General features: G+C 72.7%; 113 protein-coding genes (1 of these 113 only partly in view). 94 read left to right on the top strand and 19 right to left on the bottom strand.

The window, feature by feature from the left end; genetic code table 11:
- The 4 genes from thrS to QEZ54_RS15400 all read left to right on the top strand — a co-directional run.
- Positions 1-135, top strand: partial view of a threonine--tRNA ligase gene (thrS, locus tag QEZ54_RS15415; RefSeq protein ID WP_281305273.1) — the 3' portion only. 1,914 nt of this gene lie to the left of the window's left edge; 135 of the gene's 2,049 nt are visible here — the last part of the coding sequence; its start codon lies beyond the left edge, outside the window; it ends in the stop codon at positions 133-135.
- Positions 132-602, top strand: a complete 471-nt coding sequence (locus QEZ54_RS15410) for a GNAT family N-acetyltransferase (RefSeq protein ID WP_281305272.1) — start codon at positions 132-134, stop codon at positions 600-602. The genes thrS and QEZ54_RS15410 overlap by 4 nt, the downstream gene beginning before the upstream one ends.
- Entirely contained in the window at positions 599-1,099 is a 501-nt protein-coding gene (locus tag QEZ54_RS15405) for an HIT domain-containing protein (protein ID WP_281305271.1), read from the top strand. The genes QEZ54_RS15410 and QEZ54_RS15405 overlap by 4 nt, the downstream gene beginning before the upstream one ends.
- A 143-nt stretch (positions 1,100-1,242) precedes the next feature.
- Entirely contained in the window at positions 1,243-2,034 is a 792-nt protein-coding gene (locus QEZ54_RS15400) for a polysaccharide deacetylase family protein (protein WP_281305425.1), read from the top strand.
- Positions 2,035-2,198: 164 nt separating this feature from the next.
- Here QEZ54_RS15400 and QEZ54_RS15395 read toward each other — a convergent pair whose 3' ends face one another.
- A complete protein-coding gene (locus QEZ54_RS15395; protein ID WP_281305270.1) occupies positions 2,199-4,358 on the bottom strand; it encodes an elongation factor G-like protein EF-G2 in 2,160 nt (719 codons plus the stop codon).
- A 139-nt stretch (positions 4,359-4,497) separates the two neighbouring features.
- Between QEZ54_RS15395 and pgsA the strand changes: the two genes are divergently transcribed.
- From pgsA to pdxS, 5 genes are all read left to right on the top strand, one after another.
- Positions 4,498-5,133: a phosphatidylinositol phosphate synthase gene (pgsA, locus tag QEZ54_RS15390; RefSeq protein WP_281305269.1), complete on the top strand. Its 636-nt coding sequence runs from the start codon at positions 4,498-4,500 to the stop codon at positions 5,131-5,133.
- Positions 5,130-6,026: a phosphatidylinositol mannoside acyltransferase gene (locus QEZ54_RS15385; RefSeq protein WP_281305268.1), complete on the top strand. Its 897-nt coding sequence runs from the start codon at positions 5,130-5,132 to the stop codon at positions 6,024-6,026. The genes pgsA and QEZ54_RS15385 overlap by 4 nt, the downstream gene beginning before the upstream one ends.
- A gap of 1 nt (position 6,027) precedes the next feature.
- Positions 6,028-7,182: a glycosyltransferase family 4 protein gene (locus tag QEZ54_RS15380; protein WP_281305267.1), complete on the top strand. Its 1,155-nt coding sequence runs from the start codon at positions 6,028-6,030 to the stop codon at positions 7,180-7,182.
- Positions 7,183-7,226: 44 nt separating this feature from the next.
- A complete protein-coding gene (locus QEZ54_RS15375) occupies positions 7,227-7,706 on the top strand; it encodes a hypothetical protein (protein ID WP_281305266.1) in 480 nt (159 codons plus the stop codon).
- Positions 7,707-7,856: 150 nt separating this feature from the next.
- Positions 7,857-8,765 carry a pyridoxal 5'-phosphate synthase lyase subunit PdxS gene (pdxS, locus tag QEZ54_RS15370; protein ID WP_212831205.1) on the top strand — a complete coding sequence of 303 codons (909 nt, stop codon included), beginning with the start codon at positions 7,857-7,859 and terminating at the stop codon, positions 8,763-8,765.
- Positions 8,766-8,854: 89 nt separating this feature from the next.
- On the opposite strand, the gene QEZ54_RS15365 is transcribed toward pdxS, so the two are convergent.
- Entirely contained in the window at positions 8,855-9,325 is a 471-nt protein-coding gene (locus QEZ54_RS15365) for an Lrp/AsnC family transcriptional regulator (RefSeq protein WP_281305265.1), read from the bottom strand.
- A 60-nt stretch (positions 9,326-9,385) separates the two neighbouring features.
- Between QEZ54_RS15365 and QEZ54_RS15360 the strand changes: the two genes are divergently transcribed.
- The 4 genes from QEZ54_RS15360 (at position 9,386) to QEZ54_RS15345 (ending at position 12,558) form a co-directional block, all read left to right on the top strand.
- Complete coding sequence (locus tag QEZ54_RS15360; RefSeq protein WP_281305264.1) at positions 9,386-10,726, top strand: aminotransferase class I/II-fold pyridoxal phosphate-dependent enzyme; 1,341 nt, start codon at positions 9,386-9,388, stop codon at positions 10,724-10,726.
- Between the two features lie 36 nt (positions 10,727-10,762).
- Positions 10,763-11,371, top strand: coding sequence for a pyridoxal 5'-phosphate synthase glutaminase subunit PdxT (gene pdxT / locus QEZ54_RS15355; RefSeq protein WP_281305263.1), 609 nt, complete (start codon positions 10,763-10,765; stop codon positions 11,369-11,371).
- 45 nt (positions 11,372-11,416) lie between these two features.
- A complete protein-coding gene (locus QEZ54_RS15350; protein ID WP_281305262.1) occupies positions 11,417-12,169 on the top strand; it encodes a YebC/PmpR family DNA-binding transcriptional regulator in 753 nt (250 codons plus the stop codon).
- 101 nt (positions 12,170-12,270) lie between these two features.
- On the top strand, positions 12,271-12,558 hold the full coding sequence (locus tag QEZ54_RS15345; RefSeq protein ID WP_281305261.1) for a 4a-hydroxytetrahydrobiopterin dehydratase: 288 nt from the start codon (positions 12,271-12,273) through the stop codon (positions 12,556-12,558).
- Between the two features lie 115 nt (positions 12,559-12,673).
- Here the strand turns inward: QEZ54_RS15345 and QEZ54_RS15340 are convergent, their stop codons facing one another.
- Entirely contained in the window at positions 12,674-13,453 is a 780-nt protein-coding gene (locus QEZ54_RS15340) for a VOC family protein (RefSeq protein ID WP_281305260.1), read from the bottom strand.
- 294 nt (positions 13,454-13,747) lie between these two features.
- On the opposite strand from QEZ54_RS15340, the gene QEZ54_RS15335 reads away from it, so the two are divergent.
- Entirely contained in the window at positions 13,748-15,352 is a 1,605-nt protein-coding gene (locus QEZ54_RS15335; RefSeq protein ID WP_281305259.1) for an MFS transporter, read from the top strand.
- A 12-nt stretch (positions 15,353-15,364) separates the two neighbouring features.
- Positions 15,365-15,973: a TetR/AcrR family transcriptional regulator gene (locus QEZ54_RS15330; protein ID WP_281305258.1), complete on the top strand. Its 609-nt coding sequence runs from the start codon at positions 15,365-15,367 to the stop codon at positions 15,971-15,973.
- 164 nt (positions 15,974-16,137) lie between these two features.
- Here QEZ54_RS15330 and QEZ54_RS15325 read toward each other — a convergent pair whose 3' ends face one another.
- A complete protein-coding gene (locus QEZ54_RS15325; protein ID WP_281305257.1) occupies positions 16,138-16,911 on the bottom strand; it encodes an alpha/beta fold hydrolase in 774 nt (257 codons plus the stop codon).
- A 176-nt stretch (positions 16,912-17,087) separates the two neighbouring features.
- On the opposite strand from QEZ54_RS15325, the gene ruvC reads away from it, so the two are divergent.
- From ruvC to QEZ54_RS15285, 8 genes are all read left to right on the top strand, one after another.
- The gene (ruvC, locus tag QEZ54_RS15320; protein WP_281305424.1) at positions 17,088-17,627 is read left to right on the top strand and encodes a crossover junction endodeoxyribonuclease RuvC; all 540 of its coding nucleotides are present in this window, start codon (positions 17,088-17,090) and stop codon (positions 17,625-17,627) included.
- A complete protein-coding gene (gene ruvA, locus QEZ54_RS15315; protein WP_281305256.1) occupies positions 17,624-18,220 on the top strand; it encodes a Holliday junction branch migration protein RuvA in 597 nt (198 codons plus the stop codon). The genes ruvC and ruvA overlap by 4 nt, the downstream gene beginning before the upstream one ends.
- Positions 18,217-19,281, top strand: coding sequence for a Holliday junction branch migration DNA helicase RuvB (ruvB, locus tag QEZ54_RS15310; protein ID WP_281305255.1), 1,065 nt, complete (start codon positions 18,217-18,219; stop codon positions 19,279-19,281). Before ruvA ends, ruvB begins: the two co-directional genes overlap by 4 nt.
- 193 nt (positions 19,282-19,474) lie before the next feature.
- Entirely contained in the window at positions 19,475-19,762 is a 288-nt protein-coding gene (yajC, locus tag QEZ54_RS15305; protein WP_281305254.1) for a preprotein translocase subunit YajC, read from the top strand.
- A gap of 78 nt (positions 19,763-19,840) precedes the next feature.
- Entirely contained in the window at positions 19,841-21,670 is a 1,830-nt protein-coding gene (gene secD / locus QEZ54_RS15300; protein WP_281305253.1) for a protein translocase subunit SecD, read from the top strand.
- The gene (gene secF / locus QEZ54_RS15295) at positions 21,667-22,761 is read left to right on the top strand and encodes a protein translocase subunit SecF (RefSeq protein WP_281305252.1); all 1,095 of its coding nucleotides are present in this window, start codon (positions 21,667-21,669) and stop codon (positions 22,759-22,761) included. The genes secD and secF overlap by 4 nt, the downstream gene beginning before the upstream one ends.
- 84 nt (positions 22,762-22,845) lie before the next feature.
- Positions 22,846-23,403, top strand: a complete 558-nt coding sequence (locus QEZ54_RS15290) for an adenine phosphoribosyltransferase (protein ID WP_281305251.1) — start codon at positions 22,846-22,848, stop codon at positions 23,401-23,403.
- A gap of 266 nt (positions 23,404-23,669) precedes the next feature.
- The gene (locus QEZ54_RS15285; RefSeq protein ID WP_281305423.1) at positions 23,670-25,943 is read left to right on the top strand and encodes a bifunctional (p)ppGpp synthetase/guanosine-3',5'-bis(diphosphate) 3'-pyrophosphohydrolase; all 2,274 of its coding nucleotides are present in this window, start codon (positions 23,670-23,672) and stop codon (positions 25,941-25,943) included.
- Positions 25,944-26,059: 116 nt separating this feature from the next.
- Here the strand turns inward: QEZ54_RS15285 and QEZ54_RS15280 are convergent, their stop codons facing one another.
- The 3 genes from QEZ54_RS15280 to QEZ54_RS15270 form a co-directional block, all read right to left on the bottom strand.
- Complete coding sequence (locus QEZ54_RS15280; RefSeq protein WP_281305250.1) at positions 26,060-26,206, bottom strand: GPGG-motif small membrane protein; 147 nt, start codon at positions 26,204-26,206, stop codon at positions 26,060-26,062.
- Between the two features lie 109 nt (positions 26,207-26,315).
- A complete protein-coding gene (locus QEZ54_RS15275; protein WP_281305249.1) occupies positions 26,316-27,143 on the bottom strand; it encodes a peptidylprolyl isomerase in 828 nt (275 codons plus the stop codon).
- A gap of 27 nt (positions 27,144-27,170) precedes the next feature.
- On the bottom strand, positions 27,171-28,136 hold the full coding sequence (locus QEZ54_RS15270; protein ID WP_281305248.1) for a peptidylprolyl isomerase: 966 nt from the start codon (positions 28,134-28,136) through the stop codon (positions 27,171-27,173).
- A 305-nt stretch (positions 28,137-28,441) separates the two neighbouring features.
- On the opposite strand from QEZ54_RS15270, the gene QEZ54_RS15265 reads away from it, so the two are divergent.
- From QEZ54_RS15265 to QEZ54_RS15255, 3 genes are read left to right on the top strand one after another with little or no spacing between them, the layout of a single operon-like run.
- A complete protein-coding gene (locus tag QEZ54_RS15265) occupies positions 28,442-29,131 on the top strand; it encodes an MBL fold metallo-hydrolase (protein ID WP_281305247.1) in 690 nt (229 codons plus the stop codon).
- A 36-nt stretch (positions 29,132-29,167) separates the two neighbouring features.
- Positions 29,168-30,502 (top strand): histidine--tRNA ligase, encoded by a 1,335-nt coding sequence (gene hisS / locus QEZ54_RS15260; RefSeq protein ID WP_281305246.1) that lies wholly within the window; start codon positions 29,168-29,170, stop codon positions 30,500-30,502.
- Between the two features lie 57 nt (positions 30,503-30,559).
- Positions 30,560-32,119: a glycoside hydrolase family 3 N-terminal domain-containing protein gene (locus QEZ54_RS15255; RefSeq protein ID WP_281305245.1), complete on the top strand. Its 1,560-nt coding sequence runs from the start codon at positions 30,560-30,562 to the stop codon at positions 32,117-32,119.
- A 300-nt stretch (positions 32,120-32,419) separates the two neighbouring features.
- On the opposite strand, the gene QEZ54_RS15250 is transcribed toward QEZ54_RS15255, so the two are convergent.
- Together QEZ54_RS15250 and QEZ54_RS15245 are read right to left on the bottom strand one after the other, a co-directional pair.
- Positions 32,420-33,739: a HAMP domain-containing sensor histidine kinase gene (locus QEZ54_RS15250; protein WP_281305244.1), complete on the bottom strand. Its 1,320-nt coding sequence runs from the start codon at positions 33,737-33,739 to the stop codon at positions 32,420-32,422.
- Positions 33,736-34,431, bottom strand: coding sequence for a response regulator transcription factor (locus QEZ54_RS15245; protein ID WP_281305243.1), 696 nt, complete (start codon positions 34,429-34,431; stop codon positions 33,736-33,738). Before QEZ54_RS15245 ends, QEZ54_RS15250 begins: the two co-directional genes overlap by 4 nt.
- 35 nt (positions 34,432-34,466) lie before the next feature.
- Between QEZ54_RS15245 and QEZ54_RS15240 the strand changes: the two genes are divergently transcribed.
- The 4 genes from QEZ54_RS15240 to QEZ54_RS15225 all read left to right on the top strand — a co-directional run bounded on the left by QEZ54_RS15240 (position 34,467) and on the right by QEZ54_RS15225 (position 38,819).
- Complete coding sequence (locus QEZ54_RS15240) at positions 34,467-35,078, top strand: hypothetical protein (protein WP_281305242.1); 612 nt, start codon at positions 34,467-34,469, stop codon at positions 35,076-35,078.
- 369 nt (positions 35,079-35,447) lie between these two features.
- Positions 35,448-37,241 (top strand): aspartate--tRNA ligase, encoded by a 1,794-nt coding sequence (gene aspS, locus QEZ54_RS15235; protein ID WP_281305241.1) that lies wholly within the window; start codon positions 35,448-35,450, stop codon positions 37,239-37,241.
- The gene (locus tag QEZ54_RS15230) at positions 37,238-38,050 is read left to right on the top strand and encodes a sugar nucleotide-binding protein (protein WP_281305240.1); all 813 of its coding nucleotides are present in this window, start codon (positions 37,238-37,240) and stop codon (positions 38,048-38,050) included. The genes aspS and QEZ54_RS15230 overlap by 4 nt, the downstream gene beginning before the upstream one ends.
- Positions 38,051-38,093: 43 nt before the next feature.
- On the top strand, positions 38,094-38,819 hold the full coding sequence (locus tag QEZ54_RS15225) for a M50 family metallopeptidase (protein ID WP_281305239.1): 726 nt from the start codon (positions 38,094-38,096) through the stop codon (positions 38,817-38,819).
- A 491-nt stretch (positions 38,820-39,310) separates the two neighbouring features.
- Here the strand turns inward: QEZ54_RS15225 and QEZ54_RS15220 are convergent, their stop codons facing one another.
- On the bottom strand, positions 39,311-40,051 hold the full coding sequence (locus QEZ54_RS15220; protein WP_281305238.1) for a GNAT family N-acetyltransferase: 741 nt from the start codon (positions 40,049-40,051) through the stop codon (positions 39,311-39,313).
- A gap of 107 nt (positions 40,052-40,158) precedes the next feature.
- Between QEZ54_RS15220 and QEZ54_RS15215 the strand changes: the two genes are divergently transcribed.
- The 14 genes from QEZ54_RS15215 (at position 40,159) to aroQ (ending at position 54,748) form a co-directional block, all read left to right on the top strand.
- Positions 40,159-41,562, top strand: coding sequence for a replication-associated recombination protein A (locus QEZ54_RS15215; RefSeq protein ID WP_281305237.1), 1,404 nt, complete (start codon positions 40,159-40,161; stop codon positions 41,560-41,562).
- Positions 41,559-43,859, top strand: a complete 2,301-nt coding sequence (locus QEZ54_RS15210; RefSeq protein WP_281305236.1) for a hypothetical protein — start codon at positions 41,559-41,561, stop codon at positions 43,857-43,859. Before QEZ54_RS15215 ends, QEZ54_RS15210 begins: the two co-directional genes overlap by 4 nt.
- Positions 43,860-43,934: 75 nt before the next feature.
- Positions 43,935-44,387, top strand: coding sequence for a DUF948 domain-containing protein (locus QEZ54_RS15205; RefSeq protein ID WP_217395762.1), 453 nt, complete (start codon positions 43,935-43,937; stop codon positions 44,385-44,387).
- Position 44,388: 1 nt separating this feature from the next.
- On the top strand, positions 44,389-44,706 hold the full coding sequence (locus tag QEZ54_RS15200; RefSeq protein WP_281305235.1) for a hypothetical protein: 318 nt from the start codon (positions 44,389-44,391) through the stop codon (positions 44,704-44,706).
- 114 nt (positions 44,707-44,820) lie between these two features.
- Entirely contained in the window at positions 44,821-45,282 is a 462-nt protein-coding gene (gene ruvX, locus QEZ54_RS15195) for a Holliday junction resolvase RuvX (protein WP_281305422.1), read from the top strand.
- The gene (mltG, locus tag QEZ54_RS15190) at positions 45,279-46,496 is read left to right on the top strand and encodes an endolytic transglycosylase MltG (RefSeq protein ID WP_281305234.1); all 1,218 of its coding nucleotides are present in this window, start codon (positions 45,279-45,281) and stop codon (positions 46,494-46,496) included. Before ruvX ends, mltG (QEZ54_RS15190) begins: the two co-directional genes overlap by 4 nt.
- Before the next feature lie 130 nt (positions 46,497-46,626).
- Positions 46,627-47,886: an endolytic transglycosylase MltG gene (gene mltG / locus QEZ54_RS15185; RefSeq protein WP_281305233.1), complete on the top strand. Its 1,260-nt coding sequence runs from the start codon at positions 46,627-46,629 to the stop codon at positions 47,884-47,886.
- Positions 47,874-48,704: a shikimate dehydrogenase gene (locus tag QEZ54_RS15180; protein ID WP_281305232.1), complete on the top strand. Its 831-nt coding sequence runs from the start codon at positions 47,874-47,876 to the stop codon at positions 48,702-48,704. Before mltG (QEZ54_RS15185) ends, QEZ54_RS15180 begins: the two co-directional genes overlap by 13 nt.
- Positions 48,705-48,852: 148 nt before the next feature.
- A complete protein-coding gene (gene mltG, locus QEZ54_RS15175; protein WP_281305231.1) occupies positions 48,853-50,097 on the top strand; it encodes an endolytic transglycosylase MltG in 1,245 nt (414 codons plus the stop codon).
- A gap of 116 nt (positions 50,098-50,213) precedes the next feature.
- A complete protein-coding gene (locus QEZ54_RS15170) occupies positions 50,214-51,314 on the top strand; it encodes a glycerophosphodiester phosphodiesterase (protein WP_281305230.1) in 1,101 nt (366 codons plus the stop codon).
- Between the two features lie 191 nt (positions 51,315-51,505).
- Positions 51,506-52,684, top strand: a complete 1,179-nt coding sequence (aroC, locus tag QEZ54_RS15165; protein ID WP_281305229.1) for a chorismate synthase — start codon at positions 51,506-51,508, stop codon at positions 52,682-52,684.
- 11 nt (positions 52,685-52,695) lie between these two features.
- Positions 52,696-53,202, top strand: a complete 507-nt coding sequence (locus tag QEZ54_RS15160) for a shikimate kinase (RefSeq protein ID WP_281305228.1) — start codon at positions 52,696-52,698, stop codon at positions 53,200-53,202.
- 5 nt (positions 53,203-53,207) lie between these two features.
- Positions 53,208-54,284: a 3-dehydroquinate synthase gene (gene aroB / locus QEZ54_RS15155; RefSeq protein ID WP_281305227.1), complete on the top strand. Its 1,077-nt coding sequence runs from the start codon at positions 53,208-53,210 to the stop codon at positions 54,282-54,284.
- A 29-nt stretch (positions 54,285-54,313) separates the two neighbouring features.
- Positions 54,314-54,748, top strand: a complete 435-nt coding sequence (gene aroQ, locus QEZ54_RS15150) for a type II 3-dehydroquinate dehydratase (protein WP_281305226.1) — start codon at positions 54,314-54,316, stop codon at positions 54,746-54,748.
- Here aroQ and QEZ54_RS15145 read toward each other — a convergent pair.
- Complete coding sequence (locus tag QEZ54_RS15145; protein ID WP_281305225.1) at positions 54,738-55,286, bottom strand: hypothetical protein; 549 nt, start codon at positions 55,284-55,286, stop codon at positions 54,738-54,740. The genes aroQ and QEZ54_RS15145 overlap by 11 nt on opposite strands.
- Positions 55,287-55,340: 54 nt before the next feature.
- Here QEZ54_RS15145 and QEZ54_RS15140 point away from each other — a divergent pair, with 54 nt between their 5' ends.
- Positions 55,341-56,510, top strand: a complete 1,170-nt coding sequence (locus QEZ54_RS15140) for a branched-chain amino acid ABC transporter substrate-binding protein (protein WP_281305224.1) — start codon at positions 55,341-55,343, stop codon at positions 56,508-56,510.
- Between the two features lie 45 nt (positions 56,511-56,555).
- Positions 56,556-57,170, top strand: coding sequence for a hypothetical protein (locus tag QEZ54_RS15135; protein ID WP_281305223.1), 615 nt, complete (start codon positions 56,556-56,558; stop codon positions 57,168-57,170).
- Positions 57,171-57,310: 140 nt separating this feature from the next.
- Here the strand turns inward: QEZ54_RS15135 and QEZ54_RS15130 are convergent, their stop codons facing one another.
- Positions 57,311-58,594, bottom strand: a complete 1,284-nt coding sequence (locus tag QEZ54_RS15130) for a HAMP domain-containing sensor histidine kinase (RefSeq protein WP_281305222.1) — start codon at positions 58,592-58,594, stop codon at positions 57,311-57,313.
- The gene (locus QEZ54_RS15125; RefSeq protein WP_281305221.1) at positions 58,591-59,256 is read right to left on the bottom strand and encodes a response regulator transcription factor; all 666 of its coding nucleotides are present in this window, start codon (positions 59,254-59,256) and stop codon (positions 58,591-58,593) included. The genes QEZ54_RS15130 and QEZ54_RS15125 overlap by 4 nt, the downstream gene beginning before the upstream one ends.
- Before the next feature lie 123 nt (positions 59,257-59,379).
- Between QEZ54_RS15125 and efp the strand changes: the two genes are divergently transcribed.
- Both efp and nusB read left to right on the top strand, forming a co-directional pair.
- Positions 59,380-59,937, top strand: coding sequence for an elongation factor P (gene efp, locus QEZ54_RS15120; protein ID WP_281305220.1), 558 nt, complete (start codon positions 59,380-59,382; stop codon positions 59,935-59,937).
- A gap of 54 nt (positions 59,938-59,991) precedes the next feature.
- Positions 59,992-60,408 (top strand): transcription antitermination factor NusB, encoded by a 417-nt coding sequence (gene nusB / locus QEZ54_RS15115; protein ID WP_281305421.1) that lies wholly within the window; start codon positions 59,992-59,994, stop codon positions 60,406-60,408.
- A gap of 63 nt (positions 60,409-60,471) precedes the next feature.
- Here the strand turns inward: nusB and QEZ54_RS15110 are convergent, their stop codons facing one another.
- Complete coding sequence (locus tag QEZ54_RS15110; RefSeq protein WP_212831120.1) at positions 60,472-60,963, bottom strand: transcriptional regulator; 492 nt, start codon at positions 60,961-60,963, stop codon at positions 60,472-60,474.
- A 328-nt stretch (positions 60,964-61,291) separates the two neighbouring features.
- On the opposite strand from QEZ54_RS15110, the gene pyrR reads away from it, so the two are divergent.
- The 24 genes from pyrR to QEZ54_RS14990 all read left to right on the top strand — a co-directional run bounded on the left by pyrR (position 61,292) and on the right by QEZ54_RS14990 (position 88,133).
- Positions 61,292-61,888, top strand: a complete 597-nt coding sequence (pyrR, locus tag QEZ54_RS15105) for a bifunctional pyr operon transcriptional regulator/uracil phosphoribosyltransferase PyrR (protein WP_281305219.1) — start codon at positions 61,292-61,294, stop codon at positions 61,886-61,888.
- Positions 61,885-62,793: an aspartate carbamoyltransferase catalytic subunit gene (locus QEZ54_RS15100; RefSeq protein WP_281305218.1), complete on the top strand. Its 909-nt coding sequence runs from the start codon at positions 61,885-61,887 to the stop codon at positions 62,791-62,793. Before pyrR ends, QEZ54_RS15100 begins: the two co-directional genes overlap by 4 nt.
- The gene (locus tag QEZ54_RS15095) at positions 62,790-64,067 is read left to right on the top strand and encodes a dihydroorotase (protein ID WP_281305217.1); all 1,278 of its coding nucleotides are present in this window, start codon (positions 62,790-62,792) and stop codon (positions 64,065-64,067) included. The genes QEZ54_RS15100 and QEZ54_RS15095 overlap by 4 nt, the downstream gene beginning before the upstream one ends.
- Positions 64,064-65,167, top strand: coding sequence for a glutamine-hydrolyzing carbamoyl-phosphate synthase small subunit (carA, locus tag QEZ54_RS15090; RefSeq protein ID WP_281305216.1), 1,104 nt, complete (start codon positions 64,064-64,066; stop codon positions 65,165-65,167). The genes QEZ54_RS15095 and carA overlap by 4 nt, the downstream gene beginning before the upstream one ends.
- 2 nt (positions 65,168-65,169) lie before the next feature.
- Complete coding sequence (carB, locus tag QEZ54_RS15085; RefSeq protein WP_281305215.1) at positions 65,170-68,526, top strand: carbamoyl-phosphate synthase large subunit; 3,357 nt, start codon at positions 65,170-65,172, stop codon at positions 68,524-68,526.
- A complete protein-coding gene (locus QEZ54_RS15080) occupies positions 68,523-69,536 on the top strand; it encodes a quinone-dependent dihydroorotate dehydrogenase (protein WP_281305214.1) in 1,014 nt (337 codons plus the stop codon). Before carB ends, QEZ54_RS15080 begins: the two co-directional genes overlap by 4 nt.
- Before the next feature lie 77 nt (positions 69,537-69,613).
- Positions 69,614-70,867 (top strand): adenosylmethionine--8-amino-7-oxononanoate transaminase, encoded by a 1,254-nt coding sequence (locus QEZ54_RS15075; protein WP_281305420.1) that lies wholly within the window; start codon positions 69,614-69,616, stop codon positions 70,865-70,867.
- Positions 70,868-70,886: 19 nt separating this feature from the next.
- Positions 70,887-71,732, top strand: coding sequence for an orotidine-5'-phosphate decarboxylase (gene pyrF, locus QEZ54_RS15070; protein ID WP_281305419.1), 846 nt, complete (start codon positions 70,887-70,889; stop codon positions 71,730-71,732).
- A gap of 210 nt (positions 71,733-71,942) precedes the next feature.
- Positions 71,943-72,257 carry an integration host factor, actinobacterial type gene (mihF, locus tag QEZ54_RS15065; RefSeq protein WP_120320109.1) on the top strand — a complete coding sequence of 105 codons (315 nt, stop codon included), beginning with the start codon at positions 71,943-71,945 and terminating at the stop codon, positions 72,255-72,257.
- Between the two features lie 325 nt (positions 72,258-72,582).
- Positions 72,583-73,197, top strand: a complete 615-nt coding sequence (gene gmk / locus QEZ54_RS15060) for a guanylate kinase (protein WP_281305213.1) — start codon at positions 72,583-72,585, stop codon at positions 73,195-73,197.
- A gap of 35 nt (positions 73,198-73,232) precedes the next feature.
- On the top strand, positions 73,233-73,499 hold the full coding sequence (gene rpoZ, locus QEZ54_RS15055) for a DNA-directed RNA polymerase subunit omega (protein ID WP_212831103.1): 267 nt from the start codon (positions 73,233-73,235) through the stop codon (positions 73,497-73,499).
- Between the two features lie 11 nt (positions 73,500-73,510).
- On the top strand, positions 73,511-74,704 hold the full coding sequence (gene coaBC / locus QEZ54_RS15050) for a bifunctional phosphopantothenoylcysteine decarboxylase/phosphopantothenate--cysteine ligase CoaBC (RefSeq protein WP_281305212.1): 1,194 nt from the start codon (positions 73,511-73,513) through the stop codon (positions 74,702-74,704).
- Positions 74,705-74,849: 145 nt separating this feature from the next.
- On the top strand, positions 74,850-76,040 hold the full coding sequence (gene metK / locus QEZ54_RS15045; protein ID WP_281305211.1) for a methionine adenosyltransferase: 1,191 nt from the start codon (positions 74,850-74,852) through the stop codon (positions 76,038-76,040).
- Positions 76,041-76,329: 289 nt separating this feature from the next.
- Positions 76,330-78,228, top strand: a complete 1,899-nt coding sequence (locus tag QEZ54_RS15040) for a primosomal protein N' (RefSeq protein WP_281305418.1) — start codon at positions 76,330-76,332, stop codon at positions 78,226-78,228.
- A 215-nt stretch (positions 78,229-78,443) separates the two neighbouring features.
- Positions 78,444-79,001: a peptide deformylase gene (gene def / locus QEZ54_RS15035; protein WP_281305210.1), complete on the top strand. Its 558-nt coding sequence runs from the start codon at positions 78,444-78,446 to the stop codon at positions 78,999-79,001.
- A gap of 4 nt (positions 79,002-79,005) precedes the next feature.
- On the top strand, positions 79,006-79,932 hold the full coding sequence (gene fmt / locus QEZ54_RS15030; protein ID WP_281305209.1) for a methionyl-tRNA formyltransferase: 927 nt from the start codon (positions 79,006-79,008) through the stop codon (positions 79,930-79,932).
- The gene (locus QEZ54_RS15025) at positions 79,929-81,386 is read left to right on the top strand and encodes a transcription antitermination factor NusB (RefSeq protein ID WP_281305208.1); all 1,458 of its coding nucleotides are present in this window, start codon (positions 79,929-79,931) and stop codon (positions 81,384-81,386) included. The genes fmt and QEZ54_RS15025 overlap by 4 nt, the downstream gene beginning before the upstream one ends.
- A 289-nt stretch (positions 81,387-81,675) precedes the next feature.
- The gene (rpe, locus tag QEZ54_RS15020; RefSeq protein ID WP_281305207.1) at positions 81,676-82,350 is read left to right on the top strand and encodes a ribulose-phosphate 3-epimerase; all 675 of its coding nucleotides are present in this window, start codon (positions 81,676-81,678) and stop codon (positions 82,348-82,350) included.
- 29 nt (positions 82,351-82,379) lie between these two features.
- The gene (locus QEZ54_RS15015; RefSeq protein WP_281305206.1) at positions 82,380-83,399 is read left to right on the top strand and encodes a response regulator; all 1,020 of its coding nucleotides are present in this window, start codon (positions 82,380-82,382) and stop codon (positions 83,397-83,399) included.
- Positions 83,400-83,495: 96 nt separating this feature from the next.
- The gene (gene ribD, locus QEZ54_RS15010) at positions 83,496-84,569 is read left to right on the top strand and encodes a bifunctional diaminohydroxyphosphoribosylaminopyrimidine deaminase/5-amino-6-(5-phosphoribosylamino)uracil reductase RibD (protein WP_281305417.1); all 1,074 of its coding nucleotides are present in this window, start codon (positions 83,496-83,498) and stop codon (positions 84,567-84,569) included.
- 55 nt (positions 84,570-84,624) lie between these two features.
- On the top strand, positions 84,625-85,230 hold the full coding sequence (locus QEZ54_RS15005) for a riboflavin synthase (protein ID WP_281305205.1): 606 nt from the start codon (positions 84,625-84,627) through the stop codon (positions 85,228-85,230).
- The gene (locus QEZ54_RS15000; protein WP_281305204.1) at positions 85,227-86,474 is read left to right on the top strand and encodes a bifunctional 3,4-dihydroxy-2-butanone-4-phosphate synthase/GTP cyclohydrolase II; all 1,248 of its coding nucleotides are present in this window, start codon (positions 85,227-85,229) and stop codon (positions 86,472-86,474) included. The genes QEZ54_RS15005 and QEZ54_RS15000 overlap by 4 nt, the downstream gene beginning before the upstream one ends.
- Positions 86,474-86,971, top strand: coding sequence for a 6,7-dimethyl-8-ribityllumazine synthase (gene ribH / locus QEZ54_RS14995; protein ID WP_281305203.1), 498 nt, complete (start codon positions 86,474-86,476; stop codon positions 86,969-86,971). The genes QEZ54_RS15000 and ribH overlap by 1 nt, the downstream gene beginning before the upstream one ends.
- A gap of 265 nt (positions 86,972-87,236) precedes the next feature.
- Positions 87,237-88,133, top strand: coding sequence for a GerMN domain-containing protein (locus QEZ54_RS14990; RefSeq protein WP_281305202.1), 897 nt, complete (start codon positions 87,237-87,239; stop codon positions 88,131-88,133).
- A gap of 9 nt (positions 88,134-88,142) precedes the next feature.
- Here QEZ54_RS14990 and QEZ54_RS14985 read toward each other — a convergent pair whose 3' ends face one another.
- Positions 88,143-89,090 (bottom strand): NADP-dependent oxidoreductase, encoded by a 948-nt coding sequence (locus QEZ54_RS14985; protein WP_281305201.1) that lies wholly within the window; start codon positions 89,088-89,090, stop codon positions 88,143-88,145.
- A 71-nt stretch (positions 89,091-89,161) separates the two neighbouring features.
- On the opposite strand from QEZ54_RS14985, the gene QEZ54_RS14980 reads away from it, so the two are divergent.
- The 11 genes from QEZ54_RS14980 (at position 89,162) to QEZ54_RS14930 (ending at position 98,903) form a co-directional block, all read left to right on the top strand.
- Positions 89,162-89,443 carry a phosphoribosyl-ATP diphosphatase gene (locus tag QEZ54_RS14980; RefSeq protein ID WP_348650551.1) on the top strand — a complete coding sequence of 94 codons (282 nt, stop codon included), beginning with the start codon at positions 89,162-89,164 and terminating at the stop codon, positions 89,441-89,443.
- Between the two features lie 130 nt (positions 89,444-89,573).
- Complete coding sequence (hisG, locus tag QEZ54_RS14975) at positions 89,574-90,419, top strand: ATP phosphoribosyltransferase (RefSeq protein WP_281305200.1); 846 nt, start codon at positions 89,574-89,576, stop codon at positions 90,417-90,419.
- Positions 90,420-90,492: 73 nt separating this feature from the next.
- Positions 90,493-90,933, top strand: coding sequence for a PH domain-containing protein (locus tag QEZ54_RS14970; protein ID WP_281305199.1), 441 nt, complete (start codon positions 90,493-90,495; stop codon positions 90,931-90,933).
- 310 nt (positions 90,934-91,243) lie between these two features.
- The gene (gene infC, locus QEZ54_RS14965; RefSeq protein ID WP_348650550.1) at positions 91,244-91,840 is read left to right on the top strand and encodes a translation initiation factor IF-3; all 597 of its coding nucleotides are present in this window, start codon (positions 91,244-91,246) and stop codon (positions 91,838-91,840) included.
- 69 nt (positions 91,841-91,909) lie between these two features.
- A complete protein-coding gene (gene rpmI, locus QEZ54_RS14960; protein WP_281305198.1) occupies positions 91,910-92,104 on the top strand; it encodes a 50S ribosomal protein L35 in 195 nt (64 codons plus the stop codon).
- 83 nt (positions 92,105-92,187) lie between these two features.
- Positions 92,188-92,559 carry a 50S ribosomal protein L20 gene (gene rplT / locus QEZ54_RS14955; protein WP_281305197.1) on the top strand — a complete coding sequence of 124 codons (372 nt, stop codon included), beginning with the start codon at positions 92,188-92,190 and terminating at the stop codon, positions 92,557-92,559.
- Between the two features lie 5 nt (positions 92,560-92,564).
- The gene (locus QEZ54_RS14950; RefSeq protein WP_281305196.1) at positions 92,565-93,377 is read left to right on the top strand and encodes an RNA methyltransferase; all 813 of its coding nucleotides are present in this window, start codon (positions 92,565-92,567) and stop codon (positions 93,375-93,377) included.
- Positions 93,378-93,722: 345 nt separating this feature from the next.
- Positions 93,723-94,814 (top strand): phenylalanine--tRNA ligase subunit alpha, encoded by a 1,092-nt coding sequence (gene pheS / locus QEZ54_RS14945; protein ID WP_281305195.1) that lies wholly within the window; start codon positions 93,723-93,725, stop codon positions 94,812-94,814.
- Between the two features lie 2 nt (positions 94,815-94,816).
- Positions 94,817-97,297, top strand: a complete 2,481-nt coding sequence (gene pheT, locus QEZ54_RS14940) for a phenylalanine--tRNA ligase subunit beta (RefSeq protein WP_281305194.1) — start codon at positions 94,817-94,819, stop codon at positions 97,295-97,297.
- Positions 97,297-98,187, top strand: a complete 891-nt coding sequence (gene folP / locus QEZ54_RS14935) for a dihydropteroate synthase (RefSeq protein ID WP_281305193.1) — start codon at positions 97,297-97,299, stop codon at positions 98,185-98,187. Before pheT ends, folP begins: the two co-directional genes overlap by 1 nt.
- Before the next feature lie 8 nt (positions 98,188-98,195).
- Positions 98,196-98,903: a dihydrofolate reductase family protein gene (locus QEZ54_RS14930; RefSeq protein ID WP_281305192.1), complete on the top strand. Its 708-nt coding sequence runs from the start codon at positions 98,196-98,198 to the stop codon at positions 98,901-98,903.
- Positions 98,904-99,123: 220 nt separating this feature from the next.
- Here the strand turns inward: QEZ54_RS14930 and QEZ54_RS14925 are convergent, their stop codons facing one another.
- Both QEZ54_RS14925 and QEZ54_RS14920 read right to left on the bottom strand, forming a co-directional pair.
- On the bottom strand, positions 99,124-100,401 hold the full coding sequence (locus tag QEZ54_RS14925) for an MFS transporter (protein ID WP_281305191.1): 1,278 nt from the start codon (positions 100,399-100,401) through the stop codon (positions 99,124-99,126).
- Positions 100,398-100,970: a winged helix-turn-helix domain-containing protein gene (locus QEZ54_RS14920; protein ID WP_281305190.1), complete on the bottom strand. Its 573-nt coding sequence runs from the start codon at positions 100,968-100,970 to the stop codon at positions 100,398-100,400. Before QEZ54_RS14920 ends, QEZ54_RS14925 begins: the two co-directional genes overlap by 4 nt.
- A 122-nt stretch (positions 100,971-101,092) precedes the next feature.
- Here QEZ54_RS14920 and QEZ54_RS14915 point away from each other — a divergent pair, with 122 nt between their 5' ends.
- The 10 genes from QEZ54_RS14915 to QEZ54_RS14870 all read left to right on the top strand — a co-directional run bounded on the left by QEZ54_RS14915 (position 101,093) and on the right by QEZ54_RS14870 (position 110,727).
- Positions 101,093-101,341, top strand: a complete 249-nt coding sequence (locus QEZ54_RS14915; protein WP_281305189.1) for a hypothetical protein — start codon at positions 101,093-101,095, stop codon at positions 101,339-101,341.
- Between the two features lie 73 nt (positions 101,342-101,414).
- Complete coding sequence (gene argC, locus QEZ54_RS14910) at positions 101,415-102,428, top strand: N-acetyl-gamma-glutamyl-phosphate reductase (RefSeq protein WP_281305188.1); 1,014 nt, start codon at positions 101,415-101,417, stop codon at positions 102,426-102,428.
- A 55-nt stretch (positions 102,429-102,483) separates the two neighbouring features.
- Positions 102,484-103,638, top strand: coding sequence for a bifunctional glutamate N-acetyltransferase/amino-acid acetyltransferase ArgJ (gene argJ, locus QEZ54_RS14905; RefSeq protein ID WP_281305187.1), 1,155 nt, complete (start codon positions 102,484-102,486; stop codon positions 103,636-103,638).
- The gene (gene argB, locus QEZ54_RS14900) at positions 103,635-104,519 is read left to right on the top strand and encodes an acetylglutamate kinase (RefSeq protein ID WP_281305186.1); all 885 of its coding nucleotides are present in this window, start codon (positions 103,635-103,637) and stop codon (positions 104,517-104,519) included. The genes argJ and argB overlap by 4 nt, the downstream gene beginning before the upstream one ends.
- A complete protein-coding gene (locus QEZ54_RS14895) occupies positions 104,516-105,769 on the top strand; it encodes an acetylornithine transaminase (RefSeq protein ID WP_281305185.1) in 1,254 nt (417 codons plus the stop codon). Before argB ends, QEZ54_RS14895 begins: the two co-directional genes overlap by 4 nt.
- Positions 105,766-106,686: an ornithine carbamoyltransferase gene (argF, locus tag QEZ54_RS14890; RefSeq protein ID WP_281305184.1), complete on the top strand. Its 921-nt coding sequence runs from the start codon at positions 105,766-105,768 to the stop codon at positions 106,684-106,686. Before QEZ54_RS14895 ends, argF begins: the two co-directional genes overlap by 4 nt.
- A 20-nt stretch (positions 106,687-106,706) precedes the next feature.
- Entirely contained in the window at positions 106,707-107,228 is a 522-nt protein-coding gene (locus QEZ54_RS14885) for an arginine repressor (RefSeq protein WP_281305183.1), read from the top strand.
- Between the two features lie 139 nt (positions 107,229-107,367).
- Positions 107,368-108,780, top strand: coding sequence for an argininosuccinate lyase (gene argH, locus QEZ54_RS14880; RefSeq protein WP_281305182.1), 1,413 nt, complete (start codon positions 107,368-107,370; stop codon positions 108,778-108,780).
- A 115-nt stretch (positions 108,781-108,895) separates the two neighbouring features.
- Positions 108,896-110,086 (top strand): acyltransferase, encoded by a 1,191-nt coding sequence (locus QEZ54_RS14875; RefSeq protein ID WP_281305181.1) that lies wholly within the window; start codon positions 108,896-108,898, stop codon positions 110,084-110,086.
- 8 nt (positions 110,087-110,094) lie between these two features.
- Positions 110,095-110,727 carry a DNA-3-methyladenine glycosylase gene (locus QEZ54_RS14870; protein WP_281305180.1) on the top strand — a complete coding sequence of 211 codons (633 nt, stop codon included), beginning with the start codon at positions 110,095-110,097 and terminating at the stop codon, positions 110,725-110,727.
- On the opposite strand, the gene QEZ54_RS14865 is transcribed toward QEZ54_RS14870, so the two are convergent.
- Both QEZ54_RS14865 and QEZ54_RS14860 read right to left on the bottom strand, forming a co-directional pair.
- Entirely contained in the window at positions 110,710-111,525 is an 816-nt protein-coding gene (locus QEZ54_RS14865) for an ABC transporter permease (RefSeq protein WP_281305179.1), read from the bottom strand. The genes QEZ54_RS14870 and QEZ54_RS14865 overlap by 18 nt on opposite strands.
- On the bottom strand, positions 111,522-112,241 hold the full coding sequence (locus tag QEZ54_RS14860; protein ID WP_281305178.1) for an ABC transporter ATP-binding protein: 720 nt from the start codon (positions 112,239-112,241) through the stop codon (positions 111,522-111,524). Before QEZ54_RS14860 ends, QEZ54_RS14865 begins: the two co-directional genes overlap by 4 nt.
- Before the next feature lie 176 nt (positions 112,242-112,417).
- On the opposite strand from QEZ54_RS14860, the gene tyrS reads away from it, so the two are divergent.
- The gene (tyrS, locus tag QEZ54_RS14855) at positions 112,418-113,674 is read left to right on the top strand and encodes a tyrosine--tRNA ligase (protein ID WP_281305177.1); all 1,257 of its coding nucleotides are present in this window, start codon (positions 112,418-112,420) and stop codon (positions 113,672-113,674) included.
- Positions 113,675-114,114 lie beyond the last annotated feature (440 nt).

Raw genomic sequence — 114,114 nt, 5'->3', positions numbered from 1 at the left:
CGCGACGGCTCGCAGCGCAACGGCGTGAGCCTGGACGAGGCGGTCGCGCACGTGGTCGAGGTGGTGCGCTCGCGTACCAACTCCGGCCCGTCCGCCGGGGTCGCCGAGGCGGTCGAGGCGGGCGACGCGGCGTGAGCACGCGCACGCACGAGGCCGGGTACGTGCTGGACACGGACCCGGCCCGGCTCGACCTCGCCGCCGTCGAGCAGTGGCTGCTGCGCGAGGCGTACTGGACCTCCGGCCGCGACCGCGAGGTCATGGAGCGCTCGCTGGCCGGATCGACGGTGTACGGCCTGTACGCGCAGTCCGGTGCCCAGGTCGGCGTGTTCCGGGTGGTCACCGACGGGGCGACCTTCGCCTGGCTGTGCGACGTGTTCGTGGACACCGGGCACCGCGGCCTGGGGCTGGCGCAGTGGGCCGTCACGGTGATCCGCGACGAGCTGCAGGCGCTCGGGATCCGCCGGATCATCCTGGCCACCGCCGACGCGCACGGGGTCTACGCCAAGGTCGGCTTCACGCCGATGGCCAACCCGGAGCGGTGGATGGAGCTCGACACCCGGCCGGTGATCCCGACTCGCGCCCCTCGGCAGGTCGCGGCATGAGCACCGCCGACCCCGACGGCCTGGAGCGGCTGTGGACCCCGTGGCGGATGGCGTACGTCAGCGGCGGCACCAAGCCTGAGGGCTGCCCGTTCTGCGTCGCGCCCCAGACCGATCCGGACGGCCTGATCGTCGCCCGGGGCGAGGCGGTGTACGCGGTGCTCAACCGGTTCCCGTACAACCCGGGACACCTGCTGATCTGCCCGTACCGCCACATCGACGACTACCCGGAGCTCGACGCGGCCGAGACCGCGGAGCTGGCCGAGTTCACCAAGACGGCGATGCGGGTGGTCCGCAAGGTCTCCAACGCGCACGGCTTCAACATCGGCCTGAACCAGGGCAGCGCCGCCGGGGCCGGGATCGCCGCGCACCTGCACCAGCACGTGGTGCCGCGCTGGGGCGGCGACAACAACTTCCTGCCCGTGGTCGGGCGGACCAAGGCGCTGCCGCAGCTGCTCACCGACACCCGCGACCTGCTCCTGGCAGCCTGGCCCAGCTGACCGGCCCGGCCATCCCGCTCGCCCGACCGCGCAGCCACCCCGGCTCTCGATAGGCGGAGTGCGCCGCGGGGCGGTGATCGGCGTTGAATGCGGGATTCGGCCGCGGCGGGGCCCGGTGGGGCTGCACCATCGGCGGTGTGGGGATGTCGCGGCGCGGGCTGATGCGCGGCGGGCTGGCCGGGCTCGGCGGGGCCGCCGCCGGGATCGCGGTGCTGCGCGGCCGGGAGTGGATCGGTCCGGACCGGCTGCCGCTGGACGGCGGGTACGCCCCGGCGGGCAACGAGCTGGGCGGGCAGGGGCGCGGGGCGGTGAGCGTGCTGTGGCACGTACGCACGGAGCAGCCGCTGGTGGCGTTGACCTTCGACGACGGCCCGGCGCCGGACTGGACGCCCCGGGTGCTGGACACCCTCGACCGCCTCGACGTCGCGGCCACGTTCTTCGTCGTCGGGCAGCGGCTGCGCCGCCACGCCGCGCTGGTGCGCGACCGGTACGCCCGCCACGAGGTCGGCAACCACACCTGGGCCCACAAGGACCTCGCCCAGCGCGACGAGCGGGGCGTACGCGACCAGTTGCGCCGCTGCCACGATGCCGTCGCCGACGTGCTGGGGCGCGAACCGACCCTGCTCCGCCCGCCCTGGGGGCACCTCGGCGGTACCACGCTGACGGTGGCCGAGGAGCTGGGCTACGACGTGGTGATGTGGTCGCGGCAGATGCGGGAGGCCGCGTTCGCGCGCGACCCGGCCGGGATCGTGGCCGACACGGTGGCGGCGGCCCGACCCGGGGCGATCATCCTGGCCCATGACGTGGGGGACCGGCGGCGCCTGGTGACCATCGACCACCTCACCGGGATCGTCGCCGGCCTGCGCGACCGGGGCCTGCGCCCGGTCACCGTCTCGGCCCTGCGCGCGGCGGCCGCCGCCGACCCGGCCCCCTGATCGACGTTGGCCTATCTAGTGCAGAGTGCGGGTGCACCGGCGCACTTAGCATTGACGCTGGCCTATCTAGAGGACGGATTTCGTCGAATCGTCCTCTAGATAGGCCAGCGTCAATACAGGGCGGAGCGGGGCGGGGGTGCCGGGGCGGGGCGGGGCGGGGTGGGTCAGCGGGTGGTGTGCTCCTTGCGGGCCTGGTCGGCCAGGTGGCCGGGCATGGGCTCGTACCGGGCGAACTCCCGCACGAACGTCCCCGCCCCGGCCGTCATCGACCGCAGGTCCACCAGGTACCGCTGCAGCTCCAGCGCCGGCACCTCGGCCCGGATCTGGGTACGCTCGCCGCCCGCCGGGTCCGACTCCGACCCCAGCACCCGCCCCCGGCGTCCGGACAGGTCGCTCATCACCGCGCCGACCGCCGTGTCCGGCACCGTGATGACCACCTCGTCGACCGGTTCCAGCAGCGCCACATGGGCCTTCTCGGCCGCGTCCTTCAACGCCATGCCGCCCGCGGTCTGGAACGCGGCGTCGGAGGAGTCGACGCTGTGGGCCTTGCCGTCGACCAGGGTCACCCGGAAGTCGACCACCGGGTACCCGGCCACGATGCCCCGCTCGGCCTGGGCGCGGACGCCCTTCTCGACGCTCGGGATGTAGTTGTGCGGGATCGCCCCGCCGACGATCTTGTCGACGAACTCGATCCCGGTGCCGCGCGGCAGCGGCTCCAGCTCGATCGCGCACACCGCGTACTGGCCGTGCCCGCCGGACTGCTTGACGTGGCGGCCGTTGCCGCTGGCGGCGGCGGTGAACGCCTCGCGCAGGGCGACCTTCGCCGGTTCGGTGCTCAGCTCCACCCCGCCGGTGCGCAGCCGGTCGAGCACCACGTCGGCGTGGGCCTCGCCCATGCACCACAGCACCAGCTGGTGGGTCTCCGGGTTGCGCTCCAGGCGCAGGGTCGGGTCGCCCGCGACCAGCTTGGCCAGGTTCTTGGCCAGCGCGTCCTCGTCGGAGCGGGTCTTGGGCACCACCGCGACCGGCAGCAGCGGCTCGGGCATCCGCCACGGCGCCACCAGCAGCGGCTTCTCCTTGTTGGAGATCGTGTCGCCGGTCTCGGCGGCGGTGGACTTGGTGATCGCGCAGATGTCGCCGGCCACGCACAGCGGGACCTCGCGCAGGTTCGCGCCGAGCGGGGAGTAGATGTGCGTGATCCGCTCGTCGGCGTCGTGGTCGGGGTGGCCGCGCTCGGCCAGGCCGTGGCCGCTGATGTGCACCGGGGTGTCGGGGCGCAGCGTGCCGGAGAAGACCCGGACCAGGCTGACCCGGCCGACGTACGGGTCGACGGTGGTCTTGACGACCTCGGCCACCAGCGGGCCGCTCGGGTCGCAGTCCAGCTCGTCGCGGGGCGAGCCGTCCACGCCGGTGACCGCGGGCAGCGGGTGCTCCAGCGGCGTCGGGAAGGCCCGGGTGAGCAGCTCCAGCAGGGCGTCCAGGCCGACGCCGGTGGCGGCGCACACCGGCACCACGGGGTGGAAGTGGCCCCGGGCGACGGCCTTCTCCAGGTCGTCGACGATCACCTGCGGGTCGATGTCCTCGCCGGCGAGGTACCGGTCCATCAGGGTCTCGTCCTCGCTCTCGGCGATGATGCCCTCCAGCAGCTCGCCGCGGGACTCCTCGATGGCGGGCAGGTGCTCGGCGTCGGGCTCGCGCACCTGGGGCGGGTAGCCGCCGGAGTAGTCGTACACCCGCTGGTTGATCAGGCCGATCAGGCCCTCGACCGACTGGCCGTCGTCGCCGTGCATGGGCAGGTACAGCGGCTGGATCTCCTCGCCGAAGACCCGCTGGCACAGCGCCAGCGCCTCGTCGAAGTCGGCGCGGGGGTGGTCCAGGCGGCTGATCGCGACCGCGCGGGGCATGCCGACGGCGGCGCACTCGTCCCACAGCGCGGCGGTGGCCGCGTCCATGCCGTCGGCGGCGCAGACCACGAACAGGGCCGCGTCGGCGGCGCGCAGGCCCGCGCGCAGCTCACCGACGAAGTCGGCGTAGCCGGGCGTGTCCAGCAGGTTGATCTTCACTCCGTCGTGGCTGAGCGGCGCGCACGCCAGCGCGACTGAGCGCTGCTGCTTCACCGCGGCGGGGTCGTGGTCGCCGACGGTCGTACCCTCGGTGACGCTGCCCGCCCGGCTGATCGTCCCGGTCGCCGCCAGCAGCGCCTCCACCAGCGTGGTCTTGCCGCTGCCCGCGTGCCCGACCAGGACGACGTTGCGCACCTCCTGCGGATGCTGCGCGACCTGCGCCGGAGCCTGCGAGACCTTCTCCTTGTCGCCGCGCGCCATGCCGCCGCCTCCACTCCATGTGTCTGTTACTGCATTGTTTCCGATTCCACACCCATCTCGGGCGTTCGACCACAACCCTGGCATGCCCGTGTCGCCGCTGTCGGCGCGGGTCGACCCCACCGCTATCGTTAGCGCCATCATGGCGAAGATCTTCAGCGTGGTCGGCAAGGCGGGCACCGCCAGGCTGCTCGACCCACTCAGCCGGGCCCTGCTGCGCATGGGCGTCAGCCCCGACGCGGTCACGGTGGTGGGCACCGTCGGCGTGCTGGTCGGCTCGGTCGTGTTCGTCGCCCAGGGTCACTTCCTCGCCGCCACGATCGCGATCACCCTGTGCGGGCTGGCCGACGTCATGGACGGGTCCATGGCCCGCCAGCGCGGCACCGCCAGCCGGTACGGCGCGCTGCTCGACTCGGCCATGGACCGGATCGCCGACGGTGCCGTCTTCGCCGGGCTGATCTGGTGGTTCGCCGTCACCGGCGACCGCCCGACCCTGCTCGCGGCGCTGATCTGCCTGGTCGCCGGGCAGGTCGTGTCGTACGTCAAGGCGCGCGCCGAGGGGCTGGGCATGGCGTGCCACGTCGGCCTGGTCGAGCGGGCCGAGCGCCTGATCATCATCGGCGTCGGCGCCCTGCTGACCTCGGTCGGCGGCCTGAGCTGGGGCCTGCCCGCGTCGCTGTGGGTGCTGGCGGCGGGCTCGATCTTCACCATCTGGCAGCGCATGTGGCACGTGTACAAGCTGGAGCAGGCGCGGACCGCCGGCGGTGAGTCCGCGTGAGGGACCGCCTGGTCGACCTGAGCTACGCCGGCGGCTGGCGGCTGGTGCGGGCGATGCCGCACGGCGCCGCGTCGGCGCTGTTCCGGGCCGGGGCCGACCGCGCCGCGGGCAAGCGCGGGCCCGGCGTGCAGCGGCTGGCGCGCAACCTGAGCATCGTGCTGGGCCGCCCGGCGCCGCCGGAGCTGGTGCGCGCCGCGATGCGCTCGTACGCCCGCTACTGGCTGGAGGCATTCCGGCTGCCCTCGCAGAGCCCGGCGCAGCTGCGCGACGGCTTCCGGCTGCACGACTTCCACAAGCTCGCCGACGCGCACGCGGCCGGGACGGGCGCCATCGTCGCGCTGCCGCACGCGGGCAACTGGGACGCGGCCGGGGCGATGGTCACCGCGCACGGCCTGCCGCTGACCACCGTCGCCGAGCGGCTCCGTCCGGAAGGCCTCTACCAGCGGTTCCTGGAGTTCCGCGAGGGCCTGGGCATGAGCATCATCCCGACCGTCGGCGGCAGCGGCTCGCCGGTGGACCTGCTGGTCGAGCGGCTCGGCCAGGCGCACATCGTGCCGCTGCTGGCCGACCGGGACCTGTCGGCGCGCGGGGTCGAGGTGGAGTTCTTCGGCGGCCGCACCCGGATGCCGGCCGGTCCGGCGCTGCTGGCGCTGCGCACCGGCGCCCCGTTGTTCGTCGTCGACATGTGGTACGAGCCGGACGCCCCCTGCGGGCGCGTGGTCGGACCGCTGCCCCTGCCCGACCCCGGCGCCCCCCTCGACGTGCGCGTGCGGCTGCTGACGCAGCAGGTCGCCGACGGCCTGGCGCGCGGCATCGCGGCCAACCCGGCAGACTGGCACATGCTGCAGAAGCTGTGGCTGTCCGAGCCGAGTGCCGCCGACCCCGAGGAGTGACGTGCGGATCGGAATCGTCTGCCCGTACTCGATGGACGTGCCGGGCGGCGTGCAGTTCCACATCAGGGACCTCGCCGAGACGCTGATCTCGATGGGCCACGAGGTGAGCGTGCTCGCCCCGGCCGACGACGACCAGCCCCTACCGCCGTACGTGGTGGCCGCCGGGCGGGCCGTGCCGGTGCCGTACAACGGCTCGGTGGCCCGGCTGAACTTCGGCCCGCTGTCGGCCGCCCGGGTGCGCCGCTGGCTGCACCAGGGCGACTTCGACGTGCTGCACGTGCACGAGCCGCTGGCCCCGAGCCTGTCGCTGCTGGCCGTGATGTCGGCGCGCGGCCCGGTGGTGGCCACGTTCCACACCGCGATCACCCGCTCCCGGGCCCTGGCCGCGGTGCAGGGCGTGCTGCAGGTGGTGCTGGAGCGGATCACCGGCCGCATCGCGGTCAGCGAGCTGGCCCGCCGGGTGCAGGTCGAGCACCTCGACGGCGGCGCGGTGGAGATCCCCAACGGGGTCGCGGTGGCGCAGTTCGCCGGGGCGCAGCCGCTGGCGGGCTGGCCGGGGGAGTGCGGTCCCGGGCACGGCGGCACGGTCGGCTTCCTGGGCCGGTTCACCGAGCCGCGCAAGGGCTTCGACGTGCTGGCCAAGGCCCTGACGGAGCTGATGCCCCGGCGCCCCGGGCTGCGGCTGCTGCTGGCCGGGCCGGGCGACCTGGCCGACCTCGACCTGCCGGACGTGATCGCCGAGCGGACCACGTTCCTGGGCAAGGTGTCGGAGCAGGACAAGGCGCGGATGCTGCGCAGCGTCGACCTGTACGTCGCGCCCAACACCGGCGGCGAGTCCTTCGGCATGATCCTCACCGAGGCGATGGCGGCGGGCGCGCCGGTGGTGGCCACCGATCTGGACGCGTTCCGGCGGGTGCTCGACGGCGGCCGGGCCGGGGCGCTGTTCCCCAACGGCGACTCGGCCGCGCTGGCCGGGACCATCCGCGAGCTGCTGGACGACGCGCCGCGCCGCAAGGCGCTGGTCGAGCACGCGACCAGGGTCGTCTCCGGGTACGACTGGCCGGTGGTCGCCGAGCGCGTGCTCGAGGTGTACAACTCGGCCATCGAGGCGTGCGGCGAGACGGTGCGGGGCGCCGAGCCGCCTACGGACTGGTAACCGGGGACATCGCCCGGTGACGGGGGCACACTACGATGCCCGGCATGGGTTGGGTGATCGGCGTGGTGGCCTTCGTGGTCGTGGGTGCGTCCTACGTCACGTGGGTGGCCGGGCGGGTCGACCGGCTGCACGCCCGCGCCGCCTCAGCCGGACGGGCGCTGGACTCCCAGTTGGTGCGCCGCGCCGCCGCCGCGGCGGTGCTGGCCGAGGCCGCGCCGGGTGACCCCGAGTCCGCCGACCTCTACGCCGCCGCCCGCGCCGCGCTGGACGCCCGCGACGACGACCGGGAGGCGGCCGAGAACGACCTGACCCGGCTGCTGCGCAAGCAGGCGCTGGATCCGGACACGCCGGACGGCGCCGCCGTGGTGGCGGCCGGCCGCCGGGTCGCGCTGGCCCGCCAGATGCACACCGACCTGGTACGCGGCGCGTTGGCGGTGCGCGGCCGCCCCCTGGTCCGCCTGCTGCGCCTCAACCGCAAGCACCCCCGCCCCGCCTACTTCGACATCGACGACCCGACGGAGTAGCCGGGTTGTGACGGCTGTCACCCAGCAAGCCACGGGGGTTCGATTGGCTGTCGGGTGGCCTGCCGGGGCGCACGTACCATGGATGCTGCAGGGCTTTGTCTGACAAGCCCGGTATATACCTTCCCCGTCCGCGAGGAGAGCCGCGACACCATGTCTGCAACCGAGTCTTCGAACGTACCGGTCACCGGCACCGCCCGCGTCAAGCGCGGCATGGCCGAGATGCTCAAGGGCGGCGTGATCATGGACGTCGTCACGCCGGAGCAGGCGAAGATCGCCGAGGACGCGGGCGCCGTCGCCGTCATGGCGCTGGAGCGCGTGCCCGCCGACATCCGCGCCCAGGGCGGCGTCTCCCGGATGAGCGACCCCGACATGATCGACGGCATCATCGCCGCCGTCTCGATTCCGGTCATGGCCAAGGCCCGCATCGGCCACTTCGTCGAGGCCCAGGTGCTGCAGGCGCTCGGCGTCGACTACGTGGACGAGTCCGAGGTGCTGACCCCGGCCGACTACGCCAACCACATCGACAAGTGGCAGTTCACCGTGCCCTTCGTCTGCGGCGCGACCAACCTGGGCGAGGCGCTGCGGCGCATCACCGAGGGTGCGGCCATGATCCGCTCCAAGGGCGAGGCCGGCACCGGTGACGTCTCCAACGCCACCACCCACATGCGCAAGATCCGGGCCGAGATCAAGCGCCTCACCACGCTGCCCGAGGACGAGCTGTACGTCGCGGCCAAGGAGCTGCAGGCGCCGTACGAGCTGGTCAAGGAGGTCGCCGAGACCGGCAAGCTGCCGGTGGTGCTGTTCACCGCGGGCGGCATCGCCACCCCGGCCGACGCCGCCATGATGATGCAGCTCGGCGCCGAGGGCGTCTTCGTCGGCTCCGGCATCTTCAAGTCCGGCAACCCGGCCCAGCGCGCCGAGGCGATCGTGAAGGCCACCACCTTCTACGACGACCCGGACGTGCTCGCCAAGGTCTCGCGCGGCCTGGGCGAGGCCATGGTCGGCATCAACGTCGACGAGATCCCGCAGCCGCACCGCCTCGCCGAGCGCGGCTGGTGACCTGACCCGTGCGTCCGACGGCCGCCGCCCCCTGCCGGGGCCGGCGGCCGTCCCCGTTCAAGATCCCCCGACTTGAGCGATCTCGGGGGTTACTGGCCGGTGAGGTCCCACTTCCTGACGTGGTCGAAGATGAGCTGGGTCTGCAGGTGGGCCACCTCGCGGCGGGAGGTGAAGCCGTCGAGGATCAGGCGCTGCAGGTGGGCGGCGTCGCGGACGGCGACGTGGACGAGGAAGTCGTCCGGGCCGGCGATGTGGGACAGGGCCAGGGTCTCGGGCAGGTCGAGGGCGAAGCGGATGAACGGCTCGACCACGTCGCGGTTGTGCGGGCGTACCCGGACCGCGATGTATGCCTGCAGGGGTCGGCCGAGCGCGGCCGGGTCGGCCTCGGCGTGGAAGCCGATCAGCACGCCGCGCCGCTGCAGCGAGCGCACCCGCTCCAGGCAGGTGGAGGCGGCCACGTTCACCCTCGCGGCCAGATCCTTGTTCGAGATCCGCGCATCGTTCTGCAGTTCGCGCAGAATCGCCAGGTCGATCGCATCGAGTGCGGGGTTGCCGGCCATACGCCGAATGATATTCAGACCTTGTTGAGCTGCGCCGAAGAACTCCCCATGATCTGCGCCATGACGTACGCCGCCGACACCCGTGCCGTGCACGCGGGCCGCGCCGACCTCGCCGAGCTCGGCGTCCACGCGCTGCCGCTGGACTTCTCCACCACGTACCCGATGCACGACCAGGTCGCCGCCGGGGCGGCGCTGGGTGCGTTCGCCGAGGGCGCGGCCACCGCCGCCACCCCGGTCTACCAGCGCCTCTACAACCCGACGACGGCGCGCTTCGAGCAGGCCCTGGCCGACCTGGAGGGCACCGAGACCGCGGTGTCGTTCTCCTCCGGCATGGCCGCGATCACGGCGGTGCTGCAGGCCGCGTGCGTGCTCACCGGCAAGCGGCACGTCGTGGCGGTACGTCCGCTGTACGGCGGCACCGACCACCTGCTGGCCACCGGGCTGCTCGGCCTCACGGTCACCTGGGTCGACCAGGACGAGGTCGGCACCGCGCTGCGCCCCGACACCGGCCTGGTCATCGTGGAGACTCCGGGCAACCCGACGCTGAGCCTGGTCGACATCGCCACCGTCGCGATCCAGGCGGGCGAGGTCCCGCTGCTGGTCGACAACACCTTCGCCACGCCGGTGCTGCAGAACCCGGCCCGCCTCGGCGCCGCGTACGTGGTGCACTCGGGCACCAAGTACCTCGGCGGGCACGGCGACGTGCTCGGCGGAGTGGTCGCCTGCTCGCAGGAGCGGGCCGCCGCCCTGCGCCAGGTGCGCATCCTGACCGGCGCGGTGCTGCACCCGCTGGGCGGGTACCTGCTGCACCGGGGCCTGGCCACGCTGCCGCTGCGGGTGCGCGCGGCCCAGGCCAGCGCGGCGATGCTCGCGGTGCGGCTGGCCGTGCACCGGGGCGTGGCCAAGGTGCACTATCCGGGCCTGCCCGGCAACGACCCGCGCGGGCTGGTCGGCCGCCAGATGCGCGGCCCCGGCGCGATGATCGCGTTCGAGACCGCCGGTGACGCCGCGGCCGTCGTGTCGCACCTGAAGCTGATCACCCCGGCGGTGAGCCTGGGCTCGGTCGACACCCTCATCGAGCATCCGGCGCTGCTCACCCACCGGCTGGTGGACGAGGCCGGCAAGGCCACCGGCGGCATCACCCCCAGCCTGCTGCGCATGTCGGTGGGCCTGGAGGACCCGGAGGACCTGTGGGCCGACCTGTCCCAGGCCCTGACCGCCGCGGCCCGCTTCACCGTCGCCGTACCGGCCACGATGCCTGCCCCGGCCACCCCGCAGCCGGTCACGGCCTACGCCGAGCCGATCGGGGGCCACCCCGAACCGGTCGCCGCCGAGGCGGGCTGGGCGGTGCCGGACACCTCGGCGCAGGCCGTGCCTGAGGCGCTGCCGGTGGCGGCATAGACTCGTCATACAGTGGATGATCTTCTAGGAGGACCTGTGTCTGATCTCGTCATCGGCGTGCTGGCGCTGCAGGGCGACGTGCGCGAGCACCTGGCCGCGCTGGCCGAGTGCGACGTGATCGGGCGCCCGGTGCGCCGGCCCGAGGAGGTCGCGGGCATCGACGCGCTGGTCATCCCGGGCGGAGAATCCACCACCATGAGCAAGCTGGCGGTCGCGTTCGACGTGTACGAGCCGGTCCGCGAGCGCCTGGCCCAGGGCATGCCGGCGTACGGCTCGTGCGCCGGCATGATCATGCTGGCCGACGAGGTGCTCGACGGCCGCCCCGACCAGAAGACGTTCGGCGGCATCGGCATGACGGTCCGGCGCAACGCGTTCGGCCGCCAGGTCGACTCGTTCGAGGCGCCGGTGGTGATCGACGGCCTGGACGAGGAGCCGGTCCACGCGATCTTCATCCGGGCGCCGTGGGTCGAGTCGGTCGGCCCGGACGTGGAGGTGCTGGGCCGGGTGGAGTCCGGACCGGCCACCGGTAGGATGGTCGCGGTCCGGCAGGGCAACCTGCTGGCGACCTCGTTCCACCCGGAGCTGACCGGGGACCTGCGGGTGCACCGCCTGTTCGTGGACATGGTGCGTGCCCGGGTCTCCTGACCGGCCAGGGGACGCTGCTTCAACATCGCGCTGACGGAGGATCGTATGTCCGGCCACTCAAAGTGGGCGACTACCAAGCACAAGAAGGCGGCAATCGACGCCAAGCGGGGCAAGCTGTTCGCCCGCCTCATCAAGAACATCGAGGTGGCGGCGCGCACCGGCGGCGGGGACCCCACGGGTAACCCGACCCTCTACGACGCGATCCAGAAGGCCAAGAAGAGCTCCGTCCCGAACGAGAACATCGACCGGGCGGTCAAGCGCGGTTCGGGCCTGGAAGCCGGCGGCGCCGACTGGCAGACCATCATGTACGAGGGCTACGGCCCCAACGGCGTGGCGATCCTGATCGAGTGCCTGACCGACAACCGCAACCGCGCGGCGACCGAGGTGCGCGTCGCGCTGACCCGCAACGGCGGCAGCCTCGCCGACGCGGGCTCGGTGGCGTACATGTTCTCGCGCAAGGGTCAGATCATCGTCCCGAAGAACGGCCTGAGCGAGGACGACGTGCTGGGCGCGGTGCTGGACGCCGGCGCCGAGGAGTGCAACGACCTGGGCGAGTCGTTCGAGGTCATCAGCGAGGCCACCGACCTGGTCGGCGTGCGCACCGCGCTGCAGGGCGCGGGCATCGACTACGAGTCGGCCGAGTCCACCTTCGTCCCCAGCATGCAGGTGCCGCTGGAGGAGGAGGGCGCCCGCAAGGTGCTCAAGCTGATCGACGTGCTCGACGACTGCGACGACGTGCAGAACGTGTGGGCCAACTTCGACATCTCCGACGAGGTCATGGAGAAGATCGAGGCCTGAGGCCTGGGGCTTTCTCCGATCGGGGGCACTTTTCGTCGCATTGCGGACGAAGTGCCCCCGATCAGCATGTGCGGCGCGGAATCTCGGACATCATGGTTCCTATGGTCGAACTGTTGAACCCGGGGGAGCTGGAGCGCGGGCTGACCGGCCTGCCGGGGTGGACCGGGGACGTGCACGAGATCTGCCGGACGGTCAACCTGCCGAGTTTCGCCGCGGCGCTGGACGCCGTGGCGCGGGTGGGCGAGATCGCCGAGCGGATGAACCACCATCCCGACATCGACATCCGCTACCGGACGCTGTCGTTCCACTGCGCCACCCATGCCTGCGGCGGCGTCACGGACCTCGACCTGCGCCTCGCCGCCGAGATCGACTCCATCCTCTCCGCCTGAAGCCGCCCCGCGCGGGGCGCTGGTAAGGAAGGGACCCTTCTTATCGCACGTCAGTGTAGAAGGGGCCCTTCCTAACGCCTGCCGCGCGCAGCGGCGAGCCCGCCCGAGACGCCGCTCAGCCCGCGAGCCGCTCCGCACCCACCCGAATCACCGCGAACACCCCGCCCTGCGGGTCCTCGCAGATGGCGAACCGGCCAGGCGGGATGTCGGTCGGCGGTACGCACACGACGCCGCCCAGCTCCTCGACCCGCCGCGCGGCCAGGTCGGTGTCGGCGACGTGCCAGTACACCATCCAGTGCGGCGGCAGGTCGGCCGGCCAGTCGTCGCCCTCCATCGGCATCATGCCCGCGATGGAGCGCCCCGCGACCTGCCACTCGGTGTAGGTCACCGAGCCGAACGGCAGGTCGTGCGCGTCCCAGCCGAACACGGCGCCGTAGAACTCCTTCGCCCCGTCGGTGTCGCGGGTGGTCAGCTCGTTCCAGGCCAGCGTGCCGGGCACGCGGAACAGCTGGCCGCCGCCCGCGCTGCCGGGCTGCCACACGGCGAACATCCCGCCCGCCTGGTCCAGGAAGACCGCCATCTTGCCGTTCGGGTGCACGTCGAACGGCTCGAGCAGCACGCTGCCGCCCGCCTCGGCGACGTCGCGCGCCGTCTGCTCCGCGTCGTGGACCTCGACGTACGTGGTCCAGAGCGCGGGCTGGTGCTCGCCGCCCTCGATGGGGCCGGCGCCCGCCACGGCCCGGCCGTCGAGCCGGAAGGTGGTGTACCCGCCGGTTTCCGGCTCGGGCGACACCTCGGCCTCCCAGCCGAACAGATCGGTATAGAACTCGGTCGCCGCCTTCAGATCGGTGGTGCTCAGATCGACCCAGGTCGGGACGCCGAATGCGTTGGCCATCAACAACTCCTCCGCGCTGGGCGGGCAGCGGTGCTCGTCCGCACGACGCCGTCCCGCCACCCGATGGTGGCACGCGAATCGGGCCGAACCTGACGAATCCGGCACCATCGCCGTGTCGATAGGACGGTGCTGGTCGCGGGGGTGCGGTCCGGCCGCGAGCGGAGCCCGTGTCACCCGTTCGGGCGATGGGCAGTGTGCTGGGTCACTTTCGATACGGCACTGTTCCGTATCGACAACGGGGGGCGTAGCGTCCAGCATGCGATACGAGACGTTCCCGTATCGAAACCCTGGGGGATGAACGTGGAATCTGCGCCGCAGACCGGCCACCCGAGGCGCTGGGCCATCCTGGCCGTGCTCGTGGTGAGCCTGCTCGTGGTCGTGCTCGACAACACCGTGCTCAACGTGGCGATGCGTACGCTCGCCGACCCCGTCCACGGGCTGGGCGCGACCCAGAGCCAGCTCGAATGGGCGATCAACTCGTACACCCTCGTCTTCGCCGGTCTGCTCTTCAGCTTCGGCGTGCTGGGCGACCGCTGGGGGCGCAAGCGCTTCCTGATGTTCGGCCTGCTGGCGTTCGCGGCGTCGTCACTGCTGTCGGCGTACGCCCACAGCCCAGCCCAGCTGATCGGCGCCCGCGCCCTCATGGGCGTCGGCGGCGCCGCCATCATGCCGGTGACCCTGTCGATCATCGCGAACGTGTTCGAGCCGCGCGAGCGCCCCAAGGCCATCGGCCTGTGGGCCGGCGCGGTCGGCCTGGCCGTCGCGATCGGCCCGCTGCTGGGCGGGTTCCTGCTGGAGCACTACTGGTGGGGCTCGGTCTTCCTGATCAACGTGCCGATCATCGCGCTGGGCCTGGTCGCGGTCGCGATCCTGGTGCCCGAGTCGCGTGACCCCAAGCCGGGGCGGATCGACATCGCCGGAGTGCTGCTGTCGGTGCTGGGCCTGGTCGCGCTGGTCTACGGCATCGTCGACGGGGGCGAGCACGGCTTCGGCCGGGCGAGCGTGCTGGCCTCGATCACGCTGGGCGTGGTGGTGCTCGCGGCGTTCATCTGGTGGGAGGCGCGCACCACGCACCCCTCGCTGGACGTGCGGCTGTTCCGCAACGCCCGCTTCTCCGCCTCGGTCACGGCGGTCGGCCTGATCTTCTTCGCGTCCATGGGCGGCCTGTTCTTCATCAGCTTCTACCTGCAGCTGGTGCGGGGCTACTCGCCGATCCAGACCGGCGCGCTGCTGGTGCCGTTCGCGGTGGGCCAGCTGGTGTTCTCGCCGCTGAGCAGCACCGTGGTCAAGCGCTTCGGCGTACGCACCACCGCGGCGACCGGCCTGCTGCTGGCCGCGGCCACGTTCGGGCTGCTCAGCACCCTCCAGGTCGACACACCCGTCTGGATCGTGGCGGTCAGCTTCTTCCTGCTGGGCACCAGCATGGCCAACGTGATGCCGCCGGCCACCAACACCATCATGGCCAGCCTGCCCCGCGAGAAGGCGGGCGTCGGCTCGGCCGTCTCCAACACGGTGCGCCAGGTCGCCTCGGCGCTGGGCATCGCGGTGCTCGGCTCGATCGTCGCGGGCATCTACCGCGACCAGGTCGAGGGCGCGACCACGGCACTGCCCCCGGCGGCGCGCGACATCGCCAGCGAATCCATCTCCGGCGCGTACGGCGTCGCCGAGCGGCTCGGCCAGGCGGGCAAGGCGCTGACCGGTGCCGCCGACGAAGCGTTCGTGCACGCCATGCACTGGGCCTCCCTCGGCTCGGCGCTGGTGGCCCTGGTGGCGGTGGTGGTCGTGCTGCGCTGGATGCCCGGCAGGGCCCAGGCCGCCCCGGCGGTCCCCGGCCAGGCGGGCCCGGTCGACGGCCGCGACGGGTCGCATCGCGACGCCGAGCTGGCGCAGGTCGGGTAAGGTTCGGTCACCATGACTGAGCTTGCCGACACCACGGCAACGGCGGCTGCGCGGACGCAGGGGCGTCCGCGCAGCTCCCGCGCGCACGACGCGATCATCGAGGCGGTGCTCGACCTGCTCGCCGACGGCGTCAGCGTCGAGGCGCTGAGCATGGAGGCGATCGCCGCACGCGCCGGGGTCGGCAAGGCCACCATCTACCGGCGCTGGCCCGGCAAGGACGAGCTGCTCCTGGAGACGCTGCTCAAGCTCAAGGGCACGCCGCAGCAGCCGCGCGGGGAATCCCTGCGCGAGGACCTGGTCCAGCTGCTGGCGGTCGTCGGGCACAAGGACGAGCGCACCGTCAAGATCATGCCGTGCCTGTGGCCGGAGGTCGCCCGTAGCGAGGCGGCCTGGCGGATCTGGCAGGAGCTGGCCGAGCCCCGGCGCGAGGTGATGCGCGAGGTGCTGCGGCGCGGGGTCGCCAGCGGGGAGCTGCGGGCCGACCTGGATGTCGAGATCGCGGTGACCGCGCTGATCAGCCCGGTGCTGATGCACCGGATGCTGCGGTGGAATCCGGCGCTGGACGGCGATGCGCTGCCGGAGCAGATCGTCGACATGGTGCTGCGCGGCATGCTCGCCTGATACGCCTGCGGCGGGTCGTGGCCTGGTCGTGGCCGCGAGCGCCGGTATGCGGCACCACCTGGCATTGACGCTGGCCTATCTGGAGGACGATTCTTCGCGACTCGTGTTCTAGATAGGCCATCGTCAATGCCAGGTGGGCCGGGTCGGCGGCCCGGAAGCACGGCTCAGGAGGTCGGGGTGGCTGGGGGCAGGGCGGGGGCGTTGGCGGTGAGGAAGTCGGTCAGGGCCAGGGTGAGCGGGCTGGTGCCGCTGTCCAGCAGCGAGACGCCGTGGAAGGTGCCGGGGCCGTACACGAGCTTCTTGGCGGTGGCGGGGGTGAGGTCGTACAGCTCCTTGGCCATCCGGGTGAAGCTGCCCTCCCCGTCGCCCGCGCCGTAGAACACCGGCATGGTCAGCTTCGGCGCCGCGTCGAGCGCGTTGCCGCTGAACACGGTCGGCGCGGACAGCGCCACCACCGCGGTCGGCGGGGGCGTGACGGTCGGCGCGGCGATCAGCACGGCGGTGCCGCCCATCGAGGCGCCCATCAGCACGATCGAGGTCGCGCCGTCGGCGCGCAGCACCATGGCGGCTGCGGCGACCTGCTGGGCGTTGGTGGACGAGCCGCCGGACGAGACGCCGAACCCGCCGAAGTCGAACAGCAGCACCCGGTAGCCGCGCTGCACCAGCACCACGCCGTAGTCGAGCCACTGGCACAGGTCGCTCTGGTTCTGGTGCGCCAGCACCACCCCGGTCCGGCCGTCGCCGAGGATGATGCCGCCCAGGTCGGCGCCGATGTCGGAGCCGAAGCGGGTCTGCCGGACGCCGTCGGGCAGGCCGCAGTCGGCGCCGGAGTTCAGGCCGGTCGGGCTGGGTGCCGGGGCGGGCATGCCGGTGCACGCGGTCAGGGCCAGTACGGCGGCCAGCGTGCCGAGCGCGGCCGCGAGCCTGCGCGGTCTCACCATGTCTCCTCCGAGGATGTGGGGCGGGATGCGCCGGGAACGCTCCCACGACATCGTAGTCACCACATAGGACCTCGGATCGGTTGTCCCGGGCGGTGCGGTGGCGCGTACGAAGTCGGAGGCGTCCACTAGGGTGTCGTACACACGTACGGCGACGGGAGTGACCACAGGTGCAGGTGCGGCAGCGGCGGGTGCTGGGCGTCGACCCGGGACTGACCCGGTGTGGGGTCGGGGTGGTCGAGGGCGTGCCCGGCCGCCCGTGCGCGATGGTCCATTACACCGTGGTCACCTCCGACCCGGACCTGGATCTGGCCGACCGGCTGCTGCACCTGGACACCAGCCTCGCCGAGCTGATCCGCGTCCACCAGCCGGACAGTGTCGCGGTCGAGCGAGTGTTCGCCCAGCACAACGTGCGTACGGTGATGGGCACCGCGCAGGCGGCCGCGGTGGCGGTGCTGGCGGCCGCGCGAGCCGGGCTGCCGGTGCGCACCTACACTCCCAGCGAGGTGAAAGCGGCCGTGACCGGCTCCGGTCAGGCCGACAAGAAGCAGGTCACCACGATGGTCACCCGGCTGCTGCGGCTGGACGCCCCGCCGAGGCCGGCGGACGCCGCCGACGCGCTGGCGCTGGCCATCTGCCACATCTGGCGCGGCGGCACCCGCGACCGCCTGGGTGAGGCCGTACGCAAGGCGACGTCACGAGGAGAGGCACGATGATCGCGAGTGTTGCCGGGGTGGTGGCCGCGGTCGGCGCGGACGCGGCGGTGGTGGAAGTGGGCGGTGTCGGCCTGAGCGTGCACTGCGCGCCGGGCACGCTGTCCTCGCTGCGGGTCGGGCAGCCGGCCCGGCTGGCCACCACGCTGATCGTGCGGGAGGACTCGCTGACCCTGTTCGGGTTCGCCGAGGACGACGAGAAGCAGCTGTTCGAGCTGCTGATGACCGCCACCGGGGTCGGGCCGAGGCTGGCCCAGGCGGCGCTGGCGGTGCACACGCCGGACGTGCTGCGCGCGGCCATCGCGCACGGCGACACCGGCGTGCTGACCCGGGTGCCGGGCATCGGCAAGAAGGGCGCCGAGCGCCTGGTGCTGGAGCTGCGCGACAAGATCGGGCCGGTCTCGGCCGTACCCGCGCAGGGCGGTCGGCCCACGGCCTGGACCGAGCAGGTCCGCCAGGGCCTCATCGGCCTGGGCTGGAGCGCGGCGCAGGCCGAGCAGGCGGTGTCGGCGGTGGCCGAGACCATCGACGGCACGGTGCCCCCGGTGCCTGACCTGCTGCGCCAGGCGATCCGGATGCTGGGCAAGTCGCGATGACCGATTCACTGGTCAGTGCCCTGGCCTCACCGGAGGAGCGCGACGCCGAAGCGTCGGTGCGGCCCAAGCGGCTGTCGGAGTTCGTGGCCCAGGAGCGGGTGCGCGAGCAGCTGGAGGTGCTGCTGCACAGCGCGATGCGCCGGGGCAGCCCGCCCGACCACATCCTGTTCTCCGGCTCGCCGGGTCTCGGTAAGACCACGCTGGCCATGATCGTGGCGGCCGAGCTGGGCGGGGCGCTGCGGATGACCTCGGGCCCGGCGATCGAGCGCTCCGGCGATCTCGCGGCCGTGCTCACCAGCCTCCAGGCCGGTGACGTGCTGTTCATCGACGAGATCCACCGCATCGCCAAGCCCGCCGAGGAGCTGCTCTACAGCGCGATGGAGGATTTCCGGGTCGACGTGATGGTCGGCAAGGGTCCGGGCGCCACCGCCATCCCGTTGGATCTGGAGCCGTTCACGCTGGTCGGCGCGACCACGCGGGCGGGTCTGCTGACCGGGCCGATGCGGGACCGGTTCGGTTTCGTCGGGCACATGGAGTTCTACACCTCGGCCGAGCTGGCGGTGCTGCTGCAGCGCTCGGCGCGGATCCTCGGGGTGGCCGCCACCGCCGAGGGCATCGCCGAGATCGCCGGCCGGTCCCGCGGCACACCGCGCGTGGCCAACCGCCTGCTGCGGCGGGTGCGCGACTACGCCGAGCTGCGGGGCGACGGCGTGGTCACGGTGACGGCGGCCCGGGCTGCGCTCAAGGTGTACGACGTCGACCAGGCCGGCCTGGACCGCCTGGACCGGGCGGTGCTGGTCGCGTTGGTGGAACTGTTCGGGGGCGGGCCGGTCGGCCTGTCCACCCTCGCCGTGGCCGTGGGTGAGCAACCCGACACGGTGGAGGAGGTGGTGGAGCCGTTCCTGGTGCGCGCGGGGCTGTTGGCGCGCACGCCCCGGGGTCGCGTCGCCACTGCCGGTGCGTGGCGGCATCTCGGGAAAAATCCCCCGAATGGTACGTTCGGGTCGGGTACCACCGGGGTCCCCGACCTGTTCTCCGCCGACAGTCAGCCGGATACCTGAGCTCCTGGCCGGGCCGTGATCTTAACGTGATCCGCACCGCAAGTGTGCGATCGTCAGCACACCGACTAGACTTCGCGCGGTCCGAACGGACGACAGTCGCCACCGTCGGCGCGCGATGCCGCGCCGCGGGGCCGTGTGGAAAGGTCACATCGTGGGTGGTTCATCGGGCGGCGGGGGCTGGACTCCGCTCCTCATGATCGCGCTTCTCTTCGGCCTGATGTACTTCATGTTCATCCGACCGCAGTCCAAGCGCCGTAAAGAGGCCGAGTCGATGCAGAAGGCACTCGGCGCCGGCGACCAGATCATCACGATCGGCGGCCTGTACGGCACGGTGGTGGGCGTCGACGACGAAAGTGTCACGCTGGAGATCTCGCCCGGTGTAACGGCGCGCTACGCGCGTCAGGCCGTGGGTCGCGTGGTCTCGCAGACGACCGCACCGACCGAGCACGTGGTGGACAACCCCGTGCAGGAAGACAAGTAAGGAACCCCCACGCCACGGCCGCGTCCCGGCCGTGGCGTACTCCCATCCGTTACCCATTCCCAGAAGGACTCGACAGCCGTGGCACCACCTCAGGGACAGATGCGCCCCGGGCGGCAACTCGCCTTGCTCGGCGCCATCTTCGTCATCCTCGCCAGCCTGGCCTGGTTCGGCGGAAAGGGCGGCTTCAGTGACCGCCTGGCCCCCCAGCTCGGACTCGACCTCGTCGGCGGCTCGCGGGTCACCCTCAAGGCAGTGACTGACACCGGGGCTCCGCCCAAGCCCGAAGAGCTGGAGCAGGCGCGCCAGATCATCCAGCAGCGGGTCGACAGCCTCAACGTGGCCGAGGCCCAGGTCGTCACCCAGGGCAACAACCTCATCGTGATCCAGGTCGCGAAGAAGGAGAACGACGCCATCCGCGATGTCGGCCAGGCGTCGCAGATGTTCTTCCGCAAGGTCCTCAACACGACCGACGGCAGCGGCGCGGCGACCGCCCCGGTGCCCACCCCCACCGTGTCCGCCTCGGCCAAGCCGTCGGCGTCCGCGTCGGCCAAGCCGAGCGCCTCCGGCACCCCGTCGCCCAAGGCGTCCGGTTCCGGCGGCGGCGGCGCGATGGCCGCGGCTCCGAGCGCGACCCCGTCCGCCTCGGCCTCCGCCGCGGCGAGCCCGGCCGCCCAGGCCGAGGGCCCGGTGACCGAGGCGCAGGTGCAGGCCAAGGTCGGCAAGGCCGCCTGGGACGCCGCCAAGGCGCTGACCGCGGTGCCGTCCGACCCCGCGGCCATCCAGGTGCTCAAGCCGTTCGCCGACCTGACTCCGGCCGAGATCAACGCGCTCCCGGTGGAGATCCAGTACTACGTGCCGCAGGTGACCTGCGACAAGCTCGACGCGCGCGTGGCCGGCTCGATCCGCGACGCGAGCAAGAAGGCAGTGGCCTGCGACGGCACGGCTAAGAACCTGCTGGACATCGCGAAGGTCGCCGGCACCGACGTCGACACCGCCACCGCGGGCATCGAGCAGGGCACCAGCCGCTGGGTGGTCAACCTGACGTTCTCCGGCGAGGGCCAGGACAAGTGGACCGAGCTCACCAAGGAAGCCTTCAACAACAGCGGCGACCCGAAGTGCGACCCCGCCGCGGTCGACACCGACGGCCGCTGCCGCGTCGCGGTGGTGCTCGACAACACGATCCTGTCGGCCCCGGCCATCCAGGGCGTGCTGACCGACCGGTCGCAGATCACCGGTGACTTCACCGTCGACACCGCCAAGGCGCTGGCCGACGGCATCAACTACGGCTCGCTGGCGATGACCTTCGAGCGGCAGGAGACGCAGACCATCACGGCGACCCTGGGTGGCGAGCACCTGCAGGCGGGTCTGCTGGCGGCGGGCATCGGCCTGCTGCTGGTCGTGATCTACTCGTTCTTCTACTACCGCCTGCTCGGCACGGTCATCACGCTCTCGCTGGTGCTCTCGGCGGTGCTGACCTTCCTGGCGCTGGTGGTACTCGGCCGGACCATGGGCTTCACGCTGACCCTGGCCGGTATCGCGGGCTTCATCGTGTCACTCGGTGTCGCGGCGGACTCGTTCGTCATCTACTTCGAGCGACTCAAGGACGAGATCCGCGAGGGACGCGCGCCGCGCAGCGCCGTCCAGCGGGCCTGGACCCGGGCACGCCGCACCATCCTCACCGCGAACGCGATCTCGCTGCTCGCGGCGCTGGTGCTGTACCTGGTCTCCACCGGCGCGGTGGCGGGCTTCGCCTTCGCGCTGGGTCTGGCCACCCTGATCGACCTGATCGTGGTGTTCCTCTTCCGTTACCCGATCATGGCGCTGTTCGCCCGCACCGACGCGTTCCTGTCCCCGCGCGTCAGCGGCCTCGGCCGCGTGCTGCACGAAGCCAAGGAGGCTAAGGCATGAGTGGTCTCGCATCCCGCCTCTACCGCGGTGAGGCCGGACTCAAGATCGTCGAGCGGCGCAAGCTGTGGTTCGGCGTAGCCGGTGGCGTGCTGCTGCTGGCCGTGCTCAGCCTCGTGCTGATCGGCTTCAAGCCGGGCATCGAGTTCTCCGGTGGCAACCAGTTCTCGGTGCCGGTCACGGCCGGTTCGCTGGCCGACGTCGAGCGCAGTGTCGACGACGCCGTCAAGGCGGTCCGGCCCGACGCGACGCTGGTCCCGGCGCAGCAGATCGGTGACGCGATCTACCTGATCCGCACCTCGGCGCTGGACGACACCCAGACCAAGGCGGTCAAGGAGTCCATCGCGACGAAGCTCAACATCGACGCGAAGACGATCAGCGACGACGTGGTCAGCCCCGCGTGGGGCGAGCAGGTCACCGACCAGGCGCTGCTGGGCCTGGGCATCTTCCTGCTGGTCGTCACGGCGTACCTGATCATCCGGTTCGAGTGGCGGATGGCCGCGGCCGCGGTCGCCTCGCTCATCTTCGACCTGGTCGCCACCGCCGCGGTCTACTCCGTGGTCGGCTTCGAGGTCACGCCGTCGACCGTGATCGGCTTCCTCACCATCCTCGGCTTCGCCCTCTACGACGTCGTCGTCGTCTTCGACAAGGTGCAGGAGAACACCCGTGGCATCACGGCCTCCAGCACCACGACGTACGCCGAGGCGGCGAACCTGGCGCTGAACCAGACCTTCATGCGGTCGATCAACACCTCGCTGGTGGCGCTGCTGCCGGTCGGCGGCCTGCTGTTCATCGGCGCCGGCCTGCTGGGCGCGGGCACGCTGAAGGACCTGGGCCTGGTGCTGTTCATCGGTATGGCCATGGCGGTCTACTCGTCCCTGTTCTTCGCCACCCCGGTGCTGGTGTGGCTGAAGGAGATGGACCCGGTCATCGCCAACCACACCCAGCGGGTGCTCGCCCGCCGGTCGTCCACGGCGAAGGCGGCCGCGAGCGGCGTGCCCGGCCAGCCGGTCGTCGTCGGTGCCACCTCGGCGCCGAAGGCGGGCGCCAAGCCGGTCCGCCCGACCGGCCGTCCGGCGACCAAGCGCCGCTGACCGCGCGTTTTACCACACAGGCCCGGCACCCCTCAGGGTGCCGGGCCTGTCCCTTTCTCGGACGGTTCCGGTTAGGGTGAGCGCGTGACGAACGATGTGCTGCAGGGTGACAGTGGTCCGCTCACCGCGGCCCGGGTGGCCGAGCTGGTCGTGGACGTGCCTGACTTCCCCCAGCCTGGGGTCATGTTCAAGGACCTCACCCCGCTGTTCGCCGACGGGGCGGCCTTCCGCGAGCTGATCGACGTGATCGTGGGCCACTACGGCACGGACACGTTCGACGTGGTGGTGGGCGTAGAGGCGCGCGGCTTCGTCATCGCCGCCGCGGTGGCGTACGCGGCGGGCAAGGGCGTCGTCCCGGTGCGCAAGGCGGGCAAACTGCCCAGACCCGCCCACTCGGCCTCGTACGCGCTGGAGTACGGCCAGGCCACGTTGGAGATCAGCGAGGGCGCGTTCACGTCGGGGCAGCGGGTGCTGGTCGTCGATGACGTGCTGGCCACCGGCGGCACCGCCGAGGCGACCCTCGACCTGGTCGAGCGGTCCGGTGGGCAGCTCTCCGGCTTCCTGGTGCTGATCGAGCTGGGCTTCCTGAACGGCCGCGAACGGCTGACCGGACGGCCCGTACACGCACTGCTGCGGGTCTGAGCTGACCCAGCAGGCACGATCCCAGGTAGCATGGGCTATCCGAACCTCTTCTGAAGGAGCGGCCGTTGTCTTCCGAAGTCGCCCCTAATGTGGCTGTGGCCGAGTCGGTGCAGGCCAGTGGCGGTGTTCCGGCCAAGGCGACGAAGGGCGCCCCGGCTGGCGCGACCGCCAAGGCCCCGGCCGACCCGCCCGTGGCCACCGCACCCGCCGAGGACGGCAGCGCGGCGCCCGAGGTGCGGGCCGCGCCCGGCACCAACCAGCTCGGCATGTTCAGCGCCGTCCCGTCGGGGCGGCGGGTGCGGGCGCGCCTGTCGCGCTTCAACGCGCCCTGGCAGTCGGCCAGCGTCAGCGAGGAGCTGGAGCCGCTGATCGCGGCCCACCGTGCCGCGCACCCCAAGGCCGACATCAAGGTCCTGCAGAAGGCGTACGAGACGGCCCGGCAGTGGCACGAGGGCCAGTTCCGCAAGTCGGGCGACCCGTACATCACGCATCCGCTGGCGGTGGCGAGCATCCTGGCCGACCTCGGCATGGACACCACCACGCTGGTGGCGGCGCTGCTGCACGACACCATCGAGGACACGCCCTACACGCTGGAGCAGGCGCGGGCCGACTTCGGCGACGAGGTCGCGCTGCTGGTCGACGGCGTCACGAAGCTGGACAAGGTCAAGCTCGGCGACTCGGCGAAGGCCGAGACGATCCGCAAGATGGTCGTCTCCACCGCCAAGGACCCGCGCGTGCTGGTGGTGAAGCTGGCCGACCGGCTGCACAACATGCGTACGCTCACGTTCCTGCCGCAGGCCAAGCGGGAGCAGAAGGCGCGCGAGACGCTGGAGATCCTGGCCCCGCTGGCGCACCGCCTCGGTATGAACACGGTCAAGTGGGAGCTGGAGGACCTGTCCTTCGCGACCCTGTTCCCGAAGCGGTTCAAGGAGATCCAGCGGCTGGTCTCCGACCACACCCCGCAGCGCGACAACCTGCTGCGCGCGGTGACCGAGCGGGTGCAGTCCGACCTGCGCGGCTCGAAGATCAACGCGAAGGTCACCGGGCGGCCGAAGCACCTGTACTCGATCTACCAGAAGATGATCGTGCGCGGGCGCGACTTCAACGAGATCTACGACCTGGTGGGCGTGCGCATCCTGGTCGACACCGTCCGCGACTGCTACGCGGCGCTCGGCGTGATCCACGCGGCCTGGCAACCGGTCCCCGGCCGGTTCAAGGACTACATCGCCATGCCGAAGATGAACTTCTACCAGTCGCTGCACACCACCGTGATCGGCCCCAACGGCAAGCCGGTGGAGATGCAGATCCGCACCCACGCCATGCACGGCACCGCCGAGTACGGCATCGCGGCGCACTGGAAGTACAAGGAGGGCGCCAAGAACGCCTCCTCGACCGTGGCCGGCCCGTCCAGCCACATCGACGGCATGACCTGGCTGCGGCAGCTGCTCGACTGGCAGCGGGAGACGTCCGACCCGGGCGAGTTCCTCGACGCGCTGCGCCACGACCTGTCCAGCCAGGAGGTCTTCGTCTTCACGCCCAAGGGTGAGGTCATCGCGCTGCCCAACGGCTCGACCCCGGTCGACTTCGCGTACGCGGTGCACACCGAGGTGGGGCACCGGTGCATCGGCGCCCGGGTCAACAGCAAGCTGGTGCCGCTGGAGTCGGTCCTGTCCAACGGCGACGTGGTGGAGATCTTCACCTCGAAGTCCGAGTCCGCCGGCCCGACCCAGGACTGGCTCGGCTTCGTCAAGTCGTCCCGGGCCCGCACCAAGATCCGGCAGTACTTCAACAAGGAGCGGCGCGACGAGGCCATCGACGCGGGCAAGGACTCGCTGGCCCGCGCCATGCGCCGGCAGGGCCTGCCGCTGCAGCGCCTGCTGACCGCGGGCGGCCTGCTCGCCATCGCCCGGGAGCTGCACCTGAGCGACATCACGTCGCTCTACGCGGCCGTCGGCGAGGGCCAGGTGTCGGCCCAGTCGGTGGTCCAGCGCCTGGTCGCCGGGTACGGCGGCGAGGAAGGCGCGATCGAGGACATCGCCGAGACCACGATGCCCACCCGGCCCAGCCGGACCCGGGCGCCCGGTCACGACCCCGGTGTCCAGGTCCAGGGCGTCTCCAACGTGTGGATCAAGCTGGCACGCTGCTGCACCCCGGTGCCCGGCGACGCGGTCTACGGGTTCATGACCCGCTCCGGCGGCATCTCGGTGCACCGCGAGGACTGTGTCAACACGCCGGATCTGAAGGCGCAGCCGGAGCGGCTGGTCGAGGTGACCTGGAAGCCCACCGCGGGCTCGATGTTCCTGGTCGCGATCCAGGTCGAGGCGCTGGACCGGCACAAGCTGCTGGCCGACATCACCCGGGCGCTGAGCGAGGAGCGGGTGAACATCCTGTCCGCGACGGTCACCACGACCCGCGACCGGATCGCCGTCAGCCGGTTCAGCTTCGAGATGGCCGACCCGAAGCACCTGGGCCACCTGCTCAACGCCGTACGCGGCGTGGAGGGCGTCATGGACGCCTACCGGGTGACCTCCGGGGCGTGATCCTTGAATACATTTTCGGGGAAAGTGCACGAATCGCGTCCGTGATTCGTGCACTTTCCCCGAAACTGCCCTAAGCCCGGGGCGCATGGCCCCGGGAGCGCGGGAGGGCGAGGTCGTCAGTGGGTGAAGATGCTCACCCCGCCTGGGCCGACCAGCAGGCCGACGACGATGAGGACGATGCCCCAGAGGATCTGGCGCCGTACCAGCGCGAAGATGCCGGCGACGACCAGGATGACGGCGAGGATCCACAGCAGAAATGTCATGTCCGCACCTGCCTCTCGTCCCCATTCTAGATCGAACCGGGGCTGCTGAGGCCGGATACGAGGAAGGGCGGGCCCGCAGCGGGCCCGCCCTTCCTCGTGTGGTGCCTGGTCAGCTCGCGCTGGGCGGGGTGACCGTGATGGAGCTGATGGTGACCGGGTTCTTCGGCTCACCGTCGGGTGCGGACTTGCCGTCCTTGACCGCGCCGGCCTCGCCGATCTTCTTGACCACGTCGAGGCCCTTGGTGACCTTGCCGAGCACGGTGTAGTTCGGACCGAGCTGGCTGGTGTCGTACACGATGAAGAACTGGCTGCCGGTGCTGCCGGGCTGGCCGGTGTTCGCCATGGCGATGGTGCCGGGCGGGTACGCCGTGGTCGGGTCGGTGACGTTGGGCAGGTTCTCCTCGGCCAGCTTGTAGGACGGGCCGCCCATGCCGGTGCCGCTCGGGTCACCGCACTGGAGCACCTTGATGCCCTCGGTGGTGAGCCGGTGGCACTTGGTGTTGTCGAAGAACTTCTTGCCCGCCAGGTAGGTCATGCTCGCCGCGGTGCAGGGCGCCTTGGCGGTGTTGACCTCGACCTCGACCGTGCCCGAGTTCAGGGCGATGGTCATCGTCTGGGTGCCCTTGTCGGCGATGTCCGCGGTGGGCGGCGTGCCGACGTCCTTCAGGTTCTTGTTCGCCGTCGTGTCCTCGGGCGACCAGGTGCACTGCTGGGCCACCGGGCTCGGCGCCGCCGCCGGGTTGGTGGTGCTGTCGTCGTCGCCGGACATGGCGGCCACTGCCCACGCCACACCGCCGACCACCAGCAGCAGCGCCAGGCCGGCGCCGATCACGGCGTTGCGCTGCTTGCGCTTGCGCGACTCCTCGAGCCGCTCGCCCATCTGGCGCTCGAGCCGCGCGCGAGCCGCGGCACGCTGGCGCTGGATCGTGGAACTCACGGGTCTGTCCTCCTGGCTAACTGATGATCAACTGGCGGTGGAAGCCGACGCGGTGGGCTTGGGGCTGGCGGCGACGCTGGCCGACGCCTGCGGCGAGGCGGGCGCCGACGGGGAGGGCGAGGTGCTGTCGACCACGGTCAGCGTGGTGATGACGACGTCCTTCTTCGGCTTGGTCTTGGCGCCGTTGCCATTGTCGATGGCGCCCTGCTCGGCGATCTTCTTGATCACGTCGAGGCCGTCGGTCACCTCACCCACGATGGAGTAGGTCTCGGTGCTGTTCGAGTCCTGGTAGAAGATCAGGAACTGGCTGCCGGTCAGCGTCGGCTGCATCGCGATCGTGCCGGCCTTGTAGCGCGGCGCGGCGGCCGGGCTGGGGGAGGCGCTCGGCGCCGCGGAGGCGGCGGCAGAGGCGCTGGCCGACGGGGCGGCGGACGGGTCGGCCGACGCGGCCGGGGCGACCTCGGCGGGCTGGTTCTCGGGGTACCAGCCGTAGGCGGCACCGCCGTTGCCCGACTCCGACTTGTCGCCGCAGCGCAGCGCGAACTGCTCGGCGCCACGGGTGATCTCGTGGCACTTGGTGTTGTTGTAGTAGCCGGCGTCGGCCAGGTACTTCAGGCTGGCCGCGGCGCACGGGGCGACGTCGCGGTCGAGCTTGGCGACCACGTTGCCGCTGTTGAACGCGATGGTCATCGCCGAGGTGCCCGAGGTCGGCATGCCGTTGGCCGCCGGCTTGCCCACGTCGGTGAGCTGCGTGTTGGCCGCGGTGTCGCGCGGATCCCAGGTGCACGTCTCGGCGACCGGAGTCTCCGCGGGCTTCGCGTCGAAGACGCCGAAGCTCCACATGCCCAGGACCGCGACGACCGCGATCGCGAGCAGACCGCCGAAGACCGCCTTGAGCTGCCGCGAGCGGCGCGTGGTCTCGGCCCGCCGGGCGAGTTGCCGGTCGACCTTGGCGCGGGCCAGCTTGCGCTGCCGGGTATTGCTCGAAGCCACCCGACTCCTCCTGTCACCATTGACCGCGGCAGCCACAGCCACCGTGTCACCTTTATCACGTTAGGGGTGGTGTGTCGGTATCACGCGCCGTCGGCACTGCCGTAACGGTTTGCGTGGGCCGCGCCACACGTCCGAGCGAGTGTACGGGTAAACCCTGGGAAAGGGATATGCGAGGCCGCCGAACATGACCGATCATCATTTCCGAGGCGTGAGCAGCGTCGCACGAACCCGGTGGGTGTCCGGGACGGATGCGGTTCGGCACGCGCACTAGGCTGGTCCGTACCAGTGGAAAGGGGATCGTCGTCGTGCTTGTCGTGGGCTTTCCGGCACAGGCTTTCGGGACCAACTGCTACGTGGTCGCCCCCGCCGCCGGTGAGCAGTGCGTCGTGGTCGACCCCGGTATCGGGGTGGTCGACCGGCTCGACGAGGTCCTGGCCCAGCACCGGCTGCGGCCCGCCGCCGTGATGCTCACCCACGGCCACCTCGACCACACCTTCTCCGTGGCGCCCGTCTGCGGCGCGCGCGGGATCACCGCGTGGATCCACCCGGACGACCGGGAGCTGCTGGCCGATCCGGCCAAGGCGCTGTCGATGGATCTGACCGCCATGTTCGGCGGCCGGCTGCCCTACGCCGAGCCCGACGACGTCGCCGAGCTCAAGGACGGCGCCGTGCTGTCGCTGGCCGGGCTGGAGATCACCGTCGACCATGCGCCGGGCCATACCGGCGGGTCGGTGATGTTCCGGATGCCCGGAGCGGACGGCGAACCCACCTGCTTCTCGGGTGACGTGCTGTTCCGCGACGGCATCGGCCGCACCGACCTGCCGGGCGGCAGCGACGCGCTGATGGCGGCGAGCCTGCGCGACAAGGTGCTGACGCTGGCCGACGAGACCGTCGTGCTGCCCGGCCATGGCCCTTCCACCACCATCGGCCGCGAACGCGCGCACAACCCCTGGCTGCGCGGTCTGGGTTCGCCCGGACCCCGCCGCGGCCTGTAGACCGCGCGACCTTCCTTTCCTCAGGAGCAGACTTTCATGAGCAAGATCATGCCGTTGTCCGGCTTTCCCGAGTGGCTGCCCGCGCAGCGCATCGTCGAGCAGCGCTTCCTCGAGCGCATCCAGCGCACCTTCGAGCTCTACGGCTTCGCCTCGCTGGACACCCGCGCCGTCGAACCGCTGGACCAGCTGCTGCGCAAGGGCGAGACCTCCAAGGAGGTGTACGTGCTGCGCCGCCTTCAGGCGGACCCGAACGACGCCTCCGACGCCAGCCTCGGCCTGCACTTCGACCTGACCGTGCCGTTCGCCCGCTTCGTGCTGGAGAACGCGGGCAAGCTGCACTTCCCCTTCCGCCGGTACCAGATCCAGAAGGTGTGGCGCGGCGAGCGCCCGGCGGCGGGCCGCTACCGCGAGTTCATCCAGGCCGACATCGACATCGTCGACCGAGACACCCTGCCCGCGCACTACGAGGCCGAGCTGCCGCTGGTCATCGGCGACGCGCTCGCGGGCCTGCCGGTGCCGAAGGCGACCATCCTGGTCAACAACCGCAAGGTGCTGCAGGGCTTCTACACCGGCGCCGGCATCGAGGACGCCGAGGCCGTGATGCGGGTGCTGGACAAGCTCGACAAGATCGGCCCGGCCGGGGTGACGGCGGAGCTCGCGGCCCTCGGCGTGGCCGAGTCGCAGGCGAAGCTGTGCCTGGCGCTGGCCGAGATCTCCGCGCACGACGCCTCCTTCGTGGACGAGGTCGGCAAGCTCGGCGTCTCCGATCCGCTGCTGGAGGAGGGCCTGGCCGAGCTGGCCGCGGTCGTCGAGGCGGCCAACGAGCACTCGCCGGGCCTGTGCCGGGCCGAGCTGAAGATCGCCCGGGGCCTGGACTACTACACCGGCACCGTGTACGAGACGCAGCTGGCCGGGCTGGAGCGCTACGGCTCGCTCTGCTCGGGCGGCCGCTACGACAACCTGGCCGAGTCCGGCAACGACCGGTTCCCCGGGGTCGGGCTCTCGATCGGCGTGAGCCGGCTGCTCGGCGCGCTGTTCGGCGAGAACGCGGTGACCGCGAGCCGCTCGGTGCCGACCGTGGTGGTCGTCGCGGTGGCGGCGGAGGAGGACCGGCGCGCGGCCGACCGGATCGCGGCGACGCTGCGCTCGCGCGGCATCGCCACCGAGGTCTCGCCCAACGCGGCCAAGTTCGGCAAGCAGATCCGCTTCGCCGAGCGGCGCGGCATCCCGTACGTGTGGTTCCCCGGCCAGGACGGGGCCGGTGACACGGTGAAGGACATCCGCTCGGGCGATCAGGTCGAGGCGGCCGCCGGACAGTGGAATCCACCGAGTAGCGATCTGCACCCCGCGGTGGAAGGTACTTTTAATTAGTAAACTTTAGTAATAGTGTTGTGGCTCTCCATACCCGAACCGGGGGGCTGCACGCGCATGACCACGACCGATCACCGCACGTCCCCGGCGCCCGCCGTCCCCGCGCCGGGGACGCGTCGTCCGCTGCCCGACCGTGGCCTGTTCCGGCTGGCAGACGCGGTCCTGCAGCCCGGGTTCGTGGGGACGACCCCGCCCGAGTGGCTGCGCCGGCGGCTCAACGACGGCCTCGGCGGCGTCGTGCTGTTCTCCCGCAACATCGTCGAACCGGTGCAGCTCGCGGCCCTGACCGCCGCGCTGGTCGCCGAGAACCCCGACCTGGTCATCGCCGTCGACGAGGAGTCCGGTGACGTCACCCGCCTCGACGTGGCCACCGGCAGCCGCCGCCCCGGCAACCACGCCCTCGGCGCCGTCGACGACCCGGCGCTGACCGAGGCCGTCGCCGCCGACATCGGCGCGCAGCTGGCCGCCGCGGGCATCACCATGAACTACGCGCCCACCGCCGACGTCAACAACAACCCGAACAACCCCGTCATCGGGGTACGGTCGTTCGGCGCCGACCCGGCCCTGGTGGCCCGGCACACCGCCGCCTGGGTGCGCGGCCTGCAATCCACCGGCGTGGCCGCCTGCGCCAAGCACTTCCCCGGCCACGGCGACACCGGCGTCGACTCCCACCACGGGCTGCCGGTCATCGAGGTCGACGCCGCCCGGCTCGGGCTGGTCGAGCTGCCGCCGTTCCGCGCCGCCATCGACGCGGGCGTACGTTCGATCATGACCGCGCACCTGCTCGTGCCCGCGCTCGACCAGCAGCGCCCCGCCACCATGAGCCCGTCCGTGCTGGTCGAGCTGCTGCGCGAACAGCTCGGCTTCACCGGCCTCATCGTCACCGACGGCATCGAGATGGCCTCCGTCTCCGAGCGGTACGGCCTCGGCGGCGCCGCGGTGCTCGCCATCGCCGGGGGCGCCGACGCCATCTGCGTCGGCGGTGAGAAGGCCGACGAGGCCACCGTGGAGCTGCTGCGCAACTCCATCGTCGACGCCGTGGTCAGCGGCCAGCTGCCCGAGAGCCGCCTGGTCGAGGCCGCCGAGCGGGTCGCCGCGTTCGCCGCCGACAGCGCCCGGCTGCGCGCGGCCCGCGCCGCCGCCGCCGCCCAGTGGGAAGCGGCCAACCGGCCCACCGTCGGCCTCGACGCCGCCCGCCGGGCCCTGCGCGTCAGCGGCGAGCAGCGGCTGCCGCTGCCCGGCCCCGCGCACGTCATCGAATTCACCACCGCCACGAACCTCGCCATCGAGGCCAGCACCCCGTGGGGCGTCGGCGAGCCGCTGCGCGCGCTGCGGCCGGACACCACGGTGGTGCGGCTGGGCGAGGAGAGCACGGTCGGGGAGGTGCTGGCCGGGCTGAACGGCGGCACGCCGGTGCTCGTGTGCCGGGACCCGCACCGGCACCCGTGGCTGCGCGAGCTGCTGCACGGCGTGGTGGCGGCGCGGCCGGACACGGTCGTGGTGGAGATGGGGGTGCCCGCCGGGGAGCCGGTGGGCGGGACGCACGTGGCGACGTACGGCGCGGCTGCGGTGTGCGGCCAGGCGGCGGCGGAGCTGCTGGCGGGCCACACCGCCTGACCGCGGCCTGCGCCGCGCCCGAGTGGGCGACCGCCTCGTTCTGCGATAGACGTTGGCCTATTACGTTGACTTTGATCTTGTTTCAGTCTTCGTAATAGGCCAGCGTCTATTTTCGTGACGGGCGGGGCGGCGCGGGGCGGCGCGGGGCGGGGCAGGGCGGCATGGGGTGCACGTGGCATCGACGTTGGCCTATTACGAGGACCCGGCGCGCCGAACGTGTCTTCGTAATAGGCCAACGTCGATGAAAGGGGGTGGGGGTGGTGCGGGGGGTGGGGTGGTGCGGGGGGGGTGGGGGGTGGGTCAGGTGGGGAGGCCGCGGCGGAAGCGGGTGGGGGCGGGGGGCGTCGTGGCGGGGACCGGGGCGAGGGTGACCGTGATGCGGGCGCCGCCGAGGTCGCTGCGGTCGACGGTGACCGCGCCGCCGGCCTGGCGGGCGACCCGTACCACGATGTCCAGGCCCAGGCCGGTGGAGCCGCCGCCGCTCACGCCCCGCCGCAGCGCGGCCTCGGGGTCGGCGATGCCGGGGCCCGCGTCCTCGACCACCAGGCCGCTGCCGGTCACCTGAAGGCGGAAGCCGGTGCCCTGCGGCGTGTGCCGGAAGATGTTGCCGACCAGGGCGTCCACGGCCCCGATCACCTCGGCGCGGGGCACCTGCAGCCAGACCGGGCCGTCGGCGCCGTGCACCTGCCAGGGGCGGCCGTGGTCCTCGGCGAGCACGGACCAGAAGGCCAGCCGGTCGGCGACCACGTCCACGAGGTCGGTCTGCTCGGCGGCGCGCTCGGCGACGGTACGCCGGGCGCCGGCGATGATGGCGTCGATCTCGGCGTCGAGCGCCTCCACCGCCTGGCGCATCCGGTCGCTGGCCGGGCCGGGCGGCAGCGCGTCGGTGTCCAGGCGCAGCGCGGTCAGCGGGGTACGCAGCCGGTGCGACAGGTCGGCGGCCCGTTCGCGCTCGTCGTCGATGACGGCGTTGAGGCGGTCGGCCATGGCGTTGAACGCCTCGCCGACGTCGACCAGGTCGGGCGGCCCGTCGGGCTGCACGCGTACGGTCAGGTCGCCGGCGCCGATGGCGCGGGAAGCGGTGGCCAGCGAGCGGGTGGCGCGCACGACGCGGGCGCCGAGCCGGTCGGCCAGCACCATCGACGCGGCGGCCAGCAGCGTCGCGAGCACCCCCATGGACCACCAGGCGGTGGACACGCCCCGGGTCAGCTCACCGGCGGGCACGAACACCTCCACCACCGCGGTACGTCCGCCGTCCAGCGCCGCGGGCTGCAGCAGCACCACCCCGCCCGTGACGTCGGCGGTCAGCGCCCCGCCCCGCGCCGCGGCGAGGGCGACGTCCTCGGGGCGGGCGTGGGTCGCGCCCAGCGGGGCCCCGTCGGGCAGGTGCACCGCCATCCGGTGCTGCGGCCAGGCGACGGTGGCGGCGACGGCGCGGGCCAGTTCGGCCCGGTCGGCGGCGACGGTCATCGCGGTGACCGCGGCGGCGGCCTGCTGCCGGGCGTCCACCAGGGCCCGGTCGGCGGCGATCTGCTTGGTCACCAGCGCCAGCGGCACCAGGAACGCCAGCGCCACCATGGAGGTCACCGCGAGCGTGCCGCGGGCCAGCACCGCCCTCACGACGGGGGCACCAGCATCACGCCGACGCCGCGGATCGTCCGCAGCATCCGGGGCTGCGCGGCGGTCTCGCCGAGCTTGCGCCGCAGCCAGGACAGGTGCACGTCGAGGGTCTGGTCGGCGCCGACGAACGGCTGCTGCCACACCTCGGTGAACAGTTCCCGGCGGGTCACCACGCGCCCGACCCGGGCGGCGAGGTAGGCCAGCACGTCGTACTCCTTGCGGGTGAGGGTGAGGGGGACGCCGTTGAGGGAGACGGTCCGGGTGCGCTCGTCCAGGCGCAGCGGCCCGATCTCCACGGCCGTGTCGGGGGTCTCGGTGCGCGGCTGGGTGCGCCGCAGCACCGCCGCCACCCGGGCGGCGACGTGCGCGGCCGAGAACGGCTTGGTCATGTAGTCGTCGGCGCCGGAGTTGAGCAGGCGGATCGCGTCGTGCTCGCCGCGGCGCGCGGTCGCGACGATGACGGGTACGTCGCTGACGGCGCGCATCATCCGCAGCGCGTCGGCGCCGTCCAGATCGGGCAGACCCAGGTCGAGGATTACCAGGTCGGGGCGGTTTCCGTGCTCGCCGGTGAGCGAGCGCAGTCCCTGCAGCGCGGTGCCGACCGTCTGCACGGCGTAGCCGGCGGTGGTCAGCGCGTTGCCGAGGGCGTCGCGAATGGCGGGGTCGTCCTCCACGACGAGTACGAGGGGCATGGTGGGCACCGTAGCGGAAGCGGTTAGATAGCGGGATGGGTTCGCGGTGGCCGGTCGGTGTGCGTGCGGTGCTGTACGTGTCCGGCTGGGCGGCCGCCACGGCGGTGGCGGCGACGGTGGTGTGGATCGGGCTGCGCCCGGTGCTGGCCGCGGCCGTGCCCGAACCGGTGCCGCTGTCGCTGGACTCGGTGCGGTCCCCGGCCGTGGCGCCCACGCGCCCGGTCGTGCCGCCCGCCCCGTCCCGTACGCCGTCACCGCAGCCCTCCGCCTCGTCCGCCTCGTCCGTGCCGTCCGCCCCGGCCACGGGGCCGTCCCCGAGCCGCCGTCCGGGCGGCCCCGCCCCCACCCCGCACCCGAAGCCCTCGCCGTACGAGACGGTGGAGGGCTGGCAGGTGGTGCCGGAGCGGGACGGCTCGGTGTCGTACCTGCGCAGCTTCGCCACCGCCGGCGGCGACGCGGTGGTCCGCATCGCCGCCGGGACCGTGCACCTGGTGTCGGCGACGCCGCGCGGCACGTACCGGGTGGCGGTGTCGCAGACCGAGGACAACCGCCTGGTGGTGCAGTTCTACGACACCGGGCGCCAGTTCATCGTCGATACGATGTGGTGGCAGGAGAAACCCTGGGCGCAGGTCTCAGACGTGTCGTGAGCAGCAGCCCGAGCAGCGTCACGGACCCGGTCGCCGCATAGCCCCCGGCCGGGACGGTCGGCCGGTGGCGGCGCCGATGCCGCCCGCGTCTCCGGTCGTACAGCGGCTGGGCGCCGCCCGTGGCCGCGGGCGCGAGCGGGGTCGGTCGAGTCATGTGCCCGAGCCTGGGCCGGTCCGGGGCGGCCGGGAAGCGGATTGAGCGCATGTTCGGCGCGCCTTCAGGATCATTTGAGGTCAGGCGGCCCGCGCACGTCGGCGGCCCGGCGACGGCACCGCGCGCGACGGGGGCCACCCGGGCACATGCGAGAATGACGGCTGGCGGACCCGGCACCCCGGGACGCCCCGAACGGCCATCAGAGGGAGAGATCCGTGATCCGCACCCATACCGCCGGAAGTCTGCGTGCCGAGCACGCCGGACAGACCGTCACCCTCGCCGGGTGGGTGGCCCGGCGACGCGATCACGGCGGCGTGACCTTCATCGATCTGCGCGACGCCTCCGGCATCGTGCAGATCGTGTTCCGCGACGAGGCCCAGGCCCACGCGCTGCGCAACGAGTACTGCGTGAAGGTGACCGGCACCGTCGGGCTGCGCCCGGCGGGCAACGAGAACCCGGAGCTGCCGACCGGCGCCATCGAGGTGACCGTCACCGAGCTGACCGTGCTCAGCGAGGCCGCCCCGCTGCCGTTCCCGATCGACGAGCACGTCACCGTGGGCGAGGAGGCGCGCCTGCGCCACCGCTACCTCGACCTGCGCCGCGGCAACCAGGCCCGCGCCATCCGGATGCGCTCGCGCGCCAGCGCCATCGCCCGCGAGGTGCTCGGCGCCCGCGACTTCCTGGAGATCGAGACCCCGACGCTGACGCGGTCCACGCCCGAGGGCGCCCGCGACTTCCTGGTGCCGGTGCGCCTGCAGCCCGGTGCCTGGTACGCGCTGCCCCAGTCGCCGCAGCTGTTCAAGCAGCTGCTGATGGTGGCGGGCATGGAGCGCTACTACCAGATCGCGCGCTGCTACCGCGACGAGGACTTCCGCGCCGACCGGCAGCCGGAGTTCACCCAGCTCGACATCGAGATGTCGTTCGTGACCCAGGACGACATCATCGAGCTCGGCGAGGCGATCGTCGGCGCGCTCTGGAGCGAGCTGGCCGGATACGACATCCCGGCGCCGCTGCCGCGCATCACCTACCACGACGCGATGAACCGCTACGGCTCCGACAAGCCCGACCTGCGCTACGCGGTGGAGCTGACCGAGCTGACGAGCTACTTCGAGGGCACCGCGTTCCGCGTTTTCCAGGCCGAGTACGTCGGCGCGGTGGTCATGCCCGGCGGTGCCGCGCAGACCCGCAAGGAGCTCGACGGCTGGCAGGACTGGGCCAAGGCGCGCGGCGCCAAGGGCCTGGCCTACGTGGTGCTCGACGCCGAGACCGGCGAGGCCCGCGGCCCCGTCGCCAAGAACCTGTCCGAGGCGCACCTGGCCGGGCTGGCCGACGCCGTCGGCGCCAAGCCGGGCGACGCGGTGTTCTTCGCCGCGGGCAGCCGCCGCCACTCGCAGGAGCTGCTCGGCGCGGCCCGCATCGAGATCGCCAAGCGGGCGAACCTGATCGACGAGTCGGCGTGGGCGTTCTGCTGGGTCGTCGACGCGCCGATGTTCGAGCCGGTCGACGTGCCCGGCGAGGGTGTCGTCGAGGGCGCCTGGACTGCGGTGCACCACCCGTTCACCTCGCCCAACGAGGAGTGGATCGACAACTTCGAGTCCGCCCCGGACCGGGCGCTGGCGTACGCGTACGACATCGTCTGCAACGGCAACGAGATCGGCGGCGGCTCGATCCGTATCCACCGCGGTGACGTGCAGAAGCGGGTGTTCACCCTGCTCGGCATCACCGACGAGGAGGCCAAGGACAAGTTCGGCTTCCTGCTCGACGCGTTCCAGTACGGCCCGCCGCCGCACGGCGGCATCGCGCTGGGCTGGGACCGGGTCTGCATGTTGCTCGCCGGGGTCGACTCGATCCGCGACGTGATCGCGTTCCCGAAGTCCGGCGGCGGCTACGACCCGCTGACCGGTGCCCCCACCCCGATCACGGCGCAGCAGCGCCTGGAGGCGGGCGTGGACGGCAAGCCGAAGGCGCCGGGCGAGGCCAAGCCCAAGGCCGAGGCCGCCTCGGCATGAGGCTGCTGGTCACCGGGGGTTCGGGATACGCCGGTGGCCGCCTGGTCGAACTCGCCCGCGCGGCGGGGCACGACGTGACCGGCACCAGTCACTCCGCTTCGGTGGAGGGGCTGGTGCCGCTCGACGTCCGGGACCGGGCGGCCGTGGACCGGCTGATCGACGGGCTGCGGCCCGACGTGGTCGTGCACACCGCGTACGTCCAGGGCGACTGGCACGTCACCGCCTCCGGTACGGCCCACGTCGCCGCGGCGGCGGCCCGGGTCGGGGCGCGGCTGGTCCACGTCTCCTCCGACGCCGTCTACGGCGGCCGCCCGCAGCCCTACACCGAGGCCGACCCGCCCAGCCCCGTCTTCCCGTACGGCGCGGCCAAGGCAGCGGCGGAGACCGTCGTGGCGACCGTGCACCCGGGCGCCGCGGTGGTGCGCACCTCGCTGATCGTCGGCGACGACGCCTCCAAGCAGCACCAGATGACCCTGGACTTCGCGCTCGGCCGGCGTGCCGGGGTCCTGTTCACCGACCAGATCCGCCAGCCGGTCTCGGTGGCCGACCTCGCCGCCGCGCTGCTGGAGCTGGCGGCCGGGGACTTCCGGGGCGTGCTGCACGTGGCCGGGCCCACCGCTGTCTCCCGGCACGAGCTGGGCGTGCTGATCGCGGCGCGGCGCGGCATCCCCGCCGACCGGGTCCCGGCCGGGCTCGCGGCCGAGCTGCCCGCCGCCGGGCCGCGGGAGGTGCGCCTGGACCTGACCCTGGCGCAGACCGTGCTGCGCACCCGGCTGCGGCCCCTGGACGAGGTGCTGGCGGCAGGCTGATCGGCCCGTGTACGGCACGGGCGGGCGCCGGTACTGTCTGCTGATGCCGTACCCCCTCGGGCAGATCTTCGACGCCCAGCCGGCCCCGCCCCTGCGCGTTGTCACGGTCGCCGCCGTCATCGCGCTGGCCCTGGTCGTCTACAACGTGACGTGGCGCCTGGTGCGCAACGCCGTCACCATTGCCCACGAGGGCGGACACGCGGCGGCGGCGGTGCTCACCGGCCGCCGCCTGCGCGGCATCCGGCTGCACTCCGACACGTCCGGGCTGACCATCATGCGCGGCAGGCCGACCGGCGCGGGGATGGTGACGACGCTGCTGGCCGGGTACCTGTCCCCGGCCCTGCTCGGGCTGCTCGGGGCCTGGCTGCTGTCGCGCGGGCTGATCACGCTGCTGCTGTGGATCTGCATCGTGCTGCTGCTGGCGATGCTCGTCATGATCCGCAACTGGTTCGGGGGCGCGCTGATCCTGGTGACCGGCGGGGCGGTGTTCGCCGTGTCCTGGTACGCGTCTACGCCGTGGCAGGCGCTATTCGCGTACACCGGGGTGTGGCTGCTGCTGTTCGGCGGGGTGCGGCCGGTGATCGAGGTGCAGCTGCACCGGCGGCGGGGGACGGCGAGCCGGTCGGACCCGGACCAGCTGGCGGCGCTGACCCGGCTGCCCGGCGGGCTGTGGGTGGCGTTCTTCCTGCTGTGCACGGTCGGCGCGCTGGGCTTCGGCGCCTGGCTGCTGCGGGTGCTGCCCGATCCGTCGACGTGGCACCTGCCCTGACCCGTCGGCACAGGGCGGCGGTGCGGGGCTGAGGTGCGGCGGTTGTGGGCTGAGGTGCGCTGGGCGCGGGCGGCCGAGATCGGGGCTGGCGGTCTGGAAGGCCGCTGGGAGACGGCTGCGCGACCATTGACACTGATCTCGGCGGCCGACGGGCATCAAGATCCCTACCTGTGGGCGGAAACTGGTGCTTCCGGCGGGGTCGTCGGAGCAGAACGCCCACTGGCTGTGATCTTCGAGGCTGCTGGCTGACGATGCTCGCCGGAACGGGTAGGAGCGCTGGTCACCGGTCGAGTCGGTGCAGGGTTCTGACCGCAGACCGCGATCTTCGCGGCTCGACCAGCCGATGATCGCGATCAGCGGTCATTTGCCGGGCTCCAAGCCGAGATTTCGACCGCAGCAAGCGATCGTGCTGGAACGCCGACCTGTGGCGCGAGCCGTCACCGATGTCCTGTGCCGACGACTGGTCGGTTCGCGAGGGCGGCCGGCGGGGGTCAGTCGGTGAGGCGGACGGAGGTGCGGGCGATCGCGTTGGTGTAGCCGAGGCGCTGGTAGAGGCGGATGGCGCCGGTGTTGTCGGCCATCACGCCCAGCGAGCAGACGCCGTACTCGGCGAGCAGCAGGCGGGTGACGGCCGCGGTCAGCGCCGCGCCGTAGCCGCGGCCCTGGCGGTCGGCGGCGACGCCGATCCCGGCGAGGAAGCCGATGTCGTGGGCGGAGCGGTCGCCGGCGACGGCCACGAGCCGGTCGCCCTCGCTGATGCCGTACCAGTGGCGGATGCGCGGGTCGCTGGGGCGGCTGGTGCTGTGCGGCAGCGCCTCGTCGAGCACCGCGTCGACGGCCGGGTACTCCTCGGGGCCGAGCACGCGTACCGCGGCCTCGCCGGGCAGGACCGGCTCCGGTGCGGTGGTGGTCCAGAGGAAGTCCCAGTCGTCCTGGATCACCACGGGCAGCCGCCGCGCGGCCGTCTCGGCCGGGACGCGGGGCAGGTGCAGCCAGCGGGTGTCGGCGAGGGTGCCCGAGTCGGCCAGCTGTCCGAGCACCTCGAGCGCCGCGTCGGGGTCGCCGAGGGAGGCCGCGACCGGGCCCCACGGGCCGTGCGCGGTCCAGACCAGGGCGTCGCCGTGCTCGTAGCCGTGGACGTCGTCGCCGCCGACGGTCAGGCGGGCGTACGGGTGGGAGTCCAACCGGTCCAGTAGCGCGAGGCGCCCGGTGAGAACGGGGTGCAGGGGCATGGCCGTCACCCTAACCGGGCACCATCCGGCGCCGATCACGGGCGGTGACGACCGTTGCCGAAGATCGGCTGAGGCGCGCGGCGGAGGCTCCGGGTATCGTCTGCGTGATGCATGACGAAGGCCTGTTCCCGTTGGAGCCCGCGCCGCCGGCGCACCGGGGCGCCGCGCCGGGGTTCGAGACGCCTTCGGCCGATGCCCCGCTGGCCGTGCGCATGCGTCCGGCCAGCCTGGACGAGCTGGTGGGGCAGGAGCACCTGCTGGCGCCCGGGGCGCCGTTGCGCCGCCTGGTCGCCGGGGGCGCGCCGATGTCGGTGATCCTGTGGGGACCGCCCGGCAGCGGCAAGACCACCATCGCGCACCTGGTCGCCGGGGCCGACGACCGCACCTTCGTGGCGATGTCCGCGCTGACCGCCGGGGTGAAGGAGGTGCGCGAGGTCATCGACGCCGCGCGCCGCCGCCGCCGGTCCGGTGGCGCGCCGACCGTGCTGTTCATCGACGAGGTGCACCGCTTCACCAAGACCCAGCAGGACTCGCTGCTGGCGGCGGTCGAGGACCGCACCGTGACGCTGCTGGCGGCGACGACGGAGAACCCGTACTTCTCGGTGATCTCGCCGCTGCTGTCGCGCTGCGTGCTGCTGACCCTCAAGCCGCTGGACGACGACGCGGTGCGGGCGCTGGTGCGCCGGGCGCTGACCGACGAGCGCGGCCTGGGCGGTGCGGCGACGCTGGCCGCCGCGGCCGAGGACCATCTGGTCCGGCTGGCCGGTGGCGACGTGCGCAAGGCGCTGACCGCGCTGGAGGCGGCGGCCGGGTCGGCGCTGGCGCTGGCCGGGGACGGTACCGTGCCCGAGATCGACCTGGCCACCGCCGAGCGGGCGGTGGACACCGCGGCGCTGCGCTACGACCGGGCCGGGGACGCGCACTACGACGTGATCAGCGCGTTCATCAAGAGCATGCGCGGCTCGGACGTGGACGCCGCCGTGCACTACCTGGCCCGGATGCTGACCGCGGGCGAGGACCCGCGCTTCATCGCCCGCCGCCTGATCATCTTCGCCTCCGAGGACGTGGGCATGGCCGACCCCACCGCGCTGACTGCGGCCACCAACGCGTCGTACGCGGTGCAGCACGTGGGCCTGCCCGAGGCGCAGCTGAACCTGGCCCAGGCCGTGATCCACCTGGCCACCGCGCCCAAGTCCAACGCCGTCACGACGGCGATCTTCACCGCGATCGCGGACGTGCGCGCGGGCAAGGCCGGAGCGGTGCCCGCGCACCTGCGCGACGCGCACTACGCCGGGTCGCGGGGGCTGGGCCACGGCATCGGCTACCGGTATCCGCACGACGACGCCCGAGGTGTCGTGGCACAGCAGTACCCACCCGACGAACTGGTCGGGGTCGACTACTACCGTCCGTCCGGACACGGCACCGAGCGGCAGATCGCCGAGCGGCTGCCGAAGCTGCGCCACGCCGTACGCGGCGGGGGCGCGGCGAAGGCAGGGGAGGAGAGCCGATGAGCAGGTCACGTGACGACGCCACCGACGGTCGCGGCCGCAAGAAGGGGCGCGGCGAGGCGGAGGAGGTCTCCCAGGAGGAGACCGGATGGCTCGACGACCTGCGCAGTGCCAAGCAGGGCAAGGACCAGTTCGACGACGGTGACTTCACCGAGGGCGGCACCAACCGCTGGAGCAAGCTGAGCGCCCTCAGCGACGACGCCCCGGCCCGGCCCGGTGCCACCGGACCAGCCCGCGGCGGAGCGGACCCCACCGGCCGCCGCCGGGGCGAGGACGATGCCGCGTCCGGCCGCCGCCGCGCCGAGGACGAGCCGACCGGCGGGTTGCGGCGCCGGGGCGAGGACGACTCGCCGCCCGTCCGGCGCCGGACCGAGGAGCCGCCCGCCTCCGGCCGCCGCCGGGGCGAGGACGACCTGCCCGCCGGTGCCCGCCGCGGCGCCGAGGACGAGCCGGTCGGCGGCCGCCGCCGGCTGGACGACGAGCCGACGGGCACGGGGCGTCGGCGTGCCGACGATGAGCCGACCGGTGGCCTCCGGCGGCGTGGTGAGGATGAGCCGACCGGCGGGCTGCGCCGCCGTGCTGATGAAGAGCCGACGGGTGGCCTCCGGCGGCGGCCCGAGGACGACGCCGCGGCTGGTCGGCGCCGGGCGGAGGAGCCGCCTGCCGGCGGCCGCCGCCGGGGCGAGGACGACCTGCCCGCCGGTGCCCGCCGCCGCGCGGAGGACGAGCCGGTCGGCGGCCGCCGCCGGCTGGACGACGAGCCGATGGGCACGGGCCGTCGGCGTGCCGACGACGAGCCGACCGGTGGCCTCCGGCGGCGTGCCGACGACGAGCCGACCGGTGGCCTCCGGCGGCGTGGTGAGGACGAGCCGACCGGCGGGCTCCGGCGCCGGGCCGAGGAGGAGCCGCGCCGCGGCTTCCCCGAGCCGGAGGCGCCGCGCCGCGTGCCGCCGCCGGTGGAGCCGCCGACCGGCCGCCGACCGGATCCGGCGCCGGTGCGCAAGCCCAGCACCGAGCCGCCGCTGGTGCGCCGCCGCGAGATCGACCTGACCGGCGACCTGCCCCGGATCACGAACACGCCGCCCGCCGACGGCCCGCGCGGCGGCGTACGCCCACCCGCCGGCCCCGGCGGCGCCGTGCCGCCCGGCCCGGTGCTCGGACCCATGCCCGGCTCGCCCTCGGTGCGCGGCGGCCGCCCCGCCGAGCCGCGCGGCGACGCCGGGCGCCCGCCCGCTCCGGTGCGCCCCGACCGTTCGGCCGCCCCGGTCTCCCCGGCGCGGCCCCCGCGCGGCACGGCCGACCGCGGCCCGGCGGCGCCCGGCGGCCCGGGCGTCCCGCCCGTCGGTCCCGGTCTCCCGCCGCCCGGCGGACCAGGTGGTCCGGGCGGCCCGGGGCCCGGTGGCCCCGGCGGCATGGCCATGCCCGGCTTCGGCGGCCTGCCCGGCGAGGCCCTGGTGCCCGCGGGCGGCGCGCCCGGCGGGGGCAAGCGCCCGCCCGCGCAGCCGATCGCTGTACGCCCGCCCGACCCGGCCGCGGTCGTGCCGCCCGGCGACCGCCGCCCCGGCCTGGCCGCCGGGGTGGAGGTCATCCGCGGCGCCCGCTCGGAGGTGCGCAAGCAGCTGCGCGAGCAGCAGCGGCTGCGCATGTGGACACTGATCGCGCTGGTCGTGCTGGTCGTCGGCGCGCTGCCCTTCTACTTCGTGCTGCGCGCGGTGAGCCGCGATCCGGTGCTGACCGCGCTGGACGCGCTGGAGGTGCCGTCATGGGCGGTGGCGGAGGGCAAGACCGACGACAACATCTCCGGCAGCCGCTGGTGCCTGATGGAGTGCCGCTACCGCGAGCGCTCGATGCAGTCGGAGCGGGAGGACGCCGAGACCGCGAAGGCGTACGAGCAGGCGCTGACCGAGGCCGGGTGGGTCCGCTGGCAGGTGCCCAGCTGCCAGGCCGAGGGCACCGGCGTGTACTCGTGCTGGCGCCGCGACGAGTTCACCCTCGACCTGTGGGTGCGCCCGATCACCACCGAGCAGTGCACCGAGCTGCTGCGCAACCGGCCGACGGTGGGCCCGGTCGACCCGAGCGCCTCACCCGGCGCCGAGCCCGCCCCGGACGCGTCGCCCAGTTCGTCGCTGCCGGCGGAGTGCCAGGGGTCGCAGGTGACGCTGAAGGTGGTCAACACCATCGCCGACGAGCGGATCGGGCACGAGAACGAGCCGGCGGGCGACCCGGGTGACGGCACGGAGGAGGAGGAGCCGGACCCGGACGCCTCCACGGTCCCGTCGCCGACACCGGCGGCGGGCTGAGGCCCGTCTGCCGCACCGCGCGAACACGAGGGCGGTAGGGTCAGGCGTCGGACAATACGGTGTGGAGGCTTGGGGATGTCTGGAGGCGAGATCGCGGCGTTGATCGCGGCGGGCGCTTTCGCGATGCTGGTGCTGGTGCTCGCGGTGCCCATCCTGCGGCTGCGGCACACGGTCGACGCCGCGACGGTGACGCTGCGGCAGGTCAGCCAGAAGACGGGGCCGATCCTGGACAACGTCAACCTGACCGTGGACAACGTCAACACGGCGCTGGGCCAGGCGCAGGTGACCCTGGACGGGGTCAACGTGCAGCTGGCCAAGGTGGATGTGGTGACCCAGCACCTCGCGGCGACCACGGCCAACGTGTCGAACCTGGTCAGCGTCGTGAGCGCGACCGCGGCCAGCCCGCTGGTGAAGGCGGCCGCGTTCACCTACGGGGTGCGCCGCGCCAGCGCCGCGCGCAAGCAGGCCGACGAGGAGCGCTCGGTGCGCGACGAGCTCAAGTCGCGCAAGCGCACCCGGCGGGGCTGACATGTTCCGCAGGCTGCTGTGGCTGGGCGTCGGCATCGGGGTCGGTGTCGTGGTGGTGCGGATGGTGACCCGCCAGGCGAAGAAGTTCACCCCGGCCGGCCTGGCCGGTTCGGCGCAGGAGTCGCTGGGCGGCGTGGCCGGATCGGTGCGCGGGTTCCTCGACGAGGTGCGCGACGGCATGACCGAGCGCGAGGACGAGATCCTGGCCGCGTTCAACGACGGGGTGTCGCTGGAGCAGGTGCAGCTGCCCTGGGCGCGCGGGGTGGGCACGCGGTTCAACCAGTTCAAGCACGAGCTGGGCGAGTACTACGAGCAGTAGGCACGGCGGCGGTGACACCGCCGCGGCACGTCCGCCAGGGGCGCTTTCGGCGAATGTCGGAGGCGCCCTTCGCGGTGTACGGGGACGACGGCGCATGGATGCGAAGAGGTGTGGATCATGGCATGGACCCGGGGTGTACGGCTGGGCGTGGACGTCGGCACGGTCCGGATCGGGGTGGCGGTGTGCGATCCGGACGGGATCCTGGCCACCCCGCTGGTGACCGTGGCTCGCCGTCAGGAAACGGACGAATCTGTCATACCAGCTGATATGTTGGAGATCGCGCGCCTGGTAGCCGACCACGGCACGGTGGAGGTGGTGGTGGGGCTCCCGCTCAACCTCGCCGGTGTCGAGGGCCCGGCCGCCACGCACGCCAGGGCATACGCCGACAGGCTGGCCGCGGTCATCGCGCCGGTGCCGGTGTTGCTCACCGACGAGAGGATGTCCACGGTCGCGGCGACCCGGCGTCTCTCCGATCGCGGCGTCAAGGGCAGGCGGCAGCGAGCTGTCGTCGACCAGGCGGCCGCGGTGGAGATTCTGCAGGGCTGGCTCGACCTGCAGCGAAGGCGAGCAGGATGATCGACGAACTGGACCTCGCGTTCGACGACGACCACAGCGGTGACGGCACCCGGCAGGGCCGCCGCAAGCAGCGCAAGCGGCGGCGCCGGAGCCTGCGGCACACGCTGCTGGCGATGGGCATGACGGTGCTGCTGCTGATCGGCCTCGGCCTGGGGGCCTGGTTCGGGTACGCCAAGGTGCGCGACGCCTTCGTCACCCCTGACTACACCACCTCGGCCGAGGGCCGGACGGTCGCGGTCGTGGTCCGGGCCGGGGACACCACCGCCGACATCGCCCGCGCGCTGGCCGAGGCGGGCGTGGTCAAGAGCGAGAAGGCGTTCGTCGAGGCCGGCGCCCGCAACCCCGACGCGCTGCACATCCAGCCCGGCCACTACACGCTGCGTACGCACCTGAGCGCCGACGACGCGCTGAAGATGATGCTCGACCCGAGCAACCGCGTGGTCAACGGCGTCACCATCCCCGAGGGCCTGAGCACCTTCCGCGTCTACGAGCTGCTGGAGCAGAAGACGAAGATCCCGGCGGAGAAGTTCGCCGCGGCGGCCAAGGACCCGGTCGCGCTGGGCGTGCCCGAGTGGTGGTTCAACCGCAGCGACAAGAAGAAGTACCCGCCGTCGGTCGAGGGCTTTCTGTTCCCGGAGACCTACGACTTCGCCCCCGACGCCGACGCCGAGACGATCCTGCGCACGATGGTGAACCACTTCCTGACCGTCACCGGCGAGATGAACTACGCCGAGCAGGTGCAGAGCGAACTCGGCGGGATCACGCCGTACGAGGCGCTGATCGTGGCCAGCCTCGCCCAGGCCGAGGCGGGCAACGCCGACGACCTCGGCAAGGTCGCCCGGGTCGCCTACAACCGGGTGTACAAGCGCACCGAGGACCTGACCTGCGCCTGCTTCCAGTTCGACGTGACCGTCAACTACGCCCGCGAGCTGAAGGGCAAGGACCCGAAGGCGTCGCGGGAGCTCAGCATCGAGGAGCTGAACGACCCGAAGAACCCGTACGGCCGCAACGCCGAGGGCATGATCCCGACGCCCATCAACAACCCCGGCAAGGCCGCGCTGGAGGGGGCCATGTCGCCGCCGAAGGGGGACTGGTACTACTTCGTCGCGGTCGACAAGGCAGGCCACTCGGCGTTCTCGAAGTCGTTCGAGCAGTTCTGCGCGGACAACGAGAAGGCCGTGAAGAACGGGGTGCTCAAGCACAGCTCGTGCTGAACGACTCGTCCGTATTTGCGTAGAAGATGCTGGCCACCAGGGCATTTTCGGGCCGGGCGCATGGCGCTCCGGGCACCGTTCGCGTGTAACGTAGCCGCCGTTGACGGACCCGTACCCGAGAGGTGTTCAGATGACGGACGAGCTGTTCCTGCCGTTCGACGAGCATCCTGACCGCGACCGGCGTCGCCGTCGGCACGCCGTAGACGAGTCCCCCCGGGACCCCCGCCGCAAGAAGAAAAAGAAGAAGAAGCGCGGCCGGGGCCGGTCCTGGATGGCGCTGCTGCTGTCGGTCGTCCTGCTGGGTCTGCTCGGCGGCATCGGCTACTTCGGCTACGACAAGATCAAGTCGTACTTCGTCACCCCCGACTACACCTCCGCCGCGACCTCCGCCGAGGTGACGGTCGAGATCAAGCCCAAGTGGCTGGGCCTGGACATGGCCAAGGCGCTGAAGTCCAAGGACGTCATCGCCAGCGAGCAGGCCTTCATCGAGGCCTGGGAGGCCAACCCCAAGGCCAAGGGCATCCAGCCGGGCTTCTACAAGCTGCGGGTGCAGCTGTCGGCGGCCGACGCGATCACGATGCTGCTCGACACGGCCAACCGCATCGTCAAGGGCATCACCATCCCCGAGGGCAAGATCAGCCTCGAGATCTTCGACATCCTGTCCAAGGGCCTCGACATCCCGGTGGCCGACTTCGTCGCCGCGGCCAAGGACCCCAAGGCGCTGGGCGTGCCGGACTGGTGGTTCAACCGCAAGGACGGCAAGAAGTCGGCGCTGGGCACCAAGGGCGCGATCGACGGCTTCCTGTTCCCGGCGACGTACGAGTTCCCGCCGAACGTGACCGCCAAGAGCGCGCTGCAGATCATGGTGCAGAAGTTCCTCGACATCACCACGAAGATGGGCTTCGTCGACACGGTCCAGGCCGAGCGCGGCATCTCCCCGTACGAGGCGCTGGTCGCCGCGTCCATCGCGCAGGCGGAGTCGGTCTTCGAGAAGGACATGGCACCGGTCGCCCGGGTGCTCTACAACCGGGTCTACACCGGCGACTTCCCGTGCAACTGCCTGCAGATCGACAGCGCCGTGAACTACTGGCTGCGCCTGTCGGGCAAGCTGCCCAAGGACTCCAATGACATCGTGCAGTCCGAGCAGCACAACAAGAAGGACCCGTACAACACCTTCGACTTCTCGGGCATGCCGCTCGGGCCGATCAGCAATCCGGGTGAGGTCGCCCTCAAGGGCGCCATGAACCCGCCGAAGAACGGTTACATGTTCTTCATGACGATCGACCAGAAGGGCACCATGGGCTGGGCGAAGACCTGGTCGGAGCACCTGACCAACATCCGCAAGGCCTGCAGCAACGGCATCCTGTCGGGCGGGTCGTGCAACCAGTGATCCAGCACCGGGCCGCGGTGCTCGGCAAGCCGGTCGGCCACTCGCTGTCGCCTGTCCTGCACAACGCGGGATACGCGGCGGCGGGGCTGACCGGCTGGTCGTACACGGCGATCGAGTGCGCCGAGGCCGAGCTGCCCGACCTGGTGTCGGGCCTCGGCCCGGAGTGGGCCGGGCTGTCGCTGACCATGCCGCTCAAGGAGGTCGGCCTCGCCGTGGCGACCGAGGTGCGGCCGGTCGCGGCGGCCCTGGGCGTCACCAACACCCTGGTCCGGCTGCCCGGCGGCGGCTGGCGCGCGGACAACACCGACGTGCCCGGCATGGTCGCCTCGCTGCGTGAGGCCGGGGTCGACGCGGTGGCCGACGTGGCCGTGCTGGGCGCGGGCGGCACCGCCCGCGCCGCGGTCGCGGCCGCCGCGCAACTGGGCGCGGACCGGGTCGTCGTCTACGCCCGCCGCCCCGAGGCGGTCGACGAGCTGCGCCCGGTCGCCGAGCGGCTGGGCGTCGCACTGGCCGGGGCGGGCTGGGACCGCGCCGCCGGGTGCGCCGCCGCCGATGTGGTCATCTCGACCGTGCCCAAGGGCGTCGCCGACTCCCTCGACGTGCCGTGGCGTGCCGGCACGGTGCTGTTCGACGCGCTCTACCACCCGTGGCCGACCCCGCTGGCCGCCTCGGCGCAGCGCGCGGGCTGCGGCATCGTCTCCGGCCTCGACCTGCTCTGGGCCCAGGCCCTGGGCCAGTTCGAGCAGTTCACCGGCGTCGCGGCGCCGGCCGCGCCGATGCGCGAGGCCCTGCTCGCCGCGTGGCGGGCGCGCGCCTGAGGGATCGGCGAGCGGAGCCCGGCCCGTCCGATGGGGACACCGTGATCCGCCGCGCCTGGGTAGCCTGAGCCGAGTCGACGACACTGGGGCGTCCGGCCGGAGCGCTCGACCGCGCAAGTCCCCGGCCGGAGCCGGAGAGGGCGCTGCGATGACCGAGGACCTGTTCGCCGAGATCGAGGCGGAGCGGCAGCGACGGCCGATCCGGGGTCACCGTCGCGGCGGATCCGGACAGCGTCCGAAGAAGCCCCGCCCCGGTCGCGGGCGGTCGAAGCTGGCCCTGCTGCTGGCTCTGGTGCTGCTGGCCGGGCTGGGCGTGGGCGGCTGGTTGGCGTACGACAAGGTGCGGTCCTTCTTCGCGGTGCCCGACTACGCCACCGAGGCGCAGTCGGCGCAGGTGACCGTGGAGATCAAGGAAGGCTCGTCCGGCGGGGACATGGCCCGCGCGCTGAAGGCCGCCGACGTGGTCAAGAGCGAGCAGGCCTTCGTCGACGCCTGGCAGGCCGAGCCGCGCGCGGTCACCATCGGACCCGGCGTGTACAAGCTGCGGGTCCATCTCAGCGGCACCGACGCGGTGCTGGCGCTGCTCGACAAGGCCAACCGGATCGTCAACGGCATCCTGATCACCGAGGGCATGGTCACCGTCGACATCTTCGCGCTGCTGTCGAAGGAGCTCGGCATCCCGAAGGCCGACTTCGTCGCCGCCGCGAAGGACCCGATCGCGCTGGGCGTCCCGCAGGAGTGGTTCGACCGGCAGGACAAGCGCAAGACGGCGCTGAACACCGCCGGAGCGCTGGAAGGGTTCCTCTTCCCGGCGCGGTACGAGTTTCCGCCCAACGTCACCGCCCGCGACGCGCTGCGGCTGATGGTGAAGAAGTTCCTGGACGTCGCCGACCGGCTGGACTTCGTGGACCGGGTGCGCGAGGAGCGGCGCATCTCACCGTACGAGGCGCTGATCGCCGCGTCGATCGCCCAGGCCGAGTCGGCCCGCGACGAGGACATGGGCCGCGTCGCCCGGGTGCTCTACAACCGGGTGTACGCGGGCAAGTACCCCGTCTGCCACTGCCTGAAGGTCGACAGCGCCATCAACTACTGGCTGGTGCTGCAGGGCAAGGACCCGAAGAACTCCAACAGGATCAAGCAGAGCGAGATCCGGGACAGGAAGAACCCCTACAACACCCACTACGTCGACGGCATGCCGATCGGTCCCATCGGCAACCCGGGCGAGTCCGCGCTCAGGGGCGCGATGAGCCCGCCGTCGACCGAGGACATCTTCTTCGTGACCGTCGACAAGCAGGGGACCATGGGGTACGCCGTCGACGACGCCGGATTCCAGGCCATCGTGCGGCAGTCCTGTGCCAACGGCGTGCTCGTCGGCCGACCGCCGTGCCCCTGACCGGGACGCAGAAGTCCCGCCGAGTTTCCCGCCAGGTCACCCGGGCGCCGCCGGCACGCCGCCCGCGTCGCCTGGACTCACCTCGACATGCTCGCCGCCTGTGGAGGTGCAACAGAATGGACCGCCGGAAACTGCTCGTGGCCGGGGCGCTCGGCACGGCCGCGGCCGCCCCGGGGCTGATCGGCGCGCCCGCCTGGGCCGGGGATGATGACCGCATGCGCCCCTCGAACCACCGCCCGCTGGTCATCGGCCACCGCGGCGCCAGCGGCTACCGCCCCGAGCACACGCTTGCCTCGTACGAGCTGGCCGCCCGCACCGGTGCCGACTTCATCGAGCCCGACCTGGTCAGCACCGCCGACGGCGTGCTGGTCGCCCGGCACGAGAACGAGATCTCCGGCACCACCGACGTGGCCGCCCACCCCGAGTTCGCCGCCCGCCGCACCACCAAGACCATCGACGGGATCAGCGTCACCGGCTGGTTCACCGAGGACTTCACCCTGGCCGAGCTGAAGACGCTGCGCGCGGTCGAGCGGCTGCCCGCCGTCCGCCAGCGCAACACCGTCTACAACGGCCTGTTCGAGGTGCCGACCTTCGAGGAGGTGCTGGAGCTGCGCGAGCGCCTGTCGCGCGAGCTGCGGCGCGAGATCGGCGTCTACCCGGAGACCAAGCACCCCACCTACTTCGCCGGAATCGGGCTGGCGCTGGAGGGGCCGCTGGTGGCGGCGCTGCGCCGGCACGGGCTGGACCGCCGCGACGCGCCGGTCTTCGTGCAGTCGTTCGAGGCGGCCAACCTGCGCCGCCTGCGCACCGAGCTGCGGATCAAGGCGCCGCTGGTGTTCCTGGCCGGGGCGGGTGCCCCGTTCGGCGACCCGCGCCCCTACGCCGACTACCTGTCCCCGGCCGGCCTGGCCGAGCTGGCCGGGTTCGTGCAGGGCATCGGTCCGGAGAAGACGATGGTGATCGCCCGCCGGGCCGACGGCACGCTCGGCGAGCCGACGCCGCTGATCGCCGACGCGCACCGGGCCGGGCTGAAGGTGCACCCGTACACGTTCCGCGCCGAGAACCAGTTCCTGCCCGCCGACCTGCGCACCGGCACCGCCCCCGCCGAGTACGGCCGCCTGCTCGACGAACTCGCGGCCTACCTCGCCGCCGGCGTCGACGGCTACTTCACCGACAACCCCGACCTCGGCGTCCTCGCCCGCAACCTCGCGGCCTGACCCGCCTGTCCCCACCCGACCCACAGGTCAAGGCCAAGATCAGCGCTCAAGTTGCCGGGCAATCGGGGGTATGGGCCCCAAGATACGGCCGATTGCCCGGCAACATCAACGATCAAGGGTGGGCGTCCCGTCTGGTGGCACCGGTGGGGCGCGGGGTGGGGGTGAACGCGGGGCGTGACAGACTGGTGATCGTGTTGCGATGGCTGACCGCAGGGGAGTCGCACGGGCCGGCGCTGGTCGCCGTGCTCGACGGAGTGCCCGCCGGAATCGAGATCACCAGTGACGTCATCGGCGCGGAGCTCACCCGCCGCCGCCTCGGCTACGGCCGCGGTGCGCGGATGGCCTTCGAGAAGGACGTCGTCACGATCATCGGCGGCGTGCGGCACGGCCTGACCCTGGGCAGCCCGGTCGCGATCGAGGTCGGCAACTCCGAGTGGCCCAAGTGGCAGACCGTGATGGCCGCCGACCCGGTCGACCCGGAGGTGCTGGCCGCGCAGTCGCGCAACGCCCCGCTGACCCGGCCCCGCCCCGGCCACGCCGACCTGGCCGGCATGCAGAAGTACGGCCACACCGACGCCCGGCCGATCCTTGAGCGGGCGAGTGCCCGCGAGACCGCGGCCCGGGTCGCGGTCGGCGCCGTGGCCAAGGAGCTGCTGCGCCAGGCGTTCGGGATCGAGATCCTGTCGCACGTGATCGAGCTGGGCTCGGTCGCGGCCAAGCCGGGCCTGGTGCCGGTGCCCGGCGACACCGAGCGCATCGACGCCGACCCGCTGCGCTGCCTGGACCCGCAGGCCAGCGAGCGGATGGTGGCCGAGGTCGACGCGGCCAAGCGCGACGCCGACACCCTCGGCGGCATCGTCGAGGTGCTGGCGTACAACGTGCCGCCGGGCCTGGGCACGCACACCCAGTGGGACCGCAAGCTCGACGCGCGGATCGCGACGGCGCTGATGTCGATCCAGGCCATCAAGGGTGTGGAGATCGGCGACGCGTTCACGCAGGCGCGGTCGCGGGGGTCGGTGGCGCACGACGAGATCGTGCCGACGCCGCAGGGCGTGAGGCGGGTGACCGACCGGGCCGGCGGCCTGGAGGGCGGCATCACCTCGGGCGAGCCGCTGCGGGTGCGCGCGGCCATGAAGCCGATCTCGTCGCTGAACCGCGCCCTGTCCACCGTGGACGTCACCACCGGCGAGGTCGCGACCGCGATCAACCAGCGGTCGGACGTCTGCGCGGTGCCCGCCGCGGCGGTGGTCGCCGAGGCGATGCTGGCGCTGGTGCTGGCCGAGGCCGCCACGGAGAAGTTCGGTGGCGACTCGGTGGCCGAGATGCGGCGCAACCTCGCCGGATACCTCGACAACCTGCTGATCCGCTGAGGGGGAGTGCGGTGACCAAGCCGTTGTGCGTGCTCGTGGGCGCGCCGGGAGCGGGCAAGACCACCGTCGGGCAGCTGCTGGCGCAGCACTACGGGTTGTCCTTCCGCGACACCGACGCCGACATCGAGGCGGCCGCGGGCAAGCCCATCTCCGACATCTTCATCGACGAGGGCGAGCCGCACTTCCGCGAGCTGGAGTCGGCGGCGCTGGCCGCCGCGCTGACCGAGCACGACGGTGTGCTGGCGCTCGGCGGCGGCGCGGTGCTGGCCGAGGCCAACCGCGCCCTGCTGGCCGGGCACACGGTGGCGTACCTGAGCGTGGAGCTGTCCGACGCGGTGCAGCGGGTCGGGCTGGGCGCGAGCCGGCCGCTGCTGGCGCTGAACCCGCGCGCCACGCTGCGCTTCCTGCTCGACCAGCGCCGGCCGTTGTACCAGGAGGTCGCGACGGTCACCGTGGTCACCGACGGGCGCGCCCCGGAGGAGATCGCGCAGGAGCTGGCCGAACTGCTGAAGGGCTGACGCGCGTGGGCGAGGACATCCGCATCCCGGTCGGCGGCGAGCGGCCGTACGAGGTCGTCGTCGGCGACGACGTGCTGGGTGAGCTGCCCGGCCTGGTCAAGGGCGCGGCCCGGGTGGCGGTGCTGCACCCCGCGCCGGTACGCGGCTGGGCCGACCGGACCCGCGACGTGCTCACCGCGGCGGGTGTCGAGGTGACCATGGTCGAGGTCCCCGACGCGGAGGCGGGCAAGACCGTCGAGGTGGCCCAGCGCTGCTGGGAGGAGCTCGGCGCGGCAAACTTCACCCGCTCGGACGCGGTCGTCGGCGTCGGCGGCGGTGCCGCCACCGACCTGGCCGGGTTCGTGGCCGCCTGCTGGCTGCGCGGCGTGGCCTGGGTGCCGGTGTCGACCAGCGTCAACGGCATGGTCGACGCGGCCGTCGGCGGCAAGACCGGCGTGAACACCGCCGCCGGGAAGAACCTGGTCGGCGCGTTCTACCCGCCGGCCGGGGTGCTGTGCCCGGTGCCCGCGCTGGCGACCCTGCCGCAGGCGCAGCTGCGTGCTGGCATGGCCGAGGTCGTCAAGGGCGGCTTCATCGCCGACCCGGTGATCCTCGACCTGATCGAGGCCGACCCGGCGGCGGCGCTGGACCCGGCCGGGCCGGTGCTGCGGGAGCTGATCGTCCGCAAGATCAGCATCAAGGCGCGGGTGGTCGGCGAGGACCTGCGCGAGGCCGGCCTGCGCGAGATCCTGAACTACGGCCACACGCTCGGCCACGCGATCGAGCGGCTGGAGGCGTACCGCTGGTCGCACGGCCACGCGATCAGCGTCGGACTGGTGTACGCGGCCCGCCTGGGTGTGCTGACCGGCCGCCTCACCGAGGCCGACGAGCAGCGCCACCGCGACATCCTGCGCTCGCTCGACCTGCCGGTCGCCTACCGGGCCGACGCCTGGGAGCAGCTGCGCGCCGTGATGTCGGTGGACAAGAAGGCGCGCGGCCGGGCGCTGCGGTTCGTGCTGCTCGACGGGGTCGGCCGCCCGGTGACCGTGCCCATCGACGACGAGGCGCTGCTGGCGCAGGCCTACGCCGCCGTCACGCCTTGACTTCCCTGACGTCTGACGGGAGCGCCCGCATGAAGGTGTACGTGCTCAACGGGGTCAACCTGGGCCGCCTCGGCACCCGCCAGGTCGACGTGTACGGCGTGACGTCGTACGCCGACCTGGTCGAGCTGTGCGAGAAGACCGGGTCGCTGCTGGGGCTGGACGTCGAGTGCAGGCAGACCGACAGCGAGGCCGAGCTGGTGGGCTGGCTGCACCTGGCCGCCGACGAGCGGGCCGCGGTGGTGCTCAACCCGGGCGCCTGGAGCCACTACTCCTACGCCGTGCGCGACGCGTGCGCGATGCTCAACGGCCCGCTGGTCGAGGTGCACATCTCCAACATCCACGCCCGGGAGGAGTTCCGGCACCACTCCGTCATCTCGGCGGTGGCCGCCGGCGTGATCTGCGGTCTGGGCGTCGACGGCTACCGGCTGGCGCTGGAGCACCTGTTCAACCGGCTCAACGCTTAGCCGCCGGCCCCGCGGCGGGCACGGAGCCCGGGGACGGCCCGGCGCGGGTGCCCACCGGCGTGACCGCGAACCACGCTCCGTCCAGGCCGTGGCCGAAGGTGTCGCCGGGCATGCGGTCGCCGCGGTAGCCGTACAGCGGCCAGCCCGCCAGGGTGAGCTGGTAACCGCCGTCGGGGCGCAGCACCGAGCCGATGAGCTGCCGGTCGATGCCCTCGACCCGGACCGGGTCGGTGGCGGGCACGGGCAGCCAGCCCGCCACGCACTCGTCGACGCACTGCGCGCGCGACGGCGCGGCCGAGTCCCCGTCGTAGCGGTAGAGCACGTAGCCCTGCACGTCGATGACGATCCAGCCCAGGGTGTCGGACCGGATCCCGAACAGCGCCGGGTGCGGCCGGGAGGCGCGCACCGCCGACGGCGCTGCGGCCGGCTCGGTCGGCGAGGTACTGTCGCAACCCGCCAATACGGCTATGAGCAGCGACAACGTCGCCGCCAGGGCGCGGCGCGCGACCGGGCCCACCGTTTCCACCGGGTTACTCATCCAATCCTCACGCACGTCGGTGCAGGATTGGCACCTTACGTGAGAAGGAGGGCCGTGCGAACCCCGGCTGTGCGATCGTCCTCGTCACCGAGGGCGCGGAGGGCCCTGACGGCGCTGACGGTGCTGCTCGGGCTGGCCGGCTGCGAGGCCGCCGCGCCCGCCGCCGCGCCGCCCGCCGCCTGCGACCGGGCGGTCGCGGTGTTCGGGCCGCTCAGCGGGGACTCGGCCGACCTGGGCGGAAACATCCGCTCCGGTGCCGCACTGGCCTTCGCCGAGTACAACCAGCGCCACCCCGACTGCCAGGCGCGCCTGCTCGACTTCGACTCGCAGGCCGACCCGAAGCAGGCCCCGGCCCTGGCGCAGCGGGTCGTGTCCGATCCGCGCATCGTCGGGGTGATCGGTCCGGCGTTCTCCGGGGAGTCCGAGGCGGCCGGGCCGCTGCTGGCCCAGGGCGGCGTGCCGATCCTCACCACCTCGGCCACCCGGACGAACCTGAGCCAGCGCGGCTGGGCCACGTTCCACCGGCTGCTCGGCAACGACGCGTCGCAGGGGCCGGCCGCGGCGCGGTACATCGACGCGGTGCTGGGCGGGCGCAAGGTCTTCGTCATCGACGACGGCGGCGCGTACGGCCAGGGCCTGGCCGACGAGGTCGCCGCGACCCTCAGCGGCCGGGTGGTGCAGCGGGGCGTGGTCGCGCCCCGGCAGCTCGACTTCTCGGCCGTGGTCAGCCAGATCCGGTCCGCCGGGGCCGACGTGGTCTTCTACGGCGGCTACTACTCCGGCGCGGGCACGCTGCTGCGGGCCATGCGCCGGGCCGGGGTGGGGGCCGTGTTCGTCGCCGGGGACGGCGTCAAGGACGCGGGCTTCATCCGCGCGGCCGGGGTCGAGGCGGCCGAGGGCGCCATCATCACCTGCGCCTGCCTGCCGCCCGAGCGGGCGTCGGGCGGTTTCCCGGAGCGCTACCGGGCCGCGTACGGCCGCGACGCCGCGACCTACAGCGCGGAGGCGTACGACGCCGCCACCATCCTGCTGTCCGGCCTCGAGGCCGGGCACACCGACCGCGACGCGCTGGAGCGCTGGGTCGACGCCTACGCCGCCGCCGGCGTCACCGGCCGCGTGCAGTTCACCCCGCAGGGGGAGCTGGTCGACGGGGCGGTGGTCGTCTGGGCGTACCGCGTCCACGACGGCGCCGTCACCACCGACCAGCAGATACCGAAGCCCTGAGCACCACCCGCCCGCTTTCCGCCCACCGCACGAGAGGAGCCCGACGTGGCCACCACCCTGATCGCGACCGCTCCACCGAGCACCGCGCAGGCGCTGCACCAGGCGCTGGCCGACGCCCCCGGCGGGGCGTACCCGCTGCTGGAGGCGGCACTGGGCTGGCACGAGCTGCGCCCGTCCGGCTGGCACCGCACCGATGCGCCCGCCCGTGCCACCGCCGTCGCCCACACCGCCACCGAGGTCGCCGCGACCCGGCTGGCCAGCCTGCTGTCCACCCTGACCTGGGCCAGCGTCGCCCCGGCCGGGGCCGGGTGGCGGGTGGAGGTGCCGGTCGGGTCGTACCACCGGATCACCCGCGCCCTCACCGGCGCCTGGCGCAGCCGCGAGCACGTGCTGGCCACGCCCGGCCGGAGCATGGACGCGCACCAGGCCGCGGTCGGGCTGTGGCGGATGGCGCTGCTGGTCGGCTCGCCGGAGCTGCATCCGGGGGCGCTGGCGGTGCGGGTCGGCTCGCCCGCGACGGCGCAGACCCTGGTCGTGGCGGCCCGGCGGCTCGGGCTGGCGGCGCTGACCGACGGCCCGTGCGACGGCCGCCACGCGGTCCGGCTGCTCGGCCGCGACCAGGTCCACCAGCTGCTGGGCGAAGCCACCGCCCGCCGCTGACCGCCATCCGCACGGGCGAGACCGGCGGGAGCGGCTCCGCCGCGCACTTAGCATTGACGCTGGCCTATCCAGAAGACGGATCTTGGAGAATCGTCCTCTGGATAGGCCAGTGTCGATTTCAAGCCCGGGGCGGGCGGGGGTCAGCGGGGTGGGTCGGGTGGGAGGGTGAGGACCGCCTCGGTGCCGCCGTCGGGGGACGGTTGCAGGCGCAGGGTGCCGCTGTGGAGCTCGGCGACCCAGCGGGCGATCGCCAGTCCGAGCCCCGTGCCGCCCGCCGCGCCGGGCCGGAACCGCTGCCCCGTCTCCACGTCCCCGGCCATCCCCGCGCCGGAGTCGCGCACCGTGATGACCCCGGCGTGCACCGACAGCGAGATGGCGGCGGGGGCGTCCCCGGCCCGGCCGTGCTGGACCGCGTTGTGGATCAGGTTGCGCAGCGCGATCCGGACCAGGGTCGGGTCGCCCGAGGTGACCGTGGCGGTGGTGTCGGCGGCGGCGGTGTGCGGCGGCTGCACGGTCTCGGCCAGCACCTCCTCGGCGAGCTGGTCGAGGCGGAAGCGCTGGCGCTCCAGGTGGCGCAGGCCGGCGACCAGCCGGGCCCGGGTGAGCAGCGCGGCGACGGAGTCGGTGAGCCGGTCGGTGGCGCCGATGACGCGCCGCAGCGCTTCGGGCTGGGCCCGTGGGTCGGCCAGCGCCGACTCGGACACGGCCCGGATCACCGTCAGCGGCGTACGCAGTTCGTGCGCGGCGTCGGCGACGAAGCGCTCCTGCTGGGTGAGTGCGTCGGCGATGGGCTGGGTGCCGCGGCGGGCCAGCAGCCAGCCGCCGAGGCAGGTCATCGCGGTGAACGCGGTGCCCCCGACGACCAGGGCCAGCGCGAGTTTGCGGTGGGCGGCCTGGCCGGGGCTGGGGTCGGCGACGGCGATCACGGTCCCGGCGACGGCGTTGGTGTCGGCGTGCCGGAACGGCACCGCGAGCAGGTGCACGACCTCGTCGCGCTCGTCGGCGACCGTGGCGACGGTGTCGTCGGCGGTGCGGCGCACCTGGCGGGCGGGTCCGATCAGCGTGTCGGGCGGGATCACCGCGAGGTGGGCCGGGTGGGCGAAGACCAGGCTGAGGTCGGTGCGGTCGGCCTCGTACACGAAGACGGCGGTGGAGCCCTGGGCGACCGCGTTGTCGAACAGCTTGTCCAGGCGCAGCACGCCCGAGTCGTAGTAGAGCAGCGCGACGGCGGTGCCCGCGGTGCGGTGCAGGTCGGCGGTGACGGCCTCGCCGCGCTGGTGCTCGTCGACGACCAGCGCGACGGCGCCCATCCCGGCCAGGCCGATCAGGTTCAGCGCGAGCAGCAGCCCGGTCAGCCGCAGCCGCAGGCTGAACAGCCGCTCGGCGGTCTGCAGCTGCCGCCCGGTGCCCGCCGGCCGGCTCATCCGCCGAGGTCCACGCGGTAACCGGTGCCCCGTACGGTGGTGATCACCGGGGGGTCGCCGAGTTTGCGCCGCAGCTGCCCGACGACCACGTCCACGACGTTGGAGGCCGGGTCGGCCAGCTCGTCCCAGCAGTGCTCCAGCAGGTCGGTGCGGCTGACCACGGCCGGTCGCCGGACGAGCAGCAGCTCCAGCACCGAGAACTCCTTGGGGGTGAGCGTGAGCAGGATGCCGTCGCGGCGCACCTCGCGCCGGGCCGTGTCGACCTCGACGTCGCCGACGCGCAGCACCGGCGCGACCGTGCTGCCTCGGCGGCGGCACAGCGCCCGGACCCGCATGACCAGCTCGGCGGCGACGAACGGCTTGACCACGTAGTCGTCGGCGCCCGCCTCGAACCCGGCGAGCCGGTCGGTGACGTCGTCCAGCGCGGTCAGCATCAGCGCGGGCACGGCGAGCCCGGCCTGGCGGCGGCGCCGCAGCTGCCCGGCCGAGTCGCCCTCGGGCAGGATCCGGTCCAGCACCAGGCAGTCGTAGTCGTTGACGCTCATCCGCAGGTCGGCCTGGCTCCAGTCGGCGGCCTGGTCCACGGCGAAGCCGACCGAGCGCAGCGCGGTGACGACCACGCCGCGCACCTCAGGATCGTCCTCGACCACCAGCACCCGCACGGGCGCGAGGTTACCGCAGGGCTGTGGGCCCGCCCACCCGTGCCGAGCGCCTGAGATCACGGGCCGGTAAACTCGTCTGGTCTGTTCTTTCTCAACTAACTGATCATGTAATGGAGCATGGCTGTGGCCACCACGAACGACCTCAAGAACGGCATGGTGCTCAACCTCGACAAGGAGCTCTGGACCGTCGTCGAGTTCCAGCACGTGAAGCCCGGCAAGGGTCCGGCGTTCGTGCGCACGACGCTCAAGCACGTGCTCACCGGCAAGGTGGTCGACAAGACCTTCAACGCCGGCACCAAGGTCGAGACCGCCAACGTCGACAAGCGCGAGATGCAGTACCTGTACCCGGACGGCGAGGACTTCGTCTTCATGGACCTGGACACCTACGACCAGATCCACGTCCCCGGCGTGACCCTCGGCGACGGCGTCGACTTCCTCCTGCCGGAGGCCAAGGTCATCGTCGCGACCCACGAGGGCGCCCCGCTGTACGTCGAACTGCCGACCAGCGTCATCGTCGAGGTCACCTACACCGAGCCGGGCCTGCAGGGCGACCGCTCGACCGGTGGCAACAAGCCCGCCACGATCGAGACCGGCGCGACCGTCCAGGTGCCGCTGTTCATCACCACCGGTGAGAAGATCAAGGTCGACACCCGCGACAGCCGCTACCTGGGCCGGGCCTGATGTCCCCTGCGACCCATCGGGGGATGAGTCGTGGCTGAGGCACCGAAGGCGCAGATGCCCGCCCGGCGCAAGGCGCGCAAGCGGGCCCTCGACGTCCTGTACGAGGCCGACCTGCGGGACCTGCCGATCCCGCGGGTGCTCTCGGCCTACCTGGAGCGGATGGAGGCCCCCCGGCCGGAGCACCTGCCTTACGCGGTGTCGCTGGTCGAGGGCGTGGACCGCAACCTGGACCACATCGACGAGACGATCGCCACGTTCGCGGAGGGGTGGACGATCGACCGGATGCCGGTGGTCGACCGCAACCTGGCCCGCATCAGCGTGTACGAGCTGCTCTACGTCGAGGAGATCGACGACCCGGTGGCCATCACCGAGGCGGTCGAGCTGGCCAAGGAGCTGTCCACCGATGACTCCCCGCGCTTCCTCAACGGCCTGCTGGGCCGGATCGCCGACTACGCGCCCCGCAGGCACTAGTCGTCACGACGTGAAAGCGGCCGTCCCCCGGGTGGGGGACGGCCGCTTTCACATCCGCTCAGGTCAGCTGCCGGCGAAGAACGCCCGCGGGTCGGCCACGAGCACCCCGTGGTCGGCCAGGCGCTCGATCAGCTCGCTGGGGGTGCAGTCGTAGAACACCGCCAGCGCCTGCAGATCCACGGCGCGGATGGAGAGCACCCGGCCGTTGTAGTCGCCGCGCTGCTGCTGGATGGCGCGGGCGTACCGCGCCACCGAGGCGAGGTCCTCCTTGGCCTGGTCGTACAGCCGCTCCAGGTCGAGGACGATCTTGCTGGTGGCCTCCTGGCGCGGCGCCGGACCGTCGGGCAGCAGCTCGCCGACCGGCACGCGGTAGAAGTCGGCCAGCTCGGCCAGGCGGGACACCGTCACGGCGCGGTCGCCACGCTCGTACGAACCGACGACGACGGCCTTCCAGCGCCCGTTCGACTTCTCCTCGACCCCCTGCAGCGACAGACCCTGCTGCTGCCGGATCGAGCGCAGACGCGCCCCGAGGGACTTGGCGTAATCAGACGGCATTCCGACACTCCCAGCTGTGGGCCGGGGTGGTTTCCCCAGCGATCGCTACGCAGCGTGACGGTACGGCGGTAACGTCGCGTTGGTCAAGTGCTGACTGCCTACTAGTTGAGACAACCTCATCCGAAAAGACTGATCAACTAAGCTGATCAGCTAGATCGACCGGTGTGAGCTGCGGCTCGTTACGCACCCGGCGGCAGGTTCCGTACCCCACGCTGCTAAGTTTACTGAGATGACGGTAGGAGACTCCGGCCTCCGCTGTCGTTGACCTCGACATCCTTTAACGACCCGTCCAGTGAGGCGGGGAAGGAGGTCTGCCTTGGCGCGCCCAATGACAGACGAGTCATCCGATCCAGCGCAGCAGGTGCCCGCGCAGGCACTCTCGAAGATCGTCCTCACCGCCGCCGACGTGCAGCGGGTCGTGGACCGCATCGCCCACCAGATCCTGGAGAAGACCCAGGGCGCGGGCGACGTCGTCCTGCTCGGCATCGCCACGCGCGGCGTGCCCATCGCCCGCCGCCTGGCCGAGCGCATCCGCGCGTTCGAGGGCCGCGAGGTCCCCGTCGGCACGCTCGACATCACCCTCTACCGCGACGATCTGCGCCGCAACTCCATTCGTGCGGTAGGTCGCACCGAGGAGCCGCCCGGCGGCGTCGACGGGCGCCGCGTCGTCCTCGTCGACGACGTGCTCTTCTCCGGGCGCACCATCCGCGCCGCGCTCGACGCGCTCAGCGACCTCGGGCGTCCGGCCGCCGTGCAGCTGGCCGTGCTGGTCGACCGCGGCCACCGGCAGCTGCCCATCCGGGCCGACTACGTCGGCAAGAACATCCCGACCGCCCTGTCCGAGCAGGTCAAGGTGCGGTTGCAGGAGATCGACGGCAGCGACGAGGTCGTACTGGCCGCCGGGGTAAAGGACAAGCAGGCATGAAGCACCTACTCTCCACCGCCGACCTGGACGCGGCCACCGCGACCGAGATCCTCGACATCGCCACCGAGATGGCCAGCGTGTCCGGGCGTGAGATCAAGAAGCTGCCCACACTGCGCGGCCGCACCGTGGTCAACCTCTTCTACGAGGACTCCACCCGCACCCGGATCTCGTTCGAGGCGGCGGCCAAGCGGCTGAGCGCCGACGTGATCAACTTCTCGGCCAAGGGCTCCAGCGTGGCCAAGGGCGAGAGCCTGAAGGACACCGCCTGGACGCTGCAGGCCATGGGCGCCGACGCGGTCGTCATCCGCCACCCGGCCTCCGGCGCCCCGCACCGGCTCGCGGGCTGGGTCAGCGGCAGCGTGCTCAACGCCGGCGACGGTACGCACGAGCACCCGACGCAGGCGCTGCTGGACGCGTACACGATGCGCGCCCGGATGGGCCGCCTGGACGGGCTGCACGTGGCCATCGTCGGCGACGTGCTGCACAGCCGGGTCGCCCGCTCCAACGTGCTGCTGCTCAACACCCTCGGCGCCAAGGTGACCCTGGTCGGGCCGCCGACGCTGGTGCCGACCGACCTGAGCAGCGCCGTGCAGGTCTCCTACGACCTGGACGCGGTGCTGCCGCAGGCCGACGTGGTGATGATGCTGCGCGTGCAGCGCGAGCGCATGACCGACTCGTACTTCCCCTCGGCGCGGGAGTACTCCCGCCGCTACGGCCTGGACGGCGCGCGCCTGCGCCGGATGCCCTCGCACGGGATCGTGATGCACCCCGGGCCGATGAACCGGGGCATGGAGATCACGCCCGAGGTGGCCGACTCGCCCCGCTCCACCATCGTCGAACAGGTCACCAACGGCGTCTCGGTACGCATGGCCTGCCTTTACCTGCTGCTCGGAGGTCGTTCGTGAGCGTCGTGTTGATCAAGGGTGCCCGGATCCTGGGCGGTGACCCCGTCGACCTGGTGCTGCGCGACGGCGTGATCGCCGAGCTCGGCCCCGGCCTGCGGGCCGACGGCGCGACCGTCGTCGACGCCGACGGCCTGGTGGCCCTGCCCGGCCTGGTCGACCTGCACACCCACCTGCGCGAGCCGGGCCGCGAGGACGCCGAGACGGTGTACACCGGTTCGCGCGCCGCCGCCCTGGGCGGCTACACCGCCGTCTGCGCGATGGCCAACACGTCGCCGGTGGCCGACACCGCCGGGGTGGTCGAGCAGGTCTACCGGCTGGGCCAGGAGGCCGGGCTGGTCGACGTGCAGCCCATCGGCGCGGTCACCATCGGCCTGGCCGGGGAGCGGCTGGCCGAGCTGGGCGCGATGGCGGACTCCGCCGCCCGGGTGCGCGTCTTCTCCGACGACGGCCACTGCGTCTCCGACCCGCGCCTGATGCGCCGGGCGCTGGAGTACGTGAAGGCGTTCGACGGCGTCATCGCCCAGCACGCCGAGGAGCCCCGGCTCACCGAGGGCGCCCAGATGCACGAGGGCGAGGTCTCGGCGCGGCTGGGCCTGACCGGCTGGCCCGCCGTGGCCGAGGAGTCGATCATCGCGCGCGACGTGCTGCTGGCCGAGCACGTGGGCGCGCGCCTGCACGTCTGCCACGTGTCGACCGCGGGCAGCGTCGAGATCATCCGGGTCGCGAAAGCCCGGGGCGTACGGGTCACCGCCGAGGTCACCCCGCACCACCTCCTGCTCACCCACACCAGGGCCGAGTCCTACGACCCGGTGTACAAGGTGAACCCGCCGCTGCGCACCGATGCCGACGTGACCGCGCTGCGCGAGGGCCTGCGCGACGGCACCATCGACATCGTCGCCACCGACCACGCCCCGCACGCCGCCGAGGACAAGGAGTGCGAGTGGGCGTACGCGCGCCCCGGCATGCTCGGCCTCGAAACGGCCCTGCCGATCGTGCTCGACGTGCTGGGCGACCAGTGGGACCTGATCGCCGAGCGCATGTCCCGGGCCCCGGCCCGCATCGCCGGGCTCGACAACCACGGGCACGACCTCAAGGTCGGCGCCCCCGCGAACCTCACCCTGATCGACCCCACGGCGCGGTGGACGGTCGAAGCGACCGGGCTGGCCAGTCTCAGCCACAACACGCCGTACGCCGGGATGACCGTGCCCGGCCGCATCGTCGCCACGTTCCTGCGGGGCGTGCCGACCGTGCTCGACGGAAAGGTGCAGAAGTGACCCAAGCGATTCTCGTCCTGGAGGACGGGCGGACGTTCCGGGGTGAGTCGTACGGCGCCGTCGGCGAGACCTTCGGCGAGGCCGTCTTCACCACCGGCATGACCGGCTACCAGGAGACGCTCACCGACCCGTCGTACCACCGCCAGGTCGTGGTGCAGACCGCGCCGCACATCGGCAACACCGGCATCAACGACGAGGACGACGAGTCCGACCGCATCTGGGTCGCCGGGTACGTGGTCCGCGACCCCGCCCGGACGCCGTCGAACTGGCGCAGCAAGGTCGACCTGGGCACGAAGCTGGCGCAGGCCGGCGTCGTCGGCATCAGCGGGATCGACACCCGGGCGCTGACCCGGCACCTGCGCGAGCGCGGCGCGATGCGGGTGGGCGTGTCCAGCACCGAGACCGACCCGCAGGCGCTGCTGGCGCGGGTGCTGGAGCAGCCGAAGATGACCGGTGCCGACCTGTCGGCGCAGGTGACCACGGTGCAGCCGTACACGGTGGCGGCGCAGGGCGCGCACCGGTACACGGTGGCCGCGCTCGACCTGGGCATCAAGCGCAACGTGCCGCGGCGCCTGGCCGCCCGCGGCGTCACCACGCACGTGCTGCCGGCCGCCTCCACCATCGAGGAGCTGCTCGCGGTCAGCCCCGACGCGGTCTTCTTCTCGCCCGGTCCGGGCGACCCGGCCACCGCCGACCACGCGATGGAGCTGGCGCAGGAGGTGATGCGGCGGCGCATCCCGCTGTTCGGCATCTGCTTCGGCAGCCAGATCCTGGGCCGGGCGCTGGGCTTCGGCACGTACAAGCTGGGCTACGGCCACCGGGGCATCAACCAGCCGGTGATGGACCGCCTCACCGGCAAGGTCGAGGTCACCTCGCACAACCACGGCTTCGCCGTCGACGCCCCGCTGGAGGGCGTCGTGGAGACCGGCTTCGGGCGGGCTCAGGTCAGCCACGTGTGCCTCAACGACGACGTGGTGGAGGGGCTGCGGTGCCTGGACGTGCCCGCCTTCACCGTGCAGTACCACCCGGAGGCGGCAGCGGGGCCGCACGACGCCGACTACCTGTTCGACCGGTTCGCTGAGCTGATTGAAGGTAAGTGAAGATGCCGAAGCGTTCCGATCTGAAGCATGTCCTGGTCATCGGCTCCGGGCCGATCGTCATCGGGCAGGCCTGCGAGTTCGACTACTCCGGCACCCAGGCGTGCCGGGTGCTGCGCAGCGAGGGCCTGCGGGTCAGCCTGGTCAACTCCAACCCGGCCACGATCATGACCGACCCGGAGTTCGCCGACGCCACCTACGTCGAGCCGATCACGCCGGAGTTCGTGGAGAAGGTCATCGCGGCCGAGCGCCCCGACGCCATCCTGCCCACACTGGGCGGCCAGACCGCGCTGAACACCGCCGTCGCCCTGCACGAGCTGGGCATCCTGGAGAAGTACGGCGTCGAGCTGATCGGCGCCGACATCGACGCGATCCGCCGCGGCGAGGACCGGCAGCTGTTCAAGGAGATCGTCGCCAAGGCCGGGGCCCGCCTGGGCCTGACCGGCGACCTGGTGCCGCGCAGCCGCGTCTGCCACTCGATGGACGAGGTCCGCGACACCGTCGCCGAGCTGGGCCTGCCCGTCGTCATCCGGCCCAGCTTCACCATGGGCGGCCTCGGCTCGGGCATGGCGCACACCCCCGAGCAGCTCGAACTCATCGCGGGCAGCGGCCTGGCCGCCTCCCCGGTGACCGAGGTGCTGATCGAGGAGAGCGTGCTCGGCTGGAAGGAGTACGAGCTGGAGCTGATGCGCGACAAGAACGACAACGTCGTGGTCATCTGCTCGATCGAGAACATCGACCCGATGGGCGTGCACACCGGCGACTCGGTGACCGTGGCCCCGGCGATGACGCTCACCGACGTCGAGTACCAGGCCATGCGCGACCTGGGCATCGCGGTGCTGCGCGAGGTCGGCGTGGACACCGGCGGCTGCAACATCCAGTTCGCGATCGAGCCGGCCACCGGCCGCATCGTGGTCATCGAGATGAACCCGCGCGTGTCCCGCTCCAGCGCGCTGGCCAGCAAGGCCACCGGCTTCCCGATCGCCAAGATCGCCGCGAAGCTGGCCATCGGCTACACCCTCGACGAGATCCCCAACGACATCACCCTGAAGACCCCGGCCGCCTTCGAGCCGTCGCTGGACTACGTCGTCGTCAAGATCCCCCGGTTCGCGTTCGAGAAGTTCCCCGGCGCCGACCCGGAGCTGACCACCACCATGAAGTCCGTCGGCGAGGCGATGAGCCTGGGCCGCAACTTCTCCGAGGCGCTGAACAAGGCGATGCGCTCGATGGAGACCAAGGCGGCGGGCTTCTGGACCACGCCGGACCGCTTCGGCTCGGTCGAGGACGCGCTGGAGGCGCTGCGCGTCCCGCACGACGGCCGCCTGTACGCCGTCGAGGAGGCGCTGCGCCACGGCGCCACCGTCGCCCAGGTCACCGAGGCCTCCGGCGGCATCGACCCGTGGTTCGTGGACCAGATCGCCGGGCTGGTCGAGCTGCGCGAGCAGATCCTGGCCGCGCCGGTGCTGGACGCGGCGCTGCTGCGCCGGGCCAAGCGGGCCGGGCTGTCCGACCGGCAGCTGGCCGCGCTGCGGCCGGAGTTCGCAGGCGAGGACGGCGTACGCACGCTGCGGCACCGGCTCGGGGTGCGCCCGGTCTACAAGACCGTCGACACCTGCGCGGCCGAGTTCGCGGCCACCACGCCCTACCACTACTCGTCGTACGACGAGGAGACCGAGGTCGCCCCGAGCGACCGGCCGAAGGTGCTGATCCTGGGCTCCGGCCCGAACCGCATCGGCCAGGGCATCGAGTTCGACTACTCGTGCGTGCACGCGGTCATGGCGCTGCGCGGCCGGTACGAGACCGTCATGGTCAACTGCAACCCGGAGACCGTGTCGACCGACTACGACACCGCCGACCGCCTCTACTTCGAGCCGCTGACCTTCGAGGACGTGCTCGAGGTCGTGCACGCCGAGCACAGCTCCGGCGTGGCCGCGGGCGGCCCCGGCGTGGTCGGCGTGATCGTGCAGCTGGGCGGGCAGACCCCGCTGGGCCTGGCGCAGCGGCTCAAGAACGCCGGGGTGCCGATCGTCGGCACCAGCCCCGAGTCGATCCACCTCGCCGAGGAGCGGGGCGCGTTCGGCCGGGTGCTGGCCGAGGCCGGGCTGCGGGCACCCGCACACGGCACCGCGATCAGCTACCCCGACGCCAAGAAGATCGCCGACGAGGTCGGCTACCCCGTGCTGGTACGGCCGTCCTATGTGCTCGGCGGCCGCGGCATGGAGATCGTGTACGACGACGCCACGCTGCGCGACTACATCGGACGCGCCACCGACATCTCGCCCGAGCACCCGGTGCTGGTGGACCGGTTCCTCGACGACGCGATCGAGATCGACGTGGACGCGCTGTGCGACGCCGACGGCGAGGTCTACCTCGGCGGCGTGATGGAGCACATCGAGGAGGCGGGCATCCACAGCGGCGACTCCGCCTGCGCGCTGCCCCCGATCACCCTGGGCAACCGGCACCTGAGCGTCGTGCGCGAGTACACCGAGGCGATCGCCCGCGGCGTGGGCGTGCGCGGCCTGCTCAACGTGCAGTACGCGCTCAAGGACGACATGCTGTACGTCCTGGAGGCCAACCCGCGTGCTTCGCGCACCGTCCCGTTCGTCTCCAAGGCCACGGCGGTGCCGCTGGCCAAGGCGGCGGCCCGGATCATGCTGGGCGCCACCATCGCCGAGCTGCGCGCCGAGGGCATGCTGCTGTCGGCTGCTCCTGATGGGACACCGCGGGACGGTGGGCTGCTGCCCGAGGGGGCCCCGGTCGCGGTCAAGGAGGCGGTGCTGCCGTTCAAGCGGTTCCGCACCCGCGCCGGCAAGGGCGTGGACACGCTGCTCAGCCCGGAGATGAAGTCGACCGGCGAGGTCATGGGCATCGACACCGCGTTCGGGCACTCGTTCGCGAAGTCGCAGGCGGCGGCGTACGGCTCGCTGCCGACCGGCGGCAAGATCTTCGTGTCGGTGGCCAACCGCGACAAGCGGGGCATGATCTTCCCGGTGAAGCGGCTGGCCGACCTCGGCTTCGAGATCGTCGCCACCGTCGGCACCGGCGAGGTGCTGCGCCGCCATGGCATCGTCTGCGAGGTCGTCGGCAAGCACAGCGAGGACGCCGAGCGCGACGCGGTGTCGCTGATCGCCTCCGGCGAGGTCAAGATGGTGATCAACACGCCGCAGGGCTCGGGCGCGTCGGCCCGCTCCGACGGGTACGAGATCCGCAGCGCCGCCGTCGCCGCCGACATCCCCTGCTGCACCACCGTCCCCGGCGCCGCGGCCGCCGTCATGGGCATCGAGGCGCTGATCCGCGGCGACATGACCGTCCGCCCCCTCCAGCACCTCCACGCCGTCATCCGCCCGGAACTGTCCGCATGACACTGTTCGAGAAAGCCGCCCGGCCGGTGCTGTTCCGGCTGGGCGGCGGGGACGCCGAGCACGCGCACGAGTGGACGCTGCGGCGGCTCGCGGCGCTGTCGGGGCGGCCGACCGTGCTGAACGCGCTGCGGCGGCGCTACGCCACCGCGGCGCCGGTCGAGGTGTTCGGGGTGCGCTTCCCGAACCCGGTGGGCCTGGCGGCCGGGATGGACAAGAACGGGGTGGCGCTGCGCGCCTGGCCCGCGCTCGGCTTCGGCTTCGTCGAGGTCGGCACGGTCACCGCGCACGCCCAGCCGGGCAACGACCGGCCGCGCCTGTTCCGGCTGCCGTCCAGCCAGGCGGTCATCAACCGGATGGGCTTCAACAACGAGGGCGCGCACGCGCTGGCCGGGCGGCTGGCCGCGCTGGGCCCGCTGGGCGTGCCGCTGGGCATCTCGCTGGGCAAGTCCAAGGTGACCCCGCTGGAGGACGCCGTCGCCGACTACCGGGCGTCGTACGACGCCCTGCGCGACTTCGGCGACTACTTCGCGGTCAACGTCTCCTCGCCCAACACCCCGGGGCTGCGCAGCCTGCAGGACAAGGACTCGCTCGACGCGATCCTGGCGGCGCTGAGCGGCCCCAAGCCGGTGCTGGTGAAGATCGCCCCGGACCTGACCGAGCAGGCCGTGGCGGAGCTGCTGGAGGTCTGCCTGGCGCGCGGGGTGGCCGGTCTCATCGCGACCAACACCACGCTCAGCCGCGACGGTGTCGCCACCGCGGACCAGGGCACCGCCGGGCAGGCCGGCGGCCTGTCCGGGGCGCCGCTGACGCGGCGGGCGCACCAGGTGGTGTCGTTCGTACACCGCGAGACGGCCGGGCAGCTGCCGATCGTCGGCGTCGGCGGGCTGATGACCGCCGACGACGCGGCGCGCATGTTCGACGCGGGGGCGAGCCTGGTGCAGCTCTACACGGGCTTCATCTACCACGGCCCGGCGCTGGTCCGGGCGGCCGCGAGGCGGGCCGCCCGGTGACGGCGGCAGACGTCGACAAGGGCACCTTCCGCGGCGCGGCGCGGGCGGAGGGTGCCCTTCCTTTCGCGCAGGGCGAGCTGCTGGCGCTGGACCGGGCGCACGTGTGGCACCCGTACGGTCCGATGCCGGGCCGGCAGGAGCCGCTGGTCGTCGACGGCGCCCAGGGCGTGCGGCTGACGCTGGCCGACGGCCGGGAGCTGGTCGACGGGATGTCGAGCTGGTGGGCGGCGATCCACGGGTACCGGCACCCGGTGCTCGACGCGGCCGTCACCGACCAGCTGGGCCGGATGAGCCACGTGATGTTCGGCGGCCTGACCCACGAGCCCGCCGTGCGGCTGGCCCGCACCCTGGTCGACATCACCCCGGACGGGCTGGAGCACGTGTTCCTGGCCGACTCCGGCTCGGTGAGCGTCGAGGTCGCGGTCAAGATGTGCCTGCAGTACCAGGTGTCGCGCGGGCGGCCGGGCAAGCGGCGGCTGGCGACCTGGCGCGGCGGCTACCACGGCGACACGTGGCAGCCGATGAGCGTGTGCGACCCGGAGGGCGGCATGCACAGCCTGTGGGGCGACGTGCTGCCCCGGCAGGTGTTCGCCGGCGTACCGCCGGTGGAGTTCGATCCGTCCTATGTGGCGGAGCTCGACGCGATGCTGGCGGCGCACGCGCCCGAGCTGGCCGCGTTCATCGTGGAGCCGCTGGTGCAGGGCGCGGGCGGGATGCGCTTCCACCATCCGGGTCACCTGCGCGAGCTGCGCCGGCTGTGCGACGAGCACGACGTGCTGCTGGTCTTCGACGAGATCGCGACGGGCTTCGGGCGTACCGGGGAGCTGTTCGCGGCCGACCACGCCGGGGTGACCCCCGACGTGATGTGCGTCGGGAAGGCGCTCACAGGCGGATATCTGACACTGGCGGCGGCACTGTGCACCTCGGAGGTGGCGCGCGGCATCTCGACCGGTGCCGTGCCGGTGCTGGCCCACGGGCCCACGTTCATGGGCAATCCGCTGGCCTGCGCGGTCGCGAGCGCCTCGATCGAGCTGCTGCTGGCCCAGGACTGGCGGGCCGAGGTGGCCCGGATCGGGGCGGGGCTGCGCGCGGGGCTGGCCCCGGTCGCGGACCTGCCCGGGGTGGCCGACGTACGCGTGCTCGGCGCGATCGGCGTGGTGCAGTTGGACCACGAGGTGGACATGGCGGCGGCCACGGCCGCGGCGGTGGCCCACGGCGTGTGGCTGCGCCCGTTCCGCGACCTGATCTACACCATGCCGCCGTTCGTGAGCTCCGATGCGGACGTCGCGGCGATCACCAAGGCGATGGCGGCCGCGGCGGCCGCCGCGTGAACAGGCAGGAGTGAACGTGATGGAGCCGTTCGGCGCCCGGCTGCGGGCTGTGATGGACGAGCACGGGCCGCTGTGCGTGGGCGTGGATCCGCACGCGTCGTTGCTGAGGCAGTGGGGGCTCGGCGACGACGTGGCCGGGGTCGCCTCGTTCTGCGCCACGGTGGTCGAGGCGCTGGCCGGTCGGGTGGCCGTGGTCAAGCCGCAGTCGGCCTTTTTCGAGCGATTCGGGGCCCGTGGGGCTGAGATTCTTGAGTCAACTATCCGACAGTTTCGGGAGGCCGGAACCCTTGTGCTTCTGGACGTGAAGCGTGGGGACATCGGCTCGACGGTGGCGGCATACGCCGACGCGTACCTCAACCCATCGAACCCTATGTATGTCGATGCGATCACCGCGAGTCCGTTCCTGGGCCTCGGTTCGCTCGCGCCGATGTTCGACTCGGCGGCCGCGCACGGCGGTGGCGTGTTCGTTCTCGCGCTGACGTCCAACCCGGAGGGTCCCTCCGTGCAGCACGCTCGCAACATCGACGGCCGTACCGTCGCGCAGACGATCATCGACGAGATTTCCCAGCTCAACGCGGGTGCGCAACCGATGGGTAACGTCGGCGCGGTGGTCGGGGCGACCATCGGCGAGACCGGTCACGACCTGTCGAAGCTGGGCGGGCCGATCCTCGTTCCGGGGCTCGGGGCGCAGGGCGGCACGCCTGATGATCTTCGCTCGATCTTCGCCGCCAACCTCGGTTCGGTGCTCCCGTCGTACTCCCGGGAGGTGCTCGGAGCGGGACCGTCGACGCAGGCGCTGCGGGACGCGGCATCCCGGGCGCTCGATGCCTGCGCGGCCGCATTGGGACATCAGGGCCGCTCGTGACCTTTCCGTGATCATGCGCGGTGACGTTGCCGAAAACTCCGCCGACCGCTAGGTTTCCCGGCGCTGGGCTGATCTGCCTGCGTGGCTGTGGCCACGCATGCGTTTCACCTGCGACGCGGGTGCCATGCGAACCTTCCGGTGGGAGGTGCGCGTGTCACCGCACACGCCGGCGATCCCGCCGACGTGAGGAAGAGGACCTGAGGAGAACTGGTGCCGCTCCCGTCACTGACCCCAGAGCAGCGCGCTGCCGCGCTGGAGAAGGCCGCGGAGGTCCGTAAGGCTCGCGCTGAGCTCAAGGAGCAGCTCAAGCAGGGCAAGACGACCCTGGCCGCCGTGCTCGACCGGGCCGAGGGCGACGATGTCGTCGGCAAGCTCAAGGTTTCGGCCGTGCTGCAGGCGCTCCCCGGTATCGGCAAGATCCGGGCTACGCAGATCATGGAGAAGCTGAAGATCGCCGACAGCCGCCGTCTGCGTGGCCTGGGCGACCAGCAGCGCAAGGCTCTGCTGGCCGAGTTCGCGGCCTGAGCCGTCGGACCGTCAGTAACGAGCTGAACCCCCCGCCGCGGTCGGACAACCGGCCGCGGTGACCGGCCCACCGGGCGCCCAGGCGTCCGGACGGCCGAAGGAACCTCGGTGTCCCCATCCGGGTGGTCTCACACGCCCCCGGGTGAAGGCCCCAGGTTCCACGGATCGTCGCCCAGCGGCGCTGTCGCATCGACAGCGCCGCTGGTTCGTTTCTGTCGGTGACGGACCCTTCCGGCCCGTCCACCGGTGCGGAACTTCTGTGACGTGAGTCTTGACACCGGGGGGCGGCTGCCGCGACCTCTCCTCGATTGGGTAGAAATTGAGAATGGAAGACGTCGTACCGCTCGCCGCCAGAGCGGCCGCGCCCGCCCGACTCACCGTTCTGTCCGGTCCGTCCGGTGTCGGCAAGGATGCCGTCATCGAAGTGATCCGCAAGCGCAACCCGTGGGTGTGGCTGTCGGTGTCGGTGACCACGCGCAAGAAGCGCGACTACGAGGTCGACGGCAAGCACTACACGTTCGTCTCCCGTACCGAGTTCGAGCGCCTGGTCGACGGCGGGATGCTGCTGGAGTGGGCCGAGTTCGCCGGCAACCTCTACGGCACGCCCCGGGCCGCGGTCGAGGGCCGCCTGTCGGCCGGGATCCCCACCCTTCTCAAGATCGACCTGCAGGGCGCGCGCCAGGTCCGCGACGCGATGCCCGACGCGCAACTGGTGTTCCTCGCCCCGCCCAGCCGGGAGGAGCTGCGCCGCCGGCTCATCGGCCGCGGCACCGAGGACCCGGACACCATCCGCCGCCGGCTGGCGCACGCGGACGAGGAGCTGGCCTCCGAGGGCGAGTTCGACGTGACCGTGGTGAACGACTACCTCGAGCGGGCCGCGGACGAGTTGGTAGGATTGCTCGGTTCGCCGGTCCTCGCCTCCGCGCGCCCGCGAAATTAGCCGACCGGCACACTTCGAAGACTAAGGACTGAACCGTGGCTGGAACCGTCGCCGATCCCATTGGCATCACCAACCCGCCGATCGACGAGCTGCTCGACAAGACCTCGTCGAAGTACGCGCTGGTGATCTTCGCGGCCAAGCGCGCGCGGCAGATCAACGCCTACTACAGCCAGCTCGGCGAGGGCCTGCTGGAGTACGTGGGCCCGCTGGTGGAGACCACCCCGCAGGAGAAGGCGCTGTCGATCGCCATGCGCGAGATCAACGCCGGCCTGCTGACCGCTGAGCCGACCGGCGAGGCCTGAGCATCCCGTCCATGGCTCGGATCGTATTGGGCGTCAGCGGCGGCATCGCCGCGTACAAGGCCTGTGAGCTGCTTCGCCTGCTGACCGAGTCCGGGCACCACGTGCGCGTGGTGCCCACCGAGGCCGCGCTGCGCTTCGTCGGCGCCCCCACCTGGGAGGCGCTGTCGGGCCAGCCGGTCGCCACGGGCGTCTGGGACGACGTCCCGCACGTGCCGCACGTGAAGCTGGGGCAGGGCGCCGACCTGGTGCTGGTCGCCCCGGCCACGGCCGACCTGCTCGCCCGCGCCGCGCACGGGCTGGCCGACGACCTGCTCACCAGCACCCTGCTGACCGCCCGGTGCCCGGTGGTGTTCGCCCCGGCGATGCACACCGAGATGTGGGAGCACCCGGCCACCGCCGACAACGTCGCCACGCTGCGCCGCCGCGGCGCCGTGGTGATCGAGCCCGCCGTCGGGCGGCTCACCGGCGTCGACACCGGCAAGGGCCGCCTGCCCGACCCCGGGCAGATCTTCGCGATCGCCTTGCGGGTGCTGGCCCGGGGCGCCCAGCCGGTCACCGACCTGGCCGGGCGGCACGTCGTGGTCTCCGCGGGCGGCACCCGCGAACCGCTGGACCCGGTTCGGTACCTGGGCAACCGCTCGTCGGGCAAGCAGGGCTACGCCTTCGCCCGCACCGCGGTGGCCCGGGGCGCCCGGGTGACCCTGGTCGCGGCGAACGTCTCGCTGGACACCCCGGCCGGGGTGGACCTGGTCCGGGTGGGCAGCACGGCCGAGCTGCGCGAGGCGGTGCTGGCCGCGGCGAAGGACGCCGACGCGGTCGTGATGGCGGCGGCCCCGGCCGACTTCCGCCCCGCCGCGTACGCCGACCAGAAGATCAAGAAGCGGGACGACGGCGCCGTGCCCGTCATCGAGCTCGCGGTGAACCCCGACATCGCCGCCGAACTCGGCGCGAACAAACGCCCCGGCCAGGTGCTCGTCGCGTTCGCCGCCGAGACGCACGACGCGATCGAGCACGCGCGCGGCAAGCTGGCCCGCAAGCGGGCCGACCTGATCGTCGTCAACGAGGTCGGCACCGACAAGGTCTTCGGCGCGGACGACAATCAGGCCGTCGTGCTCGGCGCCGACGGCAGCCGGATCGACCTGCCCGCGCAGAGCAAGGACAGCCTCGCCGACGCGGTATGGGATCGCGTCGTTGCGCTTCTGTGAACGAAGATCGCAGGTCGTCCCGCGTTACGGACGCGCGGCCGCCCATGCGTGTCTGTTCCGTCGTCGTTGACTAGACTTCTCGGCCAGGACGCACCTGGCCGCAGACCTTTGGCCATAGTCAGCCATCGCAGTATTGGAGAGTCGAGTGGCACGTCGCCTGTTCACCTCGGAATCGGTCACCGAGGGACACCCGGACAAGATCGCCGACCAGATCAGTGACGGCATCCTGGACGCGCTGCTGCGCCAGGACCCGCGCAGCCGCGTCGCGGTGGAGACCCTGATCACCACTGGTCAGGTGCACGTCGCGGGCGAGGTGACCACGCAGGCCTACGCCGACATCCCGACGATCGTCCGCGAGACGATCCTCTCGATCGGCTACGACTCGTCCAAGAAGGGCTTCGACGGCGCCTCCTGCGGCGTCAGCGTGTCGATCGGCTCGCAGTCGCCCGACATCGCCCAGGGCGTCGACAGCGCGCTGGAGCACCGCTCCGGTGAGGGCGCCGACACGCTCGACCTGCAGGGCGCCGGCGACCAGGGCATGATGTTCGGCTTCGCCTGCTCGGAGACGCCCGAGCTGATGCCGCTGCCGATCGCGCTGGCGCACCGCCTGGCCCGCCGCCTCACCGCGGCCCGCAAGGACGGCGCTATCCCGTACCTGCGCCCCGACGGCAAGACCCAGGTCACCATCGAGTACGACGGCTTCAAGCCGGTCCGCCTCAACACCGTCGTGGTGTCGTCGCAGCACGCGCCCGACATCTCGCTGGAGTCGCTGCTCACCCCGGACGTCCGCGAGCACGTCATCGCCCCGGAGCTCGACGGCCTGGGCCTGGACACCGAGGGCTACCGGCTGCTGGTCAACCCGACCGGCCGCTTCGAGATCGGCGGCCCGATGGGCGACGCCGGCCTGACCGGCCGCAAGATCATCGTCGACACCTACGGCGGCTACTCCCGCCACGGCGGCGGCGCGTTCTCCGGCAAGGACCCGTCGAAGGTCGACCGCTCGGCGGCGTACGCGATGCGCTGGGTCGCCAAGAACGTGGTCGCCGCGGGGCTGGCCGAGCGCTGCGAGGTGCAGGTGGCGTACGCGATCGGCAAGGCCAAGCCGGTCAGCCTGTTCGTGGAGACCTTCGGCACCGAGACCGTGCCGGTCGACCGGATCGAGAAGGCCATCGGCGAGGTGTTCGACCTGCGCCCGGCCGCGATCATCCGCGACCTGGACCTGCTGCGCCCGATCTACCAGCAGACCGCGGCGTACGGCCACTTCGGCCGCGAGCTGCCCGACCTGACCTGGGAGCGCACCGACCGCGTCGCCGACCTGAAGTCCGCCATCGGCTGAACCGCCGCACCGACCCCGCGCCGAGGCTCCACTGAGCCGCGCCGGGGCAAGGCGGCCCCGCCTTTACATTGACACTGGCCTATCTAGAAGACGGTTTTCGACAATCCGTCCTCTAGATAGGCCAGTGTCGATTCAGGGGCGGACGGGCTGGGCGCGCCGCCGTGGGCACCGGTGAGCGGGGGTGCGGGCGGGCGTCGGGGCGGTCTGGTAGGAACACCCCGTGACCGCCGTACGCAAACCGCCGCGTGAGCGGCAGCCCGCCCCGGAGCTGCCCGTCGCGCGCGTCTGCGTGGACGTCCCGCTGCCGCACCTGGACCGCCCCTTCGACTACCTCGTGCCGACCGAGCTGGCCGAGTCCGCCCAGCCGGGCGTGCGGGTCAAGGTCCGCTTCAGCGGCCAGCTCGTCGACGGCTGGCTGACCGAGCGCGTCGCGCGCACCGAGCACGAGGGCAGGCTCGCCTGGCTGGAGAAGGTCGTCTCCGCCGAGTCCGCGCTCGCCCCCGAGGTGCTGGCCCTGTCCCGCGCCGTCGCCGACCGGTACGCGGGCAGCCTCGCCGACGTGCTTCGCCTGGCCGTGCCGCCCCGCCAGGCGAAGATGGAGACCCCGGCCACCGGGCGTCCGCCGCAGCCGCCGGAGCTGCCCGATCCGGCCGGTTGGAGCCGCTACCCGGCGGGCGCGGCGTTCCTGCGCGGCCTGGCCGAGGGGCGCGCCCCCCGCGCGGTCTGGTCGGCGCTGCCCGGCGAGCAGTGGCCGCGGCGGCTGGCCGAGGCGGTGGCGGCGACGCTGCACGGCGGCCGGGGCGCGGTGGTGGTGGTCGCCGACGTCCGGGACCTGGACCGGCTGGACGCCGCGCTGACCGCGCTGCTGGGTCCGGACCGGCACGTGGCGCTGACCGCCTCGCTCGGGCCGGGGGAGCGGTACAAGCGGTTCCTCAGGGCGCGCCGGGGCGAGGTCGCGGCCGTGGCGGGCACCCGCGCGGCCGCGTTCGCGCCGGTGGCGGAGCTGGGCCTGGTGGCGATCTGGGACGACGGCGACGATCTGCACGCCGAGCCGCGCGCACCGTACCCGCACGCGCGGGAGGTGCTGCTCACCCGCGCCCAGCTGACCGGGGCCGGGGTGCTGGTGGGCGGGTTCGCGCGTACCGCGGAGGCGCAGCAGCTGCTGGCGACCGGCTGGGCGCGCGAGGTGGCGGCCGCGCGTGAGCAGCTGCGCCTGGCCGCCCCCGCGGCGCAGGCGGCCGACGACAGCCAGCTGGCGCGCGACCCGGCCGCGTCGGCGGCCCGGCTGCCCAGTCTGGCCTGGCAGGCGGCGCGGGAGGCGCTGGCGGCGGGGGCGCCGGTGCTGGTGCAGGTGCCCCGGCGCGGGTACGTGCCGTCGGTCTCCTGCCAGGAGTGCCGCGAGCGGGCCCGGTGCGCGCACTGCGCGGGGCCGCTGGCGCTGGGCGGTTCGGGCCAGGTGGCCAGCTGCCGGTGGTGTGCGCGGCCCGCGGCGGGCTGGGCCTGTCCGAGGTGCGGCGGCCGCCGGCTGCGCGCGGCTGTCACGGGGGTACGGCGTACCGCCGAGGAGCTGGGCCGGGCGCTGCCGGGGGTGCCCGTGCGCACGTCGGGGCGCGACGCGGTGCTGGCGGAGGTGCCCGACGAGGCGTCGCTGGTGCTGGCCACGCCCGGGGCCGAGCCGGTGGCGCCGGGCGGTTACGGCGCGGTGCTGCTGCTGGACACCTGGGCGCTGCTGACCCGGGCCGATCTGCGCGCCACCGAGGAGGCGGCGCGGCGCTGGTTCAACGCGGCGGCGCTGGCCCGCCCGGCGGGGCGGGGCGGCCGGGTGGTGCTGGTCGCGGAGGGTTCGCTGGCGCCGGTGCAGGCGCTGGTGCGCTGGGATCCGGGCTGGCTGGCCGAGCGGGAGCTGGGCGAGCGGCGCGAGCTGGGGTTCCCGCCCGCGGCGCGGCTGGCCACGCTGACCGGTACGGCGGCGGCGGTGGACGAGCTGATCGAGCTGGCCCGGCTGCCGGAGTCGGTGCAGGTGCTGGGTCCGCTGCCGGTGGACGAGCAGCACGAGCGGATGCTGCTGCGTACCGCGCGCGGTGCCGGGTTGTCGCTGGCCCGCTCGCTGCACGAGGCGGCGGGGGTACGCAGCGCGCGCAAGGCGCCCGATCCGGTGCGGATTCAGCTTGACCCGCATGAACTATGACGACTAAGTTGTGAGGTGGATCCCATGTGGATCCACGGCGGGTGGCGCCGGTTCCGGGGGTGGGACGCCGACGCCACCCCGCCGGTCAATGCCGCCGCCCCCCCATGTCGAAATCAGGACAAAGTTAACCCTGGGCGACCGATGGCGCAGCCGGACATCAGACACTCCGTAGACTGATCAGGCATCCCTTTCCGCCCCGTTCAGGAGACGAGCCTGTGACCGTTCAGCCCATCCGACTCTTCGGGGACCCGGTGCTGCGTACCCCCGCCGACGAGGTGGTCGACTTCGACAAGGAGCTGCGCACCCTCGTGCGCGACCTGACCGAGACCATGCGCGACGCCGGAGGCGTGGGCCTGGCCGCCCCGCAGATCGGCGTGGGCCTGCGCGTGTTCAGCTTCGACGTCGACGACGTGGTCGGGCACATGATCAACCCCGTGCTGCACTTCCCCGACGAGGAGGAGATGGACGGCGACGAGGGCTGCCTGTCCGTGCCGGGGCTCTACTACGACACCAAGCGCCGCGCCAACGTGATCGCCAAGGGCTTCGCCGAGAGCGGCGACCCGATCCAGATCGTCGGCACCGGCCTGATGTCGCGCTGCATCCAGCACGAGACCGACCACCTCGACGGCGTCATCTTCATCGAGCGCCTCAGCGCCGAGGCGCGCAAGACCGCGCTGCGCGACATCCGCCGCGCCGAGTGGTACGACCCCGGCCGCACCGTGGTCAAGGTCTCGCCGCACGCCGCCCCGAGCCCGTTCGGTCTGGGCCGGTGAGCTGATGCGACTCGTCTTCGCGGGCACCCCCGAGGTGGCCCTGCCCTCCCTGGACGCGATCGCCGCGTCCGGCCACGAGCTGCTGGCCGTGGTCACCCGCCCCGACGCCCCGTCCGGGCGCGGGCGCCAGCTGGTCCGCTCGCACGCGGCCGCCTGGGCCGACGAGCGCGGCATCGAGGTGCTCACCCCGCAGCGCCCGCGCGAGCCGGAGTTCCTGGACCGGCTGCGCGAGCTGGCGCCGGACTGCGTACCGGTGGTCGCCTACGGCGCCCTGGTGCCGCCCGTCGCGCTGGAGATCCCCGTACACGGCTGGGTGAACCTGCACTTCTCGCTGCTGCCCGCCTGGCGCGGCGCGGCACCGGTGCAGCACGCCGTCTGGCACGGCGACGAGTTCACCGGCGCCTCGGTGTTCCAGCTGGAGGCGGGCCTGGACACCGGCCCGGTGTTCGGCACCCTGACCGAGGCGATCCGCCCCGCCGACACCTCCGGCGACCTGCTCGGCCGCCTCGCGATCGACGGTGCCGGCCTGCTGGTGACGGTCCTGGACGCGATCGAGGCCGGTGCCGCGCGCGCGGTGCCGCAGCCCGCCGACGGGATCACCCTGGCCCCGAAGATCACGGTCGAGGACGCCGAGGTGCGCTGGGACGAGCCCGCGTTCGCGGTGGACCGGCGCATCCGCGCCACCACGCCCGCCCCCGGCGCGTGGACCACGTTCCGCGGCGAGCGGGTCAAGCTCGGCCCGGCGGCGCCCGCGCCCGACGGGCCCGCGCTCAAGCCGGGCGACCTGCTGGTCGAGAAGAAGCGGGTGCTGGTGGGTACGGCGACGACGCCGCTGGCACTGGGCGAGGTCCGGGCGGCGGGCAAGAAGGCGATGGCAGCGGTGGACTGGGCCCGCGGCGTGCGGGTCGGTACGGAGGACAGCTTCTCGTGACAGGTTTCCGTGGAGGCAGGACCGGCTCGTCGGGGCACCCGCCCCGGCACGACCGCGACAGCCAGGCAGGGCGCGGTCCGCGCGCCGGGCGGCCCGCGCACGATCCGGCCCGGATGGCCGCCTACCAGGCACTGCTGGCGGTGCACCGCGACGACGCGTACGCCAACCTGATCCTGCCGTCGCTGCTGCGCGACGCGGGGCTGTTCGGCCGCGACGCCGCGTTCGCCACCGAGCTGACGTACGGCACGCTGCGCACCCGGGGCACCCTCGACCTGATCATCGCGGCGGCCGCCGACCGGGACGTGGCCCGGATCGACCCGCCCGCCCGCGACGCGCTGCGGCTCGGGGCGTACCAGGTGCTGCACACCCGGGTGCCCCCGCACGCCGCCGTCGCCTCGACGGTCGACCTGGTGCGCTCGGTCGCGCCCGGCGCGGCCGGGTTCGCCAACGCGGTGATGCGGCGCATCACCGAGCGCGACCTGGACACCTGGCTGGCCGAGGTGGCCCCGGCCGAGGCCGACGACCCGATCGGGCACCTGGCGGTCACCGGCTACCACCCGGAGTGGATCGTGCGCGCCTTCCGCGAGGCGCTCGGCGGCGACCTGGGCGAGACGATGCGGATGCTGTCGGCCGACAACGACCGGCCCGAGGTGCACCTGTGCGCCCGGCCGGGGCGGGCCGACGCGGGCGAGCTGGCCGACCACGTCGGCGGGCAGCCGGGCGCGTTCTCGCCGTACGCGGTGTACCTGCCCGGCGGCTCCCCGGGCGACCTGGTCGAGATCAAGACCGGGCGGGCGCACGTACAGGACGAGGGCAGCCAGCTGGTGGCCGCCGCGCTCACCGACGCGCCGCTGGACGGGCGCGACGAGCGCTGGCTGGACCTGTGCGCGGGCCCCGGCGGCAAGGCGGGCCTGCTGGCGGCGCTGGCCGCCCAGCGGGGTGCCCACCTGACCGCGGTCGAGGTCACCGAGCACCGGGCGGCGATGGTCGCCAACGCGGTGCGCAACCTGCCCGCGACCGTCCTGTGCACGGACGGCCGGAGCGTCGGCAGCGACCGGGACCTGCCCGAGGGCGGGTTCGACCGGGTGCTGGTCGACGCGCCGTGCACCGGGCTGGGCTCGCTGCGGCGGCGGCCGGAGTCGCGCTGGCGGCGCCAGCCCTCCGACCTGCCCCCGCTGACCAAGCTGCAGCGGGAACTGCTCGGGGCGGCGCTGAAGGCGGTCCGGCCCGGCGGGCTGGTGGCGTACGTCACCTGCTCGCCGCACCTGGTGGAGACCCAGGTCAGCGTCACCGAGGCGGTGCGCCGGTCCGGGATCGACGTGGAGTTCGTGGACGCCCGGGCCGCGCTGCCGGCTGGCATGCCGGGGCTGGGCGACGGGCCGACGGTGCAGCTGTGGCCGCACCGGCACGGCACCGACGCCATGTTCCTCGCCCTGCTCCGCCGCACCGCCTGACCAGCTCCGACCCGCCCGAACCCGCCCCGGACAGCGCACCCGCGCCGCTCCGGGGCGGCATCGCCGGGCGCCCGGCATCGACACTGGCCTATCCAGAAGACGGAAATCCGAAATCCGTCCTCTGGATAGGCCAGTGTCGATTTCAAGGCGGGGGTGGGCTGGCCGGGGCGGCCCGTCGCGGCCACGTCGCGGGTCGGTCGAGAGGGTCGGGCCGGTGGCCGTTGGGGTGGTGGGATGCGGCCATGGGTGCGGGTGCGACCGGCGGTTCACCGTACGTAAGCTGATCAGCGTGATCGGACCGGACATCGTCATCGCCCCCAGCATCCTGGCCGCCGACTTCGCCAACCTGGCCGCCGAGGCCAGAGCCGTCGAGGGCGCCGCGGACTGGCTGCACGTGGACGTCATGGACAACCACTTCGTGCCGAACCTGACCATCGGGCCGGCCGTGGTGGCGAGCCTGCGGGCCGCGACGGAGATCCCGTTCGACTGCCACCTGATGATCGAGGACCCGAAGCGGTGGGCCCCGGCCTACGCCGAGCTGGGCGCGTACAACGTGACGTTCCACGCCGAGGCCTGCGCCGATCCGGTGGCCCTGGCCCGGGACCTGCGCGCGGCGGGCAGCAAGGCCGGGCTCGCGCTCGACCGCGACACCCCGGTCGAGCCGTACCTGGAGCTGCTGCCGCACTTCGACACCCTGCTGATCATGACGATCAAGGCGGGCTTCGGCGGCCAGCGCTTCATCCCCGAGCTGCTGGACAAGGTCCGGCTGGCCCGGCGCCACGCTAAGGCGGGCCACCTGGAGCTTCGCATCGAGGTCGACGGCGGCATCGCCGACGACACCATCGCGGCGGCGGCCGAGGCCGGCGCCGACGCGTTCGTCGCCGGGACCGCCGTCTACGGTGCCGACGATCCCGCCGAAGCCTGTCGTAAACTGCGGGCTCTGGCGGCAGCGGCCGCCCGCTAGACCACATCGGACAGTGGAGGAACGACGGTTTGACCACTGAACCACACGGCAGTGCCGCCGAGGTGATCCTGGTCGTCGACGACGACCCCGACATCGTGCGGGTCGTCGAGGTCAACCTGCGCCTGCACGGGTTCGACGTGCTGACCGCGCACAGCGGGGCCGAGGCGCTCGCGCTGCTGGAGCACCGCCGGCCCGACCTGGCCATCGTCGATCTGATGATGCCCGGCATGGACGGCCTGGAGCTGACCCGGCGGCTGCGCGCCGACCCGATGGTCACCGCGCTGCCGATCATCGTGCTGACCGCCAAGGCGCTCACCTCCGACAAGGTGGCGGGCCTGGCCGCGGGCGCCGACGACTATGTGGTCAAGCCGTTCGACACCTCGGAGCTGATCGCCCGGGTGCGCGCCACGCTGCGGCGCAACCAGGAGGCGCGCGAGGTGTCGCCGCTGACCGGGCTGGCGGGCAACACCCGCATCCTGCGCGAGATCGCCGACCGGCTGAAATCGGGCACCGACTACGCCGTCTGCTACATCGACATCGACCGGTTCAAGGCGGTCAACGACGTGTACGGCTTCGGCCGCGGCGACGGTTTCATCAGCGCCCTGGCCCGCTCGCTGCGCCGCGCCACCGTCGCCGCCGGGCTGCCCCCGGCCTTCCTCGGCCACGTCGGCGGCGACGACTTCGTGGTGATCTGCCACCCGCTGCAGCTCAAACCGATCACCGAGCGGGCGATCTGGGACTTCCAGAACGCCTCCGACCAGCTCTACGACCCGGTGGACGCCGAGCGCGGCTACATCGAGGTGGTGGATCGGCGGGGCAAGGTGTTCGAGGTCAACCTGGTCACGCTGTCCATCGGCGTGGCATTGTCGACCATGCGCGTGTTCGAGCACCCCGGCGAGGTCGTCGCGGTCGCGTCGGAGATGAAGACGAAGGCCAAGAAGGTGCACGGGTCGTACGTGGCGATCGACCAGCGCACCGACCGGCTGGTGCTCCCCTCCCAACGTGAACCGGAATCCGATGCCGCCGCCGAGGCCGGCTCCGGCGCGTGACACACTTGCGTCCCGTCGCCGACCTCTCGGCGTGCCCGTGACGCGAGCGACGGTCGCACGGTGTGGGAGGAGCGAGCACGGATGGGGCAACAGCCCATGGTCAGCCCGGCCGAGGACAAGGCGATGGCGCGGGCGATCGAGCTCGCCGCCCGCGGTCTGGGCGCCACCAGCCCCAACCCGGTGTTCGGCTGCGTGATCCTGAACGCGTCGGGCCAGGTCGTCGGCGAGGGTTTCCACGCGTACGCGGGCGGCCCGCACGCCGAGATCGTGGCCCTGGCCCAGGCCGGTGAGAGGGCCAAGGGCGGCACCGCCGTGGTGACCCTGGAGCCGTGCAACCACACGGGGCGCACCGGCCCGTGCGCGCAGGCGCTGGTCCGCTCGGGCGTGTCCCGGGTCGTGATCGCCGTGGCCGACCCGAACCCGCTGGCCGCCGGGGGCGCGCAGGCGCTGCGCGACGCCGGGGTCGAGGTGGTCGTCGGGGTGCGCGCGGCCGAGGCCGAAGAGGGCAACATCGCCTGGCTGACCTCGGTGCGGCGCGGGCGGCCGTACCTGATCTGGAAGACCGCCGCGACCATGGACGGCCGCGCGGCCGCCGTCGACGGCTCCAGCATGTGGATCACGTCCGAGGCGGCGCGGATGGACGTGCACCGGCTGCGCGGCACCGTCGACGCCATCATGATCGGCGTGGGCACCGTGCTGGCCGAGGACCCCCGGCTCACCGCCCGCGACCTGCGCACCGGCAGCCTGGCCATCCGGCAGCCGCTGCGCGTGGTGATCGACTCGCAGGGGCGTACCCCCGCCGACGCCCGCGTGCGCGACAGCGCCGCGCCGACCCTGATCGCGACCACCGCGCTGCTCGGCGCGGACGCCGACGGCCGGGTGGACCTGCGCGCGGTGCTGCGCGAACTGCACCACCGGGGCATCCGCAGCGTGCTGCTCGAGGGCGGGCCGCACCTGGCCGGTGCCTTTCTCGCCGCCGGTCTGGTAGACCTGATCGTGTCGTATGTCGCACCCAAGCTGCTCGGCGACGGCCCTGCCGCGCTGGTCGGCGCGGGGGTGACAACGGTCACGGACGCCATCGATCTGGAAGTGTTAGATGTTGACCGGGTCGGGCCGGATCTCCGGCTCACCGCACGTCCGCGGGTGAGCGCGGACAGCGGCAACCTCTAACGTCCCCAGGGACGCCAGACGAAGAACGCCGCGGCGCCGCGGCATAGGAGGACCAGTGTTCACCGGCATCGTGGAAGAACTCGGCGAGGTGCTGGGCCTCAGCTGGCAGGGCGACGGCGCGGTGCTGACCGTACGGGGTCCGCTGGTCGTAGCCGACGCCAGGCACGGCGACTCGATCGCGGTCAACGGCGTCTGCCTGACGGTGGTGTCCAGCACCGGCGACACCTTCGACACCGAGGTGATGAAGGAGACGTTCGACCGCAGCTCGCTGGGCGGCATCGCCCCCGGTGACCGGGTCAACCTGGAGCGCGCGGTCAGCGCCCACACCCGGCTGGGCGGCCACATCGTGCAGGGCCACGTCGACGGCGTCGGCACCATCGCCTCCAAGCAGCCCGGCGGCGGCTGGGAGGATGTCCGGATCCTGCTCCCGCAGGGCCTGTCGCGGTACATCGTGGAGAAGGGCTCCATCACCGTCGACGGGATCTCGCTGACCGTGGTAGCGGTCGACGACGAGTCGTTCACGGTGAGCCTGATCCCGACCACGCTGGAGCTCACCACCCTGGGCCGCAAGGGCCCCGGGGCGCAGGTGAACCTGGAGGTCGACGTGATCGCCAAGTACGTCGAGAAGCTGGTCGCACCGCACCTTAAGGACCGGGCATGAGCACCGAGCGCGCTGGACTGGACTCGATCGAGGACGCGATCGCGGCGATCAAGGCGGGCAAGCCCGTCATCGTCGTGGACGACGAGGACCGCGAGAACGAGGGCGACCTGATCTTCGCGGCCGAGATGGCCACGCCGGAGCTGGTCGCGTTCACCGTCCGCTACACCTCCGGCTACATCTGCGTGGCGATCACCGAGGACGAGGCCGACCGCCTCGACCTGCCGCCGATGTACTACACCAACCAGGACCGCCGCGGTACCGCGTACTGCGTGACCGTGGACGCCCGGGAGGGCGTGTCGACCGGCATCTCCGCCGCCGACCGGGCCCGCACGCTGCGGCTGCTCGGCGACCCGCAGACCCGCTCGGCCGACCTGGCCCGGCCCGGCCACGTGGTGCCGCTGCGCGCCAAGACCGGCGGCGTGCTGCGCCGCCCCGGCCACACCGAGTCCGGCGTCGACCTGGCCCAGCTCGCGGGCCTGCACCCGGCCGCCGCGATCTGCGAGATGGTCAACGACGACGGCACCATGATGCGGCTGGGCGACCTGCGGGCGTTCGCGGCCGCCCACGAGCTGGTGCTGATCAGCATCGCCGACCTCATCGCGTACCGCCGCCGCACCGAGCAGCTGGTCACCCGGGTCGTGGAGGCCCGCCTGCCCACCGAGTTCGGCGACTTCACCGCCGTCGGCTACCACGCCGCGCACGACAACGCCGAGCACGTCGCCCTCGTGTACGGCGAGATCGGCGACGGCGAGGAGGTGCTGGTCCGGGTGCACTCGGAGTGCCTGACCGGCGACGTGTTCGGCTCGGTGCGCTGCGACTGCGGTCCGCAGCTGCACGCGGCCATGCAGCGCGTCGCCCAGGAGGGCCGGGGCGTGGTGCTCTACGTGCGCGGGCACGAGGGGCGCGGCATCGGGCTGCTGCACAAGCTGCAGGCGTACCAGCTGCAGGACGCCGGGCGCGACACCGTCGACGCCAACCTCGACCTGGGCCTGCCCGCCGACGCCCGCGACTACGGCACCGGCGCGCAGATCCTCTACGACCTGGGCGTACGCACCATGCGGCTGCTCACCAACAACCCGGCCAAGCGCGCCGGGCTGGAAGGGTACGGCCTGCGCGTGATCGGGCGGGAGGCGCTGCCGGCCCGCCCGCACCCGGAGAACCTGAAGTACCTGCGCACCAAGCGCGACCGGATGGGCCACGACCTGGACCTCTCCGGCCTGGACGACCTGGAAGGGCTGAGCTGATGGCCGGTCACGGCGCTCCCGAACTGAACACCGTCGACGCGGCCGGCCTGAGCCTGGGCATCGTCGCCACCCGCTGGCACGCCGAGCTGGTCGGGCAGATGCTCGAGCGGGCCCAGGCCGCCGCCGAGGCCTGCGGAGTGGTCGAGGTGCAGGTCGCGCACGTCGCCGGCTCGGTCGAGCTGCCGGTGGTGGCCCAGGCCCTGGCCCGCCGCCACGACGCGGTGGTGGCCCTGGGCGTGGTCATCCGGGGCGAGACGGCCCACTTCGAGTACGTCAGCCAGTCGGTAACCGAGGGGCTGACCAGGGTGGCGCTGGACGAGTCGACGCCGGTGGCGCACGGGGTGCTGACGGTCGACAACGAGGCGCAGGCGCGGGACCGGGCCGGGCTGCCGGAGTCGAGCGAGGACAAGGGCTGGGGCGCGGTCGTGGCCGCCCTGGACGCCGCCATCGCGCTGCGCGACATCACCAGGAAGAACCGCACGGTCGGCTTCGCCTGATCACCCGCTCCGCCCGACATGATCATCTGCCGGGCCGCCCCGCCCCGCTCCGCCTTGCATCGACGCTGGCCTATCTAGAGGACGGAATCGCGAAATCCGTCCTCTGGATAGGCCGGCGTCGATGCTAAGCGGGGCGGGTGGCGGTCGGCAGTCCGCTGGATAGGCCAGTGTCGAAGCGTGGGGGACGGGGCGACGGCCCCGCGCGGCGGGTGCGTCGGCTGATCGGGGGCTGGTGGGGGTTGCGGGCGGGGCGTACACCTGAGGGATGTCGGTCAATCGGCTCCGCCTGCTGCCGCTGATCCTGGTCGCGCTCGTCGCGGCGTGCACGCCCACCACGCCCGGCCCCACGCCGCCCGCCTCCCCGGCGGGCAGCCCGGCCGCCTCGCCCAGCGCCGAGCCCGAGCCCAGCACGGGGCCGACCACGGAGCCGGGGCCGACGGCGGCCCCGGCCGGTGCGCTGGCCGTCTACTACCTGGCCAGTGACAAGGGCGACCCGAAGCTGGTGCGCGAGTTCCACCGCCTGCCGGTAGGCGACGGCTCGCCCGCCGCGCGCACGAAGGCCGCCGTCACCGAGATGCTCGACGGCCGCACCGCCTACGACCCCGACTACAGCAGCCTGTGGCCCGCGAGCGCCAGGGTGCGCGGCACGTCGGTGGCGGGCGACACGGTCACCGTGGACCTGTCCGGGGCGGCCGTCAACGGTGCGGGCAGCCTCGGCTCGGTCCAGGCCGTGCAGCAGCTGGTGTGGACCGCGACGGCGGCCAGCGGCAAGCCCGCGGTGCGGATCCTGCTGGACGGCGCCCGGGTGGACGAGCTGTGGGGGCACGTGGACACGCGCGACCCGCTGCGCCGGGCCAACGCCGCCGACACCCTGCTGCCGGTATGGCTGATCGACCCGCAGCACGGCGCCACCGTCGGCCGGGAGTTCACCATGCACCTGGCCGGGATGGTGTTCGAGGCGACGGTCAACTACGAGATCCGGCGCGGCTCGACCGTGGTGAAGCGGGGCGCGGTGACCCTGTCGGCGGGCAGGCCGGCCCAGGGCGAGGCGAAGGTGCCGGTAATCCTGGAGCCGGGCACGTACGTGATCGAGGCGTTCGAGATCTCCGCCAACGACAGCTCCCGCCAGCACCTGGACAACCACACGATCACGGTGCGCTAGCCGGGTGCGCTAGTCGACGGTCAGCACGATCTTGCCGCTGGTGCGGCCCGCCTCACCGAGTTGGTGCGCGCGGGCCGCCTCGGCCAGCGGGAACGTGGCCGCCACCAGGGGGTGCAGCCGCCTGCCGGCCACCAGCTCGGCGACCGCCTCCAGGGTGGCGCGGTCGGGCTCGACGAGCAGGCCCGCGCCGCGTACGCCGAGGGCGGCCGCCCTGGCTCTGGTCTGCTCGGCGGTGCTCGCGTTGAGGATGCCGACGAGGATGCCGCCGGGGCGCAGCGTGCGCAGCGAGCGCTCCTCGTACTCGCCGCCGACGGTGTCGAGGACCACGTCGATGTCGCGCGCGACCTGCTCGAAGTCGACGGCCGTGTAGTCGATCGGCTCGTCGACGCCCAGTTCGCGCAGCAGCCCGTGCTTGGCCTCGCGGGCGGTGCCCAGCACGTACGCGCCGTGCGCCTTGGCGATCTGGACGGCCAGGTGGCCGACCCCGCCCGCGGCGGCGTGCACCAGCACCCGCTGCCCCGGCTGGACCTGGGCGGTGTCGACCAGCGCCTGCCAGGCGGTGAGCGCGGCCAGCGGCAGCGCGGCGGCGTGCACGTGGTCCAGTCCGGCGGGCTTGCGGGCGAGCTGGCGGGACGGCGACGTCACGTACTGCGCGTACGCCCCGGCGGCCAGCGGGAAGCGGGGCATGCCGAACACCTCGTCGCCCGCCTCGAACCGGGTCACGCCCGGCCCGAGCTGCTCGACCACCCCGCTGACGTCCCAGCCGACGGTGAACGGCGGGTCGCCGAACGCCCCGCCCCGGCGGCGCACCTTCCAGTCGACCGGGTTGACCCCGGCGGCGTGCACCCGGACCAGCACCTCGGTGGGGCGGGGGTGCGGCCGGTCGACCTCGGCCAGGTGCAGCACCTCGGGTCCGCCGAGGGAGTCCTGGCGGATGGCGAGCATGCGTTCGGTCATACCCCCATGATCCTCGGTCGTTGTCCCAGCATGTGCCGTCGCGGCCGGGCGGGGCCGGGCGCGCGGCGGGGATCGGGCAGAATGTCGGCGTGAAGACGTTCGAGGAGCTGTTCGAGGAGCTGCAGGCCAAGGTGGCCGCTGGTGACCCGGCCTCCGGCACGGTCAAGGCGGTTCGCGCCGGCGTGCACGCGGTCGGCAAGAAGGTCGTCGAAGAGGCGGCCGAGAGCTGGATGGCCGCGGAGCATGAGGGCCCCGACCGCGCCGCCGAGGAGATCTCCCAGCTCCTGTACCAGACCCAGGTCCTGATGCTCGCGGCAAACCTGTCCCTCAAGGACGTCTACCGACATCTGTAGATCCGCCACCGAACCCCACCCCCTGTTGATCATGAACTTATGGCGCGGCTCGACGGTGTGTCATGCCCATAACTTCATGATCAACTTGCCGAAACGTTCGTGACGTGATCGAGATGAGTTGATTAGAGACATGCTGCGCATCGCCATACCCAACAAGGGGACGCTGTCCCGGCCGGCCACCGAGATGCTGAAGGAAGCGGGGTACCGGCAGCGGGCCGACGACCGCGACCTGGTCTGCGTGGACGCCGACAACGACGTCGAGTTCTTCTACCTGCGGCCCCGGGACATCGCCACCTACGTCGGCTCAGGGGACCTCGACCTCGGGGTGACCGGGCAGGACCTGCTGGTCGACTCCGGCTCGCCGGTGGCCGAGCTGCTCGCCCTCGGCTTCGCCCGGGCGACGTTCCGCTTCGCCGCGCCGCCGGAGACCGTACGCGACCACGGCGACCTGGGCGGGCGCCGGGTGGCGACCGCGTTCCCGGGCGTGGTCGCCCGCTACCTCGACGAGCACGACATCAAGGCCGACATCGTCAAGCTCGACGGCGCGGTGGAGAACGCGGTGCGCCTGGGCGTGGCCGACGCCATCGCCGACGTGGTGGAGACCGGCGCCACGCTGCGCCAGGCCGGGCTCGTCCCGCTGGGCGACCCGATCCTGGTCTCCGAGGCGGTGCTGATCGGCCGCCAGGACACCGAGCGCAACGGCGCCGTCGGCCAGCTGCTGCGCCGCCTGCAGGGCGTGCTGGTGGCCCGGCGGTACGTGATGCTCGCCTACGACGTGCGCGCCGACCGCCTCGACCGCGCCGTGGCGCTGACCCCCGGCATCGAGTCGCCGACCGTGTCGCCGCTGCACCGCGAGGGCTGGGTGGCGGTGCAGGCGATGGTGCTGCGGGGCGAGGTGCACCGGATCATGGACGAGCTGTACGAGATCGGCGCCCGCGCCATCCTGGTCACCGACATCCACGCCTGCCGCCTGTGACCGTGCCCACGGCCCGCCCGTCCGCCCGCCTCGGTGCGCCGGGCCGGGCGGGCCGTGTGCCAGACTCGTCGGCGTGACTGACGTGCAGCGTGTGACCTTCCGGCCCCGGCGCACCCGGACGGTGGCGATCATCGCCGCGGTCGCCGTGGTGCTGCTGTTCGCGGTGATCGGCACCGCGCTGACCACGGTCGGCCACGGGGTGTTCCGCACCGGCGACCAGGCCGCCATGGTCGGCCTCGGCGTCGTGTTCGGGCTGGGCATCCTGGCGCTGGCCAGGCCGCGGGTCGAGGCCGACGCCGCGGCGATCCGGGTCCGCAACATCGTCGGGGGGTACGAGCTGCCGTGGGGCGCCGTGCGCTCGATCCGCCTGGAGCGCAACCAGCCGTGGCTCAGCCTCGAACTGGAGAACGACGACACGGTGTCGGTGCTGGCGGTGCAGGCCGTCGACAAGAAGCACGCGCTGTACGCGGTGCAGGAGCTGCGCCGCCTGCACGCCGCGGCCCGTACCGCCTGACCCCGGCCGGACCTGCTCCCAGCGTGTGTTAACCTTGTCGGGTCGACCTGTGGGCTGTGCCGTGCGAGAGCATCGGCAGCACGCTCACGACAAGCGGGGCGCCTGCTCCCACCCGATCGCCACCGAGCGGTTCGGGTCCGGTCACCTGGTAGGGGCGTTCTCCGTCCTGAGCTCAGGTTGTGCACTTGGCGTGCGCATCGACCGGTCGAGCGGGCCCAGGCATATGCCTGGGCCTTCTGCTTTCGGTCAGACGCCAAGCACGTCCCCGGGTGTGGTCCCGGAGGCGTGGAACACGATTTGAGGAGGCCACATCAGCGTCGAGCCACGCGTCAACGATCAGATCCGGGCACGAGAGGTCCGACTGGTCGGCCCTGAGGGTGAGCAGGTGGGCATCGTCCCGCTCGAGCGCGCCCTGCAGCTGGCCGCCGACGTCGACCTGGACCTGGTCGAGGTTGCGCCCATGGCACGCCCTCCGGTCTGCAAGCTCATGGACTTCGGCAAGTTCAAGTACGAGAGCGCGCTCAAGGCCAGGGAAGCCCGGCGTAACCAGCAGCAGACGGTCATCAAGGAGATGAAGCTCCGACCGAAGATCGACTCGCACGACTACGAGACCAAGAAGGGTCACGTCGTGCGGTTCCTCAAGGCCGGGGACAAGGTCAAAGTGACGATCATGTTCCGAGGCCGCGAGCAGAGCCGCCCGGAGCTGGGTTTCCGGCTCCTGCGCAAGCTCGAGGAAGAGGTCGCGGAGGTCGGTTTCGTCGAGTCGTCGGCGAAGCAGGACGGCCGAAACATGATCATGGTGCTGGCGCCGCACCGCGGCAGCAAGGTCGTCGCCCGCAAGGGTGAGGACGATGCGCTGCTGCCCGACGCGGACGAGACCGTCGCCGAGCCGACGGCGCAGGCCTGACGCCTCGATGAGGCACCAGCCGCCCGGCCCCCGCCGGGTGGCCACTAAGCAACAGGGGAGAACCTCGAGATGCCGAAGATGAAGAGCCACACCGGCATGGGCAAGCGGGTCCGGGTGACCGGCTCGGGCAAGATCGTTCGCCAGCAGACCGGTCTGCGCCACCGCCTGGAGGTCAAGGCCTCCAAGGAGACCCGCAGCCTGAGCGGCACCGTTGAGGTTGCCAAGGCCGACCTCGGCCGCATCAAGAAGATGCTCGGCCGCTGACGCGCGCCAGACGAAACGGGCGGAACCGGTAGCAACACCGACCCACGCCGGTTCCACACGCAGACCTACCTAGGAGAACACGAATGGCACGCGTCAAGCGGGCGGTCAACGCCCAGAAGAAGCGCCGTACCCTGCTCGAGGCCGCCAGCGGCTACCGGGGCCAGCGCTCCCGCCTGTACCGCAAGGCGAAGGAGCAGATCCTCCACTCGATGCAGTACGCCTACCGCGACCGCAAGGACCGCAAGGGCGACTTCCGGCAGCTGTGGATCACCCGCATCAACGCGGGCGCTCGCGCCAACGGCATGACCTACAACCGCCTGATCCAGGGCCTGAAGCTGGCTGGCGTCGAGGTTGACCGCAAGATCCTCGCCGACCTGGCCGTCAACGACGAGGCGGCGTTCGCCGGCATCGTCGCGGTGGCCAAGAAGGCCGTGACCGAGGCCCAGGCCGCCTGATCTCGGTGACCCAGCACCATTTCCGACCCGGGGACCCGCTGTTCACCCAGCGGACTCCCCGGGTCGTTTCCGCTGTCAAGCTGCACCGCCGCCGCGACCGGGACAAGGCCGGGCGCTTCCTGGCCGAGGGGCCGCAGGCGGTCCGCGAGGCGCTGGCCGCCGGGGCCGTACACGAGCTGTTCGTCACCGAGTCCGGCCGCACCCGCCACCGCGACCTGCTGCGCGGCGAACCGTTCTCCGTCGTCACCGACGAGGCGATGGACGCCCTGGCCGACACGGTCGCGCCGCAGGGCGTGGTCGCGGTCTGCGAACTGCTCGACGTCGCCCTCGACGCGGCACTGGCCAGGCGGCCCAGGCTCGTCGCCGTGGCGGTGGAGATCCGCGACCCCGGCAACGCCGGGACGGTCCTGCGTACGGCCGACGCCGCCGGGGCCGACGCGGTCGTGTTCGCGGGGGACGCGGTGGACCCGTACAACCCCAAGTGCGTGCGCTCCTCGGCGGGCAGCCTGTTCCACCTGGACGTGGTCCGCGCCCCCGACGCCGCCGCCGCGCTGGCCGCGCTGCGCGGGGCCGGCCTGCGCACGCTGGCCACCTCCGGCTACGGCGCCGCCGACCTCGACGACCTGATCGACGACGGCTCGCTGGCCGCGCCAACCGCCTGGCTGTTCGGCTCCGAGGCCCACGGCCTGCCCGAGGAGCTGCGCGCCGCCGCCGACGCGGCCGTCCGGGTGCCGATCCACGGCCGCGCCGAGAGCCTGAACCTCGCCGCCGCGGCGGCGATCTGCCTGTACGCCTCCGCCCGCGCCCACCGCCGCTGACCCTCCCCGCGGGGTGGGTGTGCTCCTGCAGTTTCGGGGAAACTGCACGAATCGGGGCCAAGACTCCAGCACTTTCCCCGAAACTGCACCGCCACCGGGCGTCCCGCGGGACGCGGCCCGCGGGGCCCCGCGCGAAGGCGGGTGCGGGGGAGTGAGGGCGGGCGGTATCGTGTGGGGCGTGACAGAGCGCCTCTCCTTTAGTCGGCCCGCCGGTGGCGGGCGGCGGGACTGACTGCGCTCAGCTCCTCTCCTCCTGAGATCCGCACCGGTGGGCTGCGGCGAAGCCGCGCGCGTCGTGGCTGAGCCACGCGCCTAGACTGTCCCGGTTGCCGATCTGGAGTTCTGATGACATACCGTCACGATCCGTACGACCCCAAGCAGGTCGCGATGCTGGACCCCGCCGCCCTCGACGACGCCGTCGCCGCGGCGGCCGAGGCGTTCGCGCAAGCATCCGATCTGGACGCCCTCGCCGTGCAGAAGGCCGCGCACCTGGGCGACCGCTCCGCCGTGTCGCTGGCCCGCCGCGAGATCGGCGCGCTGCCCCCGGCCGCCAAGGCCGACGCGGGCAAGCACGTGAACCAGGCCCGCACCGCCGTGCAGGCCGCGTACGACGAGCGCCTGGCGGTGCTCGAAGTGGAGCAGGCGCAGCGGGTGCTGGCCACCGAGCGCGTCGACGTCACCCTGCCCTGGGACCGCCGTCCGCGCGGCGCCCGCCACCCGCTGACCACGCTGATGGAGCGGGTCGGCGACCTGTTCGTGGGCATGGGCTACGAGATCGCCGAGGGCCCCGAGGTGGAGCTGGAGTGGGCGAACTTCGACGCCCTCAACATCTCCCCGGACCACCCGGCCCGCGGCCTGATGGACACGTTCTGGGTGGCCGCGGCCGACAGCTCGACCGGTGCCACCGAGTCGGGCCTGGTGCTGCGTACCCACACCTCGCCGGTGCAGGCCCGCACCATGCTGACCCGCCAGCCCCCCATCTACGTGGTGGTGCCGGGCCGGGTCTACCGCACCGACGAGCTCGACGCCACCCACTCGCCGGTGTTCCACCAGGTCGAGGGCCTGGTCGTGGACAAGGGCATCACCATGGCCCACCTCAAGGGCACGCTGGACCACTTCGCCCGCGCCATGTTCGGCCCGGACGCGCGGACCCGCTGGCGGCCGCACTACTTCCCGTTCACCGAGCCGTCGGCCGAGTTCGACGTGTGGTTCGCCGAGCACCGCGACGGCCCGCGCTGGGTCGAGTGGGGCGGCTGCGGCATGGTCAACCCGAACGTGCTGCGTGCCTGCGGCATCGACCCGAACGAGTACTCGGGCTTCGCGTTCGGCATGGGCATCGAGCGGACGCTGATGTTCCGCAACGGCCTGAGCGACATGCGGGAAATGATCGAAGGCGACGTGCGCTTCACCCGCGCGTTCGGCATGGAGGTGCACTGATCATGAAGGTTGGCCTTTCCTGGCTGCGGGAGTACGTCGACCTGCCTGCCGACCTGAGCGCGGCGGATCTCGACCTCGCGCTGAACAACCTCGGCATCGAGGTCGAGGAGATCCACGACCAGCGCCACTCCGTGCAGGGCTCGCTGGTGGTCGGCAAGGTGCTGACCATCGAGGAGCTGACCGAGTTCAAGAAGCCGATCCGCTTCTGCACCGTCGACGTCGGCCAGGCCAACGGCACCGGCGCGCCGCAGGAGATCGTCTGCGGCGCCCGGAACTTCGCCGAGGGCGACCTCGTCGTGGTGATCCTGCCCGGCGGCGTGCTGCCCGGCGGGTTCGCCATCGGCGCGCGCAAGACGTACGGCAAGAACTCGCACGGCATGATCTGCTCGGCGGCCGAGCTTGGCCTGTCCGGCGACCACGACGGCATCATCATCCTGCCGACGTCGGTCGAGGCGGTGCCCGGCGACGACGCCCGTGGCGTGGTCGGCCTGGACGACATCGAGGTGCACGTCTCGGTCACCCCCGACCGCGGCTACCAGATGTCGGTCCGCGGCCTGGCCCGCGAGCTCGCCCACGCCTTCAAGGTCCCGTTCCGCGACCCGGGCATCGCCCCGGCGCCCGGTGCCACCGCGACCCCGGCCTGGCCGGTGACGGTGCTCGACACCGCGGGCTGCGACCGGTTCGCCGCCCGGCAGGTGCGCGGCGTCGACCCGGCCGCGCCGACCCCGTCCTGGATGGCCAAGCGGCTGCTCACGGCCGGTGTCCGCACCCTCGGGCTGGCCATCGACATCACCAACTACGTGATGCTGGAGCTGGGCCAGCCGATGCACGCCTTCGACGCCGACCGGATCGCCGGCGGCCTCGTGGTGCGCCGGGCCACCGAGGGCGAGAAGCTGACCACCCTCGACGGCCAGGCCCGCGTGCTGTCGGCCGAGGACATGGTGATCTGCGACGAGACCGGCCCGGTGTCCCTGGCCGCGGTCATGGGCGGGCAGACCTCCGAGGTCGTCGACGGTACGACGAACGTGCTGTTCGAGGCCGCGCACTGGGACCCGACCATGGTCGGCCGGACCGCCCGCCGCCACAAGCTGTTCAGCGAGGCGGCCAAGCGCTGGGAGCGCGGCGTGGACCGGCAGCTGTGCCTGGTCGCGATCGAGCGCGCGGTGTCGCTGCTGGTCGAGCACGGCGGCGGCCAGGCCGGTGCCGACGTCCTCGACATCGACCACGCCCCCGACCCGGTCATGATCTCCATGCCCGGCGACCGGGCCAGCCGCCTGATCGGCGTCGACTACTCCGTCGACCGGGTCGGCGACCTGCTCACCGAGGTCGGCTGCGACACCGCCGTGTACGACGACCACGTCGACGTCATCCCGCCCTCGTGGCGCCCCGACCTGCGCGAGACCGCCGACCTGGTCGAGGAGGTGGTGCGCCTGGACGGGTTCGACAACGTGCCCAGCACGCTGCCGGTCGCCCCGCCCGGCAACGGCCTCACCCCGTCGCAGCGGCGCAAGCGCACCGTGGGCCGGGCGCTGGCCGAGCAGGGGTATGTCGAGGTGCTGTCGTACCCGTTCGTCTCCGCGTCGGTGCTGGCGACCCTCGGGCTGCCCACCGACACGGTCAAGCTGGCCAACCCGCTGTCGGACGAGGAACCGCTGATGCGGACCAGTCTGCTGCCCCCGCTGCTGGCGGCGCTGCGGCGCAACGTCGGCCGCGGCCAGCGCGACCTCGCCCTGTACGAGCAGGGCCTGGTCTTCCTGCCCGACCTGTCGGCCGGGATCCCGCCGGTCATGGGCGTGGCCGGCAAGCCCGACCCCGCGCTGTGGGAGAAGGCCAACGCCAGCGTGCCCACCCAGCCGTGGCACGTGGCCGCCGTCCTGTGCGGCGAGTTCGAGCGCTCCGGCTGGTGGGGGGCGGGCCGGGCGGCGTCCTGGTCCGACGCCGTGCAGGCCGCGCGCGACGTGCTGTCGGCCGCCGCGGTGCCCGCCGCCTCGGTGACGATCAGCGCTGCCGAGAAGGCGCCGTGGCACCCGGGCCGCTGCGCCGCGATCTCGGTCGACGGCGTCGTGGTCGGCCACGCGGGCGAGCTGCACCCGGCCGTCTGCACCGCCCTGGACCTGCCCAAGCGCACCTGCGCGATGGAGCTGGACCTGGACGCGGTGCCGCTGCCGGGCACCACCCCGGCGCCGGTGTTCTCGACGTACCCGCCCGCGCTGATCGACGTGGCGCTGGTGCTGCCGGCCTCGGTGCCGGCGGCGCAGGTCGAGGCGGCCCTGACCGAGGGCGCCGGTCCGCTGCTGGAGTCGGTGCGGCTGTTCGACGTGTACACGTCCGAGCAGCTCGGGGCCGAGCAGCGGTCGCTGGCGTACAAGCTGACCTTCCGGGCGCCCGACCGGACCCTCACCGTCGAGGAGGCCGTCGCCGCCCGCGACGCCGCCGTGGCGGTCACCGCCGAGCGCTTCGGCGCGGTGCTGCGCGGCGCCTGATGTTCATCCCCGAACTGATCGCCCCGAGGCGGGTCATCGCCGGACGCGAGTTCGACTTCGACCGCCAGGTCGCGGTCATGGCGGTGGTGAACCGGACCCCTGACTCGTTCTACGACCAGGGGGCCACTTACGCGCTGGACAAGGCGGTCGCGGCAGTCGATGCCGCGGCCGCCGCCGGCGCGGACTGGATCGACATCGGCGGGGTCAAGTTCTCGCCCAACGACGGCGAGCTGCCCGCCGAGCAGGAGCTGGACCGGGTGCTGCCGGTGGTGCGGGCCGCCGTCGCGCGGCACCCGCACCTGGTGATCAGCGTGGACACGTTCCGCGCCGACGTGGCCAGGGAGTGCCTGGACGCGGGCGCCCACATCGTCAACGACACCACGGGCCTGCACGACCCGGCGCTGGCCGACCTGGTCGCCCAGCGCCCCGGCACCCAGCTGATCATCACGCACAGCCTGGCCAAGCCGCGCACCCACTACCCCAAGCCGCAGTACGCCGACGTCGCCGGAGAGATCGGCGCGTTCCTGCGGGCCCGCGTGCAGGTCGCGCTCGACCGGGGGGTACGGCCCGAGCAGATCGTCATCGACCCCGGCCACGACCTGAACAAGAACACCTTCCACACGCTCGAACTGACCCGGCGCATGTCCGAGATCACCGCCATCGGCTACCCCTGCCTGGCGGCGGTCTCCAACAAGGACTTCATCGGCGAGACGCTGGACCGCCCCCGCGAGCAGCGCCTGTCCGGCAGCCTGGCGGCCGCGGTCACCTGCGTGCTGCTCGGCGCCCGCATCGTGCGCATGCACAACGTCGTCGAATCCGTCGACGCGGTACGCATGACCGAGGCGATCATGGGCTGGCGGCAGCCGGCCTACACCGTGCACAACATGTGAGGTCGTGGATGCGCAGGCTGTGGCCCGTACCGGAGCAGGAGCTGGACCGGCGGGACCTGCTCGCGGCGTACCCGCGCGGCGGGCAGCCGCTGGTCCGGCTCAACATGGTCTCGTCGCTGGACGGCGCGGCCACCCTCGGCGGGCGCTCCGGCGGCCTGGGCAGCCCCGCCGACCAGGAGCTGCTGGGGCTGCTGCGGGCGCAGGCCGATGTGGTGCTCGTCGGCGCGGGGACGGTCCGGGCCGAGGGGTACACCGGGCCGCTGATCGGCGACGCGCTGGCCGCCCTGCGCGAGGCCGCCGGGCTGGCGCCGCATCCGCGCCTGGCCGTCGTCAGCGCCCGCCTCGACCTCGACCTCGACGTGCTCACCACGTCCCCGGCGCGACCGCTGCTGGTCACCTCGGCCGACGCGGACGTGCCCGCGGCCTTCGCCGAGGCGGCGGACGTGGTCCGGGCCGGTGACCCGGCCGGGATGCTGGCCGGGCTGCGCGCGCACGGGCTCGGCCAGGTGCTGTGCGAGGGCGGGCCGGGACTGGCGGGGCAGTTCGCCGCGGCCGATGCGCTGGACGAGGTGTGCCTGACGCTGAGCCCGGTGCTGGCGGGGCCGGGGGCCTCGCGGATCGTGGCGGGGGAGGCGGTGATGGAGCCACGTCGGCTCGCGCTCGCCCACACCCTCACCGACGGCACCCACCTGTTCCTCCGCTACCGCCGCCCATGATCTGAAATCGTGGACGCTGGGTGCTGCCATGGCAGCACCCAGCGTCCACGATCCGCGATCACCCCGGTCCCCACCGCGCGCGCCGCCCCGCGCGCGCCGCTTTCGCATATACGTCGGCCTATCTCGTCGACTCCACGTAGGTCGAACTCGATGAGATAGGCCAACGTATGTGGAAGGCGCGGGGCGGTCGTGCGGCGCCGAGGGCGCGCGGGTGGCTGGGTCAGCCGGTGACGGCGCTTGTGGTGGCGGGCACGGGCGCCGGGTCGGCGGCGGTGGGTGGGGTGGGTGCGCGCAGGCCGCGTACGCCGCGCGAGGCCACCATCGCCAGCACCGCCACCGCGTTGATGCCCGCCGCCGCGAGCAGCGTGTTCGACGTGCCGATGGCGGCGGCGGCCGGTCCGGCCGCGATCTGCCCCAGCGGCACCGCCATGATCGACCCCAGGATGTCGTACGCGTATACCCGGGCCAGCCGGTCCGACGGGATGTGCTGCTGCAGCGACATGTCCCACGCGATCGCGAACTGCTCCACCGCCGCCCCGCTGAGGAACCCGACGACCACCAGCGTCACCAGCGACCCCGGCCACTCGGCCAGCGTCACCAGGAATGCCACCTCGGCGAGCATGCACACGCACCCGACCAGCAGCGGCCGCCGCAGCTTGAGCCGGAGCGCCACCAGCGCGCCCGCGACCATGCCCGCGGTCTCCACGGCCAGCACCAGCCCCCAGCCGGACCGCCCGATGGTGCCGTCGGCGACCGCCGGGCCCAGCACGCTGAACCCGCCGACCCAGGTCGCGTTGAGCACCGTGAAGGCGAGCACGACGATCCACACCCAGCTGCGCGCGGTGAACTCGTGCCAGCCGACGCGCAGGTCGGCGAGCACGCCCTGCCGGGGCGCGGTGCGGTCGCGTACGTCGGTGACCCGGACCAGGGTGAAGAACAGCGCGCTGAGGGCGAAGGTGGCCGCGTCGACGGCCAGGCCCCAGCCCGGTCCGGCGGCGGCGACCAGGGTGCCGCCCAGCGCGGCGCCGCCGATCATGGCGCCGTTGCCGGCTAGCCGGTTGAGGGCGTTTGCCTGCTGGAGCAGGTCGCCCGGGACGGTCTGCGGCACCAGCGCGGCGGTGGCGGGCCAGGCGAACGCGCTGACCATGCCGTTGACGGCGCTGAGCGCCATCAGCAGCGGCACGGTCGCGGCGCCGGTGAGCACGAGCGCGGCGACGGCGGCCTGGGTCGCGGCGGCCAGCAGGCCGGAGCCGACCATGACCAGGTGCCGGGGGAGCCGGTCGGCGATGACGCCGCCGAACAGTACGAACGCCACGTTGGTGAGTGAGCGGGCACCCACGACCAGGCCGAGGGCGCTGGCGGAGCGGGTGAGGTCGAGCACGGCGAAGGCGAGCGCGATCGGGGCGACGGCGTTGCCGAGCAGGCTGATCAGGCGGCCGAGGGCGAGGTTGCGGAACGCGGGGTGGCGCAGGGGCGCCAGAGCGGCGGCGAGGGTCACGGTTCTTCCATTCGGAACAGGGCGATCGTGGCGCTGACGTGCAGCGTCCCGGGGGTGTGCGGGCGGCGGGCGCGGCGGTGCAGGTCGTCGCCGGCGGCGGTGATGCGGTCGCGGATCTCGCGCCAGTCGTCGGGGTCGACCCAGAGCTCGGCGTCGGCGAGGAAGTTGCCGCTTGTGGCGATCATCGACTGGGCGCGCCGCTGGAGCTCGGCGGCCAGCGCGGCGTAGACGAGGCGGGAGCCTTCGAGGTCGCGGGCGGGTTCGGGCCGGTCGGGGTGCAGGGTCAGGTCGCGGTCGAGGTCGTACCGGTAGCGCTTGGCGCGGCCGCCGCGCACCTGCTCCTCCTCGCCGACGGTGATGGTGCCGTTGGCCAGCAGCAGGCGCAGGTGGTAGCTGGCGTTGGCGTGGGTGATGCCCAGTTCCCGGGCGACCTCGGCGGCGCTCATGGCCGCGCCGGTGAGCAGGGACAGAATGCGCAGGCGGATGGGGTGGGCCAGCGCGCGCAGCCCGCCGGTGACCGCCCGCAGGGACGGCTCCTCGACCGGGCCGAGGTCATCTCCCAAAGACATGTTGGGGAGTTTAAGCATGGCGGCGGGCAACCGTCAAAGATTTATTGGGGAGTGGTTCGGGCACCCTGGGCCGGGGATGCGGTAGAAGCTGGAGCGGGGGAGTCGGCGGGAAGGAGGCGCGGGTGGAGCGGCACGAGCTGGTGCTGGCCCTGCTGGAGGCCGGGCAGCCGCCGGAGTCGTTCCAGGTTCCGGGCGTACACGAGCATGTGCCCGTGCCTGCGGGCTGCTGGTTCCTGCGGCAGGCAGGGCCGCGCTGGGAGATCGGGGTGTACGGCCAGGACCGCTACGACGTGCGCGAGGCCTTCGACAGTGAGGCCGCTGCCTGCGCCTGCCTGTTCGAGGTCCTCGTGGGGGTGCCTCCGCTGGAGTGAGTGACCCGCGCCTCACTTGCATGAAAATGCAGTGGGCCGTATTCTCATCACGAATAGTTATGCGGAGGTCATTATGGGAATCCGGGTCGCGGTCGCCGGTGCCAGCGGATACGCGGGCGGGGAGCTGCTGCGCCTGATCGCCGGGCACCCCGAGTTCGAGCTCGCGGTCGCCACGGCGCACAGCCAGGCGGGCAAGCCGCTCGCCTCGGTGCACCCCCACCTGACAGGACTCGACCTGACCCTAGCCGAGACCGGCCTCGACGCGTTCACCGACGCCGACCTGGTCTTCCTGGCGCTGCCGCACGGCGAGTCCGCCGCGCTGGCCGCCATTCTGCCCGACACAGTCAAGGTTGTCGATCTGGGTGCCGACCACCGGCTGCATGACGCCGACGCCTGGACCCGCTACTACGGCGGCGCCCACGCGGGCGCCTGGGTCTACGGCCTGCCCGAGCTGCCCGGCCAGCGCGCGAAGATCGCCCAGGCGCACCGGGTCGCCAACACCGGCTGCTACGCCGTGGCGATCACGCTGGCGCTGGCGCCGCTGCTGCACAGCGGCCTGGCCGACGCCGACGACGTGGTCGTGGTGGCCGCCTCCGGCACCTCCGGCGCGGGCAAGTCCGCCAAGCTGCACCTGCTGGGCAGCGAGGTCATGGGCGACCTGAGCCCGTACAAGGTGGGCGCGCACCAGCACGTGCCCGAGATCAAGCAGGCCACCGGCGCGCGCTCGCTGTCGCTGACGCCGGTGCTCGCCCCGATGCCGCGCGGCATCCTGGCCACCGTCACCGCCAAACCCACCAGCTGCGACATCACCCCCGCGGTGGTCCGCGCGGTGCTCGCCGAGGCGTACGGCGACGAGCCCCTGGTGCACCTGCTGCCCGAGGGCGCCTGGCCGCACACCGCCGCCACCCTCGGCTCCGGCGCCGCGCACCTGCAGGCGACCGTGGACGTGGACAGCGGCCGGATCATCGTGGTCAGCGCCATCGACAACCTCGGCAAGGGCGCCGCCGCGCAGGCGGTGCAGAACGCCAACATCATGTTCGACCTGCCCGAGACCGCGGGCCTGTCGGCGTTCGGGGTGGCACCGTGAGTGGGAAGAGTGCGGCGAAGCGGAGCCCCGCAGTCGCGAACGAGAGGCTGGCACGGTGACCGTCACCTCGCCGAAGGGCTTCCGGGCCGCCGGGGTGGCGGCCGGGCTGAAGGGCGCCGGGAAGCTGGACGTGGCGCTGATCGTCAACGACGGCCCGGACGCCACCGCCGCCGCCGTCTTCACCGGCAACCGGGTGAAGGCCGCGCCGGTCATGTGGTCGCAGCAGATCATCAAGGGCCGGGCGGTCAAGGCCGTGGTCCTCAACTCCGGCGGCGCGAACGCCTGCACCGGGCCGGGCGGCTTCCAGGACACCCACGCCACCGCCGAGTTCGTCGCCCGCCGCCTGGGCGGCATGGGCGCGGGCCAGGTCGCGGTCTGCTCGACCGGGCTGATCGGCGAGCGGCTGCCCATGCCCAAGCTGCTGTCGGGCATCGAGGGCGCGGCCAAGGCGCTGGCCAAGGCGGGCGGCTTCGCCGCCGCCGAGGCGATCATGACGACGGACACCCGGTCGAAGACGGTCGAGCTGACCGGCGACGGCTGGACCATCGGGGGTATGGCCAAGGGCGCCGGCATGCTCGCCCCGGCCCTGGCCACCATGCTGTGCGTGCTCACCACCGACGCGGTCGCCGGGGCCGACGCCCTGGACGAGGCGCTGCGCGAGGCGTGCCGGGTCACCTTCGACCGGCTCGACTCCGACGGCTGCATGTCGACCAACGACACCGTGCTGCTGCTGGCCTCGGGCGCCTCGGGCGTCGAGCCGACGCAGGAGGAGCTGACCCAGGCGGTCACCGCCGCCTGCCGCGACCTGGCCCGGCAGCTGCTGGCCGACGCGGAGGGGCACACCAAGCAGGTCGCGGTCGAGGTGGTCAACGCCGAGACCGAGGACGACGCGGTGGAGGTCGGCCGGGCGGTGGCCCGCAACAACCTGGTGAAGACGGCGCTGTTCGGCAAGGACCCCAACTGGGGCCGGATCCTGGCCGCGGTGGGCACCACCGCCGCGGTGTTCGAGAGCGACGAGCTGGACGTGGCCGTCAACGGGGTCTGGGTGTGCCGCGCGGGCGCCGCCGCCGAGGACCGGGCCAAGGTGGACCTGAGCGGAGTGCAGGTGAAGATCACGATCGACCTCAACGCCGGCGACGAGTCGGCGACCGTGTGGACCAACGACCTGTCCCACGCGTACGTGCACGAGAACTCGGCGTACAGCTCATGACGCCGCAGGAGCGGGCACAGGCGCTGGTCGGCGCCCTGCCGTGGCTGAACCGGCTGCACGGGGCGATCGTGGTGGTCAAGTACGGCGGCCACGCCATGACCACGCCCGAGCTGCGGGCGTCGTTCGCGGCCGACATGGCGTTCCTGCGCGCGGCCGGGCTGCGCCCGGTGGTGGTGCACGGCGGCGGCCCGCAGATCTCGGCCATGCTGGACCGGATGGGCATCGCCTCGGAGTTCAAGGGCGGCCTGCGGGTCACCACCGCCGAGGCGATGGAGATCGTGCGGATGGTGCTGCTGGGCATCGGCAAGGACCTCGCCCGCACCATCGGTACGCACGGTGTGCGCTCGGTCGGCCTGTGCGGCGAGGACGGCGGCCTGATCACCGCGGTCCGCCGGGGCACCGTGGTCGACGGCCAGCAGGTCGACCTGGGCCAGGTCGGCGACGCCGGGGCCGTGCGCACCGAGCTGCTGCACACGCTGCTCGACCAGGGCATGGTGCCGGTGGTCTCCACCGTCGCCCCCGACGAGGACGGCGTGCCGCACAACCTCAACGCCGACACCGCCGCGGCCGCGCTCGCGGTCGCGCTGGGCGCCCGCAAGCTGATCGTCCTCACCGACGTCCCCGGCGTGTACGCGAACTGGCCCGACACCTCCACCCTGCTCTCGCGGTTGTCCGCCAAGGAGCTGGAGGTGCTGCTGCCGACCCTGTCGGCGGGCATGGTGCCCAAGATGGAGGCGTGCCTGCGCGCCGTGCAGGGCGGGGTGCCCGCCGCGCACGTGGTCGACGGCCGGGTGCCGCACTCGACCCTGCTGGAACTGTTCACCGACGAGGGCTTCGGGACCATGGTGGTCCCCGACGCCGACCTTGAGGAGACGTCGTGACTCTCACCGACCGGTGGAAGCAGTCGATGATGGACAACTACGGCACCCCGCCGCTTGCCCTGGTCAGCGGCAAGGGTGCGGTGGTGGTCGACGAGTCCGGCCGCGAGTACGTCGACCTGCTCGCGGGCATCGCCGTCAACGCGCTCGGCCACGGCCACCCGGCCGTGGTGGCCGCGGTGACCAAGCAGATCTCGCAGCTGGGGCACGTGTCGAACCTGTTCGTGGCCGAGCCGCCGGTCGCCCTGGCGGAGCTGCTGCTGGCGCTGACGGGGCGCCCCGGCAAGGTGTTCTTCGGCAACTCCGGTGCCGAGGCGAACGAGGCCGCGTTCAAGATGTCCCGGCGCACCGGCCGCAGCAAGGTCGTCGCCGCCAAGGACGCCTTCCACGGCCGGACCATGGGCGCGCTGGCGCTGACCGGCCAGCCGGGCAAGGCCGACCCGTTCCGCCCGCTGCCGGGCGACGTCGTGCACGTGCCGTACGGCTCCACCGCCGCGCTGGCCGCCGCCGTGGACGGCGACACCGCCATGGTCATCCTCGAACCGATCATGGGCGAGTCCGGCGTCGTCCCGGCGCCGCCCGGCTACCTGGCCGCCGCCCGTGAACTGACCGCCAGGAACGGCGCGCTGCTGGTCCTGGACGAGGTGCAGACCGGCATCGGCCGCACCGGCCACTGGTTCGCCCACCAGGCCGAGGGCGTCGCCCCCGACATCATCACGCTGGCCAAGGGCCTGGGCGGCGGCCTGCCCATCGGCGCCGCGATCGCCTTCTCCGACGGCGCGTTCGCGCAGAGCCACCCGGGCGGCGCGGCGGCCCTGTTCACGCCGGGCCAGCACGGCACCACGTTCGGCGGCAACCCGGTCGCCTGCGCCGCGGCGCTGGCGGTGCTGCGCACCATCGCCGCCGACGGGCTGCTCGACCACGTCAAGCGGATCGGCGAGCGCATCCGGCGCGGCATCGAAGCCCTCGACCACCCGCTGGTCTCCGGCGTACGCGGGGCCGGGCTGCTGCTCGGCGTCACGCTGACCGCGCCGGCGTCCAAGCCGCTGGCCGCGGCGCTGCTGGAGGCCGGGTTCATCGTCAACGCCAACCAGCCCGACGTGATCCGGCTCGCCCCGCCGCTGGTCCTCACCGCCGAGCAGGCCGACGCGTTCCTGGCCGGGTTCGCCCAGGCCCTCGACTCGCTCGGTGCCGCCGCCGTCCCCGAGCAGGCCGCCCCCGCCGACGCTCCCGCCCAGGAGAAAGCCGCATGAAGCATTTCCTCAAGGACGACGACCTCAGCTCCGCCGAGCAGGAGCAGGTGCTCGACCTGGCCGAGGTGTACGCCGCCGACCGGCTCGGCAGCCGCACCGCCCTGGACGGGCGGGCCATCGCGGTGCTGTTCGAGAAGCCGTCGCTGCGCACCCGGGTCTCCTTCGAGGTCGGCATCTCCGAGCTGGGCGCGCACGCGGTGCTCATCGACGCCACCAACACCCACTTCGGCCGGGGCGAGACCATGTCCGACGCGGCCCGGGTGCTGTCGCGCTACGTCGACGCCATCGTCATCCGCACCTTCGAGGACACCCGGATCGAGGAGCTGGCCGCCGCGGCCACGGTGCCGGTGGTCAACGCGCTGACCAACAGCTTCCACCCGTGCCAGGTGCTGGCCGACCTGCAGACGGTCCGGCAGCGGCTGGGCACGCCCAAGGGGAGGGTGCTGACGTACGTCGGCGACGCGGCGAACAACATGGCCCACTCGTACCTGCTGGGCGGGGCGGTGGCGGGCATGCACGTGCGCATCGCCGGACCGCACGGCTTCACCGCCGACCCGGCGATCGTCGCGCGCGCCGCGGCGGTCGCGGCCCGCACCGGCGGCTCGGTGCAGGAGTTCTCCGACGCCAAGCAGGCCGCCGCCGGGGCCGACGTGATCGCCACCGACACCTGGACGTCCATGGGCCACGAGGGCGACGGGCTGGACCGGATCACGCCCTTCCTGCCGTACCAGGTCAATGACGCGCTGCTCGGTCACGCCCACCCGGACGCGATCGTGCTGCACTGCCTGCCCGCCCACCGGGGCGAGGAGATCACCGACGAGGTGATGGACGGACCGGCCAGCGCCGTGTTCGACCAGGCGGAGAACCGGCTGCACGCCCAGAAGGCGCTGCTGACGTTCCTGATGAACCAGTCCTGAGACCCAGGGGTTGATGCCCGATGACCGCACCGCAGACCCGCACCGCGCGCCATGCCCGGATCGAGGAGATGATCCGGGGCGGCGGCGTGACGTCGCAGACGCAGCTGGCCGAGCTGCTGGCCGCCGAGGGCGTCCAGGTCACCCAGGCCACGCTCTCGCGTGACCTGGAGGAGCTCGGCGCGGTCAAGGTACGCGGCCGCGACGGCGGCCCCGCGGTCTACCTCATCCCCGAGGACGGGCATCCGGCCCTGCGCCCGGCCGCCATGGGCCCGGCCCGGCTGATCCGGCTGCTGCGCGAGGTGCTGAACGGCACCGACCACAGCGGCAACCTGGCCGTGCTGCGCACCCCGCCTGGGGCGGCGCACTACCTGGCCAGCGCGATCGACCGCAGCGGCCTGCCCGACGTGGTCGGCACCATCGCCGGCGACGACACCATCTTCGTGGTCGCCCGCGGCACCGAGGCCGGCGAGGCCCTGGCCGCCAAGTTCCAGGCCTGGGCCCTGGACACCACCCCCGTCGACGACACCGACGACCCCCTGTAACGGCTCGCGGGACGTTTCCAACGCGTTGATCATGAACTCATGGCACGGTTCGACGGTGTGTCGCCGCCATAACCTCATGATCAACGCGTCGCCTTGTAGACGGCAGTAGCAGCATCAGCAGCGAGAGAGGAACACAAGCATGACCAGGCTCTGGGGAGGGCGGTTCGCCGACGGACCGGCCGAGGCGTTGGCGCGGCTGTCGGTGAGCGTCCACTTCGACTGGCGGCTCGCCCCGTACGACATCGCCGGGTCGCGGGCCCACGCCCGCGTGCTCGCCGCCGCCGGGCTGCTCGACCCCGACGAGCTCGGCCAGATGCTCGCCGCGCTCGACGACCTCGACGCCGCCGTCACCACCGGCGCCTTCCGGCCCACCGTCGAGGACGAGGACGTGCACACCGCGCTCGAGCGCGGCCTGCTGGAGCGCCTGGGCACCCTCGGCGGCAAGCTGCGCGCCGGCCGCTCCCGCAACGACCAGGTCGCCACCGATCTGCGGCTGTACCTGCGCGACCACGCCCGCGGCCTGGCCGGTGCCGTCACCGAGCTGGCCGAGGCGCTCACCGACCAGGCGGCCCGCCACGTCGACACCCCCGCCCCGGGCATGACCCACGTCCAGCACGCCCAGCCGGTCACCTTCGGGCACTGGCTGCTCGCGCACGTACACCCGCTGCTGCGCGACCTGGAGCGGCTGCGCGACTGGGACCACCGCGCCGCCGTCAGCCCGCTCGGCGCCGGGGCGCTGGCCGGCTCCGGCCTGCCGCTCGACCCGGTCGCCGTCTCCAAGGAGCTGGGCTTCCGCACCTCGTTCGCGAACTCGATGGACGCCGTCAGCGACCGCGACTTCGTCGCCGAGTTCCTGTTCGCCACCGCGCTGCTCGGGGTGCACCTGTCCCGGCTCGGCGAGGAGGTGGTGCTGTGGACCTCGTACGAGTTCGGCTGGGTCGAGCTCGACGACGCCTTCGCCACCGGCTCGTCGATCATGCCGCAGAAGAAGAACGCCGACATCGCCGAGCTGGCCCGGGGCAAGGCCGGCCGCCTCATCGGCGGGCTGGTCAACGTGCTGACCATGCTCAAGGGCCTGCCGCTGACCTACGACCGGGACATGCAGGAGGACAAGGAGCCCGTCTTCGACGCGCTCGACACGCTCAGCCTGGTGCTGCCCGCGCTCACCGGCATGATCGCCACCATGACGGTACGGACCGACCGCCTCGCGGCCTCCGCGCCCGTCGGCTTCTCGCTGGCCACCGAGGTCGCCGACTGGCTGGTCCGCAGGCACGTGCCGTTCCGCGACGCGCACGAGATCACCGGCAGGCTGGTGGCCCTGTGCGCGGTGCGCGGCTGCGAGCTGCACGAGGTCAGCGACGCCGACCTCGCCGCCGTCAGCGAGCACCTGGACCCGTCGGTCCGCGACGTGCTGACCGTGACCTCGGCGCTGGCGGCCCGGACCACGCCGGGCTCCACCGGCCCCGGCCCGGTCGCCGACCAGCTCGCCGCCGTCCAGGACCAGCTCAAGACGTGGCACGACTGGTCGGCGGAGTCGGTCGTCCCGCGCTGACCCGCACCGCTGCCGCGCCGGACGGGTTTCGGCTAGGCTGCGGCTCCGTCGTCGCAGCACTCCCGGCGCCGGGCACCCGACCCGCCCGGTGCCGGGAGTCACCGAACGGAGAACCATGACCCAGACGGACGTCACCTCCCCGCTGTCGGAGGCGGCGCCGCACCCGGCGGCCCCGGCCGCCGTCGTGCCGAAGCAGCGGACCGCCGCCGAGCAGCCCGCCGAGCAGCCCGCGGTCCCCACCCGGGCCGCCCCCCGGCTGTACGTGCTCGACGTGCTGCGCTTCGCCGCCGCCATGATGGTGGTCAGCTTCCACCTGGTCAGCCTGCACCCGTGGATCTGGGGCGACGAGCGGTCGGCGCTGGCGCCGCTGCACGTGGTGAGCAGGTTCGGCTGGCTGGGCGTGCAGCTGTTCTTCCTCATCAGCGGCTTCGTGATCTGCATGAGCAGCTGGGGCCGCTCCTCCGGCGAGTTCTTCGTGTCGCGGGCGGTGCGGCTGTACCCGGCGTACTGGGTCGCGGTGCTGGGCACCACGGCGCTGCTGACGCTGTGGCCGCTGTACGGCAGGCACCGCTCCGGGCAGGAGGTGCTGGCCAACCTCACCATGCTCAACGGCCTGCTGGAGATCCCGCACGTCGACCTGTCGTACTGGACGCTCACGGTCGAGCTCGTCTTCTACATCCTGTTCGTGTTCGCGGTCGTCAACCGCGGGGTGACCTACCGGCGGGTGGTCGTCTTCTGCCTGACCTGGACCGTGGTGGCCGTCGTGGCGCTCAACCTGCGGGTGGACTGGCTGACCCGGCTCACCGCGGCGGACTACGCGCCCTACTTCGTCGCCGGCATGGCGCTGTACCTGATCCACCGGTTCGGCGCGAACCTGCTGCTGTGGTCCATCGTCGGCATGTCCTGGCTGCTCGCGATGGTGATCGAGATCGGCAAGGCGGAGAACCTGCACCGGTTCTACCCGCCGCTGGTCGCGATCATCACCGCCTTCTTCCTGATCATGATCGGGGTGGCGCTCGGGAAGTTCTCCTGGGTCAGGTGGTCCTGGCTCACCACGGTCGGCGCGCTCACCTACCCGCTGTACCTCATCCACCACGCGGCCGGCGCCACGGCCGTGCTGGCGCTCGGCGGCCGGATGCCCGCCTGGGCCACGCTCGCGCTAGTCGTCGCGGGCCTGCTCGCGGCCGCGTGGCTGATCCACCGGTACGTCGAGACGAAGATGGCGCGCTGGATGAAGCAGCGGCTCACCGCGTCCCTGCGCCAACTGCGCGAGGCCGGTGACCCCGAGTCGACCCGGCAGGGTTAGCTGTAGCGGTGGACTACCCATGGCTGCACGCGCCCGCCGCGCAGATCCCGCAGACGGCCCGCACCCTGCTGGGCTGGGAGCTGTCCTGCGGCCCGGTGCGGATCAGGATCACCGAGCTGGAGGCGTACGCGGGCACCGGCGAGGACCCCGCCTCGCACGCCCACCGGGGCCCGACCCCGCGCACCACCGTCATGTTCGGCGCCCCGGGCCACGCCTACCTCTACTACATCTTCGGCGCCCACTGGTGCCTCAACATCGTCTGCGGCCGCACCGGTGAGGCCGCCGCGGTGCTGGTCCGCGCCGGAGAGGTGATCGCGGGCGAGGAGCAGGCCCGCACCCGCCGCGGCGACGTCGCCCACCGCGACCTGGCCCGGGGCCCGGCCCGCCTGGTCGTGGCGCTCGGCGTCGACCCGTCCGCCAACGGCACCTCGATGCTCGACGGCACCGGCCCGCTGCTGCTGCGCCCGCCGACCCGCCCGGTCGACCCGCAGTCGATCACCGCCGGTCCGCGCGTGGGCGTGGCTGCCGCGCACGACGTGCCGTGGCGGTTCTGGATCGCCGGGGACCGGACCGTCAGCGCGTACCGGCGGCACACGCCGCGCCGCCGGAGCACGCCGAAGGGCTCAGTCGCCGAAGCGTGACAGCTTGCCGTGGTCGCGGGCGTGCCGCAGCGCGTACGCCAGGAAGCCCAGCGCCAGCGCCACGTACACCGCGTCCAGCGCGGCCGCGATGCCCAGCGCCGCCCAGTCGAACGCGCCCCCGGCCAGCACCGTGCGCATGCTCTCGAACACGTACGACGCCGGCACCGCCTTCGACGCCGTCTGCATCGCCGCGGGCAGCACCGACAGCGGGTAGAACACCGCCGAGAACGGCTGGAACACGAACGACAGGATCCACGCCAGCACCTGCGCGCTGGCCCCGAACCGCAGCACCACCGCGATCGCGAAGACGCCCAGCGCCCACCCCATCACGATCAGCACCACCATGTACGGCACCAGCGCCGGACCCATGCCGAACAGCCCGAACCCGAACAGCAGCAGCGCCAGCCCGCCCATCGCCGTGGCGCTGACGATCATCTTGAACGAGCCGAACAGCACCAGCCCGGCCAGGTACTCCCGCACCGTCACCGGGGTCACGAACAGGTTCACCAGGTTGCGGCTCCAGATGTCGTCCAGGAACGCCAGCGACAGCTCGCCCTGCGACCGGTACAGCACCTGCCACAGCAGCGTCGCGCCCAGCAGCGCGCTCACCGCCATCGACACGGCGTTGGCCTGCAGATACAGCGAGACCGAACCCCAGATGATCAGTTCGAGGGTGGGCCAGAAGACCGTCTCGATCCAGCGCGGCGTGTTGCCGCGGAACGCGTAGAAGTCGCGCAGGATGATGCCCCAGATCCGCCTGCGCGAGGCGGCGGCACCGGGGGCGAGCAATGTCGTCACTGCCGGGCCACCTTCAGGAAGACCTCTTCGAGGTCGGCCACTCCGTACGCGCCGGCCAGCTGCTCGGCGTTGCCCTCGGCCACGATCCGGCCCTCGGCGATGAAGTGGATGCGATGGCACATCCGCTCCACCTCCCGCATGTTGTGCGAGGTGATCAGCATGGCCCGCCCCGACTCGCGGGCCTGCGCCAGCAGCAGCTCGCGCATCCGGTCGCCCACGTCGGGGTCCAGGCTGGCGGTCGGCTCGTCCAGCACCAGCAGCTCCGGCTCGTTGATCAGGGCCTTGGCCAGCTGCACCCGCGTCTGCTGCCCCGACGACAGCTCGCGGAACCGCTGGTTCCGGAGCCGGCCCAGGTCCAGCAGCTCGATCACCTCGTCGACGCGGGCGGCCGGGCGCGCCACGCCGTAGGAGAACGCGAAGGACCGCAGCACCTCCCACACCCGCAGCGAGCCGGGCAGGCCGAGGTAGCCGGCGGCGAAGTTGATCCGGCTGAGCACCTCGGTGCGGTTGCGGGCCGGGTCGCGGCCGAACAGCCGCACCGTGCCCGAGTCAGGGGAGATCAGGCCCAGCACCATGTGCAGGGTGGTGCTCTTGCCCGCGCCGTTCGGTCCGAGCAGCCCGACGATCTCACCGGGCTCGACCCGCAGGCTGACGCCGTCGACGGCCTGCACCGCGCCGAAGGCTTTGCGGATCGCCCGCACATCGAGGACTGTCACATTCGCCATGGTGGCGCGGGGCCCGGGTGGGGACAATCCATTTTCACGGGGGTATGACGAGAGCGCCGTCACGCCGTACCCCCACCCGGAAGTGCTGGTCACGGCCGCGCGGCCGGGCGCGGAGCGGGACCAAACCGGTTGCCGGGCCACACCCGCCATGCGCGACAATCGACGGCGTGACGGACATCCTCGACGACCTGAAGTGGCGCGGCCTGCTGCAGGACTGCACCGGCCTTGACGAGCTGCGCGAAGACCTGGCCAACGGCCCGCTGACCTTCTATGTCGGCTTCGACCCGACCGCGCCCAGCCTGCACCTCGGCCACCTGACGCAGGTGCTCACCGCGCGCCGCTTCCAGCTGGCCGGGCACCGGCCGCTGCTGCTGGTCGGCGGGGCGACCGGCCAGATCGGCGACCCGAAGGAGTCCGGCGAGCGCTCGCTCAACTCACCCGAGGTGGTCGAGGGCTGGGTCGGCAAGATCCGCGGCCAGGTGGAGCCGTTCTTCGACTTCGACGGCCCGGCGGCCGCGCGCATGGTCAACAACCTGGACTGGACCTCGAAGCTGTCGGCGATCGAGTTCCTGCGCGACGTGGGCAAGCACTTCCCGGTCAACAAGATGCTGGCCCGCGACGTGGTGAAGAACCGCCTGGAGACCGGCATCAGCTTCACCGAGTTCAGCTACCAGCTGCTGCAGTCGCACGACTACTTCGAGCTGCACCAGCGCTACGGCTGCCGGCTGCAGTTCGGCGGCTCGGACCAGTGGGGCAACATCACCGCGGGCGTGGACTACATCCGCCGCCGGGGCGCCGGGCCCGTGCACGCGTTCACCACGCCCCTGGTCACCAAGGCCGACGGCACCAAGTTCGGCAAGACCGAGGGCGGGGCGATCTGGCTCGAGCCGTCGATGACCAGCCCGTACGCGTTCTACCAGTTCTGGATCAACACCGACGACCGCGACGTGCTGCGCTACTTGAAGTACTTCTCCTTCCGGACCCGCGAGGAGCTGCAGGAGCTAGAGCGCGAGACCGCCGAGCGGCCGTTCGCGCGGGCGGCGCAGAAGGCGCTGGCCGAGGAGCTGACCACGCTGCTGCACGGCAAGGACGAGTGCGCCCAGGTGGTCGCGGCGTCGCAGGCGCTGTTCGGCCGGGGCGCGCTGGACGAGCTGGCGCCCTCGACGCTGCGCTCGGCGCTGTCGGAGGCGGGCCTGGTCACGGTCTCCGAACTGCCCAGCGTGTCGGTGCTGTTCAAGGAGGCGGGCCTGGCGGCGAGCCTGGGCGAGGCGCGGCGCGCCGTCGGCGAGGGCGGGGCGTACGTCAACAACGAGCGCATCACCGACGCCGACGCCCCGCTGTCGGAGGACCTGCTGCTGCACGGGCGGTTCCTGGTGCTGCGGCGCGGCAAGAAGACCATCGCGGGCGCGGAGCTGGCTCGCTGAGGCGCTGACCTGCCCGGATAGGGACCTCTGGATCATGTGACGGGGGACGCTGCCCGCCGATTTGCGATCGGCGGCGCGTCCCCCGTAATGTTCTCTCTGCCAGCGCGGAACGGACAAAAACGCCAGGGCCCGAGGGTCTAGGTGAAAGTGGACGGAGCGCACCGGGCGGGGCGGATTTGATCGCGCGAACCCGACCGGGTAAGGTAATCGAGCCGGTGACGAGCCGGGCGGACAGCGGTGCCGAGTTCCTTCGGATCAGCCGCGTCGGCCGGGTCACTGGTTCCCCCGAACCGCTCAGCCCCTCAGGGGTTTGGTGTGTGCGGGGTGTCCAAACGGACGAGTCGGGCAGATCCGAAAATTCGGGTTTGACACGAAGCGACCGGATGGGTAAGCTGGATGAGTTGCCCCGGAGGCGGCCGAGAGAACATCTCGGGAGTCGC

This window comes from Catellatospora sp. KI3, from assembly GCF_029948125.1.
GTDB lineage: Bacteria > Actinomycetota > Actinomycetes > Mycobacteriales > Micromonosporaceae > Catellatospora.
The sequence above is the reverse complement of the archived record's forward strand: the minus strand, read 5'-3'. Positions and strand labels throughout refer to the sequence as shown.

Bases quoted from the DNA above. Each gene is read 5' to 3' on its own strand.
- argB (WP_281305186.1), top strand. From the start codon at position 103,635: ATGACGCCGCAGGAGCGGGCACAGGCGCTGGTCGGCGCCCTGCCGTGG.
- QEZ54_RS15100 (WP_281305218.1), top strand. From the start codon at position 61,885: ATGAAGCACCTACTCTCCACCGCCGACCTGGACGCGGCCACCGCGACC.
- QEZ54_RS15205 (WP_217395762.1), top strand. From the start codon at position 43,935: ATGTCTGGAGGCGAGATCGCGGCGTTGATCGCGGCGGGCGCTTTCGCG.
- coaBC (WP_281305212.1), top strand. From the start codon at position 73,511: ATGGCTCGGATCGTATTGGGCGTCAGCGGCGGCATCGCCGCGTACAAG.
- mltG (WP_281305231.1), top strand. From the start codon at position 48,853: ATGACCGAGGACCTGTTCGCCGAGATCGAGGCGGAGCGGCAGCGACGG.
- carB (WP_281305215.1), top strand. From the start codon at position 65,170: ATGCCGAAGCGTTCCGATCTGAAGCATGTCCTGGTCATCGGCTCCGGG.
- QEZ54_RS14885 (WP_281305183.1), top strand. From the start codon at position 106,707: ATGACCGCACCGCAGACCCGCACCGCGCGCCATGCCCGGATCGAGGAG.
- QEZ54_RS15405 (WP_281305271.1), top strand. From the start codon at position 599: ATGAGCACCGCCGACCCCGACGGCCTGGAGCGGCTGTGGACCCCGTGG.
- QEZ54_RS15255 (WP_281305245.1), top strand. From the start codon at position 30,560: ATGACCACGACCGATCACCGCACGTCCCCGGCGCCCGCCGTCCCCGCG.
- ruvB (WP_281305255.1), top strand. From the start codon at position 18,217: ATGACCGATTCACTGGTCAGTGCCCTGGCCTCACCGGAGGAGCGCGAC.
- pgsA (WP_281305269.1), top strand. From the start codon at position 4,498: ATGGCGAAGATCTTCAGCGTGGTCGGCAAGGCGGGCACCGCCAGGCTG.
- mltG (WP_281305234.1), top strand. From the start codon at position 45,279: ATGATCGACGAACTGGACCTCGCGTTCGACGACGACCACAGCGGTGAC.
- QEZ54_RS15215 (WP_281305237.1), top strand. From the start codon at position 40,159: ATGCATGACGAAGGCCTGTTCCCGTTGGAGCCCGCGCCGCCGGCGCAC.
- ruvA (WP_281305256.1), top strand. From the start codon at position 17,624: ATGATCGCGAGTGTTGCCGGGGTGGTGGCCGCGGTCGGCGCGGACGCG.
- QEZ54_RS15365 (WP_281305265.1), bottom strand. From the start codon at position 9,325: ATGGCCGGCAACCCCGCACTCGATGCGATCGACCTGGCGATTCTGCGC.
- pdxS (WP_212831205.1), top strand. From the start codon at position 7,857: ATGTCTGCAACCGAGTCTTCGAACGTACCGGTCACCGGCACCGCCCGC.
- QEZ54_RS15145 (WP_281305225.1), bottom strand. From the start codon at position 55,286: ATGAGTAACCCGGTGGAAACGGTGGGCCCGGTCGCGCGCCGCGCCCTG.
- nusB (WP_281305421.1), top strand. From the start codon at position 59,992: ATGCCCGCCCGGCGCAAGGCGCGCAAGCGGGCCCTCGACGTCCTGTAC.
- secF (WP_281305252.1), top strand. From the start codon at position 21,667: ATGAGTGGTCTCGCATCCCGCCTCTACCGCGGTGAGGCCGGACTCAAG.
- QEZ54_RS15240 (WP_281305242.1), top strand. From the start codon at position 34,467: ATGGGTTCGCGGTGGCCGGTCGGTGTGCGTGCGGTGCTGTACGTGTCC.
- QEZ54_RS15220 (WP_281305238.1), bottom strand. From the start codon at position 40,051: ATGCCCCTGCACCCCGTTCTCACCGGGCGCCTCGCGCTACTGGACCGG.
- QEZ54_RS15210 (WP_281305236.1), top strand. From the start codon at position 41,559: ATGAGCAGGTCACGTGACGACGCCACCGACGGTCGCGGCCGCAAGAAG.
- QEZ54_RS15000 (WP_281305204.1), top strand. From the start codon at position 85,227: ATGAGCACCGAGCGCGCTGGACTGGACTCGATCGAGGACGCGATCGCG.
- aroQ (WP_281305226.1), top strand. From the start codon at position 54,314: ATGAAGGTGTACGTGCTCAACGGGGTCAACCTGGGCCGCCTCGGCACC.
- hisS (WP_281305246.1), top strand. From the start codon at position 29,168: ATGAGCAAGATCATGCCGTTGTCCGGCTTTCCCGAGTGGCTGCCCGCG.
- folP (WP_281305193.1), top strand. From the start codon at position 97,297: ATGTTCATCCCCGAACTGATCGCCCCGAGGCGGGTCATCGCCGGACGC.
- ribH (WP_281305203.1), top strand. From the start codon at position 86,474: ATGGCCGGTCACGGCGCTCCCGAACTGAACACCGTCGACGCGGCCGGC.
- QEZ54_RS15330 (WP_281305258.1), top strand. From the start codon at position 15,365: ATGACTGAGCTTGCCGACACCACGGCAACGGCGGCTGCGCGGACGCAG.
- QEZ54_RS15345 (WP_281305261.1), top strand. From the start codon at position 12,271: ATGGTCGAACTGTTGAACCCGGGGGAGCTGGAGCGCGGGCTGACCGGC.
- QEZ54_RS15395 (WP_281305270.1), bottom strand. From the start codon at position 4,358: ATGGCGCGCGGCGACAAGGAGAAGGTCTCGCAGGCTCCGGCGCAGGTC.
- yajC (WP_281305254.1), top strand. From the start codon at position 19,475: ATGATCGCGCTTCTCTTCGGCCTGATGTACTTCATGTTCATCCGACCG.
- rpmI (WP_281305198.1), top strand. From the start codon at position 91,910: ATGCCGAAGATGAAGAGCCACACCGGCATGGGCAAGCGGGTCCGGGTG.
- hisG (WP_281305200.1), top strand. From the start codon at position 89,574: ATGCTGCGCATCGCCATACCCAACAAGGGGACGCTGTCCCGGCCGGCC.
- QEZ54_RS15110 (WP_212831120.1), bottom strand. From the start codon at position 60,963: ATGCCGTCTGATTACGCCAAGTCCCTCGGGGCGCGTCTGCGCTCGATC.
- argH (WP_281305182.1), top strand. From the start codon at position 107,368: ATGACCAGGCTCTGGGGAGGGCGGTTCGCCGACGGACCGGCCGAGGCG.
- QEZ54_RS15340 (WP_281305260.1), bottom strand. From the start codon at position 13,453: ATGGCCAACGCATTCGGCGTCCCGACCTGGGTCGATCTGAGCACCACC.
- pyrF (WP_281305419.1), top strand. From the start codon at position 70,887: ATGGAGCCGTTCGGCGCCCGGCTGCGGGCTGTGATGGACGAGCACGGG.
- pheT (WP_281305194.1), top strand. From the start codon at position 94,817: ATGAAGGTTGGCCTTTCCTGGCTGCGGGAGTACGTCGACCTGCCTGCC.
- QEZ54_RS15360 (WP_281305264.1), top strand. From the start codon at position 9,386: ATGACGTACGCCGCCGACACCCGTGCCGTGCACGCGGGCCGCGCCGAC.
- QEZ54_RS14920 (WP_281305190.1), bottom strand. From the start codon at position 100,970: ATGTCTTTGGGAGATGACCTCGGCCCGGTCGAGGAGCCGTCCCTGCGG.
- pheS (WP_281305195.1), top strand. From the start codon at position 93,723: ATGACATACCGTCACGATCCGTACGACCCCAAGCAGGTCGCGATGCTG.
- QEZ54_RS15350 (WP_281305262.1), top strand. From the start codon at position 11,417: ATGTCCGGCCACTCAAAGTGGGCGACTACCAAGCACAAGAAGGCGGCA.
- ribD (WP_281305417.1), top strand. From the start codon at position 83,496: ATGGTCAGCCCGGCCGAGGACAAGGCGATGGCGCGGGCGATCGAGCTC.
- QEZ54_RS14985 (WP_281305201.1), bottom strand. From the start codon at position 89,090: ATGACCGAACGCATGCTCGCCATCCGCCAGGACTCCCTCGGCGGACCC.
- argC (WP_281305188.1), top strand. From the start codon at position 101,415: ATGGGAATCCGGGTCGCGGTCGCCGGTGCCAGCGGATACGCGGGCGGG.
- QEZ54_RS15200 (WP_281305235.1), top strand. From the start codon at position 44,389: ATGTTCCGCAGGCTGCTGTGGCTGGGCGTCGGCATCGGGGTCGGTGTC.
- pyrR (WP_281305219.1), top strand. From the start codon at position 61,292: ATGACAGACGAGTCATCCGATCCAGCGCAGCAGGTGCCCGCGCAGGCA.
- QEZ54_RS14930 (WP_281305192.1), top strand. From the start codon at position 98,196: ATGCGCAGGCTGTGGCCCGTACCGGAGCAGGAGCTGGACCGGCGGGAC.
- QEZ54_RS15280 (WP_281305250.1), bottom strand. From the start codon at position 26,206: ATGACATTTCTGCTGTGGATCCTCGCCGTCATCCTGGTCGTCGCCGGC.
- QEZ54_RS15225 (WP_281305239.1), top strand. From the start codon at position 38,094: ATGCCGTACCCCCTCGGGCAGATCTTCGACGCCCAGCCGGCCCCGCCC.
- QEZ54_RS15375 (WP_281305266.1), top strand. From the start codon at position 7,227: ATGGGTTGGGTGATCGGCGTGGTGGCCTTCGTGGTCGTGGGTGCGTCC.
- QEZ54_RS15400 (WP_281305425.1), top strand. From the start codon at position 1,243: ATGTCGCGGCGCGGGCTGATGCGCGGCGGGCTGGCCGGGCTCGGCGGG.
- fmt (WP_281305209.1), top strand. From the start codon at position 79,006: ATGCGACTCGTCTTCGCGGGCACCCCCGAGGTGGCCCTGCCCTCCCTG.
- QEZ54_RS15335 (WP_281305259.1), top strand. From the start codon at position 13,748: ATGAACGTGGAATCTGCGCCGCAGACCGGCCACCCGAGGCGCTGGGCC.
- QEZ54_RS14990 (WP_281305202.1), top strand. From the start codon at position 87,237: ATGTCGGTCAATCGGCTCCGCCTGCTGCCGCTGATCCTGGTCGCGCTC.
- mltG (WP_281305233.1), top strand. From the start codon at position 46,627: ATGACGGACGAGCTGTTCCTGCCGTTCGACGAGCATCCTGACCGCGAC.
- gmk (WP_281305213.1), top strand. From the start codon at position 72,583: ATGGAAGACGTCGTACCGCTCGCCGCCAGAGCGGCCGCGCCCGCCCGA.
- rplT (WP_281305197.1), top strand. From the start codon at position 92,188: ATGGCACGCGTCAAGCGGGCGGTCAACGCCCAGAAGAAGCGCCGTACC.
- QEZ54_RS15130 (WP_281305222.1), bottom strand. From the start codon at position 58,594: ATGAGCCGGCCGGCGGGCACCGGGCGGCAGCTGCAGACCGCCGAGCGG.
- QEZ54_RS15170 (WP_281305230.1), top strand. From the start codon at position 50,214: ATGGACCGCCGGAAACTGCTCGTGGCCGGGGCGCTCGGCACGGCCGCG.
- QEZ54_RS15285 (WP_281305423.1), top strand. From the start codon at position 23,670: ATGTTCAGCGCCGTCCCGTCGGGGCGGCGGGTGCGGGCGCGCCTGTCG.
- QEZ54_RS14875 (WP_281305181.1), top strand. From the start codon at position 108,896: ATGACCCAGACGGACGTCACCTCCCCGCTGTCGGAGGCGGCGCCGCAC.
- QEZ54_RS15245 (WP_281305243.1), bottom strand. From the start codon at position 34,431: ATGCCCCTCGTACTCGTCGTGGAGGACGACCCCGCCATTCGCGACGCC.
- QEZ54_RS15080 (WP_281305214.1), top strand. From the start codon at position 68,523: ATGACACTGTTCGAGAAAGCCGCCCGGCCGGTGCTGTTCCGGCTGGGC.
- QEZ54_RS15230 (WP_281305240.1), top strand. From the start codon at position 37,238: ATGAGGCTGCTGGTCACCGGGGGTTCGGGATACGCCGGTGGCCGCCTG.
- argF (WP_281305184.1), top strand. From the start codon at position 105,766: ATGAAGCATTTCCTCAAGGACGACGACCTCAGCTCCGCCGAGCAGGAG.